This window comes from Terriglobia bacterium (assembly GCA_020072815.1).
Taxonomy (GTDB): Bacteria; Acidobacteriota; Terriglobia; order Terriglobales; family Acidobacteriaceae; genus Angelobacter.
Genome location: JAIQGE010000004.1, coordinates 1 through 113,186, shown reverse-complemented (window position 1 = coordinate 113,186; position 113,186 = coordinate 1). Strand labels below are relative to the sequence as shown.

General features: G+C 59.6%; 111 protein-coding genes, 1 tRNA gene and 1 other RNA gene (1 of these 113 running past the window's edge). 50 read left to right on the top strand and 63 right to left on the bottom strand.

What is annotated here, in order from left to right:
• The 3 genes from LAO20_06860 to LAO20_06850 all read right to left on the bottom strand — a co-directional run.
• Window positions 1-706: the 5' portion of an XdhC/CoxI family protein gene (locus LAO20_06860; GenBank protein ID MBZ5531133.1), read on the bottom strand. 134 nt of this gene lie to the left of the window's left edge; only the first 706 of its 840 coding nucleotides appear in the window; the start codon lies at window positions 704-706; the stop codon falls past the left edge of the window.
• Window positions 707-844: 138 nt separating this feature from the next.
• On the bottom strand, window positions 845-1,630 hold the full coding sequence (locus tag LAO20_06855; protein MBZ5531132.1) for a TIR domain-containing protein: 786 nt from the start codon (window positions 1,628-1,630) through the stop codon (window positions 845-847).
• Window positions 1,631-2,157: 527 nt separating this feature from the next.
• On the bottom strand, window positions 2,158-2,511 hold the full coding sequence (locus LAO20_06850; GenBank protein MBZ5531131.1) for an extradiol dioxygenase: 354 nt from the start codon (window positions 2,509-2,511) through the stop codon (window positions 2,158-2,160).
• A gap of 243 nt (window positions 2,512-2,754) precedes the next feature.
• Here LAO20_06850 and LAO20_06845 point away from each other — a divergent pair, with 243 nt between their 5' ends.
• Window positions 2,755-3,777: a zinc-binding dehydrogenase gene (locus LAO20_06845; GenBank protein MBZ5531130.1), complete on the top strand. Its 1,023-nt coding sequence runs from the start codon at window positions 2,755-2,757 to the stop codon at window positions 3,775-3,777.
• Between the two features lie 236 nt (window positions 3,778-4,013).
• Complete coding sequence (locus LAO20_06840) at window positions 4,014-5,579, top strand: glycosyltransferase family 39 protein (protein ID MBZ5531129.1); 1,566 nt, start codon at window positions 4,014-4,016, stop codon at window positions 5,577-5,579.
• Between the two features lie 113 nt (window positions 5,580-5,692).
• Here the strand turns inward: LAO20_06840 and LAO20_06835 are convergent, their stop codons facing one another.
• From LAO20_06835 to LAO20_06825, 3 genes are all read right to left on the bottom strand, one after another.
• Window positions 5,693-6,718: a ferrochelatase gene (locus LAO20_06835; protein ID MBZ5531128.1), complete on the bottom strand. Its 1,026-nt coding sequence runs from the start codon at window positions 6,716-6,718 to the stop codon at window positions 5,693-5,695.
• Window positions 6,719-6,779: 61 nt separating this feature from the next.
• A complete protein-coding gene (locus tag LAO20_06830) occupies window positions 6,780-7,415 on the bottom strand; it encodes an MOSC N-terminal beta barrel domain-containing protein (protein MBZ5531127.1) in 636 nt (211 codons plus the stop codon).
• A gap of 104 nt (window positions 7,416-7,519) precedes the next feature.
• Window positions 7,520-8,287 carry a methyltransferase domain-containing protein gene (locus LAO20_06825; protein MBZ5531126.1) on the bottom strand — a complete coding sequence of 256 codons (768 nt, stop codon included), beginning with the start codon at window positions 8,285-8,287 and terminating at the stop codon, window positions 7,520-7,522.
• Between the two features lie 245 nt (window positions 8,288-8,532).
• On the opposite strand from LAO20_06825, the gene LAO20_06820 reads away from it, so the two are divergent.
• The 3 genes from LAO20_06820 (at window position 8,533) to LAO20_06810 (ending at window position 11,375) form a co-directional block, all read left to right on the top strand.
• Window positions 8,533-9,036, top strand: coding sequence for an NADH-quinone oxidoreductase subunit B (locus tag LAO20_06820; protein MBZ5531125.1), 504 nt, complete (start codon window positions 8,533-8,535; stop codon window positions 9,034-9,036).
• Window positions 9,037-9,512: 476 nt separating this feature from the next.
• Complete coding sequence (locus tag LAO20_06815) at window positions 9,513-10,388, top strand: hypothetical protein (GenBank protein MBZ5531124.1); 876 nt, start codon at window positions 9,513-9,515, stop codon at window positions 10,386-10,388.
• 216 nt (window positions 10,389-10,604) lie between these two features.
• Window positions 10,605-11,375 carry a hypothetical protein gene (locus tag LAO20_06810; protein ID MBZ5531123.1) on the top strand — a complete coding sequence of 257 codons (771 nt, stop codon included), beginning with the start codon at window positions 10,605-10,607 and terminating at the stop codon, window positions 11,373-11,375.
• A gap of 219 nt (window positions 11,376-11,594) precedes the next feature.
• On the opposite strand, the gene LAO20_06805 is transcribed toward LAO20_06810, so the two are convergent.
• Window positions 11,595-12,308: a MerR family transcriptional regulator gene (locus LAO20_06805; protein MBZ5531122.1), complete on the bottom strand. Its 714-nt coding sequence runs from the start codon at window positions 12,306-12,308 to the stop codon at window positions 11,595-11,597.
• Between the two features lie 208 nt (window positions 12,309-12,516).
• Between LAO20_06805 and LAO20_06800 the strand changes: the two genes are divergently transcribed.
• Entirely contained in the window at window positions 12,517-14,649 is a 2,133-nt protein-coding gene (locus LAO20_06800; GenBank protein ID MBZ5531121.1) for a S9 family peptidase, read from the top strand.
• A gap of 433 nt (window positions 14,650-15,082) precedes the next feature.
• On the opposite strand, the gene LAO20_06795 is transcribed toward LAO20_06800, so the two are convergent.
• A complete protein-coding gene (locus LAO20_06795) occupies window positions 15,083-16,063 on the bottom strand; it encodes a hypothetical protein (protein ID MBZ5531120.1) in 981 nt (326 codons plus the stop codon).
• Here LAO20_06795 and LAO20_06790 point away from each other — a divergent pair.
• A complete protein-coding gene (locus LAO20_06790; GenBank protein MBZ5531119.1) occupies window positions 16,043-16,606 on the top strand; it encodes a hypothetical protein in 564 nt (187 codons plus the stop codon). The genes LAO20_06795 and LAO20_06790 overlap by 21 nt on opposite strands.
• A gap of 216 nt (window positions 16,607-16,822) precedes the next feature.
• Here LAO20_06790 and LAO20_06785 read toward each other — a convergent pair whose 3' ends face one another.
• Both LAO20_06785 and LAO20_06780 read right to left on the bottom strand, forming a co-directional pair.
• Entirely contained in the window at window positions 16,823-17,746 is a 924-nt protein-coding gene (locus tag LAO20_06785) for a polysaccharide deacetylase family protein (protein MBZ5531118.1), read from the bottom strand.
• A 126-nt stretch (window positions 17,747-17,872) separates the two neighbouring features.
• Window positions 17,873-19,285 (bottom strand): DUF5666 domain-containing protein, encoded by a 1,413-nt coding sequence (locus tag LAO20_06780; GenBank protein MBZ5531117.1) that lies wholly within the window; start codon window positions 19,283-19,285, stop codon window positions 17,873-17,875.
• 359 nt (window positions 19,286-19,644) lie between these two features.
• Between LAO20_06780 and LAO20_06775 the strand changes: the two genes are divergently transcribed.
• The 8 genes from LAO20_06775 to LAO20_06740 all read left to right on the top strand — a co-directional run bounded on the left by LAO20_06775 (window position 19,645) and on the right by LAO20_06740 (window position 27,342).
• Window positions 19,645-20,364: a TetR/AcrR family transcriptional regulator gene (locus tag LAO20_06775; GenBank protein MBZ5531116.1), complete on the top strand. Its 720-nt coding sequence runs from the start codon at window positions 19,645-19,647 to the stop codon at window positions 20,362-20,364.
• A gap of 54 nt (window positions 20,365-20,418) precedes the next feature.
• Complete coding sequence (locus LAO20_06770; GenBank protein MBZ5531115.1) at window positions 20,419-21,228, top strand: enoyl-CoA hydratase/isomerase family protein; 810 nt, start codon at window positions 20,419-20,421, stop codon at window positions 21,226-21,228.
• A 450-nt stretch (window positions 21,229-21,678) separates the two neighbouring features.
• A complete protein-coding gene (locus LAO20_06765) occupies window positions 21,679-23,145 on the top strand; it encodes an aldehyde dehydrogenase family protein (protein ID MBZ5531114.1) in 1,467 nt (488 codons plus the stop codon).
• A 118-nt stretch (window positions 23,146-23,263) separates the two neighbouring features.
• A complete protein-coding gene (locus LAO20_06760; GenBank protein ID MBZ5531113.1) occupies window positions 23,264-24,445 on the top strand; it encodes a phenylacetate-CoA oxygenase subunit PaaI in 1,182 nt (393 codons plus the stop codon).
• Between the two features lie 141 nt (window positions 24,446-24,586).
• Complete coding sequence (locus LAO20_06755; protein ID MBZ5531112.1) at window positions 24,587-25,357, top strand: CoA-transferase; 771 nt, start codon at window positions 24,587-24,589, stop codon at window positions 25,355-25,357.
• A gap of 294 nt (window positions 25,358-25,651) precedes the next feature.
• Window positions 25,652-26,044, top strand: a complete 393-nt coding sequence (locus tag LAO20_06750) for a VOC family protein (GenBank protein MBZ5531111.1) — start codon at window positions 25,652-25,654, stop codon at window positions 26,042-26,044.
• Window positions 26,045-26,179: 135 nt separating this feature from the next.
• Window positions 26,180-26,965, top strand: coding sequence for an enoyl-CoA hydratase/isomerase family protein (locus LAO20_06745; GenBank protein ID MBZ5531110.1), 786 nt, complete (start codon window positions 26,180-26,182; stop codon window positions 26,963-26,965).
• Window positions 26,966-27,015: 50 nt separating this feature from the next.
• Window positions 27,016-27,342, top strand: a complete 327-nt coding sequence (locus tag LAO20_06740; GenBank protein MBZ5531109.1) for a DUF962 domain-containing protein — start codon at window positions 27,016-27,018, stop codon at window positions 27,340-27,342.
• A gap of 14 nt (window positions 27,343-27,356) precedes the next feature.
• Here LAO20_06740 and LAO20_06735 read toward each other — a convergent pair whose 3' ends face one another.
• Entirely contained in the window at window positions 27,357-27,572 is a 216-nt protein-coding gene (locus LAO20_06735; GenBank protein ID MBZ5531108.1) for a hypothetical protein, read from the bottom strand.
• A gap of 100 nt (window positions 27,573-27,672) precedes the next feature.
• Here LAO20_06735 and LAO20_06730 point away from each other — a divergent pair, with 100 nt between their 5' ends.
• From LAO20_06730 to LAO20_06710, 5 genes are all read left to right on the top strand, one after another.
• Window positions 27,673-27,861, top strand: coding sequence for a hypothetical protein (locus LAO20_06730; protein MBZ5531107.1), 189 nt, complete (start codon window positions 27,673-27,675; stop codon window positions 27,859-27,861).
• 107 nt (window positions 27,862-27,968) lie between these two features.
• A complete protein-coding gene (locus LAO20_06725) occupies window positions 27,969-30,008 on the top strand; it encodes a carbon starvation protein A (protein MBZ5531106.1) in 2,040 nt (679 codons plus the stop codon).
• Entirely contained in the window at window positions 30,005-30,316 is a 312-nt protein-coding gene (locus tag LAO20_06720; GenBank protein MBZ5531105.1) for a hypothetical protein, read from the top strand. Before LAO20_06725 ends, LAO20_06720 begins: the two co-directional genes overlap by 4 nt.
• Window positions 30,317-30,344: 28 nt before the next feature.
• The gene (gene ruvC / locus LAO20_06715) at window positions 30,345-30,863 is read left to right on the top strand and encodes a crossover junction endodeoxyribonuclease RuvC (protein ID MBZ5531104.1); all 519 of its coding nucleotides are present in this window, start codon (window positions 30,345-30,347) and stop codon (window positions 30,861-30,863) included.
• Window positions 30,860-31,561, top strand: a complete 702-nt coding sequence (locus tag LAO20_06710; protein ID MBZ5531103.1) for a hypothetical protein — start codon at window positions 30,860-30,862, stop codon at window positions 31,559-31,561. The genes ruvC and LAO20_06710 overlap by 4 nt, the downstream gene beginning before the upstream one ends.
• 96 nt (window positions 31,562-31,657) lie before the next feature.
• On the opposite strand, the gene rsmA is transcribed toward LAO20_06710, so the two are convergent.
• Window positions 31,658-32,485, bottom strand: a complete 828-nt coding sequence (gene rsmA, locus LAO20_06705) for a 16S rRNA (adenine(1518)-N(6)/adenine(1519)-N(6))-dimethyltransferase RsmA (protein MBZ5531102.1) — start codon at window positions 32,483-32,485, stop codon at window positions 31,658-31,660.
• Between the two features lie 226 nt (window positions 32,486-32,711).
• On the opposite strand from rsmA, the gene glgA reads away from it, so the two are divergent.
• Window positions 32,712-34,199, top strand: a complete 1,488-nt coding sequence (gene glgA, locus LAO20_06700) for a glycogen synthase GlgA (GenBank protein MBZ5531101.1) — start codon at window positions 32,712-32,714, stop codon at window positions 34,197-34,199.
• 55 nt (window positions 34,200-34,254) lie between these two features.
• On the opposite strand, the gene LAO20_06695 is transcribed toward glgA, so the two are convergent.
• Both LAO20_06695 and LAO20_06690 read right to left on the bottom strand, forming a co-directional pair.
• Window positions 34,255-35,676 carry an amino acid permease gene (locus tag LAO20_06695; GenBank protein MBZ5531100.1) on the bottom strand — a complete coding sequence of 474 codons (1,422 nt, stop codon included), beginning with the start codon at window positions 35,674-35,676 and terminating at the stop codon, window positions 34,255-34,257.
• Window positions 35,663-37,123, bottom strand: coding sequence for a sodium:solute symporter (locus tag LAO20_06690; GenBank protein MBZ5531099.1), 1,461 nt, complete (start codon window positions 37,121-37,123; stop codon window positions 35,663-35,665). The genes LAO20_06695 and LAO20_06690 overlap by 14 nt, the downstream gene beginning before the upstream one ends.
• A gap of 107 nt (window positions 37,124-37,230) precedes the next feature.
• Here LAO20_06690 and LAO20_06685 point away from each other — a divergent pair, with 107 nt between their 5' ends.
• Both LAO20_06685 and LAO20_06680 read left to right on the top strand, forming a co-directional pair.
• Window positions 37,231-38,136, top strand: coding sequence for a hypothetical protein (locus tag LAO20_06685; GenBank protein MBZ5531098.1), 906 nt, complete (start codon window positions 37,231-37,233; stop codon window positions 38,134-38,136).
• A 40-nt stretch (window positions 38,137-38,176) separates the two neighbouring features.
• Window positions 38,177-38,923 carry a hypothetical protein gene (locus LAO20_06680; GenBank protein MBZ5531097.1) on the top strand — a complete coding sequence of 249 codons (747 nt, stop codon included), beginning with the start codon at window positions 38,177-38,179 and terminating at the stop codon, window positions 38,921-38,923.
• A 1-nt stretch (window position 38,924) separates the two neighbouring features.
• Here LAO20_06680 and LAO20_06675 read toward each other — a convergent pair whose 3' ends face one another.
• The 3 genes from LAO20_06675 to LAO20_06665 all read right to left on the bottom strand — a co-directional run bounded on the left by LAO20_06675 (window position 38,925) and on the right by LAO20_06665 (window position 40,991).
• Entirely contained in the window at window positions 38,925-39,749 is an 825-nt protein-coding gene (locus LAO20_06675) for an ATP-binding cassette domain-containing protein (protein ID MBZ5531096.1), read from the bottom strand.
• 82 nt (window positions 39,750-39,831) lie between these two features.
• Window positions 39,832-40,485: a molybdenum cofactor guanylyltransferase gene (locus tag LAO20_06670; protein ID MBZ5531095.1), complete on the bottom strand. Its 654-nt coding sequence runs from the start codon at window positions 40,483-40,485 to the stop codon at window positions 39,832-39,834.
• Between the two features lie 143 nt (window positions 40,486-40,628).
• Window positions 40,629-40,991, bottom strand: a complete 363-nt coding sequence (locus tag LAO20_06665; protein MBZ5531094.1) for a hypothetical protein — start codon at window positions 40,989-40,991, stop codon at window positions 40,629-40,631.
• Between the two features lie 92 nt (window positions 40,992-41,083).
• Between LAO20_06665 and LAO20_06660 the strand changes: the two genes are divergently transcribed.
• The 6 genes from LAO20_06660 (at window position 41,084) to LAO20_06635 (ending at window position 46,395) form a co-directional block, all read left to right on the top strand.
• Complete coding sequence (locus LAO20_06660; protein MBZ5531093.1) at window positions 41,084-41,995, top strand: complex I NDUFA9 subunit family protein; 912 nt, start codon at window positions 41,084-41,086, stop codon at window positions 41,993-41,995.
• Window positions 41,996-42,139: 144 nt separating this feature from the next.
• On the top strand, window positions 42,140-43,306 hold the full coding sequence (locus LAO20_06655; protein ID MBZ5531092.1) for a BON domain-containing protein: 1,167 nt from the start codon (window positions 42,140-42,142) through the stop codon (window positions 43,304-43,306).
• Window positions 43,307-43,435: 129 nt separating this feature from the next.
• On the top strand, window positions 43,436-43,990 hold the full coding sequence (locus LAO20_06650) for a hypothetical protein (protein MBZ5531091.1): 555 nt from the start codon (window positions 43,436-43,438) through the stop codon (window positions 43,988-43,990).
• 87 nt (window positions 43,991-44,077) lie between these two features.
• Complete coding sequence (locus tag LAO20_06645) at window positions 44,078-44,965, top strand: prepilin peptidase (GenBank protein ID MBZ5531090.1); 888 nt, start codon at window positions 44,078-44,080, stop codon at window positions 44,963-44,965.
• Window positions 44,966-45,085: 120 nt separating this feature from the next.
• Window positions 45,086-45,655 (top strand): hypothetical protein, encoded by a 570-nt coding sequence (locus LAO20_06640; GenBank protein MBZ5531089.1) that lies wholly within the window; start codon window positions 45,086-45,088, stop codon window positions 45,653-45,655.
• Window positions 45,656-45,768: 113 nt separating this feature from the next.
• Window positions 45,769-46,395 (top strand): hypothetical protein, encoded by a 627-nt coding sequence (locus LAO20_06635; GenBank protein MBZ5531088.1) that lies wholly within the window; start codon window positions 45,769-45,771, stop codon window positions 46,393-46,395.
• 47 nt (window positions 46,396-46,442) lie between these two features.
• Here LAO20_06635 and LAO20_06630 read toward each other — a convergent pair whose 3' ends face one another.
• The 3 genes from LAO20_06630 to LAO20_06620 form a co-directional block, all read right to left on the bottom strand.
• Window positions 46,443-47,255 (bottom strand): carboxypeptidase-like regulatory domain-containing protein, encoded by an 813-nt coding sequence (locus tag LAO20_06630; GenBank protein MBZ5531087.1) that lies wholly within the window; start codon window positions 47,253-47,255, stop codon window positions 46,443-46,445.
• Window positions 47,256-47,307: 52 nt separating this feature from the next.
• Window positions 47,308-48,195, bottom strand: coding sequence for a tetratricopeptide repeat protein (locus LAO20_06625; GenBank protein MBZ5531086.1), 888 nt, complete (start codon window positions 48,193-48,195; stop codon window positions 47,308-47,310).
• An 84-nt stretch (window positions 48,196-48,279) separates the two neighbouring features.
• Window positions 48,280-49,011, bottom strand: coding sequence for an OmpA family protein (locus LAO20_06620; GenBank protein MBZ5531085.1), 732 nt, complete (start codon window positions 49,009-49,011; stop codon window positions 48,280-48,282).
• A gap of 406 nt (window positions 49,012-49,417) precedes the next feature.
• On the opposite strand from LAO20_06620, the gene uvrC reads away from it, so the two are divergent.
• On the top strand, window positions 49,418-51,328 hold the full coding sequence (gene uvrC, locus LAO20_06615; GenBank protein ID MBZ5531084.1) for an excinuclease ABC subunit UvrC: 1,911 nt from the start codon (window positions 49,418-49,420) through the stop codon (window positions 51,326-51,328).
• 466 nt (window positions 51,329-51,794) lie between these two features.
• On the opposite strand, the gene LAO20_06610 is transcribed toward uvrC, so the two are convergent.
• Window positions 51,795-52,196 (bottom strand): hypothetical protein, encoded by a 402-nt coding sequence (locus tag LAO20_06610; protein ID MBZ5531083.1) that lies wholly within the window; start codon window positions 52,194-52,196, stop codon window positions 51,795-51,797.
• 120 nt (window positions 52,197-52,316) lie between these two features.
• A complete protein-coding gene (locus LAO20_06605; GenBank protein ID MBZ5531082.1) occupies window positions 52,317-52,628 on the bottom strand; it encodes a hypothetical protein in 312 nt (103 codons plus the stop codon).
• Between the two features lie 455 nt (window positions 52,629-53,083).
• On the opposite strand from LAO20_06605, the gene tnpA (LAO20_06600) reads away from it, so the two are divergent.
• The 3 genes from tnpA (LAO20_06600) (at window position 53,084) to LAO20_06590 (ending at window position 55,394) form a co-directional block, all read left to right on the top strand.
• Window positions 53,084-53,527, top strand: coding sequence for an IS200/IS605 family transposase (gene tnpA / locus LAO20_06600; protein ID MBZ5531081.1), 444 nt, complete (start codon window positions 53,084-53,086; stop codon window positions 53,525-53,527).
• Between the two features lie 198 nt (window positions 53,528-53,725).
• Window positions 53,726-54,832 (top strand): toll/interleukin-1 receptor domain-containing protein, encoded by a 1,107-nt coding sequence (locus LAO20_06595; GenBank protein ID MBZ5531080.1) that lies wholly within the window; start codon window positions 53,726-53,728, stop codon window positions 54,830-54,832.
• A 241-nt stretch (window positions 54,833-55,073) separates the two neighbouring features.
• Window positions 55,074-55,394, top strand: a complete 321-nt coding sequence (locus LAO20_06590) for a cytochrome c (protein MBZ5531079.1) — start codon at window positions 55,074-55,076, stop codon at window positions 55,392-55,394.
• Between the two features lie 212 nt (window positions 55,395-55,606).
• Here the strand turns inward: LAO20_06590 and LAO20_06585 are convergent, their stop codons facing one another.
• Together LAO20_06585 and LAO20_06580 are read right to left on the bottom strand one after the other, a co-directional pair.
• Window positions 55,607-56,242 carry a hypothetical protein gene (locus tag LAO20_06585; protein MBZ5531078.1) on the bottom strand — a complete coding sequence of 212 codons (636 nt, stop codon included), beginning with the start codon at window positions 56,240-56,242 and terminating at the stop codon, window positions 55,607-55,609.
• 139 nt (window positions 56,243-56,381) lie between these two features.
• On the bottom strand, window positions 56,382-57,251 hold the full coding sequence (locus tag LAO20_06580) for a neutral zinc metallopeptidase (GenBank protein MBZ5531077.1): 870 nt from the start codon (window positions 57,249-57,251) through the stop codon (window positions 56,382-56,384).
• Window positions 57,252-57,386: 135 nt separating this feature from the next.
• On the opposite strand from LAO20_06580, the gene LAO20_06575 reads away from it, so the two are divergent.
• Window positions 57,387-57,596: a hypothetical protein gene (locus LAO20_06575; protein ID MBZ5531076.1), complete on the top strand. Its 210-nt coding sequence runs from the start codon at window positions 57,387-57,389 to the stop codon at window positions 57,594-57,596.
• Window positions 57,597-57,670: 74 nt separating this feature from the next.
• Here LAO20_06575 and LAO20_06570 read toward each other — a convergent pair whose 3' ends face one another.
• The 16 genes from LAO20_06570 to rimO form a co-directional block, all read right to left on the bottom strand.
• The gene (locus tag LAO20_06570) at window positions 57,671-59,911 is read right to left on the bottom strand and encodes a TAXI family TRAP transporter solute-binding subunit (GenBank protein ID MBZ5531075.1); all 2,241 of its coding nucleotides are present in this window, start codon (window positions 59,909-59,911) and stop codon (window positions 57,671-57,673) included.
• Window positions 59,912-60,153: 242 nt separating this feature from the next.
• Window positions 60,154-62,559 (bottom strand): cytochrome C peroxidase, encoded by a 2,406-nt coding sequence (locus tag LAO20_06565; protein ID MBZ5531074.1) that lies wholly within the window; start codon window positions 62,557-62,559, stop codon window positions 60,154-60,156.
• Between the two features lie 964 nt (window positions 62,560-63,523).
• Window positions 63,524-64,180, bottom strand: a complete 657-nt coding sequence (locus LAO20_06560; protein MBZ5531073.1) for a riboflavin synthase — start codon at window positions 64,178-64,180, stop codon at window positions 63,524-63,526.
• Between the two features lie 304 nt (window positions 64,181-64,484).
• Window positions 64,485-65,720, bottom strand: a complete 1,236-nt coding sequence (gene ribD, locus LAO20_06555) for a bifunctional diaminohydroxyphosphoribosylaminopyrimidine deaminase/5-amino-6-(5-phosphoribosylamino)uracil reductase RibD (GenBank protein MBZ5531072.1) — start codon at window positions 65,718-65,720, stop codon at window positions 64,485-64,487.
• A 275-nt stretch (window positions 65,721-65,995) separates the two neighbouring features.
• Window positions 65,996-66,946: a signal recognition particle-docking protein FtsY gene (gene ftsY / locus LAO20_06550; GenBank protein ID MBZ5531071.1), complete on the bottom strand. Its 951-nt coding sequence runs from the start codon at window positions 66,944-66,946 to the stop codon at window positions 65,996-65,998.
• Window positions 66,947-67,019: 73 nt separating this feature from the next.
• Window positions 67,020-68,822 carry an HD domain-containing protein gene (locus LAO20_06545; GenBank protein MBZ5531070.1) on the bottom strand — a complete coding sequence of 601 codons (1,803 nt, stop codon included), beginning with the start codon at window positions 68,820-68,822 and terminating at the stop codon, window positions 67,020-67,022.
• Window positions 68,823-68,952: 130 nt separating this feature from the next.
• Window positions 68,953-69,237, bottom strand: coding sequence for a type II toxin-antitoxin system RelE/ParE family toxin (locus LAO20_06540; GenBank protein MBZ5531069.1), 285 nt, complete (start codon window positions 69,235-69,237; stop codon window positions 68,953-68,955).
• Window positions 69,222-69,407 carry a hypothetical protein gene (locus tag LAO20_06535; protein MBZ5531068.1) on the bottom strand — a complete coding sequence of 62 codons (186 nt, stop codon included), beginning with the start codon at window positions 69,405-69,407 and terminating at the stop codon, window positions 69,222-69,224. Before LAO20_06535 ends, LAO20_06540 begins: the two co-directional genes overlap by 16 nt.
• Window positions 69,408-69,486: 79 nt before the next feature.
• Window positions 69,487-70,506, bottom strand: coding sequence for an NAD(P)-dependent glycerol-3-phosphate dehydrogenase (locus LAO20_06530; GenBank protein ID MBZ5531067.1), 1,020 nt, complete (start codon window positions 70,504-70,506; stop codon window positions 69,487-69,489).
• Window positions 70,503-71,141 (bottom strand): glycerol-3-phosphate 1-O-acyltransferase PlsY, encoded by a 639-nt coding sequence (gene plsY / locus LAO20_06525; protein MBZ5531066.1) that lies wholly within the window; start codon window positions 71,139-71,141, stop codon window positions 70,503-70,505. The genes LAO20_06530 and plsY overlap by 4 nt, the downstream gene beginning before the upstream one ends.
• Before the next feature lie 6 nt (window positions 71,142-71,147).
• Window positions 71,148-71,708, bottom strand: coding sequence for an RNA 2',3'-cyclic phosphodiesterase (thpR, locus tag LAO20_06520; protein ID MBZ5531065.1), 561 nt, complete (start codon window positions 71,706-71,708; stop codon window positions 71,148-71,150).
• Between the two features lie 2 nt (window positions 71,709-71,710).
• Window positions 71,711-72,958, bottom strand: coding sequence for a competence/damage-inducible protein A (locus LAO20_06515; protein MBZ5531064.1), 1,248 nt, complete (start codon window positions 72,956-72,958; stop codon window positions 71,711-71,713).
• A 27-nt stretch (window positions 72,959-72,985) separates the two neighbouring features.
• Window positions 72,986-74,059: a gluconolaconase gene (locus LAO20_06510; GenBank protein ID MBZ5531063.1), complete on the bottom strand. Its 1,074-nt coding sequence runs from the start codon at window positions 74,057-74,059 to the stop codon at window positions 72,986-72,988.
• A gap of 9 nt (window positions 74,060-74,068) precedes the next feature.
• Complete coding sequence (locus LAO20_06505; GenBank protein MBZ5531062.1) at window positions 74,069-74,566, bottom strand: phosphatidylglycerophosphatase A; 498 nt, start codon at window positions 74,564-74,566, stop codon at window positions 74,069-74,071.
• A gap of 283 nt (window positions 74,567-74,849) precedes the next feature.
• Complete coding sequence (locus LAO20_06500; protein ID MBZ5531061.1) at window positions 74,850-75,086, bottom strand: DNA gyrase inhibitor YacG; 237 nt, start codon at window positions 75,084-75,086, stop codon at window positions 74,850-74,852.
• A 168-nt stretch (window positions 75,087-75,254) separates the two neighbouring features.
• The gene (gene rimO, locus LAO20_06495; protein ID MBZ5531060.1) at window positions 75,255-76,802 is read right to left on the bottom strand and encodes a 30S ribosomal protein S12 methylthiotransferase RimO; all 1,548 of its coding nucleotides are present in this window, start codon (window positions 76,800-76,802) and stop codon (window positions 75,255-75,257) included.
• An 88-nt stretch (window positions 76,803-76,890) separates the two neighbouring features.
• Here rimO and LAO20_06490 point away from each other — a divergent pair, with 88 nt between their 5' ends.
• The gene (locus tag LAO20_06490) at window positions 76,891-77,439 is read left to right on the top strand and encodes a superoxide dismutase family protein (protein MBZ5531059.1); all 549 of its coding nucleotides are present in this window, start codon (window positions 76,891-76,893) and stop codon (window positions 77,437-77,439) included.
• 48 nt (window positions 77,440-77,487) lie between these two features.
• Here the strand turns inward: LAO20_06490 and LAO20_06485 are convergent, their stop codons facing one another.
• On the bottom strand, window positions 77,488-79,719 hold the full coding sequence (locus LAO20_06485; protein ID MBZ5531058.1) for a DUF3488 and transglutaminase-like domain-containing protein: 2,232 nt from the start codon (window positions 79,717-79,719) through the stop codon (window positions 77,488-77,490).
• An 86-nt stretch (window positions 79,720-79,805) separates the two neighbouring features.
• On the opposite strand from LAO20_06485, the gene ffs reads away from it, so the two are divergent.
• From ffs to LAO20_06465, 4 genes are all read left to right on the top strand, one after another.
• An RNA gene (gene ffs / locus LAO20_06480) (signal recognition particle sRNA small type) lies at window positions 79,806-79,904 on the top strand.
• A 135-nt stretch (window positions 79,905-80,039) separates the two neighbouring features.
• Entirely contained in the window at window positions 80,040-80,996 is a 957-nt protein-coding gene (locus LAO20_06475) for a hypothetical protein (GenBank protein MBZ5531057.1), read from the top strand.
• Between the two features lie 161 nt (window positions 80,997-81,157).
• Complete coding sequence (locus LAO20_06470) at window positions 81,158-82,153, top strand: ketoacyl-ACP synthase III (GenBank protein MBZ5531056.1); 996 nt, start codon at window positions 81,158-81,160, stop codon at window positions 82,151-82,153.
• Between the two features lie 76 nt (window positions 82,154-82,229).
• A complete protein-coding gene (locus LAO20_06465) occupies window positions 82,230-82,592 on the top strand; it encodes a four helix bundle protein (GenBank protein MBZ5531055.1) in 363 nt (120 codons plus the stop codon).
• Between the two features lie 42 nt (window positions 82,593-82,634).
• On the opposite strand, the gene LAO20_06460 is transcribed toward LAO20_06465, so the two are convergent.
• From LAO20_06460 to LAO20_06445, 4 genes are all read right to left on the bottom strand, one after another.
• Complete coding sequence (locus LAO20_06460; GenBank protein ID MBZ5531054.1) at window positions 82,635-84,074, bottom strand: aspartate ammonia-lyase; 1,440 nt, start codon at window positions 84,072-84,074, stop codon at window positions 82,635-82,637.
• 838 nt (window positions 84,075-84,912) lie between these two features.
• Entirely contained in the window at window positions 84,913-85,356 is a 444-nt protein-coding gene (tnpA, locus tag LAO20_06455) for an IS200/IS605 family transposase (GenBank protein MBZ5531053.1), read from the bottom strand.
• Window positions 85,357-85,564: 208 nt separating this feature from the next.
• A complete protein-coding gene (locus LAO20_06450) occupies window positions 85,565-86,368 on the bottom strand; it encodes an ABC transporter permease (GenBank protein ID MBZ5531052.1) in 804 nt (267 codons plus the stop codon).
• Window positions 86,365-87,156 (bottom strand): ABC transporter ATP-binding protein, encoded by a 792-nt coding sequence (locus tag LAO20_06445; protein ID MBZ5531051.1) that lies wholly within the window; start codon window positions 87,154-87,156, stop codon window positions 86,365-86,367. Before LAO20_06445 ends, LAO20_06450 begins: the two co-directional genes overlap by 4 nt.
• Before the next feature lie 144 nt (window positions 87,157-87,300).
• On the opposite strand from LAO20_06445, the gene LAO20_06440 reads away from it, so the two are divergent.
• Window positions 87,301-88,296 carry a YpdA family putative bacillithiol disulfide reductase gene (locus LAO20_06440; GenBank protein ID MBZ5531050.1) on the top strand — a complete coding sequence of 332 codons (996 nt, stop codon included), beginning with the start codon at window positions 87,301-87,303 and terminating at the stop codon, window positions 88,294-88,296.
• 174 nt (window positions 88,297-88,470) lie between these two features.
• Here LAO20_06440 and LAO20_06435 read toward each other — a convergent pair whose 3' ends face one another.
• Entirely contained in the window at window positions 88,471-88,743 is a 273-nt protein-coding gene (locus tag LAO20_06435) for a hypothetical protein (protein MBZ5531049.1), read from the bottom strand.
• Window positions 88,744-88,940: 197 nt separating this feature from the next.
• On the opposite strand from LAO20_06435, the gene LAO20_06430 reads away from it, so the two are divergent.
• The 4 genes from LAO20_06430 to LAO20_06415 all read left to right on the top strand — a co-directional run bounded on the left by LAO20_06430 (window position 88,941) and on the right by LAO20_06415 (window position 91,449).
• Window positions 88,941-89,546, top strand: a complete 606-nt coding sequence (locus tag LAO20_06430) for a hypothetical protein (protein MBZ5531048.1) — start codon at window positions 88,941-88,943, stop codon at window positions 89,544-89,546.
• Window positions 89,547-89,975: 429 nt separating this feature from the next.
• On the top strand, window positions 89,976-90,563 hold the full coding sequence (locus tag LAO20_06425; GenBank protein MBZ5531047.1) for an outer membrane beta-barrel protein: 588 nt from the start codon (window positions 89,976-89,978) through the stop codon (window positions 90,561-90,563).
• A gap of 144 nt (window positions 90,564-90,707) precedes the next feature.
• Window positions 90,708-90,783, top strand: a tRNA-Lys gene (locus LAO20_06420).
• A 177-nt stretch (window positions 90,784-90,960) separates the two neighbouring features.
• Window positions 90,961-91,449: a hypothetical protein gene (locus LAO20_06415; GenBank protein ID MBZ5531046.1), complete on the top strand. Its 489-nt coding sequence runs from the start codon at window positions 90,961-90,963 to the stop codon at window positions 91,447-91,449.
• 15 nt (window positions 91,450-91,464) lie between these two features.
• Here the strand turns inward: LAO20_06415 and LAO20_06410 are convergent, their stop codons facing one another.
• The 12 genes from LAO20_06410 to LAO20_06355 form a co-directional block, all read right to left on the bottom strand.
• The gene (locus LAO20_06410; protein ID MBZ5531045.1) at window positions 91,465-91,689 is read right to left on the bottom strand and encodes a type II toxin-antitoxin system Phd/YefM family antitoxin; all 225 of its coding nucleotides are present in this window, start codon (window positions 91,687-91,689) and stop codon (window positions 91,465-91,467) included.
• Between the two features lie 9 nt (window positions 91,690-91,698).
• Window positions 91,699-92,916 (bottom strand): ABC transporter permease, encoded by a 1,218-nt coding sequence (locus tag LAO20_06405; protein ID MBZ5531044.1) that lies wholly within the window; start codon window positions 92,914-92,916, stop codon window positions 91,699-91,701.
• Window positions 92,917-92,941: 25 nt separating this feature from the next.
• Window positions 92,942-94,162 carry an ABC transporter permease gene (locus LAO20_06400; protein ID MBZ5531043.1) on the bottom strand — a complete coding sequence of 407 codons (1,221 nt, stop codon included), beginning with the start codon at window positions 94,160-94,162 and terminating at the stop codon, window positions 92,942-92,944.
• A gap of 7 nt (window positions 94,163-94,169) precedes the next feature.
• Window positions 94,170-94,970: an ABC transporter ATP-binding protein gene (locus LAO20_06395; GenBank protein ID MBZ5531042.1), complete on the bottom strand. Its 801-nt coding sequence runs from the start codon at window positions 94,968-94,970 to the stop codon at window positions 94,170-94,172.
• A 9-nt stretch (window positions 94,971-94,979) separates the two neighbouring features.
• Complete coding sequence (locus LAO20_06390; GenBank protein MBZ5531041.1) at window positions 94,980-96,362, bottom strand: efflux RND transporter periplasmic adaptor subunit; 1,383 nt, start codon at window positions 96,360-96,362, stop codon at window positions 94,980-94,982.
• 109 nt (window positions 96,363-96,471) lie between these two features.
• Window positions 96,472-97,029, bottom strand: a complete 558-nt coding sequence (locus tag LAO20_06385) for a hypothetical protein (GenBank protein MBZ5531040.1) — start codon at window positions 97,027-97,029, stop codon at window positions 96,472-96,474.
• A gap of 79 nt (window positions 97,030-97,108) precedes the next feature.
• Window positions 97,109-99,577 (bottom strand): ABC transporter permease, encoded by a 2,469-nt coding sequence (locus tag LAO20_06380; GenBank protein MBZ5531039.1) that lies wholly within the window; start codon window positions 99,575-99,577, stop codon window positions 97,109-97,111.
• A gap of 74 nt (window positions 99,578-99,651) precedes the next feature.
• Window positions 99,652-100,440, bottom strand: a complete 789-nt coding sequence (locus LAO20_06375) for a crotonase/enoyl-CoA hydratase family protein (GenBank protein MBZ5531038.1) — start codon at window positions 100,438-100,440, stop codon at window positions 99,652-99,654.
• Between the two features lie 94 nt (window positions 100,441-100,534).
• The gene (locus LAO20_06370) at window positions 100,535-101,056 is read right to left on the bottom strand and encodes a lipocalin family protein (GenBank protein MBZ5531037.1); all 522 of its coding nucleotides are present in this window, start codon (window positions 101,054-101,056) and stop codon (window positions 100,535-100,537) included.
• Window positions 101,057-101,121: 65 nt separating this feature from the next.
• Entirely contained in the window at window positions 101,122-102,249 is a 1,128-nt protein-coding gene (locus LAO20_06365) for an aminotransferase class I/II-fold pyridoxal phosphate-dependent enzyme (GenBank protein ID MBZ5531036.1), read from the bottom strand.
• A gap of 18 nt (window positions 102,250-102,267) precedes the next feature.
• Complete coding sequence (locus LAO20_06360) at window positions 102,268-103,704, bottom strand: amino acid permease (GenBank protein ID MBZ5531035.1); 1,437 nt, start codon at window positions 103,702-103,704, stop codon at window positions 102,268-102,270.
• A gap of 161 nt (window positions 103,705-103,865) precedes the next feature.
• The gene (locus LAO20_06355; protein ID MBZ5531034.1) at window positions 103,866-104,405 is read right to left on the bottom strand and encodes a DUF1572 domain-containing protein; all 540 of its coding nucleotides are present in this window, start codon (window positions 104,403-104,405) and stop codon (window positions 103,866-103,868) included.
• 221 nt (window positions 104,406-104,626) lie between these two features.
• Between LAO20_06355 and LAO20_06350 the strand changes: the two genes are divergently transcribed.
• From LAO20_06350 to LAO20_06325, 6 genes are all read left to right on the top strand, one after another.
• Window positions 104,627-105,160 (top strand): nuclear transport factor 2 family protein, encoded by a 534-nt coding sequence (locus LAO20_06350; protein ID MBZ5531033.1) that lies wholly within the window; start codon window positions 104,627-104,629, stop codon window positions 105,158-105,160.
• Between the two features lie 136 nt (window positions 105,161-105,296).
• Window positions 105,297-106,091 (top strand): fumarylacetoacetate hydrolase family protein, encoded by a 795-nt coding sequence (locus LAO20_06345; GenBank protein MBZ5531032.1) that lies wholly within the window; start codon window positions 105,297-105,299, stop codon window positions 106,089-106,091.
• Window positions 106,092-106,255: 164 nt separating this feature from the next.
• Entirely contained in the window at window positions 106,256-106,834 is a 579-nt protein-coding gene (locus LAO20_06340; protein MBZ5531031.1) for an RNA polymerase sigma factor, read from the top strand.
• Window positions 106,821-107,246, top strand: coding sequence for an anti-sigma factor (locus LAO20_06335; protein MBZ5531030.1), 426 nt, complete (start codon window positions 106,821-106,823; stop codon window positions 107,244-107,246). The genes LAO20_06340 and LAO20_06335 overlap by 14 nt, the downstream gene beginning before the upstream one ends.
• Entirely contained in the window at window positions 107,243-107,914 is a 672-nt protein-coding gene (locus LAO20_06330) for a DUF4252 domain-containing protein (protein MBZ5531029.1), read from the top strand. Before LAO20_06335 ends, LAO20_06330 begins: the two co-directional genes overlap by 4 nt.
• Window positions 107,880-108,536 carry a hypothetical protein gene (locus tag LAO20_06325; GenBank protein MBZ5531028.1) on the top strand — a complete coding sequence of 219 codons (657 nt, stop codon included), beginning with the start codon at window positions 107,880-107,882 and terminating at the stop codon, window positions 108,534-108,536. The genes LAO20_06330 and LAO20_06325 overlap by 35 nt, the downstream gene beginning before the upstream one ends.
• A gap of 26 nt (window positions 108,537-108,562) precedes the next feature.
• On the opposite strand, the gene LAO20_06320 is transcribed toward LAO20_06325, so the two are convergent.
• The 5 genes from LAO20_06320 to LAO20_06300 form a co-directional block, all read right to left on the bottom strand.
• Window positions 108,563-109,090: a hypothetical protein gene (locus LAO20_06320; protein MBZ5531027.1), complete on the bottom strand. Its 528-nt coding sequence runs from the start codon at window positions 109,088-109,090 to the stop codon at window positions 108,563-108,565.
• A 112-nt stretch (window positions 109,091-109,202) separates the two neighbouring features.
• A complete protein-coding gene (locus tag LAO20_06315; GenBank protein ID MBZ5531026.1) occupies window positions 109,203-109,841 on the bottom strand; it encodes a hypothetical protein in 639 nt (212 codons plus the stop codon).
• Between the two features lie 86 nt (window positions 109,842-109,927).
• Complete coding sequence (gene lysS, locus LAO20_06310; GenBank protein ID MBZ5531025.1) at window positions 109,928-111,526, bottom strand: lysine--tRNA ligase; 1,599 nt, start codon at window positions 111,524-111,526, stop codon at window positions 109,928-109,930.
• A gap of 141 nt (window positions 111,527-111,667) precedes the next feature.
• Window positions 111,668-111,943 (bottom strand): hypothetical protein, encoded by a 276-nt coding sequence (locus tag LAO20_06305; GenBank protein MBZ5531024.1) that lies wholly within the window; start codon window positions 111,941-111,943, stop codon window positions 111,668-111,670.
• The coding region (locus tag LAO20_06300) for a hypothetical protein (GenBank protein MBZ5531023.1) at window positions 111,937-113,186 on the bottom strand (1,250 nt) is incomplete at its 5' end. The genes LAO20_06300 and LAO20_06305, both read right to left, overlap by 7 nt.

Here is a 113,186-nt window from a genome sequence, read left to right as displayed (position 1 = left end):
TCGCGCCGATATCAATGCCCACCGGGGCAAACACCCGCGCCAGCTTGTCCGCGGCGATGCCTTCTTTTTCCAGCTCTTTGTAGATGGCGATGGTCTTGCGCTGCGAACCGATCATGCCGACATATTTTGCCGGTGTCTCCGCCGCCCAGCGCAGCACGCGCATATCGTCGCGATGACCGCGCGTGACAATCACAATGTAGGAAGAATCATTGGGCGCCAGTTGCGGCATCACGCGCTCATACTCGTCGGCGTAAACGTCGCGCGCGTCAGGGAAGCGCTCGCGGTTGGCATAAGTCTCGCGATCGTCGGTGACCACCACGTCAAAGCCGGCCATGCGCGCCGTCTTGTACAGGCTCCAGGCCACGTGCCCCGCGCCAAAAATGTAAAGCGTGGAAACCGGCAGCACCGGCTCCACGTAAATCTCCAGCGTGCCGCCGCAGACCAGGCCGGTATCGTATTTGGGATCGTTGTTCAGGTTGAAGTTCAAGCTCTGCGGCTTCTCGCACTTCATGACTTCCTTTGCCGCTTCCCAGACTTCGGCCTCCACGCAGCCCCCGCCGATGGTGCCGACGATGCTGCCGTCCTCGCGCACCAGCATTTTGGCCGTCTCAAACGACGGGATGGAGCCGCGCACGTTGATGATGGTGGCCAGCGCGCCGCGCCGTCCTTCTTTGCGAAGCCGGGTTATTTCTTCGTAGATGTCCACGGGGATATTGTAGCCGACCACGCAAGAGCTCACCACGGAGACACGGAGGCACGGAGAAGAGCAACAAAAGAGCTATCTCCCTGAGGTCAACGTTTTGAGTTCCCTTCTTGTTTTGTTGCTGTTTTGGTCCGAATCGAGCTAAGTATCTTTGGCACCGTTGGGATCTTTTGTATCTGTTCGTTTTGGCACAATTCCATAGTCCTTAGCTTTTACCTGAAGAGCTTCCCGACTAATGCCAAGCAGGCGCGCCGCGTGAGCAAAACTTCCTTCTGATGCATCAAGCGCTCGCACGATGGCTTGTTTGTCGATTTCAGTCTTTATGTCATTGAGATCAAAAGTCTTAGGAAACAGGGCCTCCATTGAAGATCTGTTCTGATTCCTAACGAGTGAAAGAATCTCCTCTAGCAATTCACGATCTTGTCGGTGCGTTTTGGTTGTTGAACCTTCGACGGGCAATGCTTTCAATTGAGATTCCAATTTTGGCCACCAAACCTCGAATGCTTCCTCGATGTGCGCTTCAGGCAAAGCACTCTCAGCTAACGCACTGTTTAAGTTTTTTAGTAGCTTCAAGACGTCGTTCTTCTGGGCTCTTGTGGCTTGAAACTGTGCCAAAGGAGGTTTGATGTCGGAAGGTTCCAGCCCGATCAGAAACGGGCACACGTAGGTATTCTGAAGAGTCTTGGAAAGCGCCCCAGCTTCGAAAAGTATCCAGTCTGAATGCAAATTACCCGGAGTCAGGCATATGATCCCAGCTTTTGCTGCCTCCAATCGAGACGCGACATCGGTGCCCCATCGAGCACCTTTGTCAATATCCTCAGATGAAAGCCAAGGCTTGATTGCATTGATGATCTTGGGCGGCCATCCGCGAAGGGCTTCTGCGGCTGCCCGGCTACGTTCGCCAGACCAGCTTATGAACACGTCCATTGTGAGCACGATTATGGCACATTCGGAGTAAGCCTCAAACGCGGAACTACTTGAGATCTGACACGCAAGCCTTATTCAGGCAAGAACTTTCACGATGCTCACGCAAGGCAACTGTGGTCCATAATGCGTTAGCGAATTGCATTAGCGAACAAAATACGATATACTGTTAGCGAATGATCTGAAGTTCTGCACGGCTCAGGCCGGGAAGGGCCGATCTTTGACAAATAACACTGAGCACTCAGCATCGGGTGAGTCGTTCACCGCTGTTTATTAGTTGATAACAAAGCTGAAGCGAACCTGCTGAAAAAATGATTGCCGATTGGCCCTCGAAACGAGGCCAAAAAGGAGCTTCGACCGTCCGGTGACCGACCGGTCGAATTGGGTTTGGCCTTTTGTTTTCAACAAAAGCGTCCATAAGGGGGTGGGGTGGGCGAAATATTTATGAAATGGTAAACAAAACGGAGGTGATTCTCAGCCGAAATGCGGCGGTATGGCGTTCTTTCGGCTGGGTAGTTGCCCGGTGCCGATTAGAGATTGAGCGCCGTCAGATGCCTCGGCTGGTACAGTCCCAGTTCGCCGCCGCCGGGCAACTGAATCTTGGTTACCGATCCCCAGCGGGCTTCCGTGACCGCGCTGCACTTTACGCCTTTGCTCGCCAGGTCGTTCATGGTTGCTTTTAGGTCGTCACACATCAGATAGAGTTCGTGATAAGGCTTTTGCCCTTCGTCCACCGGATGGGCAGCCAGCTCCGCCGGCGGCACGGCAAAAATCATCCAGCCATGGCCGGCGTCCACCGATTTGAAGCCAAGAACGTCGCGCAAGAAAGCCCGGACTTTGTCGGCGTCCGGAGAGTAGAGGATGGCGTGGAGACCGGAGATCATACGAGGGAACTTTACCAGGGATTCACACGGATATTACTGACGATTCAACTGATATCACTGATGGAAGAGTCCGCGATTGGCAGTTGGGTAATTTGGTAAGCGGGTAAATGAAAATCATCACGGGAATACGATCTTCAATTGACAAGTTGCCAACTTACCCGATTACCAATTTTTTTTCTCCGTGCCTCCGTGCCTCCGTGGTGGGTTTTCTGCTAAATTCACCTGTTTCTCCAAGGAGAAGAAATGAAAGCCATCCGCTTCCACGAATTCGGTGGTCCTGAAGTTCTCAAGTTTGAAGATGTGCCTGATCCCAAGCCGCGCAAGGACCAGGTGCTGGTGCGAGTGAAGGCCTGCGCGCTGAACCATCTTGACCTGTTTATCCGCAAGGGACTGCCGGGCATCAAGCTGCCGCACATCAACGGCAGTGACGTTTCCGGCGACATCACAGAAGTCGGGGAATACATCACCGACCTGCGTCCTGGCCAGCGCGTGCTGCTGGCGCCGCACACGTTCTGCGGCGTGTGCCCGGCCTGCACCCGCGGCGAGCAGAATTTTTGCCTGCAGTACAGCGTGCTGGGATACCTCAATGACGGCGGCAATGCTGACTACATCGCCGTGCCGCGCGTGAACGTCCTGCCCATTCCGGACGAGCTGACCTACGACGAAGCCGCCTCTGTGCCGCTGGTCGCGCTGACCGCGTGGCACATGCTGGTGGGCCGCTGCGGGATCAAGCCCGGCGACGTCGTGCTGGTCCTGGGCGGAGGCTCGGGCGTGGGCACAATCGCGATTCAGATTTGCAAGATGTTCGGCGCCATCTGCATCGCCACCGCCGGCGACGAAAGCAAATCCGACCAGTGCCGCGACCTGGGCGCCGACCACGTCATCAACCACTATCGCGAGAAAATCGCGGATGAGGTGAAGGCCTTCACCAACAAGGCCATGTGTGACATTGTTTTTGAACACGTCGGCCAGGCCACGTGGAAGGAGAGCATGAAGTCGCTGCGCCCCGGCGGCAAGCTGGTCACCTGCGGCGCCACCACCGGCCCGGAGGCCGCGTTCGACATCCGCTTCCTCTTTGCCCGCCAGCTTTCATTCCTCGGGTCCTTCATGGGGACGCAGGGCGACTTTCATGAAGTGATGAAGCACATCTTTTCCGGCAAGATCAAACCGGTAGTGGACAAAAGCTTCCCCTTGCGCGAAGCCGCCGCTGCGCATGCGCGATTGGAGAAGAGCGAGCAGTTCGGGAAAATCATCTTGAATCCATAGCGGACGAGATTTGTCTGGTCCTCTAAGATAACGTCATCCCGAGGTCCGTGTGACGAGCGCGCGTTTTCTTCAGCGCGCGAGTAGGACCGAGGGACCTTGCGTTTCGCCATCTCCGAAACTCCCGTGGCATAAAGACACAGAGTCCCTCACCCCTATTCGGACGCTGAAGAGAACGCGTCCTCATTGACGGGGTTCGGGATGACGAATGAATTGAGGGAGTGAAAGAATAGAGCGCCATGAGCAGCGTCGCCACCCTACCGGTCACAACAAAGCCCCAGAACCGCTTCGCCACCGGCCCCGCGCTCGTCCTCTATATCGCCGCGGCCAAGCTGTTGCTGCACCTGCTCACCGCCGCGCGTTACGGCATCTTCCGCGATGAAATGTACTATCTGGCATGCTCGCGCCACTTGGCCTGGGGCTACGTGGACCATCCGCCGTTCACGCCGTTCGTCGCCTGGATTGCCCGCCACGTGTTCGGCGAATCGCCCCTGGGCGTGCGCATTCTGCCGGCGCTTGCCGGAGCGGCCCTGGTCTGGCTCACCGGCAAGATGGCCCGCGAGATGGGCGGCAGACGCTTCGCCCAGGCCTTTGCCGCGCTCGCTGTTGTTTTCGTCCCCATTTATCTGGTTGCCCATCACTGGCTCACGGACAACGTCTTCGAACAACTCATCTGGATGGGCTGCGTTTGGCTGGTCATCCGCGCCATCAACACTGGCGACGGGCGTTACTGGTTCTGGTTCGGCGCGCTGGCCGGAGTGGGTTTTGAAAACAAATACTCCATCGCGTTCCTGCTGCTTGGACTGTTCGTGGGCGTGCTGCTCACGCCCGAACGCCGTTTCTTCAAGAGTCGCTATCTCTGGCTGGGCGTGCTGGCGTGCGTGGTCATCGCGCTTCCCAATTTCCTGTGGGAAGTGCGGAACCATTTTCCGTTTCTTGAATTGATCCACAACATCCGCATGGGCAACCGCGACATAGTGCGCGGTCCGGTGGCCTTCATCGTTGACCAGGCCACGATCATGAATCCACTGCTGTTTCCTTTGTGGCTGGGCGGGGTGGTCTGGCTATTTTTCGATCGCGAAGGGAAGCGTTATCGCGTGCTGAGCTGGGCTTTCGTCGTGGTGTTAACCAGCTTCATCGTGCTCAAAGGCAAGAACTATTACGTGACGCCGGTCTATCCCATGTTGTTTGCCGCTGGCGCCATCGGCTTGGAACGCATCACCGCCGGACGCCGTGCCACCCTGTGGCCCCGCGGCCTCTACGTTGCGATGGTGATCTTCGCCAGCATCCTGCTTCTCCCCATGTCCGTGCCCGTGTTGTCGCCGGAAAGCTTTTTGCGCTATGAAGACAAGCTGGGAATGAAGCCGCCGGAGTTTGAGCACCAGCAAAACGGTCCTTTGCCGCAATGGTTTGCTGACGAGTTTGGATGGGAGTACATGGTGCAGGAAGTGGCGCGCGTATACAACAGCCTGCCTCCCGAGGAGCGTGCCCGCACCGCCATCTTCTCCAACGGCTGGGGTGAAGCTGCGGCAGTGGATTTTTACGGTCCCAAGTACGGCCTGCCGCCGGCCATCAGCAAGCACAACAATTATTGGATATGGGGTCCGCGCAATTACACCGGGGAGATCATGATCATGCTGCGCAGTGGCGGTCGCGATGAGCCGCGAATGTTCCAGAGTGTGCAGGACGTGGGGGCTTTGCACCATCCGTACGCGCGCCGTGACGAGTGGTTCCACATCCTGCTGTGCCGCGGCCTCAAAGCCAACCTGCGTGACGTTTGGCCGAAGTTGAAGCAGTGGGACTAATGGAGCAGTCAGCAGTCAGCCACGAAAGACACCGCTGGGTGCGAGATGTCGACTTGACGAGTTGGCAGGAACCGAAGGTTGCTGAATGACGACAAGAGACTAACTGCTGAGTGCTAACTGCTGAGTGCTGGTTTCCGCTGGGGCGCCGGACAGCAATCCACCGGACAAACATCATGACTCGGACCCAACGTGCCCAGCGCGCGCCGCGGCGCCGTGGGGTCCATGCGTTCCATGATCAATTCGCGAATCATGGTAATGAACCGCGGATGCGTTCCCACCGTCGCCGCGCGGACCATCGGCAGCCGCAATTCGTGACACAGTTCCTGCGCTTCGGTGTCCAGATCGTAGAGGACTTCCATGTGGTCGGAAGTGAAGCCCACCGGGCAGATCACCACCGCCGGATGAGAATCGCTTTCTTTCACCGACCGCAGGTACGCGAGTATGTCCGGCTCCAGCCACGGCTGGCTCGGAGGCCCGCTGCGGCTCTGGTAAGCCAGCGTGTCGCCGGTGCGCTTCAGCGCCGACGAAATCAGCCGGCAGCTCTCTTCCAGTTGCGTCACGTACCTGCCGCCTTGCGCCATGGAAACCGGTATGCTGTGCGCCGTGTAGATCACCTGCGTGCGGTCGCGCACTTCAGCAGGAAGCCTGTGCAGCGCGGTTTGCACGTTCTCCGCCATCGTCCCGATGAAGCCTGGATGGTTAAAGAAAACCCGCAACTTGTCCACCTGCGGAGCGCCTTCTCCTACCTTGGCCTGCGCGGCCGCAATATCTTCGCGATACTGCCTGCATCCGGAATAGGAACTGAAAGCCGACGTCACGTACGCCAGCGCGCGCTCCACGCCGTCATCTTTCATCTGCTGCAGCGTGTCTGCCAGGTAAGGGTCCCAGTTGCGATTTCCCCAGTAGACGGGAAGCTGCGGTCCGTGCTGCTCCAGTTCTTTCTCCAGCGCGGCGATGAGCGCGCGATTCTGGTCGTTGATGGGGCTGCGTCCGCCAAAATGGTAGTAGTGCTCGGCCACTTCCAGCATGCGCTCTTCGGGCACGTTGCGGCCGCGCAACACGTTGCGCAAGAACGGCAGCACTTCTTCTCTTGCTTCCGGACCGCCAAACGAAAGTACCAGTACCGCATCGTAATTCATCCCTGAAAAACTCCAGTGTATGACATGAGGACTGACGCATCAGACTAACAGACGTTCGTCCCTAGAGGATTCTTGCTTCGTCGCCCACGTGGATCACGCCCGGCGTGATCACCGCGCTGTCCAGCGCCGTGGTACCGTCCAATTGCTGTATGATGCGCACCAGCACGGAGCGGTCTTGTACCTGCGTGTCCGGATCGTAGGTGGTCATCACGCAGCGTTCGCGCAGCTTGACCAGCTCAATGCGCACGTCGCCGATGGCCAGCACGCGTCCCGGCCATTTGCGTTCTTCCAACTCCGGCACGTCCGCCAGCAGGATGTTCGGACGCAATCGGCGATGGTCAATGTTCAGGAACTGCGCTGCGCCGTCCGTGGCGACCAGCAGCGGCAATATGTCAAAAGCCTGCGGTTGCGGGACCTTCACCAGTTGCGCCGGTTCGCCCACTGCGTCGCTCACCAGCGCCAGGGCTTCCTTGGAATCCCAGCGATGTCCGTTGATCGTCGCTACGCCGTCGGCGCTCAGTTCGCCGCGCAGCCCCAGCAACTTGGGCTTGCTGCGCGAAGTAAGGAAGCGGCCGTTGCTTCCCAGCACAGCAATCTCGCGGTCGCCGGGAATGCCGTTCTCAGTCATCTCGGCCTCCTGAATGCGAACGCCTTTCAGGCTCTTGATGGGATACCGCCAAAGCTCGGAGACATGCATGAAGATTATGTGATGCTTTGCCGAGATGAAGGATTCAGAGACCAGCAATTGGCCTCGACCTCTAAGTGCTAATGGCTAACTGGCTATTTGCCAGTTGCTATTTGCTAGCTGCTCTTCCTCGCCACCATCACCGCCACGGGAAAACTGTAGTAGATCACGCCGTTTGCTTTTCTGGTGTTTAGGTCAAGAGCGTCGTTTTCGATGGAATCGGCAAAGATCTGGCGGATGCGGTCGGCGTCGCCTTCATTGGGGAACGAACGTGAGAGCAAGTCTTCCAACTCGCACTCCACGCGATAGCGTGTGACGCGCGGCTCCGGCAAGCCGGCCTGGGCGAACAACCCCAGCAGCTCTTCTTCCGGCATGGCGCGGACGTGCGAAGGGTCGCGCAGAATCTCTTCCGCGTTTAAAGCCGCGGCTTTCTCCGGGCGCGGCGCCATGTCCGCCACCACCACGCGTCCGCCGGGCTTGCATACCCGTTTCTTTTCTTTCAGAACCGCCAGCGGGTCCTGCAAGTGATGGAATGCAAATCGCGAGCTCACGATGGAAAAATGCTCAGCCGGGTAGGGAAGTGAGGTCACGTCGCCCTGCTGCCAGCTCACGTTGGTCAGCCCCTGCTCTTGCTGCAGCCTGCGCGCCTGTTCCAGCATGGCCGGAGTCAGGTCAATCCCCGTCGCAAAGCGTACGACCCGGGCGAACGCGCACACCAGCAGCCCCGGTCCGCAGGCGACGTCCAGGGAAGTGTCGGTTGGCCCGGCTTCTGCCGCTTTAACGATGTTGCTCAGCGCTTCCTGGTTGCTGACGCTGGGCGACTGCGAAAACGGCACCGCCTGGCGGGTGAACTGGTCGAGGATGCGGGCGTTGTGGGAATCCATGCGACGTATCTTACAGGAGTCGGGCAGGAAGGAGCCGCGCGAACCGACCTTGCAGTTGGCTTTCAGATCACCAGATCGCCCGATCACGAGCGATCGCCCGATCTTTTGTAGCTCCTTCCCAACCCCGCCACCATCCAATTACAATAGAGCCAGCCATGAGCGACCATCTGATTGACAAGCACGCCGAGCGTGAAATGCTGACTCACCGCTTTGAGAACACCGCCGGCGAAGCCGACGCCACAAGCATGCGCAACCTGCTGTTCGGCAACGAACAGCCGCAGGGCGTGGTCCTGACCTCGCTGGACAACGTAGTCAACTGGATGCGCAAGAGCTCCATCTGGCCCATGACGTTCGGCCTGGCCTGCTGCGCCATTGAAATGATGGCCATGGGCGCGTCGCGTTTCGATATCGCCCGCTTCGGCGCGGAGGTGTTCCGCCCGTCGCCCCGTCAATCCGACCTCATGATCATCGCCGGACGAGTCTCGCAGAAAATGGCGCCGGTCATCCGCCAGCTCTGGGAGCAGATGCCGGAACCCAAGTGGGTGATCTCCATGGGCGCCTGCGCCACCTCCGGCGGCGTGTTCAACAATTACGCGTTGGTGCAAGGCGTGAACCAGGTGATCCCCGTGGACGTCTACGTCCCCGGCTGCCCGCCCCGTCCTGAGCAGTTGATCTATGCCATCACGCTGCTGCAGGAAAAAATCCAGAAAGAGCGGGGAACGTTCAAGCGGGCGCTGAACCTGTCGTAAGGAAACCAGTCTTTAGCAGTTAGCCTCCGGCCTTTAGCTGCGCGGTTTGAAGACTTCAGGAATCGTCGCGCTTTTCCTTCTATATATCTTCCTGGCGATTGCTCTGTGATCGCGGTCCAGCAACTTGTTCGCTCTGGCTATCGCCAGCCCCGCCGTCATCGCTTTGGTCAGACTTCCCTGGCGCGACGCCCGAGTATGGCTGCCCCTGAGTCTGATGCCAGTCCTGGCCTCGATAGCCATGACCTTCCTGGTTTACTTTTCCGGCCTGTATACATGATGTCGGGTGCAGGATGATGCCAGCGCGCTGCTAAGAAAACTCTTAGCGATTACCTCTTCGCATTCGCCAGCCGCATTTGATTTTCCCGAAATGGCTTCCCGAAACGGTTCATAAGTGAAACTTATATTGGCTTTCCGGATAGGACAATTCCAAAAACTGCATCAAACCGCGCATGTGGTTTTGAAAAGGAAAAACCACAATGAAAACAAGAGCAACAATTCTCTCCTTGTTGGCGACAGTATTTCTCTTGCCGCTTACGTGCTTGGCCCAGGCGTCACAGAACCAGACAGGACAGCCGCAGATTGACCGGCCTCTGGTAAACCCCATCACCACCACACTCTCCGGTATTTTTGTGCCCTCCAACATGGTGCAGATAGACCCCACCACGCAGACGGTGGTTCCGGATACATGCCGCTTTTCTCTTTCCCTGGCGCCCGGCCAAAAGGCCATCGAAGCGCACAGGGTATCGGAGATCAGTGTCGATGCGGCCAACAACACCTGCGCCGCGCAGTTTGAAGTTGGACAACCGGCGGAGATTGCCGAGCTGACGCCTGCTGAATCGGCGAATCTGGCCAACACCTCGGAAAATTCGTTGAGCGCAGTGCCGGTCCGTACCGGTGCGGGTAAGCCTTTGGCCCATCAACCTGGCGGGGCCCTGGCGCTGGCCACCGTGCAGAGTGCCGGCTTTTTGAAAACCTGGTGGGTCGATCCTATCAATATCACGGTAAATTCTGATCAGAACAGCACCACTTGGAGGTGGAGCGGCGCAGGCAATTGCGTAACCGGAATCCTGGGAGGGGAGAACCTGACCTGGTTCACCGGGTCAGGTTGGTTCCTGGCGTCCGATAGCTGGCAGAATACTTTCAATTGTTCGGCGACCACCAGCGCTTCCACAACACACTATCAGAACAATATTTTCTGCGCGTTCTTTACCACCTTTGCGACCTACAATCCAAACAAAGTCAACGGGCTGCAAAACGGCACCCTGCAGGGCACCTGGAACGACACCGTCTCTGGCAACGTGTGCGTCAACCTGCTGAGCTTCCGCATGCAACTTACCCGCACGCAAAACTGAAACCGGACCTTGATTGATAAAAACAACGATGGATGAAAGCAACCTTACTATGGCCACGAATGTTCGCCGCAAAAACTCTTCGTAGATTCGCGTTGCAGCGGACGTTCGCGGCCTGGGGGGGTGACCCGTCCGGCGGGAGCGCCGTCTACTGCATCCCGGCACAATAAATCTTCAACCCGGTCCGCTTTGCGCGATAATGGCTGCGAGGTGCAAGAAATGAAATTTCATCTGCCTCAGCTTCTTACTTCCGCTCTCTTTTTAGCATTCCCCGCGTTTTGCCTGGCCCAGCAAGCCGGCGTCAGTGAAGACATTTTTACCATCTCCGTGAATGCTCCCACGCTGGCCAAAGATGTGCAGGCGCGTTACCTGCTCACCGATGACGCGGGCAAGCATCTCTCCAACACGATTACACAGGCTGATGGCAACAACATCGTCTTGAAGGGCGGGAGTCAAGGGAAGTCCCCGCGGAGTTTGCGGGCCATTTTGTACGCGCCAGGCTGCCAGTTCGTCACCATCAGCGTTGACGATCTTTCCAGTAACCGCCAGGCCGAATTCCAGTGCCAGAAACTCTCCACTGTCGAATTGCGGGGCAAGGCTGCCGCGTCCGCGCTGGCGCAGCCCGCGCTTGCAGGCAAAACTCTGCAGCTTGAGGCCCTTTACGTTTGCTCCTGGGCGCAGAAGTTTTTTGGTATCTCGAAGGGCGCCATATCTCCCTTTGCCTTGGGCAAGGCGTCGGTGGACGCGGATGGATCGTTCACGGTGGAGTTGCCTGACTTCGCCAGCGATCCGACGTGGGCACCTCTCTCCCACGATGCCGGCTTGATGCTCTACCTGAGCGACAGCCAAAACGGCCAGCGCCTGGCGACTCTCGCCGCACCTGCTGCGCTCTCGCACGCAGGCTTCTTGCAGGTTGCCCCCAGTTACCCGGAGATGGAATTCACGATCCAAAAGCAAAAAGCGGGAAAGCCCGGCAAGTCCACGCCGTGAGCGCAGATATTCCTTCGCTCTCTCCTGGAAAAGGGAATAGCGTTGCGCGCCGGCAAAGAACCCGGCAAAAGCGATTGACCACAAAGGCCACAAAGGGATAACGCGGGCCGTTTGTCCTGCTTGCCCTTCGTGCTCCTTCGTGTCCTTTGTGGTTTATTGTTTTCTCTGACTAAGCGCACGAAATCTTGTGTGCCGCCCTGGCTTTCCGGATGAACGCCTCTACTTCATCGCTCCATGGCTTCTTGAAGCTGGCGGGCAGCCTCCTGGGTCAGAGTAGAGCTTGTTCAGCCCTTTCTGTACTTCGGGATCGCCGCCGGTAAAGCCGCTCAGCAGGCCCACCCATCGTTCCGCCAGCTTGCGCGCTTTGGCGCCGGCCGGGTCTTCATGGTTGCTGATGGCCGACTCCACATCGCGAATCAGTTCGTTCCAGTCCTGCGTCACTTTGGCTTGCATTTCTGGCGTAAAGGTCCGCGCCCGCTCGACGATCTTGGCCTGCGCTTCTTCGCTGTAATATTTTTTTGTCCATTCCATATCGTTCTGCCTTTCCATCACCTCGATGATTTTCTTCAAGGCCGCCAGGTCCGGCGCGCGGCTGGACGCGATGGCCCGCTCCGCCTCGGCTTCGGCCTCTGCGATGGCCGCAATGGCCGTCTCCAACTGCCGGCGTTTTTCCGTGAGCAGCCGGCGTTGCAGGCGAAGCGTTGCTTTCAGGTCCAGGTCGCTGGAATCCAGCAAGGCCTTGATGTCCTTGAGAGGCAGTCCGATGAACTTCAAAGTCACAATCTGCTGCAGGCGGACGAAGTCGCGATCGGCGTACAGGCGGTAGCCCGCGCTGCTACGTCCGCTGGGCTTCAGCAGCCCCAGCCGGTCGTAGTGGTGAAGGGTGCGTACAGTGACCCCGGCCTTCTCGGCGAATTCTTTGACTTTGTACATCGGTTGCCGTCTCTCTCCATCATCATCGGGGCTGACGTAAGGTCAGGCTCAAGAGTTATTTTTCTACTATAGGCGTTACTTTGGCGGATCATCTGATCTCCGCACTTAGCCTCCGTGTTCCCTCTGTGCCCTCTGTGGTGAGCTTTTCAAGGTTGTTTCCGTACTTGCTATAATCCTCCAGCCCACCTTCCTCGCAAAAGGCGGATCTATGAAAAAATCTCTGGTTGTCCTGTTCATCCTCATGAGTACATTCGCAAACGCAGACGATAAAAAAGCCGGCAGCGCAACAGCCGCCGCTCCGGCTCCGCCTGTGGCCAAGAAAGTCCACACGGAGAACCACGTCAATGGCGGCACGCTGGTGGACGACTATCGCTGGCTGCGCGACAAAGCGAATCCGGAGGTCGCCCAGTATCTAAATGCGGAGAACGCCTACACCGACTCCGTCATGAAGTCCACTGAAGGTCTGCAGCAGAAGCTCTATGACGAGATGATCAGCCACCTCAAGGAGACTGACGTCAACGTTCCCTACAAACAGGGCGAATATTTTTATTACTCGCGCTGGGAAAAGGGCCAGCAGTACCCGATCTACTGCCGCAAGAAAGGGAGCCTGGACGCCGCCGAATCCATCGTTGTGGACGTGAACGAGCTGGCCAAGGGGCAGGCGTTCATGTCGCTGGGCGGGTTTGAGGTCAGCGACGACGGCAACCTGCTGGCCTACTCCACCGACAACACCGGCTTCCGCCAGTACAAACTCTACGTCCGCGACCTGCGTACGGGAAAAGATTCCGCCGCCCTGGCCGAGCGCGTCGGCTCCATCGCCTGGGCCAATGACAACCAGACCATTTTCTATACGGTGGAAGACGAGCAGACGAAGCGGCAATACCGCATGTATCGCCACAGCTTGAGCAGCACCGCGCCCCACGACGCGCTGATCTTTGAAGAGTCCGACGAGCGGTTTGAGGTTGGCGTGCGCAAGACGCGCAGCGGCCGGTATTTGCTGCTGGAGAGCGGCAGCCACACGACTTCTGAATTCCGCTACATTGACGCCGCCAAGCCCGCGGCCAAGTGGATAGTGATCGCCGAGCGCCAGCAGGGCGTTGAATACTACGTGGACAATCACGGCGACGAGTTCTTCATCCGCGCCAATGACAAAGGCCGCAACTTCCGCCTGGTCAAAGCTCCGGTGAGCGCGCCGTTTAAGGAAAACTGGAAGGAAATCATCCCCGTCCGCCCGGACGTGATGTTGAGCGGCATTGAAATGTTCGAAGACTTCTACGTTCTGGCCGAACGCGAAAACGGTTTGCCGGAGCTGACCGTCGTGAACCTGGCCAGCGGAGAGAAAAAACGCATCGCCTACACCGAACCGGTGTACGCCGCGTTTCCGCAGGTGAATCGCGAATTCAAGACCAAGTTGTTCCGTTATTCCTACCAGTCGCTGGTCACGCCGGCTTCGGTGTTTGACTATGACGTGGAAAAGCACAGCTCCACGCTGCTCAAGCAGACGGAAGTCCCCGGCGGCTACGATCCTTCCAAGTACACTTCCGAGCGCGTGTGGGCCACGGCGCAGGACGGCGTCAAGGTGCCTATCTCCGTGGTCTATCGCAAAGACCTGAAGAAGGCGGACGGCTCCAACCCGCTGTACGTTTACGCTTACGGATCTTATGGCTTCAGCTTGCCCGTCACCTTCAGCGCCACGCGCTTATCGCTGATGGACCGCGGCGTGGTCATGGCCTTCGCCCACATACGTGGCGGCGGCGACATGGGCAAGGCCTGGCACGATGCCGGCCGCATGATGAACAAGATGAATACCTTCACTGACTTCATCGCCTGCACCGAGCACCTGGTGGCCGCCAAGTTCGGCGCGCGCGACAAGATCGCCATTGAAGGCGGCTCTGCCGGCGGACTGCTCATGGGCGCCGTCACCAACCTGCGTCCTGATTTGTTCAAGGTGGTGGTTTCGCACGTGCCTTTTGTGGACGTGATGAACACCATGCTGGACGCGACTTTGCCGCTTACCGTGGGCGAGTACGAAGAGTGGGGCAATCCCAACGAGAAGCCCGCGTACGACTACATGCTGAAATATTCGCCGTATGACAACCTGAAGAAAGGCTCATACCCGACGATCCTGGTGAAGACGTCATTCAATGACAGCCAGGTCATGTATTGGGAACCGGCCAAGTATGTGGCGAAGCTGCGCACGCTTAAGGACGACAAGAACGTGCTTGTGCTCAAGACCAACATGGCCGCCGGCCACGGCGGAGCGTCCGGGCGGTACGACCGCTACCATGAAATCGCGTTCGACTACGCATTCATGCTCACGCAGTTGGGAATTGGCAAGTAACAACTTTCCGGCCTTGAACTGTTCAAAAGGATACAGTCGATAACCTCTGCTGCGCCTAAGCTTAAACATGAGGCAACACTCATGAAGCGAGTGGCGCTTGCACTGGTCCATCAAACAGCACCCTGATTGAAGACCATTTCGCCACGCAATGCGCGGCTCCAAAGACGGACTCACTAAGATGCGTGACTGGCGTCACATCCATACATCTGAATCCGTCTTCATGATTTGAATAGCGTAGAGTAGCGGTGCCAGCCGCAGCCCAATCGTTCCTGAAACGCACTCACAGGCGCTAAGGTGCAGGCCGCAGCACAAGCTGCAGAGCAAATTGTTGGGTTTGGAATACGCGGAAAGGCAAAGACCCATGAAACGATTCGGAATCATCAGCACGGCAGTTCTCTTCTGTCTTATCGGCGCCAACATTCCGGGCTATGCTCTACAGAGCCAGCAGGACGAAAAGCAGAAAAAACAGGACGAGCAAGCCCAGCAAGAAAAACAGGCCGAAAAGCAAAGGGGCAAAAAGCAGGCCACGCCCGAACAACCGCAAGCCAAGCCCGAACAACCGCAGGCTAAACCCGAACAACCGCCGAGGGGCCAACAGCAACAACAACAACAACAACGGCGCGCGGAGCAGCAGAAGCAGCAAGAGCAGATCCAGCAGCAAAAAGGCCAGCAGCAACAACAGCAACAGCGCGCCGAGCAGCAGAAAGGCCAGCAGCAACAACAGCAGCAGCGCGCCGAGCAGCAAAAGGGCCAGCAGCAACAACAACAACAGCGCGTCGAGCAGCAAAAGGGCCAACAGCAACAACAGCAGCGTGCGGAGCAGCAGAAACAGCAACAGCAGCTCCAGCAACAAAAAGGCCAACAACAACAGCAGCGCGCGGAGCAGCAGAAGCAGCAAGAGCAGATCCAACAGCAAAAGGGCCAGCAGCAACAGCGCGCGGAGCAGCAGAAGCAGCAACAGCAGGTTCAGCAGCAGAAAGGCCAACAGCAGCAACAACAGAAAGCGCAGCAGCAACAGCAACAACAGCGAGCAGAGCAGCAGAAAGGCCAACAGCAGCAACAACAGCGCGCCGAGCAGCAGAAGCAGCAAGAGCAGATCCAGCAGCAGAGGGGCCAGCAGCAACAACAGCAGCAGCGCGCAGAGCAGAAACAGCAACAGCAGATCCAACAGCAAAAGGGCCAGCAACAACAACAACAGCGAGCAGAGCAGCAAAAAGGCCAACAGCAAAAACAGCGCGCGGAGCAGCAGAAACAGCAGCAGCAGGCCCAGCAGCAGAAAGGCCAGCAGCAACAACAGCAGAGAGCGCAGCAGCAACAACAACAGAAAGCGCAGCAGCAACAGCGGCTCCCGCAAGAGCGTCAGCAGCAGCTCATTGCGCAGCAGCAGCAGCGCATGAACCAGTACCGTGAACACCAGAGCCAGCAGCAGGCGCAGCAGCAGGTCATACAACAGCGCACGGAGGCGCTGCAGCAACAAAAACGCGCGGAGCAGTACCGTTTCCAGTCAGGGTACCTGGAGCGCATGCGCGAGCAGCGAGCACGCATCGAACGGGACCGTGACCACGATTACAATAGTGACCCGTACTTCTACACGGCACCGAGCTATCGTTACAAGCGCGGGACCCGCTATTACCAGACGAACCAGTACGGCGCGGACCTGCTGCGCCAGGCCGTGAACTATGGCTATGCGGAAGGCTACCAGGCAGGACGGGCGGACCGGCTGGATCACTGGCGCTCCAATTACCGCCTTTCCTACGCCTACCAGGATGCCAACTATGGCTACACGGGTTATTACGTTGACCAGGCCGAGTACAACTACTATTTTCGCGAGGGTTTTCGGCGCGGCTACGAAGACGGCTTCACCAGCCGCTACCGGTATGGTCGATATTCGAACGGCTCGTATAGCATACAGGCCAACATTCTGGGGGTGATCCTCAGGTTGCAGTCGCTTCGTTAAAGACTGTAGACGGAAAGTGTCCTAACCAGCGCCCACGCTCCATTGACCTACAACATGGTCGTGGAGCAGGGCGCTGGAAAAAGACAGGGTCGTCACGGATAACCGCATGGCTTCCGAATGCCAGTAGTAGGAGCGAACCTACCGGGGACCTTTCGGCGAAGAAAACCGGCCGAAACGATATAGCAGCGGCGGTGGGATTGTTCTTCGCTCTAGCCCCTATTTGTATTCGGCCACCCATGCAGGCACTTGCGGCTCGCGACTGACGTCGACTTTGATATGCAGGGCCTGCGCCCAGCGATACCCCCACATGGGGCCGTCAGAAGTTAATGTTTCTGGCGTCTTGTAGGCCGGATCACTCTGTGCCTGTTTTAAGGTGACAAAGCGGTACTCTGCCTGCTCAAAAACACCCAGGACGTCATCAATGGTGTCAGCGTTCAAACGGCTGGCATGCAGCAGCATGACGTGGGGAATCTCGTGTCCAAAGATCTGCTTGTGAAGCTGGGAATAGTATTCAAGCTCCTGGCCGGTGTATTCAATGTAAGCGGTGCGCAGCCGCTGCGCCGCGTCTTGATCATTGCGGTCCAGCATCAAACGATAGGCGCGGGCAAAGACCCAATCTGAATTGTCCACGGTGCATGTGGCTACTTCATAACCTTGCTTCTTCAGGAACGCGGCCACTTTTCCGTGCTTTTCCGCTGTCTCGCCGGTGTGATTGTAAGGGAAGCGCAAGTAGCTCACCGGCTTGCCAGCGCCAGCCATCAGAAGTTTGACCGATGCTTCGCCGTCCACAACTTCTTTTTCAAATTCCTCCGCCGAAATCTTGCTTAAGTCCAGATGGGCGAAAGTGTGGTTGCCCAGATCGTTGCCGTACCTGATCCACTGTTGCAGGATCGCCCGGCTCTGTGCGGCGCCACCGTCTACGACTTTCTTTTCATTCACGAACCCAATCGCCCACGCATGGTGCTTCTTGAGTCCGTTCAGGATCGCCAGATTTACCGCGCGTGTTTCGGCCAGCCGTTCTGCGGGCGTCACGTTGGCCGGCGAACCGGCCAGGGCCAGCGGCAGATCGTCAATCGTGATGGCCACCGTTCGGTTCTGCGCACCAGAGATGTTCGCCAGGAAGCATAGGACAACTGCCACGATGATTCGCATGACTTTCAGTATGCCAATCACAGTACGCAGAAGCAACGCTGTGCAAAAAGAAAACCGGCCGCAGCAGGTTAGTTGCGACCGGGGTGGTAAGTAAGGGGAAGCGATGTTTTGCGCTTACCGGACGCGCCGGGCGACCATCTGCCAGGAGGTCCCGTTCCAGAACAGGAGCCCGCGTACTTGCGCTGCGGCTGCGTTCGCCGGAGCCTTGCGGACGTCCGTGCTGGAGGCCTTGATGACGTGGACCACCGTCTGACCGGAGATGATGGCCAGGTGCGAATCGGCCGCCAGGTTCAGGTCAAAGTTGCCGCTGGCCGCCAGGTTGGCCACCGTTCCGGAGACGCCCTGCTGTTGCAGTTTCAGCTTGTCCGGAGTGATGCTGCCGTTGGCTGCCGGGATCGGGTTGTTGGTCTCCACTTCCACGTGCTGACCCTGGTGGATGGTCGTAGCGTCGAAGGTGAGGCCGGCCGGCACGTTGCCGCCGAAGCCGTTGCCGCCGTCCACTTTGAACTTGCTGGCATTCAGGCCGGCGATGTTCACGGTGAAGCTGGCGCCGATCTTGGTGTCGTCCATGCCGCCGCCGATGCCGTCATCCGCGCTGATGGTGAGCGTGGTGCCGGAGATGGCGGTGATCAAGCTTTCCATTTCCGCGCCGGAGCTCGATTCCAGGCCTTCCACTTCTTTGGCAAACAGGCTGCCGTCGGACTTGGTGAAGCCTTCCACTTTCACGATCTGGTTGGCCAGCGTGGCGGCGGTCACGCCGTCACTGAACTGCGTGGTGGCGTCAAAGCTGAAGGTCATGGAAGATTTGGTCTGGCCCACGGACAACACGAAGCTGTTCGCAGTGGCGGAAGTGATCGTGCCGCGCACGTCTTCGATTTCGCCATCGTCGTCCTGCTGGTTGGCTTGGGCGCCGGGCGCCTTGGCGGTGATGCTGAAGGAATTGGAGCCAAAGCTGATGCCCGTGATCACGCCTGAGGCGTTGGTCGTCACCGAGTTGGCGATGTTGGCGTCAATGTTTAGGACCAGCGGGCTGGTTCCGACGGTCAGTGCAGGGCTCAGCGCGATGCTGACCGAAGCGCTCGCCGGACCATTGATATGGACCGGGAGTCCGGTGCTGCCCATGAACGTCAGCTCGGAGTTGGCCAGCGTCATCGAAGCGCTGGAGAAACTGCCTTGCGGCAGGCTGCCGGTAAGGAACGGTTCAAACTTGCCGGCCGAATGGCTGAGTTCCAGCCGGTTGTTCGCCGGGACCGGAACGGTCACTGCGGCGCCGCCGCCGCTGGGCGTGAGCGAAAGAGCCGAGACGGTGACTTCAAATGAGATCACGCTGTCAGCAGGCGCGTCGCCAAAGCGGACCTGCGTGGACGCGCTGTTGGCGGGTGTGGGTGTGGGGCTGGGACCGGGGTTAGTGCTGGCAGACCCTCCGCCACCGCAACCGACGGCGAAAACGAGTCCGGCCACCAGGACCAGAGCAAATAGGGCCTTCGCGGCCGACTGTGCAAACGACTTGGAATTCTGTGAACGCATTTCAAATCTCCTTCTCGGGGGACTTCATTGAATTTGTTTTTGTTGACCTTGGAGTCCTCGGTCGAGAGTTGCTTTCCAGCTTCGTCTCGTACTTTGAGGCCGGAAGGCATTCGTCCTGGCTTGTTTGGCCTGAACGCTACTCCTCCGCCGCTGCAACAGCCCGCTTTCTGATAATTGCTGGTGCTCCGGTTACTCTGGTGGGTAAGACACGCTCAAGGTCGGTCTGGAACAACTTTCTGCGCCGCTGGTAGGGAGCTGGCGAAGGCGACGCGGAGCAAGGCCGCGGCGGCCGGAGTTGACGGGGCGCTTGGCCGTCAGCCATAATAAGACCCGAACGAACGTTCGGTAACCTCTTGCGCATGGCCCAGTCCCACATTGAAATCCCGTCACCCGCACCGGCTTTGCCGGGCCGGAAGGCGGCGCATGGCCGCCGGCCCGCCGCGGATACGGCTGCGGACACGCGTTTTGACCGCCAGCTAGCCCGCTTGCTGCAGCACGCCGCGCGCATCTTCTGCGACAAAGGTTACGAAGGCGCTTCCATGCGCGATCTCTCCCGCGCCGCCGGCATGTCCCTGGCCGGGCTGTATCATTATTTTGCGTCCAAGGAAGAGTTGCTGTACCTGATCCAGAAGCACACGTTTGAGACCATCATCGCCAACCTGCGCGTGCGCCTGGAAAAGTCAGCCGACCCGGAAGAGCGCATCCGCATCTTTATTGAGAACCACCTGGAATATTCCCTGGCCAACAAAGAGGCCATGAAGGTGCTCACCCACGAGGACGACACGCTCAAGAACGAGCACGGCGCTGAAGTGCGGGCCATCAAGCGCGAGTATTACCGCATCTGTCTGGACCTGCTGGAAGATTTGCGCAAGGCCAAAGGACTACAATTCTCCGGACGGCTGGCCGTGCTCAGCCTGTTTGGCATGATCAACTGGATCTACACCTGGCACAACCCGCGCGTGGATGCCGATGCCGGCGAACTGGCCCGCGGGATGGGCGACCTCTTCCTGAGCGGCGTGCTGGCCGGCAAGGCAAAACGGAAGAATTCTGAAGCGAAAAATTCTGAAACAAGGCCCTGAGTCGCCGTTCGCGTTCGGGTCAAGACTCAACCAATTCAAAGGAGCTCTGAAATCATGGCTGCAACCACAGCAACTGAAACCAAGACGCTGGTCAATTATCGCGTGGAAGACGGCGTGGCCGTCATCGAACTGTGCGATCCGCCGGCCAATACCTACACCTATGAAATGAACCGGCAACTGGACGAGTGCATCCTGAAGGCGCGCATGGACAATGACGTGTACGTGCTGCTGCTGACCGGCGCGGGCGACAAATTCTTCTCCGCCGGCGCCAACATTAAGATGCTTTCCTCGGTGGACCCCACCTTTAAGTATTACTTCTGCCTGCATGCCAATGAAATGCTGCTGCGCCTGGAGCACACACCCAAGCTGGTGATTGCCGCCATCAACGGCCACTGCGTGGGCGGCGGACTGGAAATCGCCATGGCCGCGGACCTGCGCATCGCGCGCCGCGATTCCGGCAAGATCGGCCTGCCGGAAATCAACCTGGGCGTTCTGCCTGGCACCGGCGGCACCCAGCGCCTGAGCCGCATGGTGGGCAAGAGCAAAGCCATTGAGCTCATGGTCACCGGCAACACCTTCACCTTTGAAGAAGCCAAAGAGATGGGCATCATCAACGACATTTACGAGCGCGACAACTTTATGGGCAACGTCATGGAGTACGCGCGCCAGTTCACGCCTCCCAACAAAGCCGCCAAGGCCGTGGGCAACATCAAGCGCTCGGTCCAGACGGGATGGGAGATTCCCATGGAGTCCGCGCTGGCGGTGGAGCGCGAACTGCAACAGCGCCTGTTCGCCAGCGACGACGCCAAGGAAGGCCTGGCCGCGTACGTGGACAAGAGACCAGCAACGTTTAAAGCAAAGTGACGGCGCTCAGCGGGCGTGAGCGGAGCGGGAGCCCGCTGCCGTCATCCTGAGCGAGCGCGAGTCCCGCACGGCGGGATGGGGCGAGTCGAAGGATCTCTGAAATCCGAGCGCAGCGAGGGATCCCTATTTGTTCGACGCTGTTTCGGATCTGTCATCCTGAGCGAAGCGCAGCAGCTATGCTCAGGATTGATTGAGTGATAGGCGCGGAGTCGCAGGATCCCGAGAATGGTTGGATTTACGATTCCGCCTGGAGGTGTTCTCACCAGAATCCTCGTGAGAACTCCCTGAAGCAGCAGGGCAGGGGAAAGACCTTCGGGATCTTTCGACTCGCCGTCACATTCGCTCCGGCTCGCTCAAGATGACACGCTAAAAAGGTGTTGTAGAGAATGTCGTGCAAACAAACGAAGTACCAGCTAGCGGCCAGTCGCTAGCAGCTTGAGGCTAAGAATGATGTTGACCGCAACCAAAACACACATCTCCCCTGGCAAGCTGCTTATCAACGGGCAGTGGAGTGAAGGCTCCGGCCGCGCGTTTGACACCATCAATCCCGCCACCGGTGAAGTGCTCACGCAGATCGCTGACGCCACCGCGCAGGATGTTGACCTGGCCGTGGCCGCGGCGCGCAAGGCCTTCGACGACATGGGCGGCCCGTGGCGCAAGATGTCCTCCAGCGACCGCGGCAAGCTCCTATGGCGCATCGCCGACCTGGTGGAAAAGAGCATTGAAGAGCTGGCCGAGCTGGAAACATTGGACAATGGCAAGCCCATCTTCGAATCGCGTTACGTGGACATGCCTATGGTGGCGGACGTGTTCCGCTATTTCGCCGGGTGGGCCACCAAGGTCCACGGTGAAACGGTAAACACTTTCAGCAACGCGTTCACGTACACGCTGCGCGAGCCGGTGGGCGTTGTAGGCGCGATCGTTGCCTGGAACTTCCCGCTGTTGCTGGCCAGTTGGAAGCTGGGTCCGGCCCTGGCATGCGGCAACTGCGTGGTGCTCAAGCCTGCGGAAGACACTTCACTCACCGCGCTGCGCTTTGGCGAACTGTGCCTGGAAGCTGGACTCCCCGCGGGCGTGTTGAACATAGTCACCGGCGGACCGGCCACCGGACAGGCTCTGGTGAAGCATCCCGGCGTGGACAAAGTCGCGTTCACCGGATCAACTTCCGTAGGCAAAGAGATCATGCGGGCGTCGGCGGACACGCTGAAGCGCGTGACGCTGGAGTTGGGCGGCAAATCGCCGAACATCGTGTTCGCTGATTCGTCCCTGGACTCGGCTGTGAAAGGCGCGCTCAACGGCATCTTTTACGGCAAAGGTGAAGTCTGCTGCGCCGGTTCGCGCCTGTTCGTGGAGAAAAAAGCGGAAGACGAATTCATGACCAAGCTGGTCGAAGGCAGCAAGAAGATCAAACTGGGCGACCCGCTGGACCCCAAAACGCGCCTAGGCGCCATTGTGAGCCAGAAGCAGATGGACACGGTGCTGGGCTACATCGAATCCGGCAAGAAAGAAGGCGCTGCCGTGCTGGCCGGCGGCAAGCGCGCCGCGGTCAATGGCGACCACGGTTTCTTCATCGAGCCCACGATTTTCGGCGGCGTGAAGAACGATATGAAGATCGCGCAGGAAGAGATATTTGGCCCCGTGCTGGCCACGCTCACGTTTGACGACATCGAAGAAGTCGCCGAACAAGCCAACCGCAACGTCTACGGCCTGGCCGCCGCGGTGTGGACCAACGACATCAAGAAAGCCCACCAGCTGTCGCGCCGCCTGAAGGCCGGCACAGTGTGGATCAACACCTACGGAGTGATGGACGCGGCGCTGCCTTTCGGCGGATACAAGCAATCCGGCTTTGGCCGCGAACTGGGCATGCACGCGATTGAACACTACACGGAACTCAAGACCGTGTGGATGAATTTGTGAGAGGAAGCAATTGGCAAATAGCAATTAGCAACTAGCCATCGGCCTTTAACCAAGAGCTAGAGGTCGGAAGCGACTTACTAATTGCCAATTGCTATTTGCTAATTACTACGGAGTTTTCATGCCTGGAAAAATACACAAGATCGGCACGTTCAGTGACTGGGTCGGCCTGTTCAACGAGTGGCGCAAGGAAGTGGGCGTGGACCACGACCAGATCAAAGAGTTCAAGTTTGACACCCTGTACGGCGCCATCGAAACCGACGAGATCACCTTTGGCTATTACAAGGGCCGCAACAAGTGGGAGAACATGCGCCAGATCCCCACCCAGAACATGCGTGACGCCCTGATGAACCTGATCGTCTACCAGGGTGACACCGAGTTCGCCAGCGTGGAACAGCAGCGCTGGCTTTTTGAGAGCGCGCCCAGTGACTATGACCGTTCCTGCCTGACCCGCGTGATGATTGAAGAAATGCGCCACGGGTGGCAGATGTGCGCGCTGCTCATAGACTTCTTCGGCGATACCGGCAAGGTGGAAGCCAAGAAAATGCTGGACCGCCGCGCCTACGAGAACAAGCGCCTGCTGGGCAGCTTTAATGAAGAATGCGACAACTGGCTGGACTTCTTCGCCTTCACTGACTTTGTTGACCGCGATGGCAAATTCCAGCTCCAGATGCTCAAGTATTCCGCCTTCGCTCCGCTGGGCCGTTCCATGAGTTACATGCTGAAGGAAGAAGCCTTCCACATGGGCACGGGCAACACTGGACTGGCGCGCATCGCGGAAGCCGGCGTGGTTCCCTCGTGGCTGATGCAGAAATATCTGAACAAGTGGATTTCCAGTTCGTACGACCTGTTCGGCACGGACCATTCCTCATCCGCGCAATGGGCCTACACCTGGGGATTGAAGGGCCGCTATGACGAGCCGGCCAATCCGCATCCCGCGGACCTTGAGGACTTGAACGATTACAACCGCCATCTCTATCGCGACGAATGCGCCACGCTGGTCAAGCGCATCAGCGCTGCGCAGAAGCAGGGCAATACGGCGCTCTATTGTCCGGACATCAAGTTCCACCGCAATATCGGCAAGTGGAAAGGCCAGATGTTCCATCCCCAAACCGGTGAGCCGATGGAAGAGAAAGAATACCGCGAGCAACTGGAAACCTGGATGCCCACCGCGGCCGACAAAAAGCTGTTGATGGACATCATCGGCGCGGAGAAGAAGTGGATTGCGCCGCGCCTGGGTGGACGCGACCCGCTGGTTACCATCGGCGAAGTACGGAAGAACGCGATTAATGCGGAAAAGTAGCCCTTTCTTCATCCCGAGCGAAGCGAGGGAGCCCTATGGCTGCCAACGTCACGTGGGCATCACAACTTAATTGGACCAAAGCAGCTTCGTTACAATAGTGATCCCTCACCCGCTGCGCGGGATTCGGGATTTCAGAAAAACATGTCCTACACCCTCAACGAGCTCATGGTCGTGGCCGCGGCGCGCGAGATCAAAGACGGCGAAGTGGTCTTCGTCGGCATGCGCTTGCCGCTGATTGCGTTTGTGGTCGCCAAGAAGACCCATGCGCCGAATGCCGTCGGCCTGTTCGAGAATGGCGTGATCCGCTCCTCGCCGTCGCCCGAGCTGATCTATACCATGGCCGACCCGCCCAACATCAAAGGCGCCACGCAGTGCCTGGACATGCTGAGCGTGATGGGCTTGTTGCAGTCGGGGAGAGTGCATCTCGGTTTTCTTGGCGCGGCGGAAGTGGACCGCTATGGCAACCTCAACTCCACGCAGGTCGAAAGTAAAAAAGCCCAAGGCAAGCACGGGCTGGTCCGGCTGCCGGGTTCGGGCGGCGCCTGCGACATTGCTTCCCTGGCACACCGCTTCGTGTCGCTGCTGGAACATGCGCGGCATCGCCTGCCCGAGCGCGTGAGTTACATCACCAGTCCCGGCAACGGCGAGGGCGCGGGATGGCGCAAGCGCGTGGGCCTTCCGCGCGGCGGACCTTCGGCGGTGATCACGTCGAAATGCGTGCTGCGCTTTAGCGATGACAGCGGGGAAGCTTACCTCTCTACCACCCACCCTGGCGTGGCCGTGGACGACGTGGTGGCGAACACCGGATGGCAGCTCAAAGTCGCTGACGATTTGCGGCCAACGCCGGTGCCGAGCGTCGCCGAGTTGAGGGCCATCCGCGAGTACGATACAAAAGGATTCTGGACGAGCTAGGGAGAGATCGCCGTGATCGCCGTGACTGCAAATCCCAGATCTCGCCACGGAGGCACGGAGAATTGCCAAGATTGCCAGAATTGCCAAAACCGCCGAAATTGAAAACCAAACGCACGGCGATGATGTAAGAAAAGGAAGATGAAGCTCCAAGAATAACCGGCTTCAGCCTCTGCAGGTATCAGGGCAGGGCCCAGCCTATGCCTTTAGGCATGGGTGAGCGAAGCCGAAAAAGTGCTGAACGGCGACAAAAGGATCGGGCTTCAGCCCTTGAGTGTTTTTGTTAGGATTATCGTCATGAACAAGCGTGTGATCGGCCTGGGCGGTATCTTCTTCAAGGCCAAAGATCCCCAAAGAATGTACGAGTGGTATGCGAAACACCTGGGCATCGCGGGCAAGCCGGACGAAGGCAGCATGTTCAAGTGGCGGCGTCTCGAAGACCCCTCGCACGAGACCTTCACCGTGTGGTCCATCTTTCCCCAGGACACCAAGTATTTCAATCCCAGCAGCGCACCCTTCATGATCAACTATCAGGTGGAAGACCTGGATGCGGTGCTGGAGGCGTTGCGGGCTGAGGGCGTAACGATCGATCCGAAACGCGAAGACCACGAATACGGGCGTTTTGCCTGGATCATGGACCCGGAGGGGAACCGGATTGAACTCTGGCAACCACCTGCGAAGAAAGAGTGAGTCCGCTTGCAGAAACGGGGGAGCGGAAAGAGAATTGCCAAGAGTGCCAAGATTGCCAAAATCGCCGAAAGTGAACTCCGGCGGAGGAGGCAATGAAATGATGAAGCCAAACGTTCGGAAAACAAGAGGCCCGGCATGAGTTCACCGTCATCCGCCATCACGAAGCGCATTACCCTCGAGACGCGGGGTGCCCTGGCCCGCATCATCCTCGCCCGCCCTCCGCTGAACGTGATTGACTTCCCCATGATGGACCAGCTTGCGGACGCGCTCCAGAAGCTGGAAGAGCACAAACAGATTGCGGTAGTCGTATTGAGCGGCGAAGACAAGAACTTCTCCGCCGGGGTGGACGTTGCGGTGCACACGCCGGACAAGATCCCCGCCATGCTGCAGAAATTTCACGGTCTGATCCTGGCGCTGGCCAAGCTTCCCAAAATCACCATTGCGGACGTCCGTGGCGCGTGCCTGGGCGGCGGCGCCGAACTGGCCATGGTCTGCGACCTGTGCTTCACCACGCCGGACGCCAAGTGGGGCTTCCCGGAGATCACGTTGGGTTGCTATCCGCCGGTGGCGTGCACCGCGCTGGCCGCGCTGGTCGGGCAGAAGCGCGCCGCTGACCTGATCTTCACCGGACGAACTTTTTCCGGCGAAGCGGCCGCCGCCTGGGGCCTGGCGAATGAAGCCGCCGTGGACGACCGCATGGACCAGGCCATCCAAAGCCGTCTGGGGCCGCTTCTCAAGCTCAGTCCGGCGGCTCTGGCCCACGCCAAGAAAGCTTTCTACGCGTGGGACTCCATTCACTTGGACAAAGGCCTGGCGCGCGCGGAAAAGATTTATGTAGAAGAGCTCATGCAGACCGACGACGCCCAAGAAGGCATTCAGGCCTGGATGGAGAAGCGGAAGCCGGAGTGGAAGGGAAGATAGACGACGGAAGATAGCTTGCTTCCAGACGATCATTCCGAGGAGGAATCAACGTGCCTGACCAGACCTTTGCTTCTTACGAGGAATTCTTTGCGTTTTATCTGCGCGAGCACAGCGATCCGCGTAACCGCTGGATGCATGCCGCGGGAACCTCGCTGGGCCTAGTCACGCTGATTGTGCCGTTTGTCGTGGGCCATCCTTGGTACGCGCTATTGTGGCCAGTGGTCGCCTACGGCTTTGCCTGGACGGGACACTTCCTCATCGAAGGCAACAAGCCGGCTACGTTCGGACATCCGTTCTGGTCGTTCATCAGCGACTTTCGAATGCTGGGACTAATGATAACCGGCAGGCTCGAAGCCCGGATGCAAGGGAAGCCCTAGCGGGCGGAGAGACGCTAGCGGGAGTGGCGCAATCCGAGCCATAGGTTCGCCATGCCGAGCAGCAGGTTGGCGATGCCCAAGAACAGTCCGATGACCCGCTCTCGTTTGCTCATGATGCGGGTTGAGTCGGTAGTCAGGGTAACCGTGCCGCCCGGGTAGTGGCCGGCGTAAGCCCGCCACAGCCACATCAACCCCATGAAAATCCACGCGACTCCAAACCACCAGCTCATCAGGTTTCTCCTTTGGCAAGATAGTTTTACAACAGCCCGAATCTCTCCACAACTTCATTGCGCCGGTTTCGTGATACGCTTGCGTTTTCAAGAGGTCTTTATGCAGCCTGCAAAGCCAAGCCGGATTCGCGCAGCACTCCAGCGCATCTTGCGCTTCCTGCGCAGACAACCGGGCGTCCGGAAAGAGCCGGACAACCCGCAAGACCCTTACGCCTACGTGGGCGCGCCCAAGCGGCCGAGGACGCCGAATCGCAGCGCGGCCGCCGTGGCGGAACTGCCCGAAGAATAGCTCCTTTTTCGATTAGCCCTTCCTAAGCGTTGCACATCTCTGCCCGCTTGGGCAGAATAGCGCAGCACGAAAACCTGGTCTTCAAAATACGTTAGCGGAGATTCGGAATGAAGTTTGCCAAAGTCCTCCTCTGGACGGCAGTGGCCGCGCTGGGCGCTGCGGCGTTTGCGACCATCGCCTGGCGGCGTGGCGAGCCCATCAGCGCCATGTGGCTGCTGGTGGCGGCGCTGTGCACATACGCGCTGGGCTATCGTTTCTACAGCAAATTTGTCGCCGCCAAAGTCCTTACCCTGGACGCCATGCGCGCCACTCCCGCCGAGCGCCTGGACAACGGCCGCGATTTCATGCCGACGAACAAGTGGGTGGTCTTCGGCCACCACTTTGCCGCCATCGCCGGACCAGGGCCGCTGCTGGGGCCGGTGCTGGCCGCGCAGTTTGGTTATCTGCCGGGCACGCTGTGGATTCTGGTCGGCGCCATCTTTGCCGGCTGCGTGCAGGACTTTGTGATTCTTCTGTTCTCCGTGCGGCGCGACGGCAAGTCCCTGGGGCAGATGGCGCGGGAGGAAATCGGCAAGACAGCGGGCACGGTGGCGTTCATCGCCGTGCTGGGGATTCTCATTATTCTGCTGGCGGTGGTGGCGCTGGTAATCGTCAACGCGCTCAAGAACAGTCCGTGGGGCGTGTTTACCATCGGCATGACCATTCCTATTGCGCTGTTGATGGGCGTCTACCTGCGTTACTTGCGGCCGGGCCGCGTGCTGGAAGCATCGGTCCTTGGGTTCGTGCTTGTCATGCTCTCGATTTTCGGGGGACAGTGGGTGTCGCAGTCGCCCAGCCTGGCCGGAGTCTTTACTTTGAGCGCGACGGCGCTGGCCGTGCTCATCATTCTTTATGGCTTTGCGGCGTCGGCCTTGCCGGTGTGGCTGCTGCTGGCGCCGCGCGACTACCTCAGCACCTTCGTCAAGCTCGGGACGGTCGGCATTCTGGCGATGGGAATTGTCCTGGTGCGTCCGCACCTGCAGATGCCCGCGCTCACCCGCTTCACCGACGGCAGCGGGCCGGTCTTTGCCGGCAACTTGTTCCCGTTTGCGTTCATCACCATCGCTTGCGGGGCCATCAGCGGATTTCACTCGCTGATCTCCAGCGGCACCACGCCCAAGCTGATCGCGCGCGAGCCGCAAGCGCGCATGGTCGGCTACGGCGCGATGATGGCGGAATCGTTCGTCGGCATCATGGCCATGATCGCCGCGTGCACCTTGCAGCCGGGGACGTACTTCGCGGTGAACAGCGGGGCGGGGATGGTGGGTGGATCGCCAACAGCTGCCGTCGCGACCATCAGCGGCTGGGGTTTCCCCGTCACCGCCGACCAGATGAACACGCTGGCCGGCGCGGTGGGCGAGAAAAGCCTGTTCTTCCGCACGGGCGGCGCCCCGGCGTTTGCGCTGGGCATGGCCAAGATTTTTTCTGACTCGCTGGGCGGCGCGCGGGTGATGGCCCTGTGGTACCACTTCGCCATCATGTTTGAGGCGTTGTTCATCCTGACCGTGCTGGACGCCGGCACGCGCGTGGCCCGCTTCATGCTTCAGGACGCGCTGGGTCACATATGGAAACCGATGGGCCGCACCAGTTGGTATCCCAGCATTCTCGCCACCAGCACGCTGGTGGTTTTAGCGTGGGCCTGGTTCCTGTGGCAGGGAATCCGCGATCCGCTGGGCGGCATCAATTCTCTGTGGCCGCTGTTTGGCATTTGCAATCAACTGCTGGCGGCGGTGGCGCTCTGCGTGGCGACAACCATCATCGTCAAGATGGGCCGCGCGCGCTACATGTGGGTCACGCTGGCGCCGCTGGGTTGGCTCATCGCGGTGACCTTTGCCGCGTCGTGGCACAAGATGTTTGACCCCAATCCGCTGATTGGCTTTCTGGCGCACGCGCGCCTGATCGCCACCGGACCAGCCACGGTGGACTTGGCCCGGCGCATCTTCAATGACCGCCTGGATGCCGTGGTGTGCGGGCTGCTGATGGTGCTGGTGAGCGTGATTGTGATTGAGTCGGCGACGGTGTGGATCAACGTGATTTCCGGCCGGCGTGCGGCCGCGACTCAGGAAGCGCCGTTCGTGGCGACCCAGCTGGCGGAGGAGTTCCTATGACCGATTCCACCACGGAGGCACGGAGACACGGAGAAGACAATGGCAATCGTCGTGTCTGGCACAGCTCTGGTTCGTATCAGGGCACGAGCTTTAGTCATGCCGTAGAGATCAAGAATATTTGGGCTTTAGCCTCTGCAGTTCTCCGCAGCGTGGCAAAGATCGCAGTCGCCACTCTGCGCGAGATATTTGATGAATCGGCCTACGAACGTTTCTTGACGCGTACGCAGTCGGCAAGATCGGTGGAGAGCTATCGTGCGTTTCTGGGTGAGAGGGAGTCATCGATCGTCAGCAAACCGAGGTGCTGCTGAGCGGCGGAAAGTAAGGTACACTCTCCTCATGCGCGTCCTGGGCATTGATTGCGGCAGCGAGTACACCGGCTACGGCGTGGTGGAAGAAGACGCTGACCGCCACCTCTTATGCTGCGCCTTGGGCGCGGTGAAGCTGAAGTCGCGCGACCCCATGGCCAACAAGCTGCAACAAATCTTTTCTGAACTGACGGCGGTCATCGCCGAACACCAGCCGGAAATGGTGGCCATTGAGGACGTGTTTTACGCCATGAACGTGAAATCAGCGCTCAAGCTGGGACAGGTGCGAGGCGTGGCCATGCTGGCGGCGTCGTGGTCCGGGCTGCAGGTGGCGGAGTATTCGCCGCTGTCCATCAAGTCCGCGGTGGTGGGTTACGGCCGCGCGGAAAAGAGCCAGGTGCAGCAGATGGTCAAGCGGCTGCTCAAACTGCCGGAGCTGCCCGAGCCCGCCGACGTGGCGGACGCGCTGGCCATCGCCATCTGCCACATTCATACTTCCTCCACGTTGATGCGCTACCACAAGCTCGATCCTCAAGCGGCAACGTCATGAAACGCTGGTTCTGGTCTCTGTTGCTGACGGCGCTGGCGCTGGCGACGCCGGTCCTATTCGCTGGGCAATCGCCCAAGACGGCGGCTGGTGCGGCGTCCTCTGCAATTCCCACCATTACCTTTACGTGCGACTGGGAAGCGACCACCCCGCAGAAATACAGCATCACGGTAAAGCCAGACGGCAGCGCGCACTACCAGTCCAGCAGTCCGACGCGACCCGACAAGGACAGCACGTCCAACGACGAAGACTACCAGTTGGACTTCACGCTCTCCGCTGCCAACCGGGACAAGATCTTCAAGCTGGCCGAGCAGGCAGAGTATTTCAATGGCGATTTTGAATTCCATAAACATGCCATCGCCAACACCGGCAAGAAGACCCTAAGCTATGCCGATGCCACGCGGTACTTTCAGACCGTGTTCAACTATTCTGAGAACCAGGCGATTCAGGAACTGAGCCAGATCTTTCGCGGCATCTCCGCCACGCTGCAGCACGGACGCAAACTGCAGTTCCTGCGCCGCTTTGACCGCCTGGGGATGGAAGAAGAGCTGAAAGCAGCGGAAGCCAACGCTGAATCGCACAGTCTGGCGGAACTGCAGCTGATTGCTCCTCTGCTGGAGAGCATCGCCAATGACTCAGGCATCCTGAATATCGCCCGGCAGCGCGCCAAGCGGCTGCTGGCGCAGAGCGGCGTGCAATAAGAGCCTCTTAGTCCGGTTCGCAAAACAAAACCTTTGAAACACGGAGGAACGGAGGAACCGGAGGGCTGATAGGAATCGCAAGCCAGCAGAAAGATTCTAAGACTGCTGGAGTAGCCGGAAGACTTCGGCGGTTTTGTCCAGCGCAAGAGCCTCCGCTCTCACATCAGCGCGCGCGCCGACTTTCTTGAGCGCCGCTTTGATTTTGCTTTCAGGAAAATCTTTCTTCAGGTTGTTCAGCAACGTCTTGCGTTTCATGGCGAAGGCCTTTTTCAAGAACGGGATGAAATCTTTCGCAGCCACTTGCAACTCTTCAAACCTGGGAGCAACGGTCAGGCGGAGCACGCTGGAATGGACTTTGGGCGGCGGCGAGAACGCGCCCGGCGGCAGCGTAAACAGCAGTTCTGTTTTGCAATAGAGCTGCGCGGTAGCCGAGAGCAGGCCGTAGTCGCGCGAACCCGGCTTGGCGGCGACGCGCTCGGCCACTTCGCGCTGGGCCATAATCACCATCACGTCAAACTGGTCATGGAAATCGAACAAGCGCAGCAGAATGTCAGAAGTAATGTAGTAGGGCAGGTTGCCGACCACGTGCGCTCGCGAGGGCTTCAGCGGACGCAAATCGCTGAGCGGCCCTACCGTCCGCTTCAGGACCGTGCGGAAGTCAATGTTGAGGACGTCGCCTTCCAGAATCTCCACGTTGGGACAGCGCGAGTACTTGTAGCGCAGTTCGGTGGCCAGCAGGCGGTCCAGCTCAATGGCCACCAGCCGCCCGGCGCGCTCCACCAGCAAGTCGGTTAGTGCGCCGCGTCCGGGACCGATCTCCAGGACAACCGTATGCGAAACGTCGCCCAGTTTGGAGACGATCTGCTCCGCGGCGTCGGGGTCAGTCAGAAAGTTTTGTCCCAGCTTGGCTTTTTTGGCCGGCAAGGCAGGCTCCTTACTTAATCCTATCAGCGGCGGCGCCGGCGCCGGGGTGCGACCCCTGGTGAATCGCGGCTTTTATTACGGCCCCAACACCACTGGTTCAGCATCTAAACGTAATCAGGGAGGTACCTCTCTGTAAATTGACCCTGCTTCTGGCCCGGCATTAGACTCCTCTTAGTTACGGGTTGTGCCGGCCCGCTCTGGTGTTTCAAGGACCCCTGGAGGCCCCATGAACATTGTCTTTGCCGCGTCTGAGTGCGTGCCGTTCTCCAAGACCGGCGGGCTGGCGGACGTGGTGGGCGCGCTCCCCAAGGCCCTGACAGAGCTGGGCCACGCGGTTACGGTTTATCTCCCCAAGTACAGGCAGACGCGGCTCAACAACGGCCGAGTCGTGCTGCCCAGCGTGACCATCCCTTTTGACGACCAATACCGCTTCTGCTCCGTGCGCGACGGCGGCAAGCAAAGCGGCGTGCAGTATTACTTTATTGAATACCCGCCATATTTCGATCGCGAAGCTCTCTACGGGACCTCGGCCGGCGATTATCCGGACAACGCGGAGCGCTTTGCTCTCTACTCGCGCGCCGTGCTGGAAGCCGCAAAAATCCTGGGCGTGCCGGACATCTTTCACTGCCACGACTGGCAGTCCGCGCTGGTCCCCGTGCTGCTGCGCACCAGTTACGCCGACGATCCGGTGTATCGCAACACGTCCACGGTGTTCACCATCCACAACATCGGCTATCAGGGCATCTTCCCCGCAGACACGCTTCCGCTGCTCATGCTGCCTTGGGACCTGTTCACCATTGACAAGATGGAGTTTTGGGGCAAGGTCAACTTCCTCAAAGGCGCGCTGACCTCCGCCGACCACATCACCACGGTGAGCCGGCGCTACGTGCAGGAGATCCAGACAGCGGAATTCGGCTTTGGCCTGGAGGGCGTGCTGCGCAGCCGCGCGGGCAATCTCACCGGCATTCTGAATGGCGTGGATTACCGGGAGTGGAGCCCGGCCAAGGACAAGCTCACCGTTTGCCAGTATCACCCGGACAAACTGGAAGGCAAAATGGGCTGCAAGTACGATCTGCTGCGCCAGTTTGGCCTGGAGAGTCCGGACGCGTCGTTGCCGGTGATCGGCATTGTGTCGCGCTTTGCCGCGCAGAAAGGGTTTGACCTGATTGCGGAGATCGCCGGACAACTGTCATGGCTGCAGGTGATCTTCACCATCCTGGGCAGCGGTGACAAGGAATACGAAGAGCTCTTCCTCAAGCTGGCTAAGCAGTTTCCGGGAAAGTTTTCCGTGAAGATCGCCTATGACAACGTGCTGGCCCACAAGATTGAAGCCGGGGCCGATATGTTTCTGATGCCGTCGCGCTACGAGCCCAGCGGGCTGAACCAGATGTACAGCCTGAAATACGGGACGGTGCCCATCGTCCGCGCCACCGGCGGCCTGGACGACACGGTGGAACAGTGGGATCCGGAGACCGGGCAGGGAACCGGCTTCAAGTTCACCAGCTACTCCGGTCCCGCGCTGCTCAACGCCATCCAGCAGGCGCTGCGCGCCTTTGAGAACAAGGCGAAATGGAAGCAGCTAATGATCAACGGAATGCGGAAAGATTTTTCCTGGGGCGCGTCCGCCAAAGAATATGTGAAAGTCTACGAGCGCTTGACGGGTTCGAAGCCCGCTCCGCCGGGCGAAAGCGCGGTGGAGTTCAGCAGAGCGTGAACTGCGAAGTCCTTACCACAGAGGGCACAGAGAAACACAGAGGTGGTTGGGCATGTTAGACAGGCTTATCTCTGTGGCTCTCTGTGTCCTCTGTGGTTAAACGTCGTTTTGCAAACCACCAATACACCGGCACGCCCGCCAGAATCACCAGCGTCCCCGCCAACGAATTTCTTACGTTGTCCATGAACGTGTAATAGAGCAGAATCGCCGCGGCGGTGATGAACAGTGCAGGGACCACCGGGTATCCCCAGGTGCGGTAAGGACGCGTTGTGTTTGGTTCGCGCACGCGGAAGACAAAGATGGTGCTGGCGGCGATCATATAGAAGAGCCACTCCGCGAAAATCGCTAATGAGAACAAGTCTTTGAACGCGCCACCCACCAACAAGAGCATGATCGCCATCACGGCTTGAACGATGATCGCCAGTGACGGCGTGTGAAAGCGCGGATGCACCTCCGCCAGCGCTTTGAAGAAATAACCGTCACGCGCCACGGCAAAGGGTACGCGGCCGCCGCTCATGATGGTGCCGTTCAGAGTGACGAGCATGGAGAGCGCCATGCCCGCCGAGACCAGCGCCGCTCCGCTGGCGCCAATCGCGATCTGCGTGGCCAGCGACGCGGGAACTTTGGTGGCGGCAATCGTCGCCGACGGCAGCACGTACTGAATGGCGGCGTTCATGCCCATGTACAGCGCGGCCACCAGGGCCACACCGGCAATCAGCGCGATGGGAATACTGCGTCCGGGATTGCGGACTTCACCGCTGACCATGTTGAGGTCATTCCAGCCGTCGTAGGCCCACAGCGCCGCCACCAGGGCCGCCATGAATCCAGCCATGCCGCCTTTTGCGCCCAGGAACGTGGTGTGAAAGTTGCCCCTGCCTCCGGAAGCCGCAGTGAATCCGACGGCCACAATGGCCACGATCATCACCACTTTAAGCGACGTCAGGGCCAACTGGAAACCGCCCGCTTTTTTCACGCCGATATAGTTCAACGCGGAGATCAGGATGGTGGCGGCAATCGCCACCAAGTGGCCGTAAGAAACGTCAATAGAATGCGCGCCGCCCAGAGGCAGGCTAAAAAAAACGCTGGAGAGAAAACTGAGGCGCGGGAACGTGCTGAGCACGTCCACCATACCGGTGGTGATGGAGGCAATGGAAGCAGGCTTGGCGATGAGGAACCAGGTCCAAGCATAAAGAAAGCCCAGCAGGGAACCGTAGGCGTCGCGAATGTAAACGTATTCGCCGCCGGCCCAGGGCTTGATGGCGCCGAGCTCGGCATAGGTAAGCGCGCCGAAGAAAGACAGCAGCCCGCCGACGATCCACACCAGATAAACGCCGCCTGCCGTGCCAACGTCCTTCATCATCTCGCTGGAGACGCGAAAAATGCCGCTGCCGATGATGGTGCCAACGACGATCGCGGTGGCATGCCAGACGTTGAGTTCGCGTAGCAGACCGGGCTTGGGAATCTCAGTTGTGGCCATCAGTCTCCACCGGTTTTGCTCGGCCGTTCAAAACGAAACTCACGGCATAGCCGACGACGAACGTTGTCGTAGCGCCAAAAGTCACGTACCAGGTCCAGGCGATGTTCGTGCCTTTCCACAGATAGCCGTTCAAAGCCAGTCCGCAGAGCATACCAGCAATGGCGCCGGCTTGCGTAGCGCGGCGGGTCAGCACGCCCAGAAGAAACACGCCGAGCAGCCCCCCATAAGCCACGGAAGCAATGCTGAGCCCGGTGACCAGCACGGTCCGGCTCTGGCGGGAAACCAAGGCCAGACCGAAGAGCGCGACGCACCAGAGGATGGTGGCGCCGCGGGAGAGCGCCAGGCGAGCGCGGTCAGTAGTCTGCGGCTTGAAGCGCAGGTAGAAATCCATCATCGTGGTGGAAGACAGCGAATTGAGGGCGGCGCTCAAGTTGGACATGGCCGCCGCCAGAATCGCCGCGATCAACAGTCCCGCCATGCCGCGTGGCACGTGGTCAACGATAAACGTGGGGAAAACGTAGTCGTTGGAGGCAAAGGGCGATGCCGGCGGATACACGCGATAGAAAACCCACAGCCCGACGCCCACCAGCAAAAACAGCGTGAATTGAAACAAAATGACCACGCCGCTGGAGAGCAGAGCAAATTTGGAGTCGCGCTCATTGCGGGCGGAGAGCAGTCGCTGCACCATGAGCTGATCGGTGCCGTGGCTGGCGGTGGTAAGGAACATTCCGCCGATCATCCCTGCCCAGAACGTGTAGGTCTTGAAGAAGCTGAAGGAGAAATCAAAGACTTGCAGCTTGCCGGCTTCGGCGGCGGCCGAGTGGATGGCCGGCCATCCCCCGGGAACCAAGTGAGTCAACGTCAGGAAACCGGCAATGGTCCCGCCGACGTAGATGAACATCTGAATAACGTCAGTCCAAATCACCGCGGCCATGCCGCCCTCAAAGGTGTAGATCAGCGTGAGTAGCATTACAATAGCGATGGAGCCGATGTCGCCGGTTCCCAGAGCCGTGTGGACAACAATGGACACGGCCCACACGCGCACGCCTTCGGCGGCGGCGCGAGTGATCAGGAAGACGCCGGCGGTCATCTTGTGCAACTTCTTGCCGAAACGGCGGTCAATAAGTTCGTAGGCGGTGAACATTTCTCCGCGAAAATATTGGGGAATCAGAATCAGGCTGATGACCACGCGTCCCAGCATGTAGCCGATGACCAGCTGCAGGAAACCAAGCGTGCCAGCGTAGGCGATGCCGGGAGTGCCAATGACCGTGAGGGTACTGGTTTCCGCGGCCACAATCGAGAGGCCGATGGCCCACCAGGGAATGTTGCGGTCGGCCAGAAAATAGTCGCGGAGTGACCTTTGGGACTTGCGGAACCTTAGTCCAAAGAAAGTAATGCCAATCAAATAAACGGCGATAATAGCGGCATCAATCGTGTGCAATCGCATGAATTAGACTTGAGTCCTGCCGGGTGAACAAGCGCCGGCAAACATTATTGGGTATAACTGTGCAAAGCAACAGAAAAACTTGCGGGACAATGCAGTAACCACAGGGCATGGCACTTTATCTGGGAATTGATGCTGGAGGCACCAAGACTGACTGCGCCGTGAGCAACGGCGCGGAGCTGCTTGGCCAGGCCAGCGGCGAAACCTGCAAACTGGCGCGCGTGGGCAAAGAGAAAGCCCGCCAGGTGCTGCAGGAGGTCATCCAGCGCGCCTGCAACTCCGCGCGCGTGCTGCCGCGTGACATACAGCATGTGTGCATCGGCATGGCCGGCGCGTCGCTGCCGGAAGCCGTGACATGGGCGCAGGAAACCATCCGCGAGGTCATCCCCGCAGCCACCATTTATGTTGCCGGCGACCACGTGATCGCCCACCGCGCCGCGTTTGGAACTTCTCACGGGGTGCTGGTGGTGTCCGGCACCGGATCCATCGCCTTCGGGCGCAACCAGCAAGGCGAAACGGCGCGGGCCGGCGGATGGGGGCCCAGCGTTTCTGATGAAGGCTCCGCTTTCTGGGTGGGCAAAGAAGCAGTCTCCGCCGCGCTGCACGCCTACGATCTTGGCCGCAGCAACAGCTTGCTGCCGCTAATTGCCAACTGCTGGAGCGTGGCGCCGGAAGAGGTAGTGCGGATGGCCAACGCGTCCGAGCCACGGTTCGCGGAACTGGCGGCTGTGGTCGCCACCGAAGCCGAGAGCGGCGATCTGCTGGCTCGCGAAATCACTGAACGCGCCGGCAAGGAACTGGCTTTGCTGGCTGACGCGGTCATCAAACGTCTGTGGCCCAGCGGCGGTGTGGTTCCGGTGGCCCTCTCCGGCGGCGTTCTGCAAGGCTCAGCCCTGGTGCGCCAGGCTTTCAAGGACGCCATGCGCGAGCTGCTGCCGGAAGCGGCGATCAGTTTTACTTTTGTGCGTCCGGTGACCGGGGCGCTGGAGATTGCGGCACAACGCGGACGACGGTGATGGTTTAGTTGCTTTGCTACTTTGCTGCGTTACTTTGTAAATGATGAGCGCGAACCTCAATTTGCCGGAAGACGCGCCGCTCGATGCACTGGTGCATGAGTCTTCTCCGGAAGTTCTGACCGCCGTGGCCAGCGACCCGCGCCTGACCGAAGACCTGGCGCTGGCCCTGCTACATCGCGCTGACCTTCCGCGCGAAGCCCTGGAAGCCCTCAACAAGCAGAAATCGTTGACCAGTTTGCGCAAGATCCAACTGGCCATCGTGATGCACCAGCACACGCCGCGCCACGTTTCCGTTCCCATCATCCGCCATCTCTACGCGTTTGAGCTGATGCAGGTGGCGCTCTCGCCTTCGGTCCCCGCGGACGTGAAGCGCGCCGCCGAAGAAGTGGTGATCGGGCGGATGGGCAGCATCTCATCCGGCGAACGCTTCACCTTGTCCAAACGCAGTTCCGGCCGCGTGGCCGCTGCGCTGCTCACCGACAAAGAGGAGCGCATCATGCTGGCCGCGCTGCAAAATCCGCAAATGACCGAGATGTGGATTGTGAAAGCGCTGCGGGCGGAAGCCGGGACAGAGCTTCTAGCGCCCGCCGTAGCGCGGCATGGAAAATGGTCTTACCGCAATGACGTCAGGATGGCGCTCATCGCCAACAAGAACACGCCGCTGGCCTCAGTGGTCCGCTTTGCCAGCGAGCTGCCGCGCAATATGGTCAACGAACTTCTCCGCGGAGTGCGGTTGTCACAGACTGCAAAAGCCGCGATCCACTCGGCCTTGGATAGAAAAAAGTAGATTACCTGCCGGGCACCACCAGCGTGTCCAATTCCAGGAATTGTTGCACCACTTCGTGCTGCGAGTCTTCCATTTCCGCCACGGTGCCGATGAAAACGGCCCGCGCTTCGTGCAGGAAGACAACGCGGTCCGCCAGCTTCTTGGCCAGACGCATGTCATGCGTCACCACGATGCTGGTGAGCTTGAGCTGCATCTTCAACTTTTGGATGAGATCACCCAGCAAGGTGGCCATCATGGGGTCCACCATGGTGGTGGGTTCGTCGTAGAGAATGCATTCCGGCTGTGCGGACAGCGCGCGGGCAATGGCCACGCTGCGCTTCATGCCGGTGGAGAGGTCAGACGGGAGAAGATCCCGCATGGGCTTGACGCCCACCATGTCCAGCAGGCCGTCCACGATCTGGTAGATCTGCTCTTCGTCCAAGTCGCGGCGCTCGCGCAGCGGGAAAGCGACGTTCTCGCCCACGGTGAGCGAATCAAACAGCGCGCCATTCTGGAAGACCATGGTCACTTTCTTGCGGATGCGCTCCAGTTCGGCTTCGGGAGAGTTGGTGATGTCATGGAAGGCGACGATCACCCGCCCGGAATCCGGCTTGAGGAACCCCATGATGTGGTGCAGTGAAACCGATTTGCCCACGCCGCTGCGTCCCAGGATGCACAGGGTTTCGCCGGGAAAAACCTGGAAGCTTACGTCGTCCAGCACTACGTGGTCGCCAAACGCTTTGGAAACGTGCTGAAACTCAATGTAGGGCTCAGGATGCTCGTGGCCATGACCTTCGTGACCGTGGCGGTCGTGCTCGGGATGTCCGTGATCAGGGAGATGGCTCATGGTTCGTGATGGGACGAAATACTTCGGCGCTCGTGCGCGAGTTCGTTGGCCCGGCGCGTTGCCGCGAAGCGGACTTTCGTCTTCAGTCCTTGTTCTTGCGCCGCGCGCGCTCCAGGTCCTGCGGCGTATTCAGATTGTCAAACATCCCGGCGTTGAAGGCAAACCGCGCCGGCTTCGTGTCCGCCGACTTTGCATCCGCCGCCTGGGCCACCGCCATCTGTTCTTCTGTGATGACCAGCGTCTTGCCTTCGGGGAACAGCGGGACGATTTTGTAATTGCCGCTCCGCAGGGCCTGCTCCGCGATGGGCAGAAAATCCAAAGAATAGACCGCGCACAGCGGCTGCCGGTATCCGGCGATCTCCGGCGCCGTGACCACGGCGCACGACTCCGCGGCCCGCTGGACCAGTCGCCTGAGAAATTCAGGCGAGAGAAACGGCGTGTCCACGGCGATGATCAGGTTAAGCGGAGCGCGGGCCAGCGCCAGCGCAGCGTGAATGCCGCCGAGAGGCCCGCACCCGGGGAATAGGTCTTCAATGACCTCAACGCCATAGTCCTTGTAGAGCTGGCGCGATCCCAAAATACAAATGTCGACGCAGACGTCGCCGGCGACCGAACGCAGCGTGGCCAGCGCATGTTCCAGCAGCGTGCGCCCGTCGAGCTCAAGCGCAGCCTTGTCCGTGCCCATGCGCGTGCTCTTGCCGCCGGCAAGGACGAAAGCGCTGAGATTGTTCGCCATTGGAATAATTGTAGCGGTCAGATGACCAGCTCCGCTGAGGAAGTAGCAAATAGCAATTGGCAATTAGCAATTGGCAAAAACAAGGGCAGTGAACAAGTCCGGGCAGGTTTGGCTAGTTGCTAATTGCCATTTGCTAATTGCTCTTAGTTGATCTCCACGCCCATGATCTTGCCCGCGCCATCGAGTTCCAAGGTGCCCAGAGCTTCCAGCACAGAATCGCCGTTCAGGCCGGGGACGGTAACAAAGACGCGGTCTTCTACCACGTTGGCCGCGTGGGTGCGCGCCACGTAGTCCAGGCACCGGCGGTTGCGGCAGGGTTCGGGCAAAGTAAAGGCCAGGTCCGCCAGCTCGCCGGTCTCCGTCAAGGAGACGGCCACCTCTATGGGATAACTGGACTCAACGCCGCGCTCGCTCGCCGTAGGATCAAGCGTGGGCTTGAACGCCACGTAGAAGTGGAAGCGCTCGCTCTCCGGATTGTAAACACCGCGTGCGACTCGCAAGGACATAAAGGGACGGAATCTTTTATCACATCAGGCGGGTCTCGGACAAAATTACAAGTACACGGCCAAGCGGGGATAGGGCGATTTAGAATCGAACTATGAAGGTCTTCCTCACCGGCGGCACCGGGTTTGTCGGCCAGCACATGCTACAGCGCTTGCTCAGCGAAGGTCACAGCGTGCGCGCACTGGTCCGTGATCCGAAGAGGGTCGCCACACCGGGACAGACAGGCGTGCAATACTTCGCCGGCGATGTGGTCTCCGGCGTTGGGCTGGACGCCGCCATCGAAGGCTGCGATGCGGTGGTCCATCTGGTGGGCATCATCGTGGAGAAAGGCAAAAACACGTTTGATGCGGTGCATCACATGGGCACGCGCCACGTGGTGCAAGCAGCCAAGCGCAGCGGGATTGCACGGTTCATTCACATGTCGGCGATCGGCGCGCGCGCCGGCGGCGTGGCCGACTACCAGACCAGCAAGTGGCGAGGCGAAGAAGAAGTCCGCCAGTGCGGCATTCCGTATTGCATCCTGCGGCCGTCTCTGATTTTTGGATCCGGCGACGGCTTTGTGACGCAGATGATGGACACCATGCGCAAAGCGCCGTTGTTTCGTCCCGTGCCGGGCGACGGCAAACCGAAGTTCCGCCCTATCCACATTGATGACGTGACGTTGTGCTTTGCGCGCGCGCTGACGTCCGACGCCGCCACCAATCAGACCATCGAGTTGGGCGGAGCGGACGAGCTATCTTTGAATGATGTGCTGGCGGAGATTGCGCGCTGTGCCGGCGTCCGCAAACCTGCGGTGCATGTGCCCATGCCGCTGATGTTCGCCGGAGCAGCGGTCGTCCAGACCTTGCTGCCAAACCCGCCGGTGACGGTGGGTCAGTTGAAGATGCTGCGAGAGGGGTCTACGTGCGACATCGCGCCGATGAAACGCATCTTTTATACGAATCCCAACAGCGGGACCGAACCCAAGGGTTTCACAGGATGCGGGCGAGAGCCGAAGGTTTCCTGAGGAATGTTGCCGAATTGGTGCGCTCGCTTACCAAAGAACCCTCCCTTTTTCACGCCTACAAAACTTTACTTGCCGGATGCAGCATGCTCCGCTCAGTCTGCATCTAAAGCTCTTAGTCGCCACAGAGTTACAGGAGCTTTTGCCATGACCAGGTTTTCACTGACAACGATGATGTCTTGGAGGAAGTATTTGTGGGTGGTTGTAGCGTCGTTGGCGCTACTAGGGTCCGGCTGCTCGCGGATGGGCAAATCGCGTCCGGACACGCAGGTGGCCGCCGATGTGAAGAGCCGTATTGAGGCCGATGCCGGCGTCCCGGGCAAGCAGGTGACCATCAGCGCCAGCAACGGCGTGGTGACTCTATCCGGCACGGTGAGCAGCGATGCGGCGCGCAACGCCGCCGCCAGTGACGCCGCGCAAGTAGAGGGCGTAAAAACCGTGGTCAACAACCTTCAGGTGGTCGCGGCCGTGGCCGCCGAGACAGAACGCGCAGAGCCGCTGGCGCAGGCGGATCCTAGTGACAAGCCTTCGGCCCGGCATGACGACAACCGGCCGTCGCCCCGCAAGGCGGTGCGTGGGACTGAAGCGCGATCGTCGGCACCCGCGGATGCCGACAACGGCGACTACGACCCTGGAGTCACGGTGACCACCGCCGAAAACAATGCCGAGACCAGCGGCAACAATGTGGGCGGAAGCGGCGAGAGTCAGGAAACCTCTGCGCAAGAGCCGCCTCCACCGCCTGCGCCTGCGTCTAGCAGCGTGCCAGTGCAAACAGTCGCGGTACCCGCGGGCACCAAGCTGACGATTCACCTGAACGAGCCGTTGAGTTCAGAAACAGCGCAAGCGGGAGATGTATTCCACGGTTCCATCGCCACGCCGGTCTCAGTGGATGGCCAGGTGGTGATTCCCACGTCGGCTGACGTGGAAGGCCGCGTGGTGGACGTGAAGCCCGCCGGCCGCTTCAAGGGTCAGTCTGACCTGGCGATTGAAATTACCCGGATCATGATGAACGGCAAGAGCTATTCCGTAGTGACAGACCGTTGGTCGAAAGCAGGCCTGGCGCGCGGTAAAGCTACGGCGCGCAAAGTCGGGGGCGGCGCGGCCATTGGCGCGGTATTGGGCGGCATCTTCGGCGGCGGCAGAGGAGCAGCCATCGGCGCGGCCGCGGGTGCAGGAGCAGGCACGGGCGTCGCCGGCGCCGGCAAGGGCCAGGAGATCGTCCTGAATCCGGAAACGGTGTTGAACTTCCAACTCCAGAATCCGGTTACTGTAACGCCGGGCGTCAGCCGGCCGTCGTTGGGTTCAAAGCAATGAGTTCAGATCAATAACGGCAGCTTCGTTCATCGGATAAGACCAAGCGTCGCTGCACTAGCGGCGCTTCCTTATTTCCGGCAAAATCAACTGGTTCGAACCCACTGTGTCTGGAATCGAACCAGAAAAGCAATGGAACCAGACAACCAAGATGAACAGCCGGCGGGCCGCGAGAGTTCGGCGCCAGGCCGCGCGCCGGGGCTAGCGGGAACCAGGATCACGGGGCTGATTCATACGTTGAACCATGACCGGCATCTGGGCCGCGCGCTGGATTCGCTGCGCGTGTGCGATGAAGTCATTGTCGTGGACCACGGCTCCACGGACGACACCGTAAGCGTGGCCCACGAATACGGCGCGCGCGTGCTGCGCGGCTCCGCGGACGTGCCCCGCGGGACGTACGCTCAGCGCGCCAGTCATGCCTGGGTGCTGTGCCTGCTGCCGGAAGAATCTTTGGCGGAAACGTTGGAGGCCTCACTCCTCGAGTGGCGGCTGGCGGCGCGTGAGGACGGAGTGACCGCATTCAACGCCGCTCTGCGCGAGCAACAGGGCGGCGGATGGCGGCTTCTGCCGGTGGCGACGCGTTTGGTCAACTGCCGCCAGCGTGCTTGGAACGGCGAAATGCCGCCAACCGACGTTGAAGCCGAAACCCTGGAAGGGCATATCTTGCGATTCCAGGATGGGCGTTGAGCGCGGGCTGCGTATAATTGCTTCGGAATCGATTTCAAGGAGCGCATTCTGGCGAGCACATTCCTTACCGGCCCGAACATCCTCTACATGGCGGTCTTTTTTGGACTGGGGCTGATTTTCGGCAGCTTTTTGAACGTGTGCATCTACCGCCTGCCGAGAGAACTCTCGGTGGTGACGCCGCGCTCGCAGTGCCCGTCGTGCGGCACACCTATCGCTTTCTACGACAACATACCGGTTCTGAGCTGGCTGATCCTGAGAGGGAAGTGCCGTAACTGCGGCGGCGCGATATCGCCACGCTATGTTTTTGTCGAGTTGCTGACCGGCGTTTTCTTCCTGCTCAGCTACCTTACAGCCGGTGCGTCGCCGGAAGCGCTTAAGTTCTGCGTGCTGTCCTTCCTGCTGCTCGGCCTGGTCTTTACCGACGCTGAGACCAAGCTGCTGCCTGACCTGCTGACCAAGCCTGGCGTCGTGCTGGGATTGTTGTTCAGCGTATTTGTACCGGTGGAAGGCCCCGCCGCCTACTTTCTTCACGGCATCAATGTGCGCTGGCTCTGGCTGGCGAACTCACTGGGCGGGGCGATACTGGGTGCAGCGTTCATCCTGGGCATCGCGCTGGCCTATGAAGCGGTGCGCGGCGTGGAAGGCATGGGACGCGGCGACGTCAAGCTCATGGCCCTGATCGGCGCCTTTCTGGGCGTGAAACTCACGTTGGTGGTGCTGCTGCTAGGATCGCTGATTGGCAGCGCGTTTGGGATCCTGCTGATCTTTTGGGTATGGAACAAACGGCTTGCCCGCCGAAGGAAAAGGGTGCCGTCTGAACCCGCACGTTCGGCCCGCCGGCGCGCGTGGCGGTCGGCGATTCTGATCTACCGCAATTTTGAAATCCCATTCGGCGTATTCCTGGGCGCGGCGGCTTTGTTCGCTGCGTTTTGGGGGACCGCGGTGGTGCGCTGGTACGCGGGCTTCTACCGGTGATCGGTTACTTCAGGACAATGTGCCGTTTACCCTATCGTTTCCGGCAATGGAATCGGCACGATTCCTGGCGAAGATCAGAAGTAAAATGGAACCAGCAATTCCTGATTGAGGCCATTGGCAATGAAAAAGGTATTTCCATTCCTCCTGGTGCTGGCGCTGGCGGCGCCGGCGCTGGCGCAGCAGTCGCTGGGCGATATCGCGCGCCAGAATCGCGCTAAGAAGAAGGCAGCGGCCACCGTCAAGCTGGACGATGACAACATGCCGCGGACGTCGACGATCGCGGCGTCCGACGACGACGCCAAGAAGGCCGCCGTCCAGCCCGCCGACAAAGACCAAGCCAAGAAAGCGGAGGCCGAAGCCGCCAAACAAAAGGCCGACGAATTGAAAGGCAAGCTGGACAGCCAGAGACAACAGATTGCCGGCATGCAGCGCGAACTGGACCTGTTGCAGCGGGAGCAGCGCCTAAGAGCGGCCGCCTATTACGCTGACGCCGGCACCCGGCTGCGCGATTCCGGCAAGTTTGCCGAAGACGCCAAGAAAGAACAGGACGACATTAACTCCAAGAAGCAGGCCCTGGACGCCGCCCAGCAGAAGCTGGCCGACATGGAAGAGCAAGCGCGGAAGGCTGGCATCTCGGCAGAGAAGGTGGAAAGTCCATCCGCGCCGGCCAACCCAGGCATGCCCAAATAATCGCGTGCGGCAAGCTGAAGCGCGGTCCTGATGCGCGCGCAGCCATGCCCTTTGGACACCACGCTCTGCGAACGTGCAAGGACTAGAATGGTGGCACTCGATGTCACCCGAACATGACCACGCCAAACATGACCACGCGGAAAAAAATCAGAAGACTCGTTCCCATTGTTCTGGCGCTGGCGTTTGCCGGCTGCGACCAGAGCACGCCAACCGCTCCACCGCCGAAGAAGACCAATCAATTTGAGACCGGCCGTTTTGCCCTGCAGAAGATGATCCCGGCGGCGCGCTTGTGGTCAGAGGATGCAGCGCCGATTCACCTGGAGTCCACGACTTCTGCGGACAGCAGCGGCCACAATGGCAAAGCCATGTTCTGGCGTGCCAGCTTTGGTTCGCGCGCGCGCCTCAAGACCGAACCCTTCAGCTGGTCAGGCGCCGCGGACGCCCCGCGCAAGGTGGACCACGGCGTGGAGGACGCCTACAACCCCAACAACCGCTCCGCTCAAACCTGGGACCTGAACTTTCTTAAAGTGGACACCGATAAGGCTTTTGAAGTGGCCCAGGAACACGGCGGCAAAGAGCTGTTGGACAAAGATCCCAAGCAGCCGGTGATGTATATGCTGGACTGGGATTCGCAAACCGGCCAGCTTCGCTGGCACGTGATCTACGGCGCCATGCCGTCCAGCGCCAAGCTGACGGTGATCGTGGACGCCAGCAGCGGCGTGTACCTGCGCAAAGAGTAAGGCACGGCACCAGGCCGGATCACTGCGTGCCGTCAGATTCATCCCGACTATTGCCGAATAGGCGCAGCCTGTCCGCGCGGACCGGCGGCCGGCCAGTCCGCCGGTTTTTCAATGACCGTGACTATGCCAAGGGTCCCCTGAACGGCTGGCGCCTCAGCACTAACTTCGATCTCTACTCTTGTTTCCGCGATTGCCAGCTTGAGCTTGACTTGAAGGACCTGTTGCTCGCGGATGACCACGGAACTGGTGTATGTCCGGAATCCGGTCGCAGCAACGGTGAGCATGTAGTCCCCAGATGGGAGAGTCGTAACACTCAGTTCTCCCGAAGCGCTGGTGGCGCCGCTGAACTTGTGCTTGCCGGACTTGTCCACCACTTCGATTTTTGCGTTAGGAATGACAGCGCCTTGCGGGTCCATGATCTGAAGCCAGATTCCCGGCTGCTTTTGCGGTGAGGTGGACTGTAGAGAACAGACTTGCGGCTTGGTTTTGGCGGAGGCAGTGCTGACGCTCATCAGCGCTGACAAAATTGCTGCTGCCACGCGCGCCACGCGCAGACCAGCCGCACGCAAACCGCGAGGACAATCCTGGGTAATCATGGTGCCGTCAGAGCGGCGATAAAACCTAGCGCAGAGGCGTCGCTGAGCGGTCCGGCTCTCTGACACTAGTTGTTGAACTTGGCGCTCGGTCATCGCCGATAAGTTGTAAACATTGAGGTTGCACTCAGCGCAATGACGGACACGCTCATCGCCGGCCATCTCTTCCCATTTTGCGGGACAGGGCGATGCCACGCGAAGCTGGCTGAGATTGATAGCCGGGGACAAGCTCGCCGCTGGACGCCGGGAGAAAAAAGTCAGGTTCATCAGGCAAAATACCCCCCTGCGCTAGAACGCGCCGGAGACCAAAACCTGCGGGCTATTTCCCCAGGATGTAATTGATGTCGCTGATGCCTTTCTTGGCGTCCGCGGCAAACGGGCCGTTGGACTGCAGCTCAAGATATTTCTGGAAGAAATTGCGGGCCGGCCCCAGACGCTGCATGCCGCGCAAGCTTTGGGCCAGGCGGAAATAGATCAAGGGATTTTCCGGCGTGAGGCGCATAGCGTCTTCAAACTGTTCGCGCGCTTCGTCGTATTTGTTCGACGCCAGCAGCGACTCTCCGATTTCAATCTTCTTGGCGGCGTCCTGGCCCTGGTCAGAGTTAGCGACCGAGGGGTCCACGCGAGACGCCAGCCGCTTGAGGGCTTCCTGCGCGTCTTTGGACTGCGGCCCGTTGGGCAGAATCTCCAGATATTTCTTGTAGTTCTTGTAGGCCTGTGAAGGCAAGTCCAGTTTTTCTTGGGTCACGGCCAGGCCGTAGGTGGCTTCAGCGTCGCCGGGCTTGTACTGCAGCGCGTCGTGAAAGCGGTCCAGCGCGGCACGATAGTTCTTCTGCTTCAGATAGTAATTGCCGACTTCAATGTCCTTCATCGCGCGATGCGGGTCAAAGAGCTGCGAGCTGGGATCGTTCGCGGCATTGTCTCTGTCGCGTGATGGCGGACGGGTGTTCAGGTCAATCTGCGAATCTTTGCTGGAACTCTCGCCTGGCTCTTCATCGTCCATGGGCGGCGGTGTTGGCTGGGCTTGGGCATGGGGCTGCGCTGGCGGCTGCGTTCCGCGGGGCTGCTGCTTGGTCTTGGCTTGGCCTTCGCGCGGCTGGATATGCGGCTGGTTGTCCTGGCTTTCCTGCGCTGCTGCGGGCTGCGGCTCCAAAAGCCCAATCACGATGACGGCAATGAAGATGGTAAGAATTCGAATGACGGCCATGTTCCTATTTTATGGCAAAAATGAAAGGCCGCTAGAAATCTAGCGGCCTTTTAGTCCACGCAAGTTGTCCGGGGGAGGAGAGACTTACCGGCCCGGGTTAGGGGCGGTAGTTTGCGCAGAAGCTGGTGATTCTTGCGTGCTGTTGGTCATCAAACGAACGTCAACGCGGCGGTTCTGCGCGCGTCCTTCTGACGTTGTGTTGTCAGCGGTAAAATGGTCCTTGCCCAGGCCGACGATAAAGATCTTGTGGGCCGGAACGCTCTTGTTGGAAAGGTATTGCACCACGGCGTCAGCGCGACGCTCGCTCAGTTTGTAGTTATAGGCCGCGCCGCCCACGGAGTCCGTGTCGCCTTCCACCACCACCAGATAGCCTTTGGTGTTGGGAATTTCCGCCACCAGTTGGTCCAGGGCAGACTTGGCTTTTTCCGTCAGGTCAGCTTTGTTGAAGGCAAAATGCACGCTGGTTTCCAGCACCGGACGGTAATTGTCCAGGTTGGCCACCTGGGTGGCCAGGGAGTCCACGCGGGAATTCGCCTGTGTCGCCAGAGTTTGGGCCTGGTCAGCGCGATTGCGGGCATCCACGGCCTTCACGTCAGCCTCTGCCGCCTTCGCGTTCACGCCCTGGATACCTTGCTGCGAACGGGCATCAACGTCGCGGACGTCGCGATTGTTCTTGGCCGTCAGCTCGTCCAGCTGATTGGTTTTGTCAATAATCGGCTGGCTCTGTTGCCGAACGTAATTCTTGGTGGAACAGCCGGCGCTCAACACCAGCCCCGCACCTGCCAACAGCACCAAAAGACTTGATTTCAAATTCATGGGTGGAAGCTCCTTAAAAGCCCACGCGGCGCACGTCGCCGGCGAATAAAATTCTACGCATCTAAGTAAAGCAACTGAGATGCCATTAGGTACGTTCTGCGCCACCGAGCCTAACTAGTTAAAATACAGCAGTTTACAGACATTCTGGTAAAGCGGCCCGCAAGCCGGCCCCCGACCTAACCAGGGAAATTTTACTCACCCGAAGGGCCAATTGCCAAAACCGGCCATAAAGATTGCCATAACTGCCAAGATTACCAAAGATCGCCGAAATTGAAATACGCTGTCAAGGCCGCTTTTCATCAGTGGTGCAGTAAGGCTTTAGAATCGGCAATTTTCGATCCTGGATATTTTGGCAATTCCTAATTCTTCTCCGTGTCTCCGTGCCTCCGTGGTGAAATAGAACTTCATGGATCTGCTGGCAAAAATCCGGACCATCCCCACACAGCCCGGGGTGTATCTCTACAAGAACGCTGAGGGCGAGGTCATCTACGTGGGCAAGGCCCAGAGCCTGCGCGCGCGCGTCCGGTCGTACTTTGCTGAAGGCGTGGGCGAAGCCAACGCCAAGACCGGTTCGCTGCTGCGCGAAGCCGTGGACGTGGACTACATCGTCGTTGCCAACAACAAGGAAGCGCTGGCCCTCGAAAACAATCTGATCAAGCAGAAGAAGCCGCGCTTCAACATCCTGCTTCGCGACGACAAGACTTATCCCTACATCAAGCTCACCCTGGCTGAGCGCTATCCGCGCGTGTACGTCACGCGCCGCCTGCGGAAAGACGGCAGCGAATATTACGGGCCGTATTTTCCCGGCAATCTGGCATACCGCATTGTTGATCTCATCCATCGCCATTTTCTGGTGCCATCGTGCAAAGTTGATCTCACGCGCTATCATCCGCGGCCGTGCCTGCAGTACTACATCAAGCGCTGCCTGGGGCCGTGCGTGAAAGACCTGACCACGCCGGAGCTGTACAGCGAAGCGGTGCGCGACGTGAAGCTGTTGCTGGAAGGCCGCCAGACCGATCTTTCGCGCGGGCTGCGCGGGCGCATGGAGCGTGCCGCGCAAGACCAGGAGTATGAACGGGCCGCGCGCTATCGCGATTTGATCTCCACGGTCGAACAGCTTCAGGAAAAGCAGCGCATGGCTGCCGTTGAAGGCGACGATCAGGACGTCTTTGGCTACCATTTTGAAAACCACATGCTGGCCGTGAACGTGTTCCATCTGCGCGGCGGGAAAATTCTCGATCGGCGAGAGTTCTTCTGGGAAGATTTGCCGGAATTGGCGATACCGGAGAGCATTGGAGCGCAGGCGCCCTCGCCTGCGGCAGATGCACCTAGCGCGGCCGAGGGCGGCCACGCTCCACAAGGTCCTTCCTTCCAGCCCGGCATATTCTTCTCCGCGCTGGTCAAGCAGGTTTACATTGACCAGCAATATGTCCCGCGGGACATCATCGTCCCCGTGGACTTTGAAGACCGCGCGGAACTGGAAGAACTGCTCACGGAAAAGCGCGGCAGCAAGGTTGAGATACTGGTCCCGCAGCGTGGCGAAAAACGGTCGCTCATTGATCTGGCCGCGCAAAACGCCAAGCAGTCGTATGACCAGCGTTTCCGCGTGATGAAGCCCGCGGCCAAAGCCACGCAGGAAGCCCTTCAGGACGCGCTCGGCCTGCCCGAGCTTCCCAAGCGCATCGAGTGCTTTGACATCTCGCACATACAGGGCGCGGAGACCGTGGCTTCCATGGTCGTCTGGGAAGACGGCAAGATGAACAAGCAGGAGTACCGCAAGTTCATCGTCAAAACGGTGGAAGGCGTGGACGACTTTGCCTCCATGCGTGAAGTGGTCGCGCGCCGGTACAAGCGCCTGCGTGACGAAGAGAAGCCGTTTCCGTCCTTAGTGCTGGTTGACGGCGGACTGGGCCAGCTTCATGCCGCGGCTGCGGCGCTGGAGTCCTTGGAGATTACCAACCAGCCGCTGGCGTCCATCGCCAAGAAGGAGGAGGTCATCTACGTGTACGGCCAGGAGGACGAACCGGTGGTGCTGGACCGCCACTCGCCCGTGCTGCACCTGGTGCAGATGGTGCGCGACGAGTCGCACCGCTTCGCCGTTACCTTCCATCGCAAGCGCCGCCAGATGCGCGACCGGGCATCAGAACTGCTGGACATCCCCGGCATCGGCGAACGCACCCGCCAGCGCCTGCTGCAACATTTCGGGAGCGTCCGCGCGGTGCAACAGGCCAGCGCGGCTGCGTTGGGAGCAGTGCTCAACAAGGCGCAGGCGGAGGCGGTGTTGAAGCACTTTGCAAAAGCGGGGGAGAGGGCGTGAGGGGAGCCCCGGCGGGGCGAACGAGCCTAGCCCGCGGCTGTGCATCCACGTATTCACCGCCGAGCCGATAACCACTTGATTATCCCACCCCCCACCCCTCCCCTAAGGTGCGTGTTGCAAATACAGGGTTTATTCCATTCGACCCAACGGTGACCCAACTGTTTACTGATGAGTAAAAATCCAGCCAACCCGTTGGTCTGGCAAACCTTAACGTCGTTTGCCTGAAAACGCAATTCTCTGCATCTGCATTGTTTTGGTATTTCGATTGTCAAGGATCTGAGATCACATTCCGCCTGGGCGGTCGGATTCTTGCGACTTGCCTTTAAGCTAGTTGCCAGTGGCTAGAAGCTAGGCGCTAGTATATCGTATTTTATTCGCTTTATCAAGTGCGAAATAGTTCATCGTCCTAAATACCTTGCGCGCCTCGCGTGCTGGGCAGGCGCCGCGCCCGGCGGATTGTTGAAATTCAGGAATTGAAAGACGCGCTGCGGATGAGCGGCCATTTCTTGATGGGACGCCAGTTGCCGGTCTTCCAGTCAGAATACTCGGTCTCCAGGATGAAGCAAGGCTCGATCACAAAGTGCATGGTGGTCTTGTCCTGGAAACGGACGTCGAGGGAATGGTATTCACCGCAGGTGAATACTTCAATGTAGTCCACGGGTTTGCCCTTGGCTTCTTCAAAGCGGTAGAAGCGCCGGCTGTCATAGCGGCGAATGGTGGTCTTGCCCCGTTTGGTGATGATGGGCTTGGGCAGGGCCGGGAAGCGGCGCTTGGGCTTTCTGGTTTTGCGCTTGGCCGATCTGTGTGGCGGGCGGCGGCGCGGAGGTTGCGCCAAAGGATTGGAGCGTTTAGCTTTATGAACAGCCATGGTTGCCTCCTTCGGTAGGCGACTTTGGTTAGGGCGCGTTCGGTGTTAGAAGCACCGGGCGCCGCCCGCGTGAATTGTCATTCCGAACCGCTTTCGCGGTGAGGAATCTGCTTTTGTGTTTTACTTCTTCCTCTTTTTACGAGGCTTGTGTGGCACAGGCACTCTTGCCTGTGCTCTTTGTTTTTTTGTTTTGGCTGACTGCTGAGTGCTGACTGCCGATTGCTTCTTGTATCGGGTTTTCCTGCCGTTGGCGATCTTCGGCAGGAGCTTGCGGACGTGTTCGATTTGGGCCTCAGTCCAGGCGTGGATGTTTCTGCCTCCAATACTCAGTATTTGCGGGGCAGGAATCTTCTTGACCTTAATGTAATGCGCAAGCGCGACTCCGGAGAGCCCGAGCATCTTAGCTGCCTGCCGTGTTGAATAGGTCTTCATTCCCTATCAATGCTAGAGATAGTTAGAGAAATGTCAAGAATAATCTCACAGGAAAAACAAATATCTTAACGAGGACATGCCAGCCCTGAAAGGGCGAACGAGTCTAGCCCAGGTGCGGGAGCCCTGGGTAGGCGTGCAAAAGAATGACGAGCCCCGGAGGGGCGGCACAGAATTATCGTGCGCGCTCCGCTTCGCTGCGCGCTGGCCTGCTGCGGGATGTGCTATCGAATCCTACCCTTGCTGCCGAAGCCAAGACCAACAGCCGGCTTCTCAGCAAGAATGGGGCACCGGCACTTTGCGGGAGCGGGTGAGCGGCGTGATTGAAGCCCCGGCGGGGCGAACGAGCCTAGCCCAGGTGCGGACCGGGGCCCCCGGCAAGCCCGGTTTTGGCTTGCTGGGGTGGTCAAGCCCTGGGTAAGCGTGTTGTAACATGACGAGCCCCGGAGGGGCGACACATGTCTCACAGCTACGCACAAAACCATATCCACCTGGTGTTCAGCACAAAGCACCGCGAGAAAGTCCTACCTAGGGACTTTCTACCCCGACTATGGGCCTACACGGCGGCGGTGTGCAAGAACCATGATTTATTAACGTTTGCCGTAGGCGGCATGGAAGACCACATCCACCTGCTGTTTCGATTGCCTCCTACGGTAACGTTGGCCAACGCCGTGACTCTTGTGAAGTCCAATACTTCAAAATGGATTAGGCATCAAAATAAGGGCTTTGCATGGCAGGAAGGATATGGTGCCTTCGCGGTGAGTTCATCCAATGTTGCAGCGGTGATCAAGTACATTGACAACCAGGAAGCACATCATCGCAAGATCAGTTTTGAAGACGAATTTATCTCTTTGTTGAAAAAGCATGGTGTGCCGTTTGATCCGAAGTACGTATTTGGGTAGTGTCGCGCCCTACGGGGCTCGAGCCTTTTGGTGCCACCGTTACCCAGGGCTTCCGCACCTGGGCTAGGCTCGTTCGCGCTCTCCGGCGCTGAAGCATGGTGGTTCGCCGAAGGTCGATTCGGAGATGTAGCAAATACAATAGAACGACAGTATGTTCTGGCAGCCGGGTACCACTGAAAGCGTCAAGGGGGTGAAGCTGTGGCCGACGAAGCTCAAGTCAAGATTCTCAGAGAGCAGGGAGTCAAAGCCTGGAACGAGTGGCGCAAGGCGAACCCTGAGACTTGGCTGGATCTCAGCCATGCAGATCTCGACTGGGCGGACCTCAGCGGAGCGAATCTCAGCGCGACGAGCTATCAACAATCGTACTTTCCCTGGGCGCACTTCCGTGGAGCGGGTCTCAGCCGGGCGAACCTCAGTGGGGCGGAACTTCAAGGGGCAATTCTCTTCAGGGCGGACCTCAGCCGTGCGAAACTCTGCGGAGCCCAACTCAGCGCGGCGAACCTCAATTTTGCAGACCTCCACGGGGCGAACCTCAACAAAGCAGACCTCCGTGCGGCAAATCTCACCGGGGCAGAGCTCGGCGAGGCGGACTTTAGCAATTGCAGGATGGAAACGACTCAGCTCGGAAACGTCGATTTGAGTCGATGTAAGGGCTTAGAGACTGTCGCCCATCTTGGCCCATCCACCATCGGCATTGACACAATCTACCGTTCCGGCGGAAATATCCCGGAAGTCTTCCTGCGCGGGGCTGGCGTTCCAGAGCCTTTCATCGCCCAGATCAAGTCGCTTGTGGCGGCCATGTCGCCCATTGAGTTTTACTCGTGCTTTATCAGCTACAGCCACGCAGACAAGGCCTTTGCCCGGCAACTCCATGACACTCTTCAGGGGCAGGGCGTCCGCTGCTGGCTGGACGAACACCAACTCCTGCCCGGCGATGACATTTACCACGAAGTTGACCGGGGCATCCGGCTGTGGGACAAGATGCTGCTGTGTTGCTCAGAGCATTCCCTCACCAGTTGGTGGGTGGACAACGAAATTGGGACGGCCTTTGAGAAAGAACAGCAACTCATGAAAGAACGCGGTGCCAAGGTGCAGGTGCTGGTTCCGCTCAACCTGGACGGCTATCTCTTCAGCGACAAGTGCAACTCGAAGCCCGGCTATCAGGCGCAGATCCGGCGTCGGCTGGCTGCGGATTTCGCGGAGAGCGGCACGGGCGGGAAGTTCGATGCGCAGGTAGAAAAGTTGATCAGGGCGCTGCGGGCGGATGAGGGCGCGCGGGAAAAGCCTCCGAAGGGGAAGCTGTGAAGAATCGCCGACATCGCCTACGTCGCACCTCCAGCGTTGCCTTTGGCCGTGTCCTCCTTTGCGACCTCTGCGTCCTCTGCGGTGAAATCCCCTGCCCTTGGTTTTCCGATCACGCCCTTGTGATTCCCATCACACAACTTTCTTTCAATTCCTGCGTTATTCTATATAGGATCCGATAAAGCACAGAAAAACGACGCAAAGGAAACATGACGTACAAGAGAGATCCTTACAGGAGGAATCAATGAAGAAAGTTTCCCAATTTGCCATGATGATCGCCGCCGCCGCGCTGGTAGCCGGTGCGGCCATGCCCGCCCACGCCGACGACGCGGCCGCTCTGTACAAATCCAAGTGCGCCATGTGTCACGGCGCCGACGGCAAGGCCTCGAAAGCCGGAGCCACCATGGGCGCGAAAGACTTCCAGTCTCCGGACGTTGCCAAGCAAAAAGACGCCGATTGGATTGAAGTCACCACCAAGGGCAAGAACAAGATGCCGGCTTTCGACAAGAAGCTTACCGCCGACCAGATCAAGGACTTGATCAAATACATCCGGACGTTGAAGTAAACAGCTTGAAATAAGCAGCTCGAAATAAGCGCAGTCTTACGGCCAACAGTTTTCCGCCGAATACCAGAATCACTCCAGAGGCACGGAGCGGACATCATCGCCGACAGTCAGAGGCGATGGCACGGGTCCCCGCTGTGCCTTCTGTTTTGCGACCATCGGTGCTTCGCCGGGACGCCTGAACATCCGCCGCAGACTCGGTTCTTAACCCTCGTCTATTTATTCTCCACTGCGCCGGTCTTGGCATTCACATAGACGGCGTAGCCAGTTTTCTTGTCGCCCCACTGCATGTACCACACCGCACCCGAAAAACGCGAAGAATTGCCCAGGGCGATGGTCAACTCCTGGTCGGGATGTTGCTTCAGCCATTTGGCCGCATGTTCGGACGCTGTTTTGTACGCTGCGTCAGAGTCCACGGCAAGATCAGCGTCAGAGGTCTGGAAAGGCAGGGCTGCGCTGGTCGGACCGCTCCAGGGAATTGGGTTGCCGATGGTGACGCCCTTGTAAATGTCCGGCGCGTGGCTGGCCGCCGAGTAAGTGAAGATACGGGCCTCATGCTTGCTGGGCGAAGCTAAAGTGGCGGTCCACATCGCCGCCTTGCCGCCATCGTTTTTCATGTCCGGAACTGTGCCGCTCTTCAGAGCCAGGGGAGTCATGTCCCGGGCCCAGTTGTGGGCAGACTTTGCAATCTCCCAAAAGGCGGCCTTGCCCGTCACCGGACCTGCGGGCGACGCGGCCTCTTTGGCGGGAGTGGATGTCTTGGTTTCGCCGCTGGGTTGCGACGGTTGGGAACATGATGTCAGGGCGAGCGCAACAAAAACCAATGCAGCGTTAAATCGACGGAGATTCATAGCACCACCTCAGCCGTCACAGCACTTCCTGGCTCCCGATCTTATCTCATTTTGGGCGACTGCGTGACTGTGACCTGGATCACCGGCAGCGTTCAGCCTCGTCCGCCCGTTGGCCGACGAAACCAGCGTTGGGTCGGGCTTACTGGAACGTGTTGCAGGCTTGGATGGTGCCCCCATCCATGCCGCGTTTGAACCACTGCGTCCGCTGCGCCGAACTGCCGTGCGTGAAGGTCTCCGGGCTGACATGGCCGGTGGCCTGGCTTTGCAAGCGATCGTCACCCACGGCCGCAGCAGCGCCGATGGCGCTATCCACGTCACCGCGTTCCAGCAGGTTGCGCTGCTCGGTGGAGTGCGCCCAGACCCCCGCCAGGCAATCAGCCTGCAACTCCAGGCGCACGGAAAGAGTGTTTTTCGAACCCGGGTTCTGCTCTTGTAAATGCTGGACTTTGCTTTCCACGCCGGTCAGCTTCTGGATGTGATGGCCCAGCTCGTGGGCCAGCACGTAAGCCTGGGCGAACTGTCCTGGAGCGCCGAAGCGGCTTTTGAGTTCGTCGTAAAAATCCAGGTCAATGTAGATCTTCTCGTCGGCCGGACAATAGAACGGCCCGGTGGAAGCGCGGGCTGAGCCGCATCCTGAGTAGGTGGCGTTGCGGAAAAGAACCAGCTTGGCGTGGCGATAGGGAAGACCCTGGCTGGAGAGAATCTGTGTCCAGGTTTTTTGTGCGTCATCCAGGACGAATGAAACAAACTGGACCGTGGGCTGCTGGGCCGCATTGCGTTGCGGGTCAGGGACCGGCCGGTTGACCGCGGCGCTGGGAGCTGGGCCGCCACTGCCCAAAAGCGTGAACAAGTTGCGTTTGAAGATGAAACTGAGGATCAGCAGGATGATGATGCCGCCAATGCCGATGTGGGGCATGCCGAACCCACCGAAGCCGCCGCCTCCGCCGCCGGAGCCTTCATCACGGCGATCCTCTACATCCTCACTGGTCCCGCCTGGTGTCCACTTCATGCGCCCTCCACTCATTCGTGTGGCTTGCTGAGGCGGCTATTTTACATCGGCGAAGCGTTCAGCCAACCTGCCAGTACAACCCGCGGCTGACGAAATGATTTGACGGCGACAATCAGCGCCTGCAATCATGGAGTGATGCCCGAGCGCAACCTCAAGATCGTACGCTTTATCGGCGCCACGCCCAGCACGGCGTATTGTGACGTCTGCAAGCTGGCGTTCCGTACCCGCACGGAAAACCTGCACGATTCTGACCGTGCCAAAGCGCAGCTTCAGGCTGACTTTGACGGGCACGAGTGCCGTCCTGAAGAAAAAGCCGTGGACGAAGCACTGTTCAACATCCTCTAGCGCTGCCGCCGGGCCATTCTGCCTAGCCGCTGACTTGGCCATCAGCCGGAAGCTGGACTGCGCTCCGGGGCTGCTCAATCGCTGTGGCTGTGCTCGTGGTCTGAAATCACAAACAATGAATCTTGGTTACGCAGGCTGCCAATGCCGCTGTCGGATTCTCCCGGGTTGAGGTACACTTTGCCCTCCCGCGCAATGCCGATGGGAATTACGGCGTGGCCCTTGGAAGATCTCCGGTCAGAAAAATAACGCAGCACCTGGCTGAAACTCATCCCTACGCAACATTCAGGCAACTGGATTTTGTAGATCTCGTCAGTGCCCGGGGCAAAACTCAGCAAGTCCTCATACAAAGAAACCAGACCGGGAGTCAGGGCGCACTGCGTCAGAAGATTGGCTCCGAATCTTTCCACACAGATGATCTCAGTTGGGCCGCCCCGTCCGGCGCTCTCGGCGGCATCAGAATTCTTGCTGCAACGGATCTCCGCCGTGATGGGAACCGCCGCGTTGGAGGGGAGCTGCCCGTCTAAGGTCCTGATGGCAAGAATGGTCAGGACAGTGCGCGCGTCCGCCGCGTCAGGGTCCAGCATCCTTCGTCTTTCCGCCGCGTCCAGGTTGGGCCAGGAAGACAGAATTGTGACGGAATGGGCCCGTTGCACTCGCGCATCGGTGAGGACCCGCTTATCCATGGGGTTTCCCACGGTCAGGATGCAGGACTCAAATTCAGGCCGGTCAGGAAGGCTGACTCGCTCTTCCGCAATCACAATGATTTTCTTTTTGTCCTTGAAGTCGGGACCGTGGAGCTGTTCCACCATGCTCTCAATGCGATGGTCCCAGTTGATGATGACGATGTGGTTCTCAAGGTTTGCAGGCACGCGATTTCTCCCTAACAGAAAATTCTCCAGTCCTTCCAGCTTGGCGGTCACAAAATGCCCGGCGAGTTGCGCGGTGAACCAGGCGACCACCCCCACGCCCACCACGATGGCAAACACCGAAACTACTTCTCCGCCGTGCGTCACCGGGCTTCGCGACTGAAATCCCCCGGAGACGTACACCAGCATGGACCACACCGCCTTGGGGAAAGTTGAAAAGTTCTCATTGAAATTGCGTTCAAAGTAGTAGAGTCCCGTGGAACTGAGCAACCACACTAGCGCCAGAGTGAGAACGCCCAGGAGGAGTTCGCCGTGGACCGCCATGGAGCGGCGAATGTGGCGTTGTTTGATGAAAACCACCACGCAGAAAGCAAACGCCAGAGCAATGGTGATCAGGACCAGGGCCTGGTTATTGCCGGCGTTCCGCAACCATGGGCGGCTGCCCGGGTGAATGGGAAAACTTTGGCTGAGCGGCAGGATCCCGATCAGATCCATCCGCACCCCAGCGCTGCGTTCAATCTCTTTTCTTTCTGACTGCAGTGTTTGCAGCACACGGGACACCAGCGCAGGGTCAACGTCATCGCGAGTGAGCACCAGGGCCTGCACACCGATGGTGGGCAACTCTTCCATTTGGTTGGGATAGGTGTGCTTGGGAATCACCGTTTCAAAGTAGCTGCCGCTGCTGGCGAGCCGTTCAATCACCCGGCTTTCCAGAACGAGCAGGCGCCCCTCGCGCTCGCGCAACGCCTGGGCCACCGCAGGAGTCGGCACTGAGCTGCTGAGAAAGGCCACGTCAATTTCTTCTTCCTTGAGTTCGTCGTTGACTTTGTCCGTTGGCGAATACTTGGTCTTGGCTTCTTCCACGCCAACGCCTGAAGCTTCCAGAATCGCCCGCGCCGTGAGCTCCGTGCCACTGCCTTTCGGCCCCAGGGAGACAGTCTTTCCTCGTAGCTCGGCTGTGGTGAAAATGTAAAGATCAGAGCGAACCAGAATCTGCACCGCCTCGGTAGAAAGCGGTGTCACCAGCCGCAGGTGCTCTACCGGCAAGTCGAACGGCTTGTGGCCTTTGAGCGCGCGCAAAGCAATATCGCTTTGAACCAGGGCAAAGTCAGCTTGCCCGTTCTCCAACAGCTTCACGTTGTCCAGGGACCCGCCGGTGAGCAGAACTTGAACGTCCAGGTTGTGCTCCAGCGCCCGTTCGCGGAATGCGCGGCTGAGCCGGTAGTAATTTCCGGTTTCCTGGCCCGACGCCAGCCGGAATGTCTGTGGGGCTTCCTGTGTGTCGACGGGGGTGACTGGTCCAGCGACTACAACAAAGGCGAGCAACATACGCGCGGCCCAATGCGCAGCCGACGAGTGGGCGGCAACGTTTACGACCTTTGTTGCCCGCTGGTGCTGCAGGTTTGTCCAGGACTGCGAAGAAGATGCTCGTGCGAGAACGTTAAACACGCTGACTTTCCTTGAAAAGATCGTGATCCTACTGCGAAACCTGCCATCATTCAACTGGCCCGAAACGACAGAAACTGGCAAGAGACGACATCGGCCTGCATGTTACGTTCGTCTAAAAGCCAACTTCCCTGGAATTGGACTCCACCGAGAAAAAGGCCGCCTTGCGGCGGCCTTTCCAAGTGTTCAAATACAACAAGTGGTACAAACTTGTTTGAGTCGCGTGTCGAGTCGCTTCTCTTCTCTTAGTCGCAGGCAGCTCCAATGTTCTGGCAGAACTTGGGCAGGGCGGTGCCGCCGCTGGCGCCTGTGGCCGGAATCGTGATCGTCTGTTCCGTCATCGCGCCATTCACCATCACCATGCCGTTGGGTACGACCAGCGATGGGTGATCAAATGGCGCGCTTTGGGCACGTACGCGCTCATCCGTCAGAGACTTCAGGAAGGCCACCACCGCAGCCATATCGTCTGCGCTAAAGCCTGCCCGTTCCAGATTGGGGTCCACATCAGCGGAAGGGAAGTCCCCGCCGCGGCTGTAGAACTCCACCACCTGGGTCAAAGTTGCCTGGCCGCCGTTCAGGAAAAACGGGCCAGTGAGTTCGATGTTACGCAGCCCGGGCGTCTTGACCGCGCCGCGCACGCTCACCGCCGCACCTTGAGGCACCGGCGTCCCGGAGACCAGTCCCTGGGAAGCCATGGCAGCCACAGAGAGGGAAGCCAATCCGGAAGGATCGCCGGCAGCCAGACCCATGTCGTCCGTGGTCGGCCGCAGTCCAATGTTGTGGAACCCAATGTCATGCCAGGTGCCGCCGGGCAGTTTCTCAACCACGCTGCCGTGGGAGAGCACGTTGGAGACGGTGGCATCAGTCAGCTCAGCGCCGTTATGGCAGTTGCTGCAGCCGCCTTTGCCGGTGAAGCGATTCAACCCGCGTTGTTCCAGAGCGTTGAGAGCGCTAGAGCGTCCTTCCATGAACTGGTCAAAGCGTGAATTGTCGGAAACCAGGGTAGCTTCATACATCTGGACGGCAACTCCCCAGAACATGGAGAAGTTGTATTCCATCAGAGAGAACTCGCTGGTGTTCTGCGGCGTTCCGGTGTGCAGGAAGTTGCCGCTGGCGTCCACCACCGCGTTGGAGTCCCACCATTTGGGCTGGAAGGCAGCTTTCACCATGTCCACGTAAGTCGTGCTCAGACCCAGGCCGGGAGCAGCGCTCAGACTCGATAGGACGCTGTCATCGGCTGCGACTGTCTGGTGGGCCAGGGGCTGAAGCGAAAGCATCTTCTTGCCCATCTTCACGAACGGACGCCCGGTCGCCGACATTTCCACGTCGCTTCCCGGAGGTCCAACTGCCTGTGAAGCCAGGGCTGAGTTCGACAAACGCAGGGCCACCGGGCTGAAGCCGTTGGCAGCGCCGGAGTCTGTCTGCAGAACGCGGGCATTGGGGTCTCCCAGGCCAAAGGGATTGACGCCGTTGAAAGTGCCTTGCGCGCGTCCGTCCCAGAAGTTGCGGTAGTTGAACACCGCGTTGATGGCCGAAGGAGCGTTGCGCGGCGTGCTGCGCCGCACGTTCATCGGCGCGCCGCCGGAACTGATGTTCCACACGGCATCCGGGACATCTGTCTCATCCTCCGCTCCCTGGCCGAGAATGACGTCGTTGAATTTGTAGTCGTACACGCCCTGCGATCCGGCGATGTTGTTGTTGTCAGACAGCACCGCGGAACCAGAGTTGCTGATGTCAGAGAGCTTGTGGAAGGGGAAATCCGAAGCCTTCAGAGCGTGATTTGGAGGAGTGAGCGAGCTGAAGGTCGTGGAATCCGGCGAAGAGTTGCCGTTTCCGTCCACGCGCCGCAGTCCGGGATCAATTTGGTTCTGCCAGCGCGAATCGGCGCCGGCGCCGTAATGGCAGGTTGCGCATGCCGTCATGCCGTCGCTGCCGAACTGCATATCCCAGAAGAACGCCTTGCCCAGAGCAATCGTCGCCTGCTTGTCAAAGACCACGTTGCTCAATTCGCTGGCCGTGGGGCCGGGAACGGAGATGGTCTTCAGCGAAGCCAGTTTGCGTTCGCCGCCACCGCCTCCTTCGCCGCCGCCGCCGTTGCCGCCTTTTCCTTTGCCGCCGCCGCCGCCACCACCATTGTCGTCGCCGCCGCCACCATTGCCGCCGCCAGCGTTACCACCACCGCCATTGCCGCCACTTGCATTGCCGCCTCCTCCATTTCCGCCGGAGCCAGAGCCGCCGCTAGCGTTACCACCGCCGTTGTCGCCGCCGCCAGCGTTACCGCCACCAGCGTTACCACCACCAGCGTTACCACCACCGGCATTACCTCCGCCGTTGCCGCCACCAGCGTTACCGCCGCCGCCGTTGCCACCGCCAGCGTTACCGCCACCAGCGTTGCCGCCGCCAGCGTTGCCGCCGCCGTTGTCGTCACCAGAGTTGCCACCGCCGCCGTTATTGCCGGTGTGCTGGTTGCCGCCCGCATTGGAGCTGCCACTGGGGTTGCCAGGAGCTATCGCAGAATTCCCGCTACCGGTTGAGGCTGTAACAGTTTTTGAGTTGGAAGAAGAAGGCTGGAAACCGCAGCCGACCATCGCGATTGTGTAGCTTGCGAAAACCAGGAAGAACAGTTTTCTCAAGTTGCCTTGGGACATCATTTGTGTCGCTCCTAAGTGCTCCACGATCGGCGCACCTTGCTGGGCCTTTTCCCGGATGGCGGTTCCATTGCCGCCAAACGGCCCTTTGCACAGGAGCCAGGAAGAAAACTGGTCTTACCTTAAACACACGTATACTGCGGGGCCCGGTACCAGTCTTGCTCGTGGCTTTCGTCGCCAATCCACACGCCGCTCATCAACGACGCGCGGGGGAGTCCTAAAATTTTTGTGTGATGCCTGGCCGGGAACAATCCGTGGAGATAGGATCTCGCGCGGGGTGATCCGGAAGCATCCACCCGTCGATTCGTGGCCAGTGTGCGTCCGCTGACTTGGAATGTGATTAAACTGGCATTAAAGTTTCTAACAATCGCACTTAGAGTTTTTAGCGATCAAAGGTATATCGCCGTGCGATGTTGGACCCGCATAGCAGAACTCCCTCCGGACATCACCCCAGTCCGGTGAATCTCTGGAGTTCATTAAGGAATTTAACTCCCCTCTAATCCTTTTCTGCGAAATCGGGCGACATGATGGCCCTGGTTCAAGCTTGGTTGACAAGTGAGGACCTTTCCCCCAAGGGCAAATTACTTCCGGATGGAAGGGGAATGTTATGCAGGACATGAGGTATATCGAGAACAAGAATGCGGCAGCCGGCTGGATGAGGATCCTGGCCGCAGTGGGTGTGGCCCTGCTCTATGCGTTCTTGGCGAACGCGAGTGTCTAACCGGCGCCGGGCAATCGAAACGCTCCGCAGCGTGCCGCCGCGGCAGGCGGTTGCTGCCAGATTAAGCCAATAGGCTTGCCGAATCATCAGGCTGCTGAATAGGAGCCATGGATTTTTGTGAGACCCGGCGTGATTGTCCCACGCGGGCCTGCTTCACTCGGGGACGCAGCCAACCCCCAAAATCAGCACAGTCGAACCTGGCTGTGCTGATTTTTATTGGAACAGCTTTTCTTAGAAGAAGTTTTTTTAGAAGCCCTGCTTGATCAACTCCGCGACGGTGAGCTTTCCGCCCGCGCTCGTCCGCATCATCTTCTCGGCGTATTTCGCCAGGACGTCCACTTCCACGTTCAGCGGATCGCCCACGCGCAACGCGTGCAGGTTGGTTGCCTGGTAGGTGTGCGGGATGATGGCGATCTCCACTTTCCCGGCGTGGATCGCTGCCACCGTCAAGCTGATGCCTTCGATAGTGATGGACCCTTGCGGCACGACGTAGCGCGCCAACTCCTGCGGAATCTCCACCACCAGCCGCCAGTCTTCGCGATCACGGATCTTTTCCAGGCCGATGAGCCGGCCCACGCCGTCCACGTGTCCCTGGACAACATGGCCGCCCATCCTGTCCTGGGCGCGCGCGGGCAACTCCAAGTTGACCAGCGAGCCTTGCTGCAAATTGCCCAGCGAGGTGCGCTGCACGGTCTCCTGCGCCAGGTCGGCGGAAAATCCATTGCCGCGAATTTCCACCGCGGTCAGGCATACTCCGCTTACGGCAACGCTGTCACCTTTCTTGAGTTCGCCCGGCACGCTCGAAGCAATGACGTTGATGCGCGTGAGCGAGCCGCCACCCCTGACCGGCGCCTGCTCAATGCCGGCAATGCGTCCGGTTTCCTGGATCAGACCTGTAAACATCTGGTCGCCTCAAAAAGTTCGCTAGCACTATCAGCTCGCTCGTACTCTCAAGAAAGTGCCGAGCGGTCGCCTGTCGCCGATTGCCGGTCACCAATTATTGACGATGCATCGCGATCCTGACAGCCCATTCGCTCTGCGCTCTCTGCGGTGAATCTTGCCGCTGTGAATCTTCTGCCGCGGTGAATCCTTTGCTACTTCGCGCCCTTTGCGTCCGTTGCGGTCAATGCTTTTTCAAATTGTTACAATCTGCGCTTTATCTGCACGACAGCCAATTCTCTCTGCGTTCTCTGCGGTGAATCTTTTGTTACTTCGCGTCCTTTGCGTCCGTTGAGGTCAATGCCGCGGAGTAAGGATCGCGCAGATACCCTTCCACCGCAAAGTCCTCGCCAAAGCGGTGCAACACAATGTTTTTCACCAGCGCGGCTTCGCTCAGGTGGCGGAACCCAGCTCCGGTGGCGAAAGGAACTGAGCCCGGGCCTCCCAGAATCTTGGGTGCGTAGTAGAAGAACACCTTGTCCACGACTCCCGCAGCCAGCGCTGCCCAGTTTAGCAACGCGCCGCCTTCCACCAGCACGCTGGTGATTTCCAGTTCACCCAGCCGCGCCATCGCCTTGTGGAGGTCGGGCCGGCCATCGGCGCCTCCCAGCGCTACCTGCTCCACGCGGACCCCGCGCGCTTCCAGTTCACGCTTCTTCTTTTCTTCCGCGAAAGAACACAAGACCAGCACGTCATCTTTCACCGTCTTGACCACGCGCGAGTCGAGCGGCAAACGCAGCCGCGAATCCAGGACCACGCGCCGCAGCCCGCGCCGCCGGGGCAGCCCGGTGCGGTCGGTGAGCAGGGGATCGTCGGCGATTACTGTGCCCACGCCCACCATGATCGCGTCCGACTCGTGGCGCAGTTCCTGCACGTGGGCCCGCGCCTGTTCGCTGGTGATCCAAGCGATCGCGCCGCTGGGTTCATGCATTGGCGCGTTCACCGGGGTCCCCGGCACGCGCTTCGCGTGTTGGGGTGAGTTCACCGAGCTGCCTTGCGGCCCCGCAATCTTGCCGTCCAGCGTCATGCCGGACTTCAGCGTGACCAGCGGCAGCCGCGTGAGAATGTATTTGGCGAAGGCCTCGTTCAATTTGCGGGCTTCGCCTTCCATCAGTCCAACTTCAAGCTGAATGCCGGCATTGATCAGCTTGGCGAACCCCTGGCCGGCGACTTGCGGATTAGGATCGGCCATGGCCGCGACCACGCGGCTGATTCCTGCGGCGATCACCGCGTCCGCGCAAGGAGGCGTGCGTCCCTGATGGCTGCACGGCTCAAGGTTCAGATACAGTGTGCCCCCGCGCGCCTTGGCGCCGGCTTGTTCAAGGGCGATTACCTCTGCATGCTTCACGCCGTCATAGGTATGAAAGCCGGAGCCAGCGACTTCACCACTGCCGCTGACCACCACCGCGCCCACGCGCGGGTTGGGCGAAGCCAGCGCCACGCCCTGGCGCGCCAGCAGCAGCGCCTGGCGCATGAAGTGTTCGTCTTTTTCGGTGAAGTTCATAGCTCGGGAAAATGCGCTTCCCGGTACTGGACTGCCCTGTTCCCCAATTCCCACCCCACTCTGTCATTCTGAGCGAGCCTGAGTCCCGCAGCGCGGGATAAAAGGCGAGTCGAAGGACCCCGAGAATGTTTCTGCTGTCAATGCTGTGTCAGAGCGTTTTCACGACGACATTCAATCTTCGGTCTTCGTCGCGTTATCGTGTCGACCTGCGACTAAAGTCTCGTGTGGATCACTAGCGGCCAATCCAATATCCTGGCGCCCTAAACATTTATCATTTACACAGTTGCAAACAACGACTCCGCAAAACTTTCGGCGTTGAAAGGCAGCAGGTCGCCCACTTTTTCTCCCACGCCCACCCAGCGGACGGGCATGCCCAGTTCGCGCGAGATGGCCACCACCACGCCGCCTTTGGCCGTGCCGTCCAGCTTGGTCAGCACGATTCCGGTCACGCCCACGGACTCGGTGAACAGGCGGGCTTGCTGCAAACCGTTTTGGCCCGTCGTCGCGTCCATCACCAACAGCACTTCGTGCGGTGCTCCGGGGATGATGCGTTGCGCGGTGCGCTTCATCTTTTCCAGTTCGGCCATCAGGCTGGTCTTGGTGTGCAGGCGTCCCGCCGTATCTACGATCACATAGTCCATCTTGCGTTCCTTGGCCGCGCTCAGCGCGTCGAACAGTACGGCGGAAGGATCGCCCCCAGCCTTGGTCTTGATGACCTCCACTCCGGTGCGCGACCCCCAGACTTCAAGTTGTTCAATGGCCGCGGCGCGAAATGTGTCCGCCGCGCACAGCAGCACGCTCTTGCCCTCGGCGCGCAGAGCATGCGCCAGCTTGCCGATGGTGGTGGTCTTGCCGGTGCCGTTCACGCCCACCACCATGATCACTTGTGTCTCGCCAACGGCTGCTAGGCCTTCGCGGGCCGGCGTGGCGTTCAGGATGGCCAGAATCTGTTCTTTGATCAGCCGCTTCAGCTCGCCGGCGTCTTTGATCTGTTTGCGATCGGCTTTTTCCCGCAGCTTGCCCAGGATTTCCTGCGTGGTCTTGCTGCCCAGGTCGGCGGTGATCAGGATGGCTTCCAGTTCGTCCAGCGTGCTGCGGTCAATTTCCTTGGTGAAAGCCAGCGCTTCATCAATGCGTTCGCTCAGGTTCTCGCGCGTGCGCGTGACCGCCTGCTTCATGCGGTCAAGAAACGAGGGCTCGGAGCCTCCAAAAAGGGTCTGGATCATGTGGTTATATGTGGTCCGGCGCAGAAGCTTCTGCTGAACCTTTGATTATAGCGGGTGGGGCCTTGGGCCAGGCTTACAGCGGCTCTGCGGGAATGGTCACAACAGCTCCCGTCGTCGCGGCGGCCTGTTCACCGGTGACCACGGCCGCGCGATGGATGCGCAGCTTGCCGCCTTCAAAGACTTTGGTCATGGCGCTGACCACGTGCGGGTCAAACTTGGTGGCCGCCAGCGAGTTGATGATGCGAATCACGTATTCCGGGTCCATGGCCGCCTGGTAGGGACGGTTGGTGGTCATAGCATCAAAGGTGTCCGCCACCATGATGATGCGCGGCATGAGCGGGATCTGGTCGCCTTTGAGCCCGTGCGGGTAGCCGCGTCCATCGAGCGACTCATGGTGCAATTCGATGCCCGGCAGCATGTCCCGCAGCGCCTCAACCGGACGAAGAATGGCCGCGCCCTTGGTGGTGTGGGTCTTCATCACTTCAAATTCTTCCGGCGTGAGCGCTCCCGGTTTTTTCAGGATGCGGTCTTCAATGCCGATCTTGCCTACGTCGTGGAGCTGGGCGGAGATGCGGATCTTGTCAATGTCTTCGTCCTTCAGCCCCATTTCCGTGGCGATGAGCACGGAGTAGCGGGTGACGCGGTCAGAATGGCCGCGCGTGTACGGGTCTTTTTCGTCCACCGCGCCGGCCAGCATCTGGATGGAGCTCAAGAACAGCGAGCGGTTTTCTTCCGCGGCTTTCTTGAGGTCGCCGACAAACCGCTCCAGGTCGTCGGTCATGCTGTTGAAGGTCTGGGCCAGTTCGCCGAATTCAGTGCGGCTGTTCAGGTGCACTCGCTGGGAGAAATCTCCGCCGGCAATGGCCCGGCTGGATTCGGTCAGCACGCTGAGCGGCGTGGTCAGGCGCCGCGTCGCCCATATGCCGACAAAAATGCTGAAGGCAATGGCGATCAAGGCAAAGCGGATGGCGTCGCGCCGCATATCAATGATGTCAATGTAGGCGTCGTCCTGGGTCTTTTGCGCTATCACCGCCCAGCCCAGGTTGGGTACGGAGGAGTAAGTGCCCAGCATGGGGACCTTGGCTTTGCCCACTTGCAGGGTGTACTGGTTGGTGACGGAAACCCGGGCGTTGGCGCCTTGCTCCACAAAATTCTTCACCAGGTCGTTGGAGTTCATGTCCTGGCCGGTGGCGTACTGGATGCTGGGAGAAGCCACCAGCCGGCCGTTGCGGTCCACCACAAAGGTGTCCAGGCCGCCCTGGTCGCGGAACTCCTTGAGCTTCTCCACCATGTAATTCAAGTCAATGATCAGTTCCAGCGCGCCGACGTACTGCTGGCTGTCCGCCACAATCGGCTTGCTCACCACCATCACCGTGCGCGACTGTTTGCCGGAGCCAATGGCGATGGCCTCGCCGTTGTACTCGCGCATGTCACGGGCGGCAGCCAGGCCGTGCTCCAATTGCTTTTCCAGAAACGCGTCCGGGGCGATGGTGCCGATAAAGGAGGCGCGGCCCTCAGTGTTGACCACGCGCGCGTAGGGGACAATGGAATCCGGCGCGTTGATGCTGTTCTGCAGCAGACCGCGCACGCCGGCTGATTCCACCCGGGCGCCCCGCAGGTCGCCGCCGGAAGTGGCCAGCACGGAATAGGAAAGATCAGAAAGCTTCCCGCGAATTTCTTTTTCCCGCTGGGCAATGGCCAGGGCCAGCGTGTTGGTGACCGTGTTCTGCAGCAATTGTTCGTTGCGTTGCAGCGTGTCACGGTTGATGGCCATGACTTTGGTGGCGTAGAGGTACAGGGGCACCACCCCCACGGCGATCAGGACGAGCAGAATCGCGTAGATGATCGGGATTCTGGACGGTAATGGAAGCTTCATACGGCCAGGCTGTGCTCTGGAATTATCCTTGAATTGTATGCTGAAATCAGCTGAAAAATGACGCAAAAATGGACCGATGTGCGGTTACAAAAGTACCTTGAGAGTTAGCTGGGCACAGACGGGTCGGCTCTTAACCCAAATCACGTTTCCCGTGAATTACTGCAGCGATCACAACTTCACGATCACCGACCTCGTAAATAATGCGGTAGCTGTAGGCGAACACCTCACGGACCTTGGGGTCATGGAATTCGGGCACCTCGCGGCCCACCTTGGGAAACCTGGAAAGATTGCGTGTTGCGTTGACGATACGTTTGACAACAGCTCTTGCGTATGCAGCAGAATCGAGGGCTATGTACGTAGCAATTGCTTCTACATCAGCAACCGCGCGGGAAGACCAGACTACTCTGTGAGCCATTTGCTCAAGCGAGATTCAACTTCTTCTTGCGGAATGGTACCGTGCTCCTGCGCGTCATCAAGTCCACGACGGACCTTCTCCAGCACGTAGAGATGATACTGGATGTCCTCGAGAGAACAGTCGTCAGGCAACTTTTCTAGCAGGGATCGGACTTCTTGTTTGGCAGTCATTGATTGACTCTAAGAATAGCACTCAACTAGGGCCGATGAGCGCCATTTTTGACTGGCAAGCGTACGCCACATCCGGTCTCTAGAACCGGTCTTCCGCTTTCCCCGGCCGGGTCATCAGTTCGCGGATGGCGTCATGCGCGGATTTGCCGTCGTGCAGGATGGCATACATCTGTTCGGTGATGGGCATCTCCACGCCGTACTTTTTCGCCAAGCCAATGGCGGCATTGGTAGTCAGTACGCCTTCGGCCACCATGCCGTGCATGCCGCGCATGATTTCCTCCAGGCGCTTGCCTTCGCCCAGGGCAGCGCCCACGCTGCGGTTGCGAGAGAGCCCTCCGGTGCAGGTGAGCACCAGATCGCCCATGCCGGCCAGTCCAGACATGGTCTGGGGCTCGGCGCCGCAGGCCACGGCCAGCCGCGTGATCTCCACCAGCCCGCGGGTAATCAGCGCCGCCACCGAGTTGTGCCCGGTACCCAGGCCGTAGCAGACGCCGGCGGCAATGGCGATCACGTTCTTGAGCGCGCCACCCAACTCCACGCCGATGAGGTCGTCATTCACGTAAATGCGGAAGCGCGGATCGCTAAATTCTTTTTGCACGCGCGCAGCCAGAGCATAGTCGGTGGAGGCCACGGTGACCGCCGTCGGCTTGCCCTCCGCAACTTCTTTGGCAAATGACGGCCCGCTCAGCGCGGCGATCCTGGGCGAAAAGTTGCAAAAACGTCCCACCACTTCCTGGATCACCTGGGTCATGCGCAGCAGCGTGTCATTCTCCAGGCCCTTGGTGGCGCTGACAAACAGCATCTGCGGTAGCAGCCATTGCGCCATGTGCTCAAACGTCCGCCGGCAATGGTGCGAGGGCATCACGCTGACGACGATTTCGGCCGCGGAGAGCGCTTCTTTCAAATCATTGGTGGCGGTGACGCTCGGCGGCAAAGGGCAACCGGGCAGGAATACGGCGTTGGTGCGCGACAGCGCGATGGACTCGCAAACTTCCTTCTCAAAGGCCCACAGGCGGACTTCATGGTCGCCGCGCCGGCCCGCGACGATGGCCAGCGCCGTCCCCCAGGCTCCCGCGCCGATAACGGCAATCCGGCTCACGATGTCTTCTCCCCGGCCGAAGCCGGTTTGCCCACAGCAAAGCGGCTCTCCGTCCCGCTCAGCAGACGGCGGATGTTCTCATGATGCTTGATCACAATGATCAAACTCACGGCGCAGACCGGCAGCAGCGCCAGCCAGTCTTTGGCGCCGAGCAAGTACGCGGCGATGGGAAAGGCGATGGCCGCCAGCACCGATCCCAGGGAAACATATCGCGTGGTCAGTACGATCAAAATAAAAACTCCCAGCGAAACCAGCACGGCCCAGGGAAAGAGCATGACGAACACGCCCAGGGCAGTGGCCACGCCTTTACCGCCTTTGAACTTCAGCCAGACGGGGAAGACATGTCCAAGAACCGCGGCCAGAGCCGCTACAGCCGCGAGCATGGCCGCGGAGTCGCTGGAAGGCGCGAGAAGTCCGGCAATCCACACCGCCAGCGTTCCTTTGAGCGCGTCCAGAACCAGCGTAGCCGCGCCCAGACCTTTCGCGCCGGAACGAGCCACGTTGGTTGCGCCGATGTTCCCGCTGCCGGTGTCCCGTATGTCCTGCCCGCGAAAAACTTTCACCAGCAGGTAGCCAAAGGGAATGGACCCCAGCAGGTAGGCGCCGACGGCGACGATGATGTACAGGATTGCCATCCGATGCTATTCCAGCGCGAACCTCTGCAGCTTGGTGTACTTTGATCCGCCTTTTTGCGGCTGGCTCTGGTACATCCAGAATTCTCGCGCCGTCATTGTACCGAATTGCGCCGCCGCTTCCTTCTGCAGAAAGATCTGCAACTGTTTCAGCTCCTGATTCGCGCCTTGAGCCGATCCCGCGCGCGCCAGCGTCAGGTGCGGACGATATGGTTTTTCTTCACGAGTAACGCCGAGCTCGGCCACGGCCTGGTCAATCGCGGCGGCTAGTTGAGGCAAAGCGTCGCTGGAGTGTACGCCGATCCAGAACACGCGCGGCGAATTGGGACTGGGGAAGAAGCCCACATCTTCAAAACGAACTTCAAACGGCGCGGCCTTCACTGCCGCAAGCGCCGTCTTCATCTCCGCCACCTTGTCGTCGCCCACGTGGCCGATAAACTTGAGCGTCACGTGCAGGCCTTCCGCCCGGGCCCAGCGCGCGCCAGGAGCATAACCTCGCGCTCGCTCCATGTATTCGGTCATGCGGGCGCGGATTTCTCCGGGGATGTCCAGTGCGATGAAGATGCGCATGGTCACATCAATTTGCGGCGGACCAGGTCCATGGCTTGCTGCGTGGCCCACATTCGGATGCGTTCGCGGTCGCCAAAGAATTTGCGCTCGACGACTTCAGTTTTGGCGCCGTCGGCCAGCGCGGCATAGACCAGGCCCACGGGCTTTTCTTCCGTCCCGCCGCCCGGTCCGGCAATGCCGGTGATGCCCACGCCCAGCGTCGCCTTGCAGCGCGCGCGGATGCCTTCCGCCAGCGCGATAGCCACCTGGCTGCTGACCGCGCCGTGCTCGGCGATGAGCAGCGGCGGAACATCGGCCAGGCCGGTTTTCAGCGAGTTGTCATACACCACGGCTCCTCCCAGAAAATATCGCGAGCTTCCCGGCACGGAGGTGATACGCTCCGCCAGCATGCCTCCGGTGCAAGATTCCGCCACGGCCAGCGTGGCCGATCGCATGTCCAGGTAGTAGCCCACGATCTGCTCCATGCTTTCACCGTGGGTGGAGTAGACGGCGTCTTCAAATTCGTCTTCGAGCGCTGCCGCCAGCGCGTCCACGCGTTGCCGCGCGGTTTCCGGAGAGTCGGCCTGGGCGCGCAGATGGAGCTGCACTTCACCCGGTGAGCCGGCCAGGATGGTGGTCTCAACATCTTTATATTGCGTGTAGATGGCCGCGGCGCGCTTGTCGGCGGCGGATTCGCCGATCATGGCAATTTTGAGCTCGCGCACGGCGATATTGCGCGAGGGCACCAGCTTCCGCAGGCGCTCCACGCATTGGTCTTCATAAAGTGACGTTAGCTCGCCCGGCGGGCCGGGCAGCAGAATGATGATGGCTTCGCCACCCGAGTCTTTCAGGTGAAGAAACTGCCCCGGAGCGCTACCGCGCTTGTTGGGAAGCATTTCCGCGCCTTCGATGACGTCGCCCTGGCGCTCGTTGTTCTCGGCCATCTTCCAGCCGCGTTCGGCAAAGCGGGCGCGCAGCCAGTCCACAATCTGCTGGTCGCGGACCAGTCTGCGTCCCAGCACTTCCGCTACGCACTCGCGCGTGAGGTCGTCTTCCGTCGGCCCCAGGCCGCCCATGAACAGAACAATGTCAGCGCGGGAAAGCGCCGTCCGCGCCGCGCACACCAGGTCGGCGCGGCGGTCGCCCACGATGGTCTTGAAACTTACTTCCACGCCCAGTTGGTTGAGCTTGTCCGTAAGGTAAAGCGAGTTGGTGTCTTGCCGATAGGGCGTGAGCAGTTCTGACCCAATGGCAATGATCTCGGCGTTCACAGCAAGCAGTCTAAATGAGAAGGCAGATCAAATGAGCGACAGCGGATGCACGGCGGGAGAAAGCGAGAGATAGTAGACCTCGCCGTTCTGGTTGGGAGTGTTGGTGGCCAGCACCACGCCGCCGCTGCGGGTAAAGGCCAGCCCAACCAGGTTGTATCCGGCGATGACCAGAGAAGCTTTCTTGTCCGGCGTGATGCGCACGATGCCGCGCTTGCCGGCGAGAGAAGCGGCGACGTACAGATTGCCCTGTGCGTCAAAGGCCATGCCCTGCGGGCGGCCCAGTCCGCGATAGAAGGTGGTGACTGTGCCGTGGTTGTCCACGGTGTGAATGCTGTCAAAACTGGCGGTGGTGGGGCCGCAGACGTAGAGCGTCCCGTTGGGCGAAAACGCCAGATGATACGCCGAGACGCTGGGTTCCAGCGTGGCAAACACAAAAATCTGGCGGTCTTGAGCGATGCGCCAGATGGTCCCCGTGCGGTCGCCCACATAGAGGCTGCCTTCGCGATCAAAGGCAATTCCGGTGGCCACGCCCATGCCTTCCGCGTAGGTGCTCATGGCGCCGCCGGGCGTGACGCGATAGACCGTGCCGTCATAACGCGACGAAACATACAACTGGCCCTGTTTATCAAAAGCCAGTCCGGTAGCATTCATCAGCTCGGTCAGGAAGGGGCGCACGGTGTGATTGGTGTCAATTTTGTAAATCGCTACCGGGACTTTCTGGCCGCGCCCGCCGGAGTAAGTGGCGTAAATGTTGCCGTCGGCGTCCACCGCGGGGTTTGATACGGGATGCAGGTTCTCCGCCAGCGGCTGGGCGATGCTGATCTCGCGCGAGTTGCTCACGTGGCCGTTGGTGCGGATGGTGACCTGCCCGGACAGCGCCTTGTGGGGCACGCGGGCGATGATGAACTCCTCTGAGCCAATCACGATGGAGCCGCGCACGCCGCTGAAGTTTACTTCCGGGCGCTCCAGTTGCGGAGGCTTCAGGGCCTTGCCCTGGATGCGGACTTCGCCGCCGGGCAGCGCCGCTGCGGGCTCAATGGCCTCAATATAAGGATTGCCGTCCGCGCTTTTTCTGCCCAGCAAAGTATCAGAGATGCCCATGAAAATAACCTAGCGCGCAAAAAAGTAATGCAATGCCTGCACCAGGACCAGCGCGTAGAGTCCCGCACCCACATCATCCATCATAATCCCTGTGCCCTCCGGCAGGTGTTCCAGCCGGCGCAGAGGGAACGGTTTCACAATGTCAAAGCTACGAAAAAGTATAAAGCTGGCCAGAAGGTATTTCCAATTCAGGGGAGCGCCGATCATGGCGATCATCTGCCCAGCCACTTCATCAATCACCACAAAGCCTGGGTCTTTGCGCCCGCTTTCGCGCGCGACCGTGGTGGAAGGCGGGATGCCGATCAGAGTGATGGCCGCCGCAAGCAGAATCGCCGCCGGCAGCACCCAGCTTGGAGCCATGAGCCGCGCCGCCGCCCACCACAGCAGGAGCGTGACGGCGGACGCCCACGTCCCCGAACCCGGCTGCAGATATCCGATGCCGAAGAACGTGGCGACCAGCCAGGAGACGCGCGATTTGGAAACCTTGGGCGTGAGGGAAGTTCCCATGGCTTCAGGATAGATCATCTTTCGTTCATTTGTTGGCGGGTGAAATGGCGGCCTGCTTTGACATGCGTCAATCGCCGGTATAGTCCCATGACCTCAGAGGCCGAAGCAGGCTGTTCCGTGTATTCGATAAGCCATTCGCGAAACGCCGCACTCAGGGTTTTGCCTTGAGCCCGAGCGACAGATCGAGCCTCAGTGATCAGGTTTCCGTCAGCGCTCAACGTGATACGTTTCATGGTGGGTCAAGGATACACAAGAAGTGGGCCGGGTAAGAAGTGAAGGCTGGCTAATACTCGTGCGAGTCGTCGTCCGGTTCAGCTTTCCGTCTGGCCTGCTCCTCCGCGATGCTCTCCAGTTCTTCCGGATCGTTGATCTTGGTGGAGATCACGTAGCCGCCGCTGGCCCATTTGCCCAGATCAATCATGCGGCAGCGGTCACTGCAGAAAGGGAAGTTTTCTTCGCTGGCCAGCACCAGGGTGCGGCAGATAGGACAACGCAGCGAACGTACCTTCTTCTTCGGCATACACAAAGCTTCAAGCAGAATACGGCTTTTTTGTCGACGCAACCTCTAAGCGTAGAGGGCATGATCACAAAAAGCGCCGCAAGGCGCGTCATAACGGTAGCCCAGGCCGTGAGGCCTGGGAAAGTTGCAAAAAACAGCCAAGCCCCTGCGGGGCGACACGCAAGAATTCTATTCAATCACCCGCGCCACCAGGTCGTATTCATGCGCTTCGGTGATCTCGCAGCGATAGAACTTGCCTTCGGCGGCTTCGGCGTCGCCAAAGTCGTTGATGAACAATTTACCGTCAATTTCCGGAGCGTGCATCTGGCTGCGGCCTTCCCACAGCAACTCGGTTTCCTCGGACGGCCCTAGCGCCAGCACGTCCAGTTGCCGGCCGATCAGTTTGCGTTTGGCCTTCTTGCTGATCTGCTTTTGGATCTGCATCAGCTTGCGGCGGCGCGCTTCAATCGTGCGCGGCGGAACCTTGTTCTCCAGATGGTAGGCCTCGGAACCTTCTTCGTCGGAATAGCTGAACACGCCCAGCCAGTCAAACTGGGCATCCTTGACGAAGCCGCACAGCTCTTCGAAATCTTTTCCCGTTTCGCCAGGGAAGCCAACGATGAACGACGTTCGCAGAGTGAGGTCGGGAATCGTGCGCCGCATCTTCTCCACTGACTTCAGGAAAATCTCCGCGCCTGCGCCGCGCTTCATGCGCTTCAACACGTCCGCCGACGCGTGCTGCAAGGGCACGTCAATGTAGCTGCAAATCTTTTCGTTGGCCGCGATGGTTTCCAGCAGCCGTCCGGTGATCTTGTTGGGATAGGCGTAGAGGAAGCGCACCCAGCGCAGGTCTTCGATCTCGGCCAGCCGCTGCAGCAGAAGGGGCAGGCCGTCTTTCAGGCCCAGGTCTTCGCCGTAGCAGGTGGTGTCCTGGCCGATGAGGGTGATTTCGCGGACGCCGCCGGCGACCAGGCGCTCGGCTTCGGCGATGACCGACTCAAAATGCCGCGAGCGAAACTTGCCGCGCAACTGCGGGATGATGCAGAAGCCGCAAGGATGGTCGCAGCCTTCGGCAATCTTGATGTACGCCGACGCGCGCGGGGTGGCCAGCACGCGGGGCGTGTGTTCGTCGTAGAGATAGTTGGGCAGGCTGGCGATGGCGCCGTCCCATTCGGCGCGTGAGAAACGCCCGCTCTGCTCGCGCGCTTCGCCTTCGGGCCGCGAACGCATACCAGATTTGAGCGCCTGGCTGGCGGAGCTGGCCGATTGCGGCATCGAATTCAGGATCACAAAGGGAGAGTCGCTTTCCGCGGAGTCGCCGCTGACCTCCACTCCGGCAGCGGCCAGAATCTGTTCCAGCTCACCGGTGCCGACCACGGCGTCAACTTCGGGAATGTTTTTCTGGATTTCGTCGCGATACCGCTCCACCAGGCAGCCGGCGACGATCAACTTCTGCGCCCGTCCGCTGATTTTGTGCTGGGCCATCTCCAGGATGGTGTTGACCGACTCCTGCTTGGCGGTGTCAATGAACGAGCACGTGTTTACCACGATCACGTCAGCATCTTCCGCGCGCGTGGTGATCTGCGCGCCGCCACTGGATTGCAGCAGGCCCATCATGACTTCGCTGTCCACCAGGTTTTTGGGACAGCCCAGGCTGACAAAGCCCACCTTCAACGGTGCTTTGCGATGTGCAGTCTGCTCCTGCGGAGGCGCTACTGTGAGGTTCTCTGGCGGCATGCGATACCCTATTTTAGCATTGCGAAACGGCAGGCCGTTTGCCGGCCATGCCGCCGGTTTCAGGTACAATCGGCGGGTTGAAGAGGAGATGCTTATGCAATCCAAGATTAAATTGAGCGCAGTCGCCATGACCGGGCTGGCCGTGGCCGCGATGCTGTTCGTCCTGCCGGCGCTGGCCAAGGACGCCAAGCCGAAAGCCATCGTCGTGCAACTGCACGACGCGAATGGCAAGAGCGTAGGCACCGCCACGCTGTCGCCGGCGGCTAGTGGGGTTTCCATCAAGCTGAACGTCCACGGCCTGACGCCGGGCGAGCACGCCATCCACATTCACGGCACACCCAAGTGTGAAGGCCCGGGGTTCATGTCCGCGGGCGGGCACCTGAATCCTGACAACAAGAAGCATGGCCTGCAGAACCCTGACGGGCCGCACGCCGGCGACATGCCGGACTTCAACGTGGACGCCAACGGCAAGTCCAAGGCTACGATTGTGGCGCCGGGCGTGAACATGGGCAGCGACGCGCACTCGGTCTTCACCGGCGCCGGTACCGCGCTGGTAATCCACGCCAAGGCCGACGACCAGAAGAGCGATCCGGCCACGGCCGGCGACCGCGTGGCCTGCGGAGTGATTACCAAGTAGAAGTAGCTTTGATATCGGAAGGAAGCCATGCTCTCTCGCGGGGCATGGCTATTTTTTCGCCGCGATCACTTCATACAACTCCGGCAATTTCACCGCGTCGTCCACCGATTCGTCAAAGCGGGCACGCTCGTAATGGGCGGTAAACACGACCACGTTTTCGCGCAGCGCCGGGTCAGGGATGGTCGCGGCAAATTCTTCGGCGGTCTGTGCGGGCTCCTTGTGCAGGCCGCGGCGGGAAAGTTTTTTGAGCAGGCGCAGGTACCAGAAGCTGGCGGAAGTGCGCGGCGCGCGCTGCGGGTTGCGCAAAGAGCGGCGGCGTTGAAACATTCGCCATAACAGCGGAGAGAACGGCATGGCCAGAGCCAGGGCCAGCAATACGCACCAGAAGGCCATTTCGCCCGGCGTCATGGCTTCCAGGCGGCGCTGCCAGCCGGCAACTGCGCGGACCATAGTGCGGTACTTGCGCCACAGCCAGACGCGGAATGAGGACTGGGCCTTGCCCGTGGTGGCGCTGAGTTCAGAGCTGAGCTTCATCTGGTGGCTGAAGTCGTAGTTTACGACCCACTCGCGCCACATCTCGCGCATCGCGTCCGCGTAGAGGCCCAGCCGCGCCCAACGGTCAACCCGGGCCGTCGCCGGACGCGAAGGCGTGGGGTCGAACGTTACCCAGCCGAATTCGGGGAAGTAAACTTCCACCCAGGAATGCGCGTCCTGCTCGCGGACGATGTAACTGCCGATCAAGTCGTTGTATTCTCCGCCGCGGAAGCCGTTGACCACGCGCGTGGGAATGCCCAGCGTGCGCAGCATGATGGCCATGGAGGTGGCAAAGTACTCGCAGTGGCCTTTCTTGCGGTCAAAAAGGAAGTACGCCAGTTGATCTGGGGCGTTCACTCCCGGCAACTCCAGCGTGTATGAATAATTGGTCTTGAGGTAAGCCTGGATGGCCCGGGCGCGAGCGTAGTTCGAATCAGCGTCCGCGGTGACCTGGCGCGCCAGATCGGGAATGCGAGGGTCCAGGCGCGAAGGCAACTGGCGGTAACTGTTGGCGATGGCCGCGGGATAGACGTTGGACACCGAATTGCGCACGAAAGGCAGGGGATCGCGCGCGTCGGCTTCCGCGGAGTAGATGCCGATGGTCTGCACCGTCTCCGGTTCCGCGCTAACCAGTACGTCAGGGGCCGGCGGGCCCACGGCGACCGTCCCGTTCGAGAGGATGCCGACTACGCGGTAGTCGCCGCTGATCTTGGTCGGCACCGGGGCCAGGAAAAACAAGTTGAGCCCCATGGGCTCCATCACCACGCGATAGCGGAACGTCGGCACCGGAGACGGCCTGACCGCTCCGGAGTAAAACGCTCCCGGGGCGACGCGGGAAATGTCCAGCGGAGCATTGTTCAAGCCGCGGTAGGCGGGGATCTCGGCGGCGTTCCACCAGCGCTGTCCGTCAAAATTAGCCAGGGCCGTGCCGCGCCATTTCACGTCCGCCGGAAGTTTGCCGTAGGTGACTTGCACGTGCATCACCACCGCGGCGGACTGCTGGATGGTGCCGATGCCGCCCAGGCGAACGTCCTGGCTGAAGCCGCTGACAATGCTGCCTTCGCTGGTGAAGGTATGCAGGTATCCGGCGGAGCTGACGCGGGGCAAGATAAGGAAGATCAATCCAGCGCCGCCCAGCGTGAGCAGCCCCAGGAGCGCCGCGCCGCCGGCGAGTGAGCGATGGAAACGGCCATCCTGTTGCGGAGGCACCCCGGCCGCCACGCCCTCAACCTCTGAGCGGCGCATCTCCAGGCTGACGAACGTGGCAATGGCCACCACGATGAACAGGGAAAACGTCAGCAGGAAGAGCGTGTCCACGGTGAGCACGGCGGCCGCCAAGACCATCATGAACGACAGAATCGCCAGGTAGATCAGATCACGGTCACGGCGCACGGAAAAGATCTTGATCACCATGCTGAACAGCACCATGTGCACGGTGGCGTTCACGAAACTTTGGGAGAAGTAGAAATAGTCCGCGACGTAAAAAACGAAATAGGCCAGAGTCAGATAACTGGTCCAGCGTTCGGAAATGTTGAACGACTTCCGCATCAGCAGCAGGTAGCCGCGAAACAGCAGGGCCGGAATCACCAGGGCCAGGGAGGGCGCGTCCAGCTTGCTGGTACCCATGAGGGCCACAAACCCGGTGGCCAGCAGCAGGTAGAGCGACCACTGGAAGAACCGGTCGGCACTGCCGAAGCGGTTGGGGACTACCGCGGCAGAGGACGGCGCTGCTGGAGTGGAAGACACACTGTTATTCTGCTTGAATTCGCGGCGGGAGCAAAGCGGAAAGCGCGCGCCGGCCGAACGGAGGTAGGTGGCGAAGGTGCTAGAATCAATAGGTCCCGCGCGACGTAATCCCGCCAACCCCGCCAGGTCCGGAAGGAAGCAACGGTAACGGGCTAGTGCGTGTGCTGCGGGACATCCTTTTTTGCCGCTGCGCGGCAAACCGCCAACGTGGGTTCAACTTGCTGAGGGTCTTCTGCGCTTGATGCAGGCCGCTCGGCGCGCAAGCCGGCCTCGCGGCTAGCCTCATAAAAACGCAGATTCGTTTCAGATATAGAGTGATTATGCAATTGAGTTTAAAGCTGTTGCTCGCAATGCTCATGGGCGTAGCGGGAATGTCTGCTCAGTCTGCCCAACCTTCTGCAGATGCTACTCAAGAGCCGCGAACGGTAACATTTTGCGAATTGGCAAAAGACCCGGCCGCCTACAACCGTCAACTGATTCGATTGTCTGGGTTTGTGACGCACGGATTTGAAGACTTCGCTCTGTCTGATCCGAACTGTCCTGCGACGCCTACTAGGTTTTGGCTGTGGCTCATGTATGGAGGTACGGTCGAATCGGGCACAATGTACTGCTGTCCAGGTGAAGGCGGACGGGATACGCGTTCGGACACGCTGACCGTTGAGGGAGTCAAGATTCCGCTGCTGAGGGATCAGGTATTCCAGCAGTTTACCGAGTTACTGAAACGCGAACGTGACACTACGGTAAGGGTTACTTTGACGGGCACATTTTTTGCGGGAAAAGGTGAGGCTGGCGAGTCGTTGCGAGGCTACGGACACATGGGTTGCTGCAGTCTGTTCGCCATTCAACGCGTGGAAGCGTTTGCCCCACATACCAGATCCGATTTGGATTATTCGGCGGAGTCTGGGTGGTATGAGAATGAGGGATGCAAGTCTCAAAGTCTCAGATACGCAAGGCATATCTCCATCAGTAGCTTTGACACCGAACCTGCAAAGCAGGTTATCGCTGAACAAAAGCTGGCTGACGGCGGAGAGCGCGCCTGGGCATTCACCGATACTCAACGTGTCGCAATGGAATCGCTGAAATCGCTCTATTCGAATGAGACTCCTGTGTTGCGCGAGGTTAGAAAAAGTCCAGCACGGCACGTTTACCGATGGAAACCAGCAAGCAAAACCGTCATCACAGTGGTGGTTGTCCGGCCTTATTGGCTATCTTTTTATGCGAAGTCGGATCAAGTAGCCTGGGTGAGCACCACCGTCAAAGAAGCAAAGTGTCGCTAGCCACAGTACTTAAACGGAATCATAGGGACGGCAATGAGACTCTTGGCTCGGTCCGAATGAAACAGGCGCGGCTGAAAGCCTTCGGCGCCTGAACTTTCTACCGTTTGCTTCCTAAACCGCTTACAATAACTGTTTCATTTCCATCGCTCCGGAGAACTCTATTGGGAAACCTTGTGCGCGCAAAAATCTCGGCCCTGGGAACGTACGTACCTCCGCGATTGTTGACCAACGCCGACCTGGAAAAAATGGTAGACACCAACAGCCAGTGGATTGAAGAGCGCACCGGCATCAAGCAACGTCACATTGTGGACAAAGGCGTGGCCACGTCGCATCTGGCGACGGAAGCCGCCCGCAAGGCCCTGGCTGAACGAGGCATGTCCGCCAGCGAAATTGAAGCCATTTTCATCGGCACGGTCACGCCGGACATGCTCTTCCCCGCCACCGCTTGCCTGGTGCAGGACCGCCTGGGCGCCAAAGGCGCCTGGGGTTTTGATATTTCCGCGGCCTGTTCCGGGTTCGTGTACGCGCTGCAAACCGGAATCAAGTTTGTGGAAAGCGGCGCGCATAAGCGGGTTCTGGTGATTGGCGCGGACGTGATGTCCTCCATCATTGATTATACCGACCGCGCAACCTGCGTGATCTTTGGCGACGGCGCGGGCGCGGTGGTGATTGAGCCGGCCACCGACGACAACTATTGCATTGACTTCATCCATGAGGTGGACGGTTCCGGCGCGTGCTCGCTCAACATGCCCGGCGGCGGCAGCTTGAATCCCGCAACCTGCGAAACCGTGCAGAAGAAGATGCACTTCGTCCATCAGGACGGCCAGGCGGTGTTCAAGTACGCCGTCCGCAAAATGGCAGAGTCTTCCGCCGCACTTCTGGAACGCAACGGCTTCACCGCCGCCGACCTGGGCCTGTTTGTTCCGCATCAGGCCAACCGTCGCATCATCATGTCCGCCGCCGACCGCATGGGACTGAAAGAAGATAAGATCATCATCAACATCGGCGAGTACGGCAACACCACGGCGGGGACCATCCCGCTGGCCCTGGAGTCGGCGCGCCAGCAAGGCCGTTTGAAAAAAGGCGACCTGGTGCTGGTGGCCGCCGTAGGCGCCGGATTCACCGTGGGCGCGACTCTGTTCCGCTGGGCGTGTTGAAGAGAGCACTCAGCACTCAGCAGTCAGCAATCAGCAAACCAGCAATCCAGCAATAAAGCTACGCACGGTAAGCAGAATGAAAGATTTTCGAGATTTGAAAGTTTGGGAAAAGGCGCATGTATTGGCGCTTGCGTGCTATGAAGCCACAAAGCCCTTTCCGCGAGAAGAGATTTTCGGACTGGTCTCACAAATCCGCCGATCTGGTTCGTCCATCCCGGCCAATATTGCTGAAGGTTGTGGCCGCCCAGGAAACGCAGAGCTCCACCGCTTTCTACAGATTGCAATGGGTTCTGCGAGTGAGCTCGAATACCACTTAATGTTGTCCAGAGATTTGACATATCTCAAGAATGACGTCTACGAACGAATGCAACCTCAGGTCGAAGAAGTAAAACGAATGCTGGCTTCCCTTCTTCGGAAAATCGATTCGGAACGCGTGTGATCAAATCTTGTTTACTGAATGCTGACTGCTGACCGCTGAAGGCTACTTCTTCGCCTTCACCTCTTCTCGATGCTTCGCCGCCTCTTTCGGATATTGCGGTTCGGTCATGCTTACCGGATCAAGGATTTCTTCAATCTCCTTTTCGCTGAGCAGCTTCTTGTCGCGGGCAATGTCAATGATGGAGCGGCCCGTGGCGACGGACTCCTTCACAATCTCCGCCGCTTTCTGGTATCCGATATACGGATTCAGCGCCGTGGCCAGCGACACGGTGCTCTGCGCGTAAAAGTTGTTGCGCTTTTCGTTGGCGGTAAGGCCCTTGATGCACTTCTCGGTGAACACGTGCAACATGTTTGTCAGGATGGTGATGGACTGCAGGACGTTGTAAGCCATGGTCGGCATCATCACGTTCAGTTCGAGCTGACCCGCCTGCACCGCCATTGCCACGGCCGCATCGTTGCCGACCACCTGAAATGACACCATAGCCGCCAGTTCCGGCATCACGGGATTGATCTTGCCCGGCATGATGGAAGAGCCGGGCTGCAGCCCGGGCAGGTTGACTTCAGCAAAGCCGGTGTTGGGGCCGGAGGAAATCAAACGCAGGTCGTTGGAGATGCGGATGATCTCCAGCGCCAGGTTCCTCAGCGACGATGAAACCTGCGCCATGCAGGCATTCGATTGCATGGCCCAGCGCATGTCGTCGGCCGGCGTAAGTTTCTGGCCGGAGAGTTTCGCCAAGTTGGCAACGGCCTTGGCGCGATAGTCAGGATGGGTGTTGATGCCGGTGCCCACGGCCGATCCGCCCAGGCCCAGTTCACGCAGAGAATCCGACGCATGGCGAATATCGCCCAGAGCTTTGCGCATCGCCACCGCGTAGGCGGCGAATTCCTGGCCCAGGCGAATGGGCACCGCGTCCTGCATGTGCGTGCGGCCCGACTTCATGATGCTGTGGAATGAGTTTCCCTTGGCTTCGAGCGCTGCGGCCAGGGCGTCCAGCACGGGATAAAGTTTTTCCAGCTCCAGCAGCGTGGCTACGCGCATGCTGGTGGGAAACACGTCATTGGTGGATTGGCCGTAATTCACGTGGTCATTGGGATGGACGGTGTATTCGCCCAGCTTACCGCCCATCAACTCCGTGGCGCGGTTGGCGATGACCTCGTTGGAATTCATGTGGAAGCTGACGCCGGCGCCGGCCTGGAACACGTCCACCACGAAGGAAGCGTTCCACTTGCCGTCCATGACTTCCTTGGCGGCGGACATGATGGCGTCCGCGCGCTTGGAGTCCACAAGGTCGAGCGACTTGTTGGCTTCGGCGGCGGCATACTTCACCATGCCGATGGCGCGGATCAGCGAAGGATGCGCCCGCATCCCGGAGATGGGATAGTTCTCCACCGCGCGCGCGGTCTGCACGCCGTAGTAAACGTCAGCGGGGATCTCTTTGATGCCGATGGAATCTTTTTCCTGGCGGAAGTTCTGGGTAGCCATGATGTCCTCAAATTCAGAGTAATGACTGGTAGCGCCGTTGCGCTGAGCGAAACTGGAAATTATAGCGTCCCAGTCGGTCTCTTCCCCGATTTGCCCTTTCACGATCTGCGGTATCGCGTTCATCTGCGGATAGATTCCGGTTTTGAGAATCTCTTCCTTTGCGACTTTCGCGTCCTCTGCGGTCCAGGGTTTCCGATCCCGGCGATCACGTTGCGATTCCGGGCGATGTCGGCGATCAGGCGCGCGTTGCGCGCCACCCCCTCCCCCTTCATCCCCGGAAAATAAGGACTTAACTCGTGTCATCCCCGGCGATGACGCTCGAAAAACGTATGGCACAGGCACTTCTGCCTGTGCTCTCTCCGCCATCCGCAATATCCGCATAACTCTATGTATTAAAATGACTTAACATATCACAAATCACCCTAGAACGCAAGCAAAATCGGGCTCTCACTATCGAAAGCCAGTCGAAAATAAGCTCTCCACAATATGTAGTTGTGCCTCACCTTAGATCATCCCCACATTTTGTGGTTTTGAAGAAGATTTGTGGATCGCAGACTTTTGAAAACCCGTGTGGCACAGGCACTCCTGCCTGTGCCCATTGTATTTGCGCGGCTGCCCGTCGTCGCTAAGAACCTGGTTTTGGTTTCCAGCTTCGGGCCAACGCGGGCTTCCAGACGGCATCTCTTTCCCATTCGCAAATGCGAAACACAATTGTCAAGGGCACTACGCTGGCTGACCCACCATGCACCAGCCCCGGCGGGGCGAACGAGCCTAGCCCAGGCGCGGAAGCCCTGGGTAATCGTGGTCGTAAGAAAGAGGAGCCCCGTAGGCGGCGACACTAACCAAATACATATTTCGGATCAAACGGCACGCCGTGTTTTTTCAACAACGATATGAATTCATCTTCAAAACTGAGCTTGCGGTGATGTGCTTCCTGGTTATCAATGTACTTGATCACGGCCGCAACATTGGAGGAACTCACGGCGAAGGCCCCGTATCCTTCCTGCCACGCAAAGCTCTTGCCTTGTTCCCCGATCCATTTTGAAGAATTGGATTTGATGAGGGTCACGGCGTTGGCCAACGTCATGGTGGGAGGCAAACGGAAGAGGAGATGGATGTGGTCTTCCATGCCGCCTACGGCAAACGTCAGCAGGTCATGGTTCTTGCAGACGGCCGCTGTGTAAGCCCACAGGCGCGGCAGAAAGTCCCTGGCCAGGAGCTTCTCGCGATTTTTCGTGCTGAACACCAGATGGATATGGTTCTGTGCGTAGCTGTGAGACATGTGTCCTCTCTTGCAGGCCGGTAATCTTACAACCTGGTGGAGGCGTGTCGCCACCTACGGGGCTCCTGCCTCTAACGGCCACCGTTACCCGGGGCTTCCGCGCCCGGGCTAGGCTCGTTCGCCCCGCTGGGGCTGGCGCATGGGGTTCGCTACCTCATCCCTTCCATACTTGCACACGCCAACACCGTACGGCCACGCGTTCCGCCCCCTAGCTCACCGTCTCCGCGCTATACCTCGCGATCAATCCCGTCCGGACGGCGTGCTGGTAGGTCGCTTTGAACACCCAGCAGGCCACCAGGATGTAAAGCACGGCCAGGCACCCGCCCCACAGCAGCGTAGAAATCGCCATCGGACCGCCGGCCACGATCGTCCGCATGCCTTCAAACACGTACGAGGGCGGCAGCGCGTAGGCGATCAAGCGCATCCAGTGGGGCAGCGTGGCCAGCGGGTAGAACACGCCGGCAAAGGGAGAGAGCAGCGCGGGAATCGGCCAGACGAACCATTCTGATGCCGGCCCCATCCGCAGCACCAGGGCGATGGCGAAGATGCCCAGCGCAATCCCGAAAAGAAACAGCACCAGCACAAACGGCGCCAGCATCACGCCGTAAACAAAGAACGACAGCCCGAACGCCGTGGTGGCCAGCACGATCATCACCACCAGGCCAACCGAACTGGTGGCGATGCTGGAGAGCACCAGTCCGCTCAGGTACTCGGAGATGAGCAGCGGCGTAGCGAAAAAGTTGAGGAAGTTGCGCGACCACACGTCCTCAAAGAACGCCATGGTGATGCCCTGCATCACGCGGATAAAGAAGTCCCACAGCAGCACGGCGCCCAGCATGGTGGCCACAAAGTTGAAGCCCGGCGCAGCCACGCTGTTGAGATAGCGGGTGATGAATCCCCACAGCACCATGTCAATGCCCACCCAGGCGAACAGCGGCACCAGGCGCGAGATGCTTCCGCGGAACAGGTAGAACTGCCGCAGGACGATGGCTGCAGTGCGCGTGAATTTCATGGCAACAGTCTGGCCTCCATGGTGGCGAGCGGCTCGCGCGCCAGGGCGATGAACAGTTCCTCCAGCGTCTGCTTGCCGTGCTCGCGCGGCAGGGTGCGGGGATCGCCTTCCAGCAGGATTTTTCCGTGCGAGAGAAACAGCACGCGGTGGCAGACTTCCTCCACTTCGTACATGTTGTGCGACGTCCACAGCACGCCGCCCTGGCCCAGGCCGGCAAATTCGCGGATCTTGGTGCGGACCTCCTGCGCCACCGAGGGATCGAGCGAGGCCGTGGGTTCATCCAGCAGCAGAAGCCGCGGCCGGTTGAGCATGGCCTTGGCCAAGCTCACACGCGTCTGCTCCCCGGAAGAGAGCACGCCGGACTTCACGTCGCGAAACTTCTCCAGATCAAACTGCCGCAGCAGCTCAGCAATGCGATGCGACAAGTCTTTAACGCCGTAGATCATGCCGAAGATGCGCAGGTTCTGCTGCACGGTCAGATTGCCGGGGACGGGAGCGTACACCGCCGCAAAGTTCGTGTACTCCAGCGCCCGCGAGCGGTGTGCCGCCAGGTCCAGGCCTTCAATCTCTATGCTGCCGGAAGTCGGCTGCAACACGCCCAGCACCATGTTGATGGTGGTCGTCTTGCCCGCGCCGTTGGGCCCCAGCAGCCCGACGATCTCATTGCGGCCCACCTGAAAAGAAATGTTGTCCACGGCAACTGTGGTCCCGTAGGTCTTGCACAGCGCTGACACCGAGAGCACACTCGATGGCGGAGACGTTTGCGGGTCTGGGGCGGGAGCTGGCATTGGTCGCGTAATGGGCGACTCAAGGATAGCGCACTCGGCCCGAGCGCACGCGTGTTTGAGAAAAGGGAACTGGTCGTATCGCATAGTTCTAATTGCTGCTTGCTGAGTGCCCTGCGCAGGCGACAGGTAGAATATGAACTCATTATGCCGTACGACAATCATTTTGACGTTCTGGTCATCGGCGCCGGACCCACGGGCATGGCGTCGGCTATTGAAGCGCAGCGCGCTGGTTTTTCGGCCGTGATGGTGGACAAAGGCTGCCTGGTGAACTCGCTGTTCAACTATCCCGCGAACATGACGTTCTTCACCACGCCCGAGCTGCTGGAGATTGGCGATCTGCCTTTCAGCAGCGCCAACCAGAAGCCCACGCGCCATGAAGCGCTGGAGTATTACCGCAACGTGGCCCAGCACTACAAGCTGCGCGTCCACCAGTACCAGCAGGTGCTGGCGGTCACCGGCTATGACGGGGCATTCAAGGTGACCGCGCGCGACCGCAACGGCCGGGAGCATGAGTATGGGGCGAAGAAGATTGTGGTCGCCACCGGGTATTACGACCGTCCCAACTACATGGGCATTCCCGGCGAGCAACTGCCCAAGGTGATGCACTACTACAAGGAGCCGCACCCGTATTACGACATGGACGTGCTGATCGTCGGCGGGAAGAACTCAGCGGCCATTGCCGCGCTGGAGCTGTGGCGGCGCGGGTCGCGCGTGACCATGGTGCATCACGGGCCGGAGATCCACAAGAACGTGAAGTACTGGATCAAACCGGACATTGAAAACCGCATCAAGGCCGGCGAGGTGGCGGCTTATTTCAATTCCAGTGTGCTGGAGATCACGGCGGACGCGGTGCGCATCAAGACGCCCGAAGGCGAGCGCGTGCTCAAGAACGATTTTGTGTTTGCCTTGACCGGATATCATCCGGACTACGAGTTTCTGGAGTCGCTGGGCATTGAACTGACGCGTCCGGAAATGCGACCGGTGTGCGATCCCCAGACCTTCGAGAGCAATGTGCCGGGGATTTATGTGGCGGGGGTGGTGGTGTCCGGGGCCAAGACCAGCGAGATTTTTATCGAGAACGGACGGTTTCACGGGAAGCAGATTGCTGAAGACCTGAAGAATCGCCGGGATCGCGCGTGATCGCCGACATCGCCGGAATCGAAAATCCCGCAAATCGAATTTCTCCGTGCCTCGGTGTCTCCGTGGTGGATGTTTCTGATTCTTCTCCGCGCCGCGCGGTAGATTTGTCTCTCCGCGCCTCCGCCGTAATTCTTTGCTTTCCGATCACGGCGATCCCGGCGATCCCGGCGATTCTTATATGTCTTCTTCCAAATACTCCATGACCGCGTGCAGATTGTTTTCTTCCAGGAACACGCCGGGGACGCGCACCCGGCCTTCCTTCTCCACGCGTTGCGCGGCGGTCTGGGCGGTGGGAAGCGCGACGCGCATTTCTTCATGCATGAACGGCACCAGCTCGTCGCCGTCCACGCGGGCCACGAATGTTCCGCCGGGGTTTTGTTCGAACATGACTTGGTAGGTCACCGGCTGGCCGTCCAGCTTCATGATGTCCAGGGTCCCTTGGGGCATATACGTCCCTCCGCTTGCGTGTTCCGGCGCGTGGTCTTCGCGCGCAGGAGTAAGGTAGCATATAGAATCAAAGTTCAATTTTGGGTTCAAGCGGTGCAAACGTCAAGGGGGAGCTTGCGGGACGTCGAGCGGATCTTTTGTCCGCAGACAGCCCAGGTTGCCGTCGCGACATCAAATTTCGGGAGAAAAGCATACACATGAAACGTTCAGCAATCTTACTTATTCTTGCTCTGTCTCTTGCCTGGCTGGCGCCGCGCGCTGCGGCCCAGATGCCTGATACCGCTGACAAAAATCCATACAACCACGGCGCGCTGGGTGGTTTTGTTGATTTCACCCGGCAGCAGGGAGCGGGCTTTAACCTGCTGGGCGCGGGCGGACGGATCGGCTTCAACGTCCACCGGCACGTGGTGCTGGAAGCGGAGATGGCGTATGACTTTGAAAAAACCAAGACCCAGACGGTGACGGCCGGCGGCGTGACCAATACCACGCGGTCCAGCCTGCGCTTGCTGCATGCGGTGTTCGGCGCCAAGGTGCAAACCACCGGCAACTTCCGCTACTTCGCCCTGGCCAAAGCCGGACTGCTGAACTTTGGCCTGGGTGGTCCAGCCACCGCCGGCGCCATCGGCAGCCAGATCGGAAATATTACTGATGGTGACACCAAGATGATTTACTACCCCGGCGGCGGCGTTGAGTGGGGACGCACGTGGCTCAGCGTGCGCGCGGAGATCGGCGACGAGATTTACTCCGCCAACGGCCTGCACCACAACATCCGCGTGACCGTGGGCCCGCAGTTCCGTTTCTGAAACGCATATCATCGATTTGGCTTCGAAAGCAGCGGGGGCCCAGCCTCAATGCTTAGTCGTGCGTGAGCGAAGCAAATTCTTCTTCAATCCAACCGCGTTGCGGCTGGGTCGCCCGCATTTTTCTCAAACATGAGCCAGTCAAAGACTGGGCCGCCCAGCTTCATGAAGTCTTAGTGTCCCCTGAGTCGCACACGCCCTCCGCGGGCTCGTTCCGGCACTCGCCCGTGCATTACACAAGGGCCGTGATAAAGCTGCCTGACGCCCCGAATCGCGGGAAGGCAGGTTGTTCGCCGCAGGCTACCTAAATTGCCTCCGCGGCATCAGACTGACATGAGAAACGCAACGCACCTGCAATTCAGACTGGCGAGTCAAACGGACTCGGGTGCCGTTGGGAGTTTCTTGAACCTACTGCGGGAGGAACGCACAAGTATGAAACGTTTAGCAATCTTAGGTGCACTTGCTCTGTTTTTTGCCTGTCTGGCGCCTGGCGCATGGGCCCAGTCCACCAGCGATTACAACCGCGGCAACCTGGGTGCTTTTCTTAACTTCACCCGCCAGGGGGGAGCCGACGTTAACATGCTCGGCGTGGGCGCTCGGGTTGGCATCAACGCGTCGCCGAACGTAGTCCTGGAAGCTGAGATGGCGTACGACTTTGAAAAGACCAAGACCCAGACCGTCACCGTGGGCACTTTGACCACCACTACGCGGTCCACTCTGAGGCTGCTTCACGGCGTGGCCGGTCTCAAGTTCCAAAGCACCGGCGACGTTCGCATCTTCGTGATGGCCAAGGCCGGACTGTTGAACTTTGGCGTGGGCGGGCCAGTCACGGCCGGCGCCATCAGCACCCAGATCGGGAACATCAATGACGGTGTCACCAAGGGAGTCCTTTATCCCGGCGGCGGGATCGAGTTTGGACACAAGCTCAGCTTCCGCGCGGAAGTTGGCGACGAAATTTACTTCGCCAGCGGCACGCACCACAATATTCGCGTAACTGCCGGTCCGCAGATCCGTTTCTAAAGCCAGCAGCATCGCCGATCACGAAAGCAGCCTGCGGGCTGCTTTTTTTCGCGACGGATTGAATAGGGCGCGGCAGAACTGTGGAAATCACGACGGGCCGCAGCCCGGCGCGAAACCGCGGCTGTGATAAATTAGAAAGAGTGTGGGCGCGTAGCTCAGTTGGTAGAGCAACGCCCTTTTAAGGCGTGGGTCGCTGGTTCGAATCCAGCCGCGCTCACCATTGTTTCTGTCGCTACGCTCCAAACCGCTCGCGGGCTTAGATGCTTGCGGACATTTTTCTGCGCTTGACGCAAGCGGCTCGGCGCGCAAGTCGGCCTCCCCGCTGAGGTCTTGCACGGCTCAAGATCGAATCCAGCCGCGCTCACCGTTTAAGGTTCCTAGTCTCCTTGAGCTGCTCATGAAAGCAATATGTTTGCTCCTGATGATTGGCGCCGCGGGCTGGGCGCAGCAGCGTACCGCCTCCCGCCCTGATTTCAAAGACTACGCGGTTGAACCGGTGTACACCGGCGTTCCGGTTGCGCCAAAACTCCGCGGAGATTGGCGAAGGTTTCGCACCGTGATTCGTGAAGGGGCGAAGTCGCCGGTGGAGTTTGCCGGTCACTGCACTGTTCCACGATGGGGCTGCGGAGCCGGATGCAGCACATTTGTAGTTGTGGACTCAATCACCGGAATGGTTTACGACGGCTTTGCGGTTGCAGACCTTCCCCTCGCGTGGATGGAAAAACACGAAGAGCTCTTGCGCATGGAGTTCCATCCCAACAGCCGGCTGATCAAGATCAATGGCTGCCCGGGCGAACAGAATTGCGGGTTTTACGACTACGTGATGGTCGAAGGAAAAGGCCTAAAGCTCGTTCGAAAAGAACTTCTCCCCAAGGAATTCCAATAAATCCTCTCACCCATGTTAACCAGGTATGCCATGGGTGGCTTCGAACTCGTCAAAAAATTCTCTGACCGGCCGGACCTCTCTTTTCGCCTGCTCCAGGCCCTGGCGGATGCCTTCCCGTGGATCAGCTTGGGCGGCGATATCGAGCAGACGCTGGTAGGCCTCGGCGTCCTGCACAATGGCTGCCGCCTTCCCCTTCACCGTAAGCACGACAGGTCGTTTGCTTTTCTTCAGTTGCTTCATAAAGTCGCTCTACTCGTACCGCAGCCCCTCAATCGGATCCAGCTGCGCCGCTTTTCTTGCCGGGTAGTAGCCGAAGAAGATTCCTACAGCAGCTGAGAACACGCCGGCAATCACCATGACTTGTGAAGACAGTTGCATTTCCCAGTGCAGCGTCGTCTTCAGCAGAAACGCCCCGGCGATGCCGGCGACCACGCCCATGACGCCGCCGATCAGGCTCATGACCACGGCTTCGCTCAGGAATTGCGCTTGAATGTCCTGCTCCGTGGCGCCGACGGCCAGGCGTATGCCGATCTCCCGCGTGCGCTGCGTGACCGAGACCAGCATGATGTTCATGATGCCGATGCCCCCCACCAGCAGCGACAATGACGCCGCGCTGCCCAGCAGCCAGGTAAAGATGTTGGCCGCGGCCAGTTGCGCGCGGATGAGTTCTTCCGGTGTGCGGATGTTGAAGTCATCGTCGTCGCCCGCACGCAGGTGATGGCGTTCCCGCATCAGAGCGATGATCTGCTTGGTGGTTTCGGGAATGGTCTCGCGCGAAGTGGCGGAGAAGTAGATGTCGTCTAGCCACTCCACTCCGGTGATTCGTTTTTGCGCCGTAGTCATCGGCATGACGACGAAATCGTCCTGGTCCTGGCCCGTGGCGGAGAACCCTTTGGGTTTAAGCACGCCGATCACTTTGAAGGGAACGCCTTTGGCGTTGACGGTCTTGCTGATGGGGTCATCTTCGCCGAACAGGTTTGTCGCCACGGTGTAACCCAGCACGCAGACCGCCGAGTTCTGGTCCATATCTTCCTGGGTGAAAGCGCTGCCGTACTGGATCTCCCACTTGCGAATGTCAAAGTAGTCGGGACTCACGCCGCGATACTGCGTGCCCCAGTTCAAGTTTCCATAGATGACCTGGAGGTGGCCGTCAACGTTCGGAGACGCGCTCTTGATGCCCGGAATCTGCTCCAGCACGGCCCGCGCATCTCCCGCAATCAACGTCTTGGTCCCCCTGCTGCCAACGCGGACTCCGCTGCGCGCGCGGCTGCCGGCTTCCACCCAGATCAGGTTGTCGCCGACGTTGTGGAGTTGCTCTTCCACGCGGCTGGACCCTGCGTTGCCCACCGCCACCACGCAAATGAACGAGCCCACGCCCATAATGATTCCCAGCATGGTCAGCAGGCTGCGGACGCGGTTGCGGACCAGCGCCTTGAACACTTCGCGGATGATGGTCTCAAAAAACATTCTGTTGTCACTCTAAGGCAAGCGCTTATTCGTAGCGCAGCGCCTCAATGGGGTCCAGTTGGGCCGCTTTCTGCGCCGGATAAAAGCCAAAGAAAATTCCCACCGCCATGGCCACGCCCACGGCTGCGGCAATGGCCGTGGGGGAAACCAGGATGGGCCATCCCACGGTGGTGGAAATGGCAAACGAGGCGCTCACGCCCAGGACAATGCCAATCGCGCCGCCAATCAAGCTGATCACCACGGCTTCGGTCAGGAATTGCCACTGGACGTCACTCTCCGTCGCGCCAATCGCCAGGCGGATGCCGATCTCCCGCGTGCGCTCGGTGACCGAAACCAGCATGATGTTCATGATCATCACTCCGCCCACCAGCAACGAGATGCCGGCGATGGAGCCGAGCAGCAGCGTCATCACGCTGCTGGTCTCCGACGCCGCTTCGGCAAACTCGGCCAGGTTGCGCACGGTAAAGTCATTGGGCTCGCCTTCGCGAATGCGGTGACGGTCACGCAGCAGCGATTCAATCTGCTGTTGCGCCGCGTAGCTGGCCCCGCGCGACTTGGCAGACACCATCACAAAGCGCAGCCAGGTCTGTCCCGTAATCTTCTTTTGCAGAGTGGTGATGGGGACAATGATGGTGTCGTCCTGGTCCTCACTCATGGCCGGCGATTGTCCCTTGGCCACCAGCACGCCCACCACCAGGAACGGCAAATTCCCGATGCGGATGGTCTTGCCCACGGGATCGGTCACGGCAAAAAGGTTCTTGCGCACCGTATCGCCAATCACCGCCACGTTGGCCGCGGTGGTGACGTCGTCCGCGGTGAAGCTGGCGCCGTTCTGGAACGGCCATGTGCGAATGTCAAAATACTCCGGCGTGGTGCCGGTAATGCGCGTGCCCCAATTGTCGTTGCCGTAGACTACCTGCGCGGTGGTTTGCGTGCCCGGCGCAGCCGACTCCACGGCGTGGCACTCCTTCACCATGGCGGTGACGTCGTCGCGCACCAGGGTTTTGGTGGCTCCCCAGCCCAGCCGCAAGCCGCCCAGGTTCCTGGAACCGGAGCTGACAAACAGCATGTTGGATCCCAGGTTGGCGATCTGCTTTTGCATGGTCTGGTCCGCGCCCTGGCCAATCCCCACCAGCGCGATCACCGCGCCCACGCCGATGATGATCCCCAGCATGGTGAGGACGGAGCGCATCTTGTTGCGCGTGAGAGCGCGGAATGCTGTGCGGATTGTGGAAAGCAAATCCATAAACTTTCTACTCTTCCACCGCCGGCATGGTCTTCAGCACGTCGGACGCCACCGCCTGGTTGGCGATGGTCTCATCCCGCCGGATCTTGCCGTCGCGAAAGACAATGCTCCGCTTGGCGAACTGCGCGATATCGTGCTCGTGCGTCACCAGGATGATGGTCAAGCCGCGCTGGTTGAGCGACTGAAAAATCTCCATGACTTCCACCGACGTCCGGCTGTCCAGGTTGCCCGTGGGCTCGTCCGCCAGCAGGATCGAAGGGCGGTTGACCAGTGCGCGGGCAATAGCCACGCGTTGTTGCTGGCCGCCGGAGAGCTGCGAAGGGTAATGGTCCATGCGCTCCGCCAGGCCGACCATCTTCAGCGCGTCCACGGCGCGTTGGTGGCGTTCCGTCTTGTCAATGCGCGCGTAGAGCGTGGGCAGTTCGGTGTTTTCCAGCGCCGTGGTGCGGGCCAGCAAGTTGAATCCCTGAAATACGAAGCCGATTTTACGGTTGCGAATGCCGGCCAGCTCGCGCTTTTCCAGCCCGGCCACGTCAATGCCTTCCAGCAGATACTTTCCGGAACTGGGCTTATCCAGGCATCCGACAATGTTCATAAAAGTGGATTTGCCGCTGCCGCTGGCGCCCATGATGGCCACAAATTCCCCTTGGCGGATCTGGAGGTTGATGCCGCGCAGAGCGTGCACCTGGGTTTCGCCCAACTGGTAGGTCTTGTGCAGGTCGGCCACGTCAATGACCACTTGTCCTGTCGCCGGTGCAGTGGGGAGAACTTGCGTAGCGCTGGGCGAGTTGGGTGCGGGTGCGCTCATGCCCACACGTTAGCGTCCACGCGGCGCGCCGGGCCCGCCCATGCGCGGAGCGCTGCCGGAGCTGCGTCCTTGGGCGACGCCGGTGACCAGCTCATCCCCGTCCTTCAACGCGCCGTTCAATTCCTGGACCAACTCGGTGAAAGTGTGGTCGGTGATGCCGGTCTTGATGCGCACCGGCGCCAGGGTCTGGTCAGGAAGCAGCTTCCACACCACCTGGGTTTCACTGCGCGCACCCTGGCCCTCGCCAATTGGGGCCGGAGGCTTCGCGACAGCCACGCTTCCCGGCCGGCCTTTGGCTGCCGGCGCGTTGTCTCCCTTGGCTGGCTGCGGTCGCGGGCCGATGCTCTCGGGAATTCCGTATTTCTGGTAGAGCGCGCGGATTTCTTCAGGCGACAAGTCCGGCTTGTAACGCAAAGCGCCGTTGGGAATCTTCGCGACATTGGCCACAGTCGCCACCGGGATGGTCACGTAAGCGGTCATGCCGGGAAACAGTTTCAGGTCAGGATTGTTGAAGTCAATGATGGTGTCATAGGTCACCACGTTCTGCACCACGGTGGAGTTCATGCGCACCTGGGAAACCACGCCGGAGAATGTGTCGCGCGGGTAGGCGTCTACTTTGAAAGAGACTTTCTGGCCGGCGCGAATCTGCCCGACGTCGGATTCATCGGTCTTGGCGTAGACCTGCATCTTGGTGAGGTCTTGTGCGATGGTGAACAGCGTGGGAGCTTGCAGTGAAGCGGCCACCGTTTGGCCTACGTCCACGTTGCGCGCCACCACGGTGCCGTCAATCGGCGCGTGGATGGTGGTGTAATCCAGGTTGGTCTGCGAAACTTGCACCGCGGCCTGCTTCTGCAGGACCTGCGCGCGCGCTTGCTGCTCTGATGCCAGGGCCGCTGCCACCTGGGCTTCCGCGCTTTCGGCGTTGGCCTTGGCCAGGTCCAGGGCCTGCGGGCTGATCACGCCTTGCTGGGCCAACCCCAATCCGCGCGCATAATCCGCTTTGGTCTGGACGGCGTTGGCCCGGGCCTTGACGGTATTGGCCACGGCCACCGCCAAATTGGCCTTGGCATTTTCCAAGTCGGCTTTGGCTTGCGCGATGGCCCCTTCAAACAGCGCCGGATCAATCTGCGCCACCAGTTGGCCCTTCTTCACGTGCGAGTTGAAGTCCGCATACAGCTTGGCGATGGTCCCGGAAACCTGCGACCCCACCTGCACGGTGATCACCGCATTGATGGTGCCGGTGGCCTCCACCACTTGCTTGATGTCGCCCTGTTCGACGCGCGCGGTGTAGTACTGCACCGGCGCCTTGCCGCGCAGCATGAAAGCGGCAACTGTGGCCACGCCCGCCAGCAGCAGGACGGCAATCAGAATTCTGCTCTTTGTGAGCTTCACTGGTTCGTTGTTTCCCTGAGAGAGATGGGTCTTAACCCACCATCATAACTAATCCCACGGCGGATTGGGACTGCGGCTCAGAGACAACTCGATAAGTTGCGGATGCGCGCTAATACAGGTCGCACGCTGCCGGCGGGGCGAATAGGCGCGATTGCAGCGCCTTTTCCAAGGCGGCGGAGCAAGCCAACTCTTGTTTCTTGCGGGCCACGAACCTGGGGTTGGCGGAGACCTGGGCAATCGCCCGCGGCAAGGTGTCTTTCCCCGTCCGCTTGCTGGCGGCTTCGGAGATGGCGCGGGTGTAGTCGTTGAAATTCTGGCTGTGCTTGAGCTGATATCGCTGCAGGAAGATGAAGGCATCGGCGTCGTCTTCGGACTGGGCAGCGTCATGGCAGGCTGCCATCTTCACTTTCACGTCAGCCTGCTGGGCCTGCAACGTTTCAACCGACGAAGGGAACTCCCAGCTTCCCGCATTGATGGCCTTCAGCGCCGCCAGCGACGCCTTAGAGAACGGTTCAGACAACTTCACTTGCTGGGCAACGGCCAGGGCCACAGACGCAAGGGCAATCACAACGAGCAAACTTCTCAGGGTTTTCTTCACGTCTTCCAGTCTATCGCGGCGCAGGATGTTTACAGGAACAAAGAAGTGCTTGTCCCTTAGATACCTCATACAAGGATGGCTTGCTCTATTTTGGGGTTGCCTGATTACCCGCACTGCTTATGCGCGCCGGGTTCGCTCACAGCCGGGCCTACTCACAGCGTAGCGAAATCATCGGGTCGGTGCGCGCTGCGCGGCGTGCAGGAAAGAAAATAGCCAGCAGGGTGACGAAAGCCAGCAGTCCGGTGATGGCGGCAAACGTCAGCGGGTCGGCCACGCCGATGCCGAACAGCAAGCTCCGCATGAAGCGGGCAGCCGCTAGCGCCAGCAAGGCTCCGGCGCCCACGCCGATCAAGGTCATCAACATGCCGCGCTGCAAGACCAGGTTGAGAATGCTTCGCGGCGTTGCCCCCAGCGCCATGCGGATCCCAATCTCACGCGTTCCCTGGTTTACCAGGTAAGAGATCACGCTGTAGGTGCCGACGCTGGCCAGTCCCAGGGCAAACAGCGCGAACATGGAGAGCAGCGTCATGGAGAAGCGGCGCTCCGCCAGCGACGCCGCCACGCGCTGCTGCATGGTGAGCACGTTGTAGAGCGGCAAGTCGGAGTCGAGCTCATGGATTTCACTTCGCACGGCGGAGGTCAGCGCCGCCGGGGCTGAGCCGCTGCGCAGTACCACATTCATCGCCCGCACCGGATACTGCGTCTGCGGGACGTAATAGGCGATGCGCGAGTCGGCGTCCAGCGTGTACTGCTTGATGCGGCCCACAATGCCCACCACGATGATCCAGTTCGCTTTGTCATTCAGGCCGCCGAAGTGGAAGCGCTTGCCCAGCGCGTCCTGTCCCGGCCACATCTGCTGCGCCATGTATTCGTCCACCACCGCCACGCGCGGCGAATCCGGCGTGTCCTGGTCGTTGAGCAGGCGGCCTTTGAGCAGCGGAATCTGCATGGCCTCAAAATAATGTCCGGCGGCAATGCGAATATCGGCGTTGATAAAGTTCTCACCCGGCGCGGGAGCGCGGCCTTCCACAGTGATGGGTCCCCAGGCAAACATCTGGCTGAGCGGCAGGTGAGATACAGCGCCGGCAGAGCTGACGCCGGGCAGCCGTTCCAGCCGCTCCCAGAGTTGATGATAGGTTTGCAGCACGGCTTGCTTGTCGCCGTAGCGGCGTCCGCTCATGGTGAGCTCGAGAGTGAGCACGCCGTTCGAGTTGAATCCCGGTGAAACGTTTTGCAGGCGCGCGAAGCTGCGAATCAACAGTCCGGCGGCCACCAGCACGACTACGGAAAGCGCCAGTTCGGCGATCACCAGCAGCCGGCGCAGGTTGTTGCCGCGTCCCCAGACGGCGCTGGCGCCTGAAGAGCCGCGCGAGGCGTCCTGCAAATTGGATTGGACGTCGCGACGGCAGACGCGCAACGCCGGCGCCAGGCCAAAAATGATTCCCGCCAAGATGGACAGGCCCAGCGTGAACAGCAGAACTTCGCCGTTAATGGCGATCTCATGCAGCCGGGGAATGCGTTTCGCGCCGAGCACGCGCACCAGTTGCAGGCTGAGGGCGGAGAACAGCACGCCCAGCACGCCGCCTAGCAGCGCGAGCGCCACGCTCTCCGTAAGCAGTTGGCGCAAGAGCCGTTTGCGGCTGGCGCCCAGCGCAGCGCGGATGGCAATTTCCTTTTGCCGGGCGAGCGCGCGCGAAAGCAGAAGGTTGGCCACGTTGACGCACGCGATCAGCAGCACCAGGCCCACCGCGCCGGACATCAGGCGCAGCGGCATGCGGACGTCGCCCACCACTTGCTCGAGCAGCGGCACCACGCCAAAGGTCAACCCGCCGTTGGGCGGATAGAGGTCGGGGAAGTCATGGCGCAGGCGCGCGGTCAGCGTGTCCATTTCCGCTTGCGCCTGGCGCGCGGTGACTCCGGGCCTCAACTTGGCGACGATGTTGTAATCTTCGTGCCCGCGATTGGACGCCGCGTCGGCGGCCATCGGCAAAGGCAGAAGGACTTCGGCATCTTCCGCGCCGTCCAGCGTGGGCATGACTTCGCGCGGCAGAGAAAAAGATCCCGGCAGCACGCCCACAATCTGGTAGGTCTTGCCGTTCATGGTGAGCGACTTGCCAATCACCCGCGGGTCCGCGCCGTAACGCCGCAGCCACGTGCCGTGGCCCAGAATCGCCACGCCCGCGCCGCCGGGGACGTCATCCTGCGCATTGAACAGCCGGCCGTGCTCAGCGTGCGCGCCCAGCATCGGCAACAAGTTGGATGACACCAGGATGGCGCCGACTCGCTCCGGTTCGCCGTTACCGGTGAGGTTCTGCACGCCGCCGATGGCGATGGCCACGTCCTCAAAGCTCTTGCTCGTATTCTTGACGTCAAAATATTGCGCGGTGGAGAACCAGTCCTGCGTAATGTTCAGGCCGGGCGAGCGGTTCCAGAGGATCGTCAGGCGGCCGGCATCTTTGTAGGGCAGGGGATTCAGGAAGAGCGCGCTGGTCACGCTGAAGATAGTGGTGTTGGCGCCAATGCCGATCATCAAGGACAACACCGCTGCAAGGGCGAACCCCGGGTTCTTGGCGAGGCCGCGGAAAGCGTAGGTGAGGTCTTTGAGCAACGTGTTCATCAACAATTTCCGTACGGCCGGGTGCTGGGACAATCTTGCAAACGGCCCAGGCTAACATAGGACGGCCAAGCCGCCTATTTGTCAACGGTGGAGCGTCCGTGCCTGCCGGCGCCGGAAGAGAATTTCTCCGCGCCGGTGTGCGCCTCGCCGGAGTTCAGCGTTTCTAGTCCGCGCTTGAGTTCGTTGCGGCGGGCCTCGTCCCAGGAAAGCGACCATTGTTCGATCGCGGACAGGCGATCGCCGCGTAGCCCTTGCTGGGGGAATTCCGCCAGCGTGCGGGCCAGTTCCACCGCCGCTTCCAGCGACTTACCTTTTTCCACCACGCGATTGACTAGCCCCATCTGCAAAGCTTCGTCAGCAGGCACTGCGCGGCCGGTGAGAATCAGGTCCAACGCCCGGCTGTGGCCGATCATGCGCGGCAGCCGCACTGTGCCCAGATCAATCAGGGGTACGCCAAAGCGGCGGTTGAAGACGCCCAGCACGGCATCGCGTGCGGCGATGCGCAGATCGCACCACACGGCAAGTTCCAGTCCGCCGGCTACGGCGTGGCCTTCGATGGCGGCGATCACCGGCTTGCTCATCTGCAGCCACGTCGGACCCATGGGGCCCGTGCCCGCAGGGTCCACCGGAGGACGGCGGCCCTCGGCGATTTCGCGCAGATCGGCTCCCGCGCAGAATGTCCCGCCTGCGCCGGTGAGAATGGCGACGTGCACGTTGGCATCGTGGTCAAAAGCCTGGAAGGCGTCGGCGAGTTTGCTCGCGGTGGCGGAGTCAACCGCGTTGCGCGCCTGCGGACGGTTGATGGTGACGATCAGGACGTCGCCGTCGCGTTTGAGCTCTACAGAAGCCGATTCTTGTTGCATAGCTTCCTTTTTCCGCAAATGAGGTCGTCCACGCAAACCGTGACTCCGTTGGCGCCGATGCAACCATCAAGGATAGCCAGACCGCGACAGGCCCCTATTCATGGCCGGACTGGGGCGTCTTTATTAACCGCGCCGGATCGTAACTTGTCCGGCGCACCTCGTCCAGCGCCTTGAGGTAGTCTGCCTCGGTCATCTGTGGAGTGCGGCTCAGGATCCAGAGATACTTGCGCCCCGGCTCGCCCACCACAGCCCAGGAGTAGTCGGGATCCAGAGCGATGATCCAGTAGTCGCCGTAAAACGGCCAGAAAAAAGTGACCTTCAGACGCGCGTTGCTTGCATCGACGGCTTTGGCCGTGCCCCTGACATCTTTTGTGCTTCCATTCGATTTGCGGCAAGCGTTCACCACCTGGACTTTGCCGTTCTTGAGCAACGTGTACACGGCTGTGGCGTCAGACTGGCAAGCGCGTTGGAAACGGTTGGGATAGCGGGCAATTTCAAACCATTTACCGGCATAGCGCTGCAGGTCCACGTGGTTGACGGGCACCAACGGCGGAGGGGTGCCACCTTGTGCTGCGCTCGCATGCAAACTTGCCGTGGCAAAAAGGGAAGCTATCAGGCCAAGAAACTTCACGACTGCTCTCCCATTGGCGCTACGCGCTGGGTGCGCCCGTAGGCCAGTCCTTATTGTACTGACGATGCCAGTTGCAACTCAGCCACAGCGGCGCGGATTCTTCCCAGCGCTGTTCTGATCTTCTCCGGCTCGTAGCCCACGGTGATGCGCAGGTGGTGTTCCGTTCCCAGGTACGCGCCGGGCGCCACCAGCACGGAAGCTTTTTCGCGAATGTGGTTGGCCAGTTCGACCGACGGCATGCCGAAGTTATAGCCCACAAACGCAATCGAAGTGGCGACGGCTTTGTGCACGGAGAAGCGGCCTTGCTGTTGGCTTACCCAGTTGGACAGAACCGCGTGTCCTTCGCGCGAGAGATTTCTCTGGCGGTCGAGCAGCATCTGGCGCTTTTCCGGCGCCAGCGCGATCTCCGCCAGCTTCATGCTCGGTCCGGCGGCGGCGATGACGGCATATTCGTGGCGACGCCACAAGTCTTCAACGATCTGCGATGAAGCCACAGCCCAGCCAATGCGCAGCCCCGCCAGGCCGTAAGCCTTCGACAGACTGTTGACGCAGATCAGCTTGTCATACATGCCCCAGAAACTCGGCGATTCGGGTGATTGCAGCTCAGTCCCGCGATAGACTTCGTCGGCGTGGAGCCACGCGCCGTGCTTGGCGCAGATCTTCACGATGCGTTGCATTTCGTCTTTGCTAAGAATGCTTCCCGTAGGATTGTTGGGATTCACCACGGCGACCAGCTTGGTCTTGCTGCCGGTGAGCAACTCCAGTTCGTCCAGATCGAGTTTCCAATTGTTTTCCGGACGCAGACGCGCTTCCTTGACCACGCAGCCCAGGTTTTTCGCCAATCCCCACACCTGACGGTACCCAGGTGAGACGACAATAACTTCATCGCTCGGCTCCAGGAGCGTCTCGCAGGCCATCCAGTTGGCTTGGGCCGCGCCCACGGTGACCAGAACGTTGTTGGGGTTGCAGCCGGGATAAAGGGCAGCGATGCGTTCACGCAGGAGCATTGTGCCGTTGACTTCCGGGTAATAAAGAGGAAGGTCCGTCAGCGAGGTGGCATCGTCGCCCAGCAGGTCGCGGACGCCGGCGCATTTCACCGAGCTGTCCGCCAGGTTGATGTCCACAGTGCGTTCGTAAAGCGACTGGAAGTGTTCGAGTTCGAAGTTCTGGAAATTCATAAAGCACGCCGTTCAATCTTAGAAGCGAGGAAGAGCCTCCGCCGCGGGATGCTTCTTCTTCCGCCAGCGCCAATAAAGATAAAATGGTACACCCGCCAGCACGATCACCACTCCGGCGATGGCTTCTTTGGGGCGTTCAGCCACCGCGTACCAGGCCCAGACGCCGGCCAGCAGAATGTAGAGTCCGGGCAGCCACGGATAGCCGGCGCAACGGTAAGGGCGCTCCGCGTCGGGCAACTTGCGGCGGAGCACGAACAGCGCAGCCACGGTGAGCATGTAGCTGAGCACCATCATGAACATCACGTAGGTGAACAGTTCGTCATACTTGCCGCTGAGCGTCAGGGCCGCGGCCCAGATCGCCTGTAATACCAGGCTGGAAACCGGAGTGCGCCATCGCGGATGCACATTGGCCAGCGTGCGGAAGAAGACGCCGTCGTCGGCCATGGCGTAATACACGCGCGCGCCGGACATGACGCAACTGGCCATTGCGCCGAAGCATGAGACGGCGATCATGAATGACAACCAGCGCGCCGCGCCGGGCGAGAACATGGAAACCGCCGCGGCCTGGGCCACCGCCGTCTGCGCGCCAATTTCGCTCATGGGCAGCGCGTAGAGATAAACAGCATTGATGGCCAGGTAAATCACCCCGACAATCAGCAGGCCCAGCACCAGCGAGCGCGGCAGGTTGCGCTGTGGGTCTTTCACCTCACCGGAAATCCATGTGATGTACACCCAGCCATCAAACGCCCAGAAAACGGCAATCAGCGCCACACCCACGCCAGCAAACAGAGAAGGCGAGCCGCTCGTCGCCGGAAGCGTGGCCGAGTAGTGGCCCCACGATCCGTGTCCGATGGCCAGACCCAACACCACAAACGCAGCGATGGCGGCAAATTTCATCCAGGTGGCGATGTTCTGCAGGATCGCGCCCCATCGCAAACCAAAAACGTTCATCGCCGTCTGGAAAGCGATGGCGGTGATCGCCACCAGATGCCCGCGGGTAAGCGCAAAAGGCCCCAGAGTTATGAGGCGATGTCCTTGGGTGTAGGCCATGGGGCCGAGGGTCAGCACGGCGTGGTTGATGTCCAGCGACGGGAGCAGGCTGCCCACGTACAAAGCAAAGCCGGCGGCCAGCGCGGCGATGGTCCCGCCGTTGCTCACGGTAAAAATCATCCATCCGTAGAGGAAGGCGACAAATTCGCCGTAAGCCTCGCGCATGTACACGTATTGCCCGCCGGCTTCGGGGAACATGGCGCCCATCTCGGCAAAGGCAAAGCACGCCAGCAGAGTAATGACCATGCCAATTGCCCACACTCCCAGAAACAGCCAGGGCCGCCGCGTGTTGAGAGCGATGTCCTGGGCGGTGAGGAAAATTCCAGAGCCGATGATGCCCCCGGCCAGCAACAAGACGGAATCAGTGAGGGAGAGACGGCGGACGAGTTTGGTTGGCTGGGCCAATATGTGCCGATCAGCTTGCCTTAGGGTGGCATTGATATAAGCCTGTTTCGGCAGGCGGAGTCAAGGGTTGAAATATTTCGTTGAGACCCGCACGATTGCTCACAGCCGCCGGGATGAGGGAACTTTGATGAATATCGATTGCCGATTCTCACTCACACCTTTCAACCCCTCGTCGGTGCGATGCCTTTGCGGTCTTCCTTCTTCATGGCATTAAATTCTTTGGACTTTCCCCGAGGAACGCTCAGTGTCTGCCAGTTTGTGCCTTGCACCAGCTTGGCCACGTATTGAATCTGCCCAATGTGGCTGACAATGTGGTTCAGGCTGCGGTTGATGGCCTGCAGAATCGTGTGGGCGTCGCCACGGATGTACACCGTGCGCGAAAAATCCTCCGGCGTAAGGCTCTGCAGCGTGTTGAAAGTCGTTTCAAAGGCGGCTTCCCAGCGCTGCATCAGGTCCTGGCGGGTATTTTCCGGCGTGATGATGAATTCCTGGTCGCGATCGCGGTCGGGTTTTTCGCCGTCAGTGGTCAGAAAGTCCGTCCAGCGCGACCGCAGGTTGCCGGAAATATGCTTTACCAGGATGGCGATGCTGTTGGACTCCGGATCGGGCACGTAAAAGAAGCCGCGGTCATCCACCTGGGCCAGGGCGCCGTCAGCCAGGCGTTTGTAGCCGCGAAAGCTGCGGCGGGCTTCATCCAGGATGGCGGCGGCAAGGGAAGTGTCATCAGCCACGAGGGTGTTCTCCTTGAGGATGGAGTCGAATAGCAAGTTTAACAAGGTTGCGGGCGGGAGGGCGGGCCGGAGGCTAAGCAAGAACCTGAGTCATGGTTTCACGCGATCCGTATTCTTGACAGTGCTGAAGGCCTAGCGTATCCTCAGCCGACTTCCAGACCGGCTCGCATCCCCCTTACAGGAGCTTCACCATGAGAAACGTCAAAGTTTTGACTTTGAGCGCTGCTGCGTTTTGCTTGTTGGCGGCGCCGATGGCTTCGAGCCAAACCGGAAGTCCACCAGCCAGCCCCAAGGAAAGTGGGCAGACCGCGGGCAGCGGCACTGCTGTCCAACAAGGCGCCAAGGCCGCAGACGGCAATACCCAGCAAGAAATCAAGGCGCTTCAAGGACAGGTTCTTCAGGCCATTTTGAAAAGCGACACCAGCGTTATGGAGAAGTATTACGCCGATGATTACGTGGCTATCCACGGCGATGGTATTCTGACCACGAAGGCTCAGGAGATCGAGAATTTCAGGTCCGGTACTACCAAGTACGAATCGATCACTGTGCGCGAAGCGAAGATACGCGTCTATGGAGACACGGCGGTGGTGAACGCCCTGGCCTCTGTCAAGACGGTCGTCAACGGGAAGCCATACAGTGGCGACGTGCGCAACACCCGGGTTTGGGTGAAACAGAACGGCAACTGGAAACTCGTCGTCTTTCAAACAACTCGAGTAGCACCGTAAAGTGCCTGCGCGACGTCTCCGATTTCTCTTCTAATTCGGCCATCAAACCTGCAGCGCCTCGAGCCGCCGCTGAGGAACGCGCGAGACTGCGCGTAGCCTGCCATCGGTTCGCCCTCTGCGCTTTACAATAGCGCCGATGATCTACTGCCGTTTTTCCACGTCCGCGGGGCCGCAATACGGGATGGTGGAGACTGTCGCCGGAGACGAACAAATCACCCACATTCTTCCTAGAGTCGAAGGAGGCGTTCCGGATGCAGCAGGCGGCCAAAAAATCCCGGCCATACCGCTGGCGTCCGCCCCGTTGCTCGCGCCCGTGCAGCCCTCACAGATCATTTGTAGCGGACGAAACTACCTGGAGTGGGGCATCGTCGCCCAGTTTCTTAAAGTGGCCGAGCCGCTGATTTTCATGAAGCCGCCGTCTTCCATCATCGCGCATGGCGAAACCATTCTGCGCCCCAGGATTTCGCAGCAAGTGGAATTCGGAGGCGAGCTGGCCGTAGTCATCGCCAAACGCTGCAGCAATCTCCGTGATGACGAAGACGTGCGAGGTTACATTGCAGGCTACACCATCGCCAACGACGTTACCGCCCGCGATCTTGAGGAAAGTGACGACCCGGGGACCCGCGCCAGGAGCTTCGACACCTTCTGCCCCGTCGGGCCTGTGGTGCATGACGGCCTGGACCCCTGGCGGGGCGTCCCTTTGGAAAGCCGTGTGAATGGGAAGCAGAGGCAGCTGGCCGACACCGTGGATTTCATCTTCCCGCTCGACGTGCTGCTGCGCTACATCTCGCGCAGGATGACCATGAATCGCGGCGACCTGGTCTTGACCGGCGCTCCCGCCGGCGGCGGTCCTGTTGTGGCCGGTGATGTGGTGGAAGTAACCATCGGGGGACTGGGCACGTTGCGGAACCCGGTGGCGGACGCACCGTGATCTGGCTGCGGTGTCATGCGGACGAGAAGTCGCGTTGACGATGAGCCGCTGAATACGGTCCCCGCGAAGGCTAGAGAACTCAGGCAAAAGGACTTGTGGGGCGACTATTTTCTTTGCACCCGTTTGGGACTGGACTGCGTATTAGTCTCCAGAAGAGGCCAATTTTGGACGTCGAACAACAGGCGCGGCAAGACCGACTGGAATCAGCCCTGCGAGAGGCGCAATCGCCGCGGGGCGACGGGTCGGCCTTCGCCGAGATTGTCCAGGCCCACCAGGCCATGGTGTTCAGCATTGCCTGGAACTTCTTGCAGGACCGCTCTTTGTCGGAAGACCTGGCGCAGGAAGTCTTTCTGGAGCTGTACCAGAGGTTGGCGGACATCAAGTCCGCGGCCCATCTGACGTACTGGCTGCGGCGCGTGGCGGTGAACCGCTGCATTGACCAGGCGCGCCGCCGCAAACATCGCAAGGAACTGGCCCTGGACGATACGCCGGAGCCGGTCCACCAAGAGCCGGATGCCGACCCGCTGCTCACCGCTAACCTGCAGAACTCGCTGGCCGCGCTGGCGGACCGGCAGCGCATGATGGTGGTGCTGCGCTACCAGGAAGGCCTGGGGCCGGCGGAGATCGCGGAAGTGATGAAGGTGCCGGTCAACACGGTGAAGAGCACGCTGCACCGCTCGCTGGAAGAATTACGCAGGAAACTCAGCCGCAAGCTGGGAGAGGTACGTTATGCAATTTTCTGAAGACGATTTGCGCAAAGCGCTGCGCCGACAGGACCCGGGCCCAGCTTTCACCCAGAGGGTGATGGCCCGCGTCAGGCAGGAGCAGGAGGCCAAGGCCGCGGCATCGCGGCAGAAAACGCAACGGTCACCGTGGCTAAGATGGCTGACCGCGCGTCCGGCCCTGACCGGCGCGGTGGCGACTCTGGCGCTGGCGATTGGCCTGGGTTTGGGGTACGGCGAATACAGGCATGTACAACAAGCGAAAGAAGCGCAGCGCCTGGCGGAACTCAAATCGGGTAAGGAAGCTGAGCAGAAAGTGATGCTGGCCCTGCGGATTACCAATGTGAAGCTGAACCAGGTATTCAAACAGGTGAACGAACCGGCTGCCCCGGAAAACCGGCAAGAACAAAAGATCAGGAGACAGAGCTTATGAGAACCTTGAAAACAAAAACCCTGCCGCGAATTTTTCTGGCGCTGGCATTGGCGATGGCGCTGGCGCCGCTGCCGGGCTTCGCGCAACCGGGCAAGCTGGAGTTGCCGAACCTGGAGAAGCTGAGCAACAAGGCCTCAGTGGTCAATGACATCACGCTGGATGGTCCGCTGCTGGCGTTGGCCAGCAAGGTCCTGGAGATGTCAGGCGACTCCGATGCCAAGGACGTCAAAGACGCCATCAAGGGCGTGAAAGGGATCTACGTCAAGAACTTTGAGTTTGACGAACCCGGCCAGTATGACCAGGCGGACGTGCAGGCCATCCGTTCTCAGCTTGCGCGTCCCGGCTGGAGCCCCATTGTAAGAAGCGTCAACAAGCGACAGCACCAGCACAGCGAGATCTACCTGCTGAAGGACGGCGACAAGATTGCCGGACTGGCCATCCTGGTGACCGGGCCGAAAGAGTTGACGGTGGTGAACATCGTCGGCTTTGTGGATATGGACAAGATCGCCGTGCTGGGCGGCAAGTTCGGCATCCCGGATGACATCAAAGACAAAGATGACGACCGGCCGCGGCACAAACCGGCCTCACAGAAAAAATCCGACAAGCCCGACAAGGACAAGAAGGAGAGCGCCCATGAAAACTTGGCCCAAGACGATGAAGACGAGTAGCATTCGCCGGGCCACCGTGCTGGTCAGCGCCTTGTCCGCGATGCTAGGTCTGGGCAGCGGCCGGGCGTACGGCGACGATTTTGGCAACATCGTCCACCACATTGAGGCCCGCTACCAGGTGCACCGCAACCATCGTTTCATCCTGGGCGTTGCCGGCCTGGCAGTGAAGGTCTGGCATGTAGCCGGCGTGAAGAACGTAAAGATCGCTCTGTTTGAAAATCAGCGCCTGCGCAACAGCGGCATGGACAAGGAACTGGATGAGATCGTGCAGCGCGCGGGCGGCAACGGCTGGCAGCCCATGGTGCGCAGCTATTCGCGGCGCAGCGGAGAACATACGTTCATCTACGCCAAAGACACAGGCGCGGGCAAGAATGAAGACCTGCAGTTGCTGGTGGTGAGCGTGCAGCCGAGTGAGGCCGTAGTGGTGCAGGTAAAAGTCAATCCCGACAAACTATTCCAGGTGATTGACGGCGACAACGTATTCTCCAGCGGAAGACGGCATAAGAAAGACCGCAGGCCACAGCAGGACCGCCCCGCGGAAACGGAACTGGCGTCAGTAACTCCAGCAGATTGGGATGGAACGTGCCTGCCCTTTTCCGGCGATCCAGCGTTGTGGCTCTAGAAAGCTGAGGTCCGCTCCACGCGAAATTATTTCGTGAGCTTAAACGAAGAGAAAAAGCGTTCGATGTCCGCTGTGTGGTCACTGCCGGCGCGGTTGAAGGTGACGGCGATGTAGGCGCGGCGGTTGTCCAAAACCACGGTCCCTTTGAAGGTTCCGGCGTCGCTGGTGGCGACAAACTGCAACGCTGGGAGCAGGTCGCCAGGCACGCGCGTGTAATTTGTCCGCTCCGTGGTGGAGATGGTAGCGCCCACTTCCTTTACAAAATTGTCGCGGTCCGCGGCCAGTTCCTTTTCTGCATTCACGTCCATCGGGTAGTCGGTATAACCAATGGCGCAAAGCCACAAATCATTGGGTTTGGCCAAGAACATGTGCGTGACCACGTCACCTTCAGGATAGGTCTTCTTGTCCTCACTGGGTTGCGGATTCACCGGCAACAAGACAGTGAATTTTCCTTCCACCGAAGAGTATTTCACCCAGCCGGCCGGCAGGGTTTGCGGCTGAGCAAGCCCAACAGCCAGCACGACGATGGTGAGAATCAGGAAGAAACGGCGCATAGACCCTCTTGTGCGTGAACAAATAGATTCAGCTTGCCTTGATGTTAACAGCAGGCGGACGCAGATCAAGAGTGAATGTTCGCCACGCAGGTACGGCGGTAACTTCCAGGCTTCATTTTGCCGCGGGGCCGCGGTTCGCGTACTCGTCCATGCGTTTCTTGTAAAGCAGAAGCACGCTGGGACCAAACGACATGAGCATGATGGCGATGCCGGTGGCTATGCCGAAGCTGGTCACTACCGGGGCTGAACAATCATGACGGCGCCGCACGATGATGTGCGAAGGCACGGCGATCAGCAGTTCCAGCACGCTGCCTTTGAGCAGCCAGGAGGTGGCGCGGGTGATCACGTCGCTGGAATTGCGGGCATAAAGGTAAAACAGAATCGCCCAAAACCCCCAGAGCACGCCCAACCCGCCAAAAAAGTACGGTGCGTCGGCAATGTGGTTTCTGGTTGCAGCATCTAGGGAGAGAATGACGCAACTGGAGAGCAGGGCCAGCATCGCCGCCGTGAAGACGCAGGAAACAAGAACGTGGGCCCGCGGTTTGAGCCGCCGCCAGGAGGTGTCCACGGACAGAAAGAGGAGAAGGGCCTGGCTGAACACGGCGATCCCCAGGGGAATCCACGTCCACCAGCTGGTATACGATTCCGCGATGCTGCTGCTACCTCCGAATTGGGAAACGGCGAACGGGACAACCAGTCCCAACAGGACCAGCAGGTAAGCGATGGTGACGACAATGCCCCACTTCCGCATGTTTCTCCTTACGGGCAACCCAAGGCTGATAGCGGCCAAGAGTCGCGCAGCCGATGGAATTCTAGAGCAGAGCGGGCAGGGTTGAGCTACTTTTTTCCGGTTTCCGGCTCTTCCACCACAATCTCCTGCGGGGCCTGCGGACGCAGCAGGGGGAACAGGATCACGTCGCGGATGGACTTGCAGCCCGTGAGCAGCATGGTCACGCGATCAATGCCGATACCCTCGCCGCCCGTCGGCGGCAGGCCGTATGACAGCGCGCGGATGTAGTCCTCATCCATGGCGTGCGCTTCTTCGTCGCCGCGCTCTTTTTCCTTGAGCTGCTGCTCAAAGCGGCGGCGCTGCTCTTCCGGATCGTTGAGCTCGCTGAAGGCGTTGCCGATTTCCAGCCCGCCGACAAACACTTCAAAACGCTCCACCCAGTCCGGCTCGTCGCGCTTGTTTTTCGATAGCGGCGAAATGGCCACAGGAAAGTCATACAGGATGGTCGGCTGGATCAGGTGTTCTTCCGCCACGGCCTCAAACATGGCGGCAATGGTCTTGCCCGCCGGGTCTTTGGGATCGTAAGGCATGTGCGGCGTGTGTTTCGCGTTGAGCCGCTGCACTAGTTTGCCCACGGAATCGTTCGATGCAAAGTCCGCCATCTCCGGTTTTGGTGCGGCGGCTTCCGGCCAGTATTTAATGATGGCTTCGCGCATGGAGAGCCGTTGCCAATTTGCGAAGTTAATCTCGTGGTCGTTGAATGTTGCCTTGGTAGAGCCGTTCACGTCCTGCGCCACCTGGGACAGCAGGTCTTCGGTGATCTGCATCATGTCTTTGTAGTCGGCGTAGGCCTGGTAGAACTCCAGCATGGTGAACTCAGGGTTGTGCTGCGTGGAAATGCCCTCATTGCGGAAGTTGCGGTTGATTTCATACACGCGGTCCAACCCGCCGACGACCAGCCGTTTGAGATACAGCTCCGGCGCGATGCGCAAATAAAGGTCAATGTCCAACGTGTTGTGGTGGGTAACAAACGGCCGCGCCGTGGCGCCGCCGGCGATGGGCTGCATCATGGGCGTTTCCACTTCCACGTAACCGCGCGCGTCAAAAAAACGCCGCATGGATTGCACCACTTTGCTGCGCTTGACGAAGACTTCGCGCACGTCCTGGTTCATCACCATGTCCACGTAGCGCTGGCGATAGCGCAGTTCCACGTCCTGCAGGCCGTGCCATTTCTCCGGCAGCGGCAGCAGGTCTTTACTCAGGAAGGTGATCTCCTCCACGTGGATGGTCAGCTCGCCGGTGCGGGTGCGGAACAAATAGCCGCGCACGCCGACGTGGTCTCCCAAATCGAGAAGCTTGTACAGCGCAAAGCCCTTTTCGCCGACGAAGTCCAGCTTCACGTAGATCTGCAGGCGCTGTCCGCCCTGCTGCAGGTGGGCGAACCCGGCTTTGCCCTGCAGCCGGATGGAAATCAGCCGTCCGGCAACTTTCACGTTGACGCGGCCGCGTTCCAGTTCTTCCGCCGTGTTGTGGCTGAAGCCGGCCAGAATTTCTGGCACAGTGTGGGTGAACGCGAACTTGTGGGGATAGGCCTCCTGGCCCAGCGCAGCAATCTCGCGCAGCTTCTGCTGGCGCAGTTCGTAAGTGCTTTTCTCGAAGGACACGGTTGGGTTTGCCTCGGTGATGCGACGTTCGATTATAAACATTGCCGGGAGCGAACTCACCGCGGAGACGCGGTGGGGCTACCGGCGCTCCGTGACAGTAAAACAGACTTTACGTGACAGTAAGACCCCAAAAACAGGACTTATATGACAGTGCGGCAGGGGGGGAAGAGGGGGCCGCGCGGCTTACGCTTCATGCGTTTTGTTATACCCTTCGACCGCTGCCTTTAGGCTCAACTCAGCACCTTGGATGATGCCATAGATCAACTTTTTAGAGTCATCCGGCAGCTCACTGCTCTCTGTGTCTGCTTTGAGAGTTTGCAGAAGCGTTGACTTGCGCCCTTCTATCTTCGCGTAAGGATCGAGTAGCACCAGGTGCGAGAGGATGAATCCGAGAACCTGCGTACACGCCTCTATCGCATCGTGTTCCGACACTCGCACCGGCTCGATTTGTTTCACCACTGCCCTTCCTTCCTCATCCCGCCGATGGCGGCCTTCAGGTCCTCGCGGAACTCAGAGCTGCGGACATACTTGCGATCAAATGTTGGAGTGTGGATGTGTAGATCACCCATGCTAAATCCCCCCGCGCTGCCGCCGGCATTCATCGCCTCCAACGCGCCTCGGTTCTTGGCCGCGTAGGGCGCTTTCACTACGAACTCATCAGGGTGAAGCACGGCCGCAAATCCTCCTCGCGCGCTCCCTGTCCATCCGCCGCGCGCGAATTCCGGCGCTCCGAACGTGAGCGAACTGCGGTGATCGCGGTCCGCCTGGAAGCCTTTGATGTCTTTCTCCGCCGCATCAATCGTCGGCCCGATCTTGTTGTTCAGCACCGAGCTGCCTTCGCCCTTCAGCGCTTTCATCTGCTGCTCGGCCTGCGTGCGCAGCGCTTCCAACTGCGAGATCGCGCTGGCCGAGTCAAGGCCAAAGCTCTTGTAGTCGTCCTCGATTTTCTTTACTTCCGGCAGCAGCGTGTCGGCGAAGGCGTTCGCTTGCTTGCGGCGTTTGCCCGCGCCAAAGAGTCCACCCAGTAGCCCACCGACCGCGCCCGCCAGCGCGCCGATAAGAATGCTTACGCCCATCGTGAATGGCGCGCCCGCAAGTCCCAACAACGCGCCCGCGCCCGCGCCAAGGCCGCCGCCAATCAGCGTCCCGCCCACTGGCCCGAAGTTCTGTCCAACTCCGAATCCAAGAAGCCCTGGCCCTATTGCTCCAAGAAGTGCGCCGCCAAGCGTGCCCATCGTGCCGCCGGCGCCGCCCATCAATCCGAGATGACCCAGCAGCATTCCGGCCGGGCCAGTGGGATTCATGGCCGCCATGAGCGCAAGTGAAGTGATGATTCCACCGGCCTGCCCCACGCCGCCGCCAAATTTACCGCCAACCATCGAGAGGCCCAGTGCGCCGAATCCAGCAATGCTTTGACCCAGCGTCGCACCGCTGCCGAAAATCGGAATGGGACTCTTATTCGATGAAGGCGTCCCAAAAGCTACGCGTCCACTGCTGCTCAGGCTTGCCGTGGTCAACGCCGACGAAGCGGTGAAGCCGCCGCCCGCTCCGAAGCTTGCAGTTCCGCCGGGAATGCCGGCCGCCGGCGCCATCGCTCCCAGGCCGCCGAACAATCCGCCGCCAGCATCGTTGGCTCCAGCTACATTCGCCGACCCGAGAGAGGAGCCGCCGCCAAACAATCCGATGAGCGAACCGATCCCGC

Excerpts from the sequence above, each read along its gene's own strand:
- LAO20_06855 (MBZ5531132.1), bottom strand. The coding sequence starts at position 1,630 with ATGGACGTGTTCATAAGCTGGTCTGGCGAACGTAGCCGGGCAGCCGCA.
- LAO20_06850 (MBZ5531131.1), bottom strand. The coding sequence starts at position 2,511 with ATGATCTCCGGTCTCCACGCCATCCTCTACTCTCCGGACGCCGACAAA.
- LAO20_06845 (MBZ5531130.1), top strand. The coding sequence starts at position 2,755 with ATGAAAGCCATCCGCTTCCACGAATTCGGTGGTCCTGAAGTTCTCAAG.
- LAO20_06840 (MBZ5531129.1), top strand. The coding sequence starts at position 4,014 with ATGAGCAGCGTCGCCACCCTACCGGTCACAACAAAGCCCCAGAACCGC.
- LAO20_06835 (MBZ5531128.1), bottom strand. The coding sequence starts at position 6,718 with ATGAATTACGATGCGGTACTGGTACTTTCGTTTGGCGGTCCGGAAGCA.
- LAO20_06830 (MBZ5531127.1), bottom strand. The coding sequence starts at position 7,415 with ATGCATGTCTCCGAGCTTTGGCGGTATCCCATCAAGAGCCTGAAAGGC.
- LAO20_06825 (MBZ5531126.1), bottom strand. The coding sequence starts at position 8,287 with ATGGATTCCCACAACGCCCGCATCCTCGACCAGTTCACCCGCCAGGCG.
- LAO20_06820 (MBZ5531125.1), top strand. The coding sequence starts at position 8,533 with ATGCGCAACCTGCTGTTCGGCAACGAACAGCCGCAGGGCGTGGTCCTG.
- LAO20_06815 (MBZ5531124.1), top strand. The coding sequence starts at position 9,513 with ATGAAAACAAGAGCAACAATTCTCTCCTTGTTGGCGACAGTATTTCTC.
- LAO20_06810 (MBZ5531123.1), top strand. The coding sequence starts at position 10,605 with ATGAAATTTCATCTGCCTCAGCTTCTTACTTCCGCTCTCTTTTTAGCA.
- LAO20_06805 (MBZ5531122.1), bottom strand. The coding sequence starts at position 12,308 with ATGTACAAAGTCAAAGAATTCGCCGAGAAGGCCGGGGTCACTGTACGC.
- LAO20_06800 (MBZ5531121.1), top strand. The coding sequence starts at position 12,517 with ATGAAAAAATCTCTGGTTGTCCTGTTCATCCTCATGAGTACATTCGCA.
- LAO20_06790 (MBZ5531119.1), top strand. The coding sequence starts at position 16,043 with ATGAACCAGTACCGTGAACACCAGAGCCAGCAGCAGGCGCAGCAGCAG.
- LAO20_06780 (MBZ5531117.1), bottom strand. The coding sequence starts at position 19,285 with ATGCGTTCACAGAATTCCAAGTCGTTTGCACAGTCGGCCGCGAAGGCC.
- LAO20_06775 (MBZ5531116.1), top strand. The coding sequence starts at position 19,645 with ATGGCCCAGTCCCACATTGAAATCCCGTCACCCGCACCGGCTTTGCCG.
- LAO20_06770 (MBZ5531115.1), top strand. The coding sequence starts at position 20,419 with ATGGCTGCAACCACAGCAACTGAAACCAAGACGCTGGTCAATTATCGC.
- LAO20_06765 (MBZ5531114.1), top strand. The coding sequence starts at position 21,679 with ATGTTGACCGCAACCAAAACACACATCTCCCCTGGCAAGCTGCTTATC.
- LAO20_06760 (MBZ5531113.1), top strand. The coding sequence starts at position 23,264 with ATGCCTGGAAAAATACACAAGATCGGCACGTTCAGTGACTGGGTCGGC.
- LAO20_06755 (MBZ5531112.1), top strand. The coding sequence starts at position 24,587 with ATGTCCTACACCCTCAACGAGCTCATGGTCGTGGCCGCGGCGCGCGAG.
- LAO20_06750 (MBZ5531111.1), top strand. The coding sequence starts at position 25,652 with ATGAACAAGCGTGTGATCGGCCTGGGCGGTATCTTCTTCAAGGCCAAA.
- LAO20_06745 (MBZ5531110.1), top strand. The coding sequence starts at position 26,180 with ATGAGTTCACCGTCATCCGCCATCACGAAGCGCATTACCCTCGAGACG.
- LAO20_06735 (MBZ5531108.1), bottom strand. The coding sequence starts at position 27,572 with ATGAGCTGGTGGTTTGGAGTCGCGTGGATTTTCATGGGGTTGATGTGG.
- LAO20_06730 (MBZ5531107.1), top strand. The coding sequence starts at position 27,673 with ATGCAGCCTGCAAAGCCAAGCCGGATTCGCGCAGCACTCCAGCGCATC.
- LAO20_06725 (MBZ5531106.1), top strand. The coding sequence starts at position 27,969 with ATGAAGTTTGCCAAAGTCCTCCTCTGGACGGCAGTGGCCGCGCTGGGC.
- LAO20_06720 (MBZ5531105.1), top strand. The coding sequence starts at position 30,005 with ATGACCGATTCCACCACGGAGGCACGGAGACACGGAGAAGACAATGGC.
- ruvC (MBZ5531104.1), top strand. The coding sequence starts at position 30,345 with ATGCGCGTCCTGGGCATTGATTGCGGCAGCGAGTACACCGGCTACGGC.
- LAO20_06710 (MBZ5531103.1), top strand. The coding sequence starts at position 30,860 with ATGAAACGCTGGTTCTGGTCTCTGTTGCTGACGGCGCTGGCGCTGGCG.
- glgA (MBZ5531101.1), top strand. The coding sequence starts at position 32,712 with ATGAACATTGTCTTTGCCGCGTCTGAGTGCGTGCCGTTCTCCAAGACC.
- LAO20_06695 (MBZ5531100.1), bottom strand. The coding sequence starts at position 35,676 with ATGGCCACAACTGAGATTCCCAAGCCCGGTCTGCTACGCGAACTCAAC.
- LAO20_06690 (MBZ5531099.1), bottom strand. The coding sequence starts at position 37,123 with ATGCGATTGCACACGATTGATGCCGCTATTATCGCCGTTTATTTGATT.
- LAO20_06685 (MBZ5531098.1), top strand. The coding sequence starts at position 37,231 with ATGGCACTTTATCTGGGAATTGATGCTGGAGGCACCAAGACTGACTGC.
- LAO20_06680 (MBZ5531097.1), top strand. The coding sequence starts at position 38,177 with ATGATGAGCGCGAACCTCAATTTGCCGGAAGACGCGCCGCTCGATGCA.
- LAO20_06675 (MBZ5531096.1), bottom strand. The coding sequence starts at position 39,749 with ATGAGCCATCTCCCTGATCACGGACATCCCGAGCACGACCGCCACGGT.
- LAO20_06670 (MBZ5531095.1), bottom strand. The coding sequence starts at position 40,485 with ATGGCGAACAATCTCAGCGCTTTCGTCCTTGCCGGCGGCAAGAGCACG.
- LAO20_06665 (MBZ5531094.1), bottom strand. The coding sequence starts at position 40,991 with ATGTCCTTGCGAGTCGCACGCGGTGTTTACAATCCGGAGAGCGAGCGC.
- LAO20_06660 (MBZ5531093.1), top strand. The coding sequence starts at position 41,084 with ATGAAGGTCTTCCTCACCGGCGGCACCGGGTTTGTCGGCCAGCACATG.
- LAO20_06655 (MBZ5531092.1), top strand. The coding sequence starts at position 42,140 with ATGACCAGGTTTTCACTGACAACGATGATGTCTTGGAGGAAGTATTTG.
- LAO20_06650 (MBZ5531091.1), top strand. The coding sequence starts at position 43,436 with ATGGAACCAGACAACCAAGATGAACAGCCGGCGGGCCGCGAGAGTTCG.
- LAO20_06645 (MBZ5531090.1), top strand. The coding sequence starts at position 44,078 with ATGGCGGTCTTTTTTGGACTGGGGCTGATTTTCGGCAGCTTTTTGAAC.
- LAO20_06640 (MBZ5531089.1), top strand. The coding sequence starts at position 45,086 with ATGAAAAAGGTATTTCCATTCCTCCTGGTGCTGGCGCTGGCGGCGCCG.
- LAO20_06635 (MBZ5531088.1), top strand. The coding sequence starts at position 45,769 with ATGACCACGCCAAACATGACCACGCGGAAAAAAATCAGAAGACTCGTT.
- LAO20_06630 (MBZ5531087.1), bottom strand. The coding sequence starts at position 47,255 with ATGAACCTGACTTTTTTCTCCCGGCGTCCAGCGGCGAGCTTGTCCCCG.
- LAO20_06625 (MBZ5531086.1), bottom strand. The coding sequence starts at position 48,195 with ATGGCCGTCATTCGAATTCTTACCATCTTCATTGCCGTCATCGTGATT.
- LAO20_06620 (MBZ5531085.1), bottom strand. The coding sequence starts at position 49,011 with ATGAATTTGAAATCAAGTCTTTTGGTGCTGTTGGCAGGTGCGGGGCTG.
- uvrC (MBZ5531084.1), top strand. The coding sequence starts at position 49,418 with ATGGATCTGCTGGCAAAAATCCGGACCATCCCCACACAGCCCGGGGTG.
- LAO20_06610 (MBZ5531083.1), bottom strand. The coding sequence starts at position 52,196 with ATGGCTGTTCATAAAGCTAAACGCTCCAATCCTTTGGCGCAACCTCCG.
- LAO20_06605 (MBZ5531082.1), bottom strand. The coding sequence starts at position 52,628 with ATGAAGACCTATTCAACACGGCAGGCAGCTAAGATGCTCGGGCTCTCC.
- tnpA (MBZ5531081.1), top strand. The coding sequence starts at position 53,084 with ATGTCTCACAGCTACGCACAAAACCATATCCACCTGGTGTTCAGCACA.
- LAO20_06590 (MBZ5531079.1), top strand. The coding sequence starts at position 55,074 with ATGAAGAAAGTTTCCCAATTTGCCATGATGATCGCCGCCGCCGCGCTG.
- LAO20_06585 (MBZ5531078.1), bottom strand. The coding sequence starts at position 56,242 with ATGAATCTCCGTCGATTTAACGCTGCATTGGTTTTTGTTGCGCTCGCC.
- LAO20_06580 (MBZ5531077.1), bottom strand. The coding sequence starts at position 57,251 with ATGAAGTGGACACCAGGCGGGACCAGTGAGGATGTAGAGGATCGCCGT.
- LAO20_06575 (MBZ5531076.1), top strand. The coding sequence starts at position 57,387 with ATGCCCGAGCGCAACCTCAAGATCGTACGCTTTATCGGCGCCACGCCC.
- LAO20_06565 (MBZ5531074.1), bottom strand. The coding sequence starts at position 62,559 with ATGATGTCCCAAGGCAACTTGAGAAAACTGTTCTTCCTGGTTTTCGCA.
- LAO20_06560 (MBZ5531073.1), bottom strand. The coding sequence starts at position 64,180 with ATGTTTACAGGTCTGATCCAGGAAACCGGACGCATTGCCGGCATTGAG.
- ribD (MBZ5531072.1), bottom strand. The coding sequence starts at position 65,720 with ATGAACTTCACCGAAAAAGACGAACACTTCATGCGCCAGGCGCTGCTG.
- ftsY (MBZ5531071.1), bottom strand. The coding sequence starts at position 66,946 with ATGATCCAGACCCTTTTTGGAGGCTCCGAGCCCTCGTTTCTTGACCGC.
- LAO20_06545 (MBZ5531070.1), bottom strand. The coding sequence starts at position 68,822 with ATGAAGCTTCCATTACCGTCCAGAATCCCGATCATCTACGCGATTCTG.
- LAO20_06540 (MBZ5531069.1), bottom strand. The coding sequence starts at position 69,237 with ATGGCTCACAGAGTAGTCTGGTCTTCCCGCGCGGTTGCTGATGTAGAA.
- LAO20_06535 (MBZ5531068.1), bottom strand. The coding sequence starts at position 69,407 with ATGACTGCCAAACAAGAAGTCCGATCCCTGCTAGAAAAGTTGCCTGAC.
- plsY (MBZ5531066.1), bottom strand. The coding sequence starts at position 71,141 with ATGGCAATCCTGTACATCATCGTCGCCGTCGGCGCCTACCTGCTGGGG.
- thpR (MBZ5531065.1), bottom strand. The coding sequence starts at position 71,708 with ATGCGCATCTTCATCGCACTGGACATCCCCGGAGAAATCCGCGCCCGC.
- LAO20_06510 (MBZ5531063.1), bottom strand. The coding sequence starts at position 74,059 with ATGGGCATCTCTGATACTTTGCTGGGCAGAAAAAGCGCGGACGGCAAT.
- LAO20_06505 (MBZ5531062.1), bottom strand. The coding sequence starts at position 74,566 with ATGGGAACTTCCCTCACGCCCAAGGTTTCCAAATCGCGCGTCTCCTGG.
- LAO20_06500 (MBZ5531061.1), bottom strand. The coding sequence starts at position 75,086 with ATGCCGAAGAAGAAGGTACGTTCGCTGCGTTGTCCTATCTGCCGCACC.
- rimO (MBZ5531060.1), bottom strand. The coding sequence starts at position 76,802 with ATGCCGCCAGAGAACCTCACAGTAGCGCCTCCGCAGGAGCAGACTGCA.
- LAO20_06490 (MBZ5531059.1), top strand. The coding sequence starts at position 76,891 with ATGCTTATGCAATCCAAGATTAAATTGAGCGCAGTCGCCATGACCGGG.
- LAO20_06475 (MBZ5531057.1), top strand. The coding sequence starts at position 80,040 with ATGCAATTGAGTTTAAAGCTGTTGCTCGCAATGCTCATGGGCGTAGCG.
- LAO20_06465 (MBZ5531055.1), top strand. The coding sequence starts at position 82,230 with ATGAAAGATTTTCGAGATTTGAAAGTTTGGGAAAAGGCGCATGTATTG.
- LAO20_06460 (MBZ5531054.1), bottom strand. The coding sequence starts at position 84,074 with ATGGCTACCCAGAACTTCCGCCAGGAAAAAGATTCCATCGGCATCAAA.
- tnpA (MBZ5531053.1), bottom strand. The coding sequence starts at position 85,356 with ATGTCTCACAGCTACGCACAGAACCATATCCATCTGGTGTTCAGCACG.
- LAO20_06450 (MBZ5531052.1), bottom strand. The coding sequence starts at position 86,368 with ATGAAATTCACGCGCACTGCAGCCATCGTCCTGCGGCAGTTCTACCTG.
- LAO20_06445 (MBZ5531051.1), bottom strand. The coding sequence starts at position 87,156 with ATGCCAGCTCCCGCCCCAGACCCGCAAACGTCTCCGCCATCGAGTGTG.
- LAO20_06440 (MBZ5531050.1), top strand. The coding sequence starts at position 87,301 with ATGCCGTACGACAATCATTTTGACGTTCTGGTCATCGGCGCCGGACCC.
- LAO20_06435 (MBZ5531049.1), bottom strand. The coding sequence starts at position 88,743 with ATGCCCCAAGGGACCCTGGACATCATGAAGCTGGACGGCCAGCCGGTG.
- LAO20_06430 (MBZ5531048.1), top strand. The coding sequence starts at position 88,941 with ATGAAACGTTCAGCAATCTTACTTATTCTTGCTCTGTCTCTTGCCTGG.
- LAO20_06425 (MBZ5531047.1), top strand. The coding sequence starts at position 89,976 with ATGAAACGTTTAGCAATCTTAGGTGCACTTGCTCTGTTTTTTGCCTGT.
- LAO20_06415 (MBZ5531046.1), top strand. The coding sequence starts at position 90,961 with ATGAAAGCAATATGTTTGCTCCTGATGATTGGCGCCGCGGGCTGGGCG.
- LAO20_06410 (MBZ5531045.1), bottom strand. The coding sequence starts at position 91,689 with ATGAAGCAACTGAAGAAAAGCAAACGACCTGTCGTGCTTACGGTGAAG.
- LAO20_06405 (MBZ5531044.1), bottom strand. The coding sequence starts at position 92,916 with ATGTTTTTTGAGACCATCATCCGCGAAGTGTTCAAGGCGCTGGTCCGC.
- LAO20_06400 (MBZ5531043.1), bottom strand. The coding sequence starts at position 94,162 with ATGGATTTGCTTTCCACAATCCGCACAGCATTCCGCGCTCTCACGCGC.
- LAO20_06395 (MBZ5531042.1), bottom strand. The coding sequence starts at position 94,970 with ATGAGCGCACCCGCACCCAACTCGCCCAGCGCTACGCAAGTTCTCCCC.
- LAO20_06385 (MBZ5531040.1), bottom strand. The coding sequence starts at position 97,029 with ATGAGGTATCTAAGGGACAAGCACTTCTTTGTTCCTGTAAACATCCTG.
- LAO20_06380 (MBZ5531039.1), bottom strand. The coding sequence starts at position 99,577 with ATGAACACGTTGCTCAAAGACCTCACCTACGCTTTCCGCGGCCTCGCC.
- LAO20_06375 (MBZ5531038.1), bottom strand. The coding sequence starts at position 100,440 with ATGCAACAAGAATCGGCTTCTGTAGAGCTCAAACGCGACGGCGACGTC.
- LAO20_06365 (MBZ5531036.1), bottom strand. The coding sequence starts at position 102,249 with ATGAATTTCCAGAACTTCGAACTCGAACACTTCCAGTCGCTTTACGAA.
- LAO20_06350 (MBZ5531033.1), top strand. The coding sequence starts at position 104,627 with ATGAGAAACGTCAAAGTTTTGACTTTGAGCGCTGCTGCGTTTTGCTTG.
- LAO20_06345 (MBZ5531032.1), top strand. The coding sequence starts at position 105,297 with ATGATCTACTGCCGTTTTTCCACGTCCGCGGGGCCGCAATACGGGATG.
- LAO20_06335 (MBZ5531030.1), top strand. The coding sequence starts at position 106,821 with ATGCAATTTTCTGAAGACGATTTGCGCAAAGCGCTGCGCCGACAGGAC.
- LAO20_06330 (MBZ5531029.1), top strand. The coding sequence starts at position 107,243 with ATGAGAACCTTGAAAACAAAAACCCTGCCGCGAATTTTTCTGGCGCTG.
- LAO20_06325 (MBZ5531028.1), top strand. The coding sequence starts at position 107,880 with ATGAAAACTTGGCCCAAGACGATGAAGACGAGTAGCATTCGCCGGGCC.
- LAO20_06320 (MBZ5531027.1), bottom strand. The coding sequence starts at position 109,090 with ATGCGCCGTTTCTTCCTGATTCTCACCATCGTCGTGCTGGCTGTTGGG.
- LAO20_06315 (MBZ5531026.1), bottom strand. The coding sequence starts at position 109,841 with ATGCGGAAGTGGGGCATTGTCGTCACCATCGCTTACCTGCTGGTCCTG.
- lysS (MBZ5531025.1), bottom strand. The coding sequence starts at position 111,526 with ATGTTTATAATCGAACGTCGCATCACCGAGGCAAACCCAACCGTGTCC.